The following is an 89,001-nucleotide window of genomic DNA, read 5'->3' as shown; positions in this document are numbered from 1 at the left end:
AGCGTCTGAGCGCGGGGCCGACCCAGCACGACCCGCGCGGTCGCGCCCACCGTCACGGCACGGGCGCGACCGCGCGGCATCGCGTCGCAGGGGGCGACGCGCAGGACATCTCTTGCGGAGGACGGACGTGGCAGGGCAGACCGGGTACACCGCCGAGATCATCCGTGACCGGCTGAACAAGCTCGTGACGCTGTTCGACATCACGGAGAACCTCAAGGACCAGGTCATGCAGATCCGGTTCGACCAGACGTCCGCCGTCTGGCCGTCCGAGATCCCGAGCGTGGCGGACTTCGCGAGCAGGTACCGGCAGACCCTGTGGGACGTCGAGCAGCAGCTCGGAACCATCCGCGACTCGATCGAGGCCAACCGGCAGGCGCTGGACGACTCGTACCGCTCCCTCAACCGCGTGGACGAGACGATCGACGAGCTCCTGCGCGGGCTGCAGGAGCGCATCGACAGCCGTCCGACGCCCGTCAACGGCTCCACGACGGCGCGCCAGCGGCAGCTGAGCTGATGCGCTCGACGCGACGGACCCTCGGCCGCGCGGCCGGCACCACCGCGCTGCTTCTCGCCCTGTCGGCCCCGGTCACGGCGACGGCCGCCACCGACGACGGACGCTGGTACTTCGACGCGGCCGGACTGGCGAACGCCCACCAGCAGTCGACCGGCGAGGGCATCACCATCGGGCTGCTGGACACCCAGATCAACCCGGCGGCGCCGGACCTCGTCGGTGCCGACGTCACCGCCCGCGAGCCGTCGTACTGCGCCGCGGAGGACGGCACGGCGTTCCCCGCGGTCTCCACCGACCCGGACGCCCGCCACGCGACGTCGATGGCTGCGCTCATGGTGGGGACGGACGCCGGGTCCGGTGGCCGCCCGGGCATCCCCGGTGTCGCCCCCGGCGCATCCGTGCGCGCCTACACGATCAACGTCGGGGACGCCTGCACGAGCCCGGCGGGAGTCAGCCCCAACCGGGACGACGCGATCCGGGACGCGATCGCCGACGGCGTCGACATCATCGTGGTCCCGGGCAGCAACAACTTCGGCGCGGCCGGGATCACGGAGGCGCTGCAGGCCGGCGTGATCGTGGTGGGCGCCGGGGGAAACGACACCCTCGCGGTGGTCGAGGCCCCCGGGGACATGAACGGCGTCGTGGCGACCGGGTGGATGAACCAGGAGGGTGAGCTGTCCCAGGGCAGCTCGTCCGGCGAGCGCCTCGGAGTCGTCGCACCCGGGGAGCGGATGCGTGGCGTGGCCGACGACTGGACCTCCTACGTCATCGCGGACGGGTCGTCGAACTCCGCGGCGTTCACCGCCGGCGCCCTGGCGCTCGCCTGGTCCGCCCACCCCGACGCGACCGGCAACCAGATCCTCCAGGCGCTCATCCACACGACGGACGGCGAGGTGCACGAACCCGTCCACGACGAGGACTGGGGCTACGGCCTCGTCAACGTCCGCACGCTGCTCAGCGTCGACCCGACCACCTACCCGGACGAGAACCCGTTCCTGTCCGACAACCCGGTGCTCATCCCGAGCATCGCCGAGGTCCTCGGCGACACCGACGCAGACGCCACGCCGGATCCGCAGCCGAGCGAGGAGCCAGCGGCGCCGGCCGCCCCCGAGCAGTCGGAAGAGGACGGGTCCGCCGACGGCACACTGGTGCCCGTCCTGGTAGGCGCGGGTGTCGCCCTCGTCCTCATCGCAGGAGCGGCCACCGCCGTCGTCGTCGCCCGGCGTCGCCGCTCGGCCGCCGACCACCGACCCGAGCACCAGCCGCAGCCGCCGACCTACTCCGGGGGGACCCATGGGTGACAACGCCGACCGCCTCGGGCACACGCTCGACGCCGACACCGAGATCGTCTACGACTCGGGCTCCCGGCTCGACGGCCACCGGACGGAGATCGAGTCCACGGCCGACACCCTCGCCCGCCTCGCCGCGGACGCCGGGCTGGCCGGTGCGAGCAACGACGCAGCCGCCGACTCGTTCCTCGAGCTGAGCCGCGACGTGATCCAGGTGGCGGACGCGATCGCGGGCATCCGCGCCGGCGGCGACGCCGCCGCCGCCGCGATCGCCCAGGCCCAGACCGACTACGCCGCGCTGCCCAGCGGAGAGCTCACCTGGTCGGACCGCGCGCGGATCGCGGCGCAGGCTGCCGTGACGGCGGCGAACCCGGTCGGCATCGCGACGACCGCGGTGGACGGGGCGATGCTGGCCCGACAGCGCGAGCAGGAGCGCGAGCGCGCGGCGACGCAGGCACTGAACCAGCTCGACTCGTCGATGTCCGCCATCTCTCTCGATCCGGTGTCGAGGACGAACAGCAACGTCAACCCTGAAGGCGGCGTCGTCGAGCCCCACGTCGGCGGCACCGGCTCCACCGGCCGCACGCCGTCCGGCGGCTGGTCGCCGTCGGGCTCCTCCGGCGGGTCCGGCTCCAGCGCGTCCGGCTACGTCCCGACGGTCGGCAGCGGCACGGTCAGCACCGGCTGGCAGCCGAACGACACCGGCTCGGTGGGCGTCGGCTCGGGCGGCTTGGGCGGCTCCGGTGGCTCCGGGTCGTCCGGCGGCTCCGGGTCGACGGGCTCGGGCGGCGCGGGCGGCGGCTCGGGTCCGGGCGCGGGCGGGGGCTCCGGCCTCGGCGGCGGGGTCGTCCCCGGCGGCGGCGACGGCACCTCCTCGGACGGCACCGTGGGCGGCACGGTCCCTGGCGGCTCGGGCAGCGGCGGCGGCTTCCTCGGCGGTCCCGGCGGATCCGGCGGCTCGGGCAGCGGCGCGTCCGGTTCCGGCTCGCTCGGCGGTGTCGGGGCCGGCGGTCTCGCGGGCGGCCTCACCGTCGGCGGCGCCGCGCTCGGCGCAGCCGGCCTCAACCGGCTGGCCGGCGGCACCGCGGGTGCCGGCGGGCTCGCCGGCGGGGCGTTCGGCGGTGCCGGGAGCTTCGGCGGCGTGGGCGGCGTGGGCGCCGGCGGCGCCGTCCCGCTCGGCACGGTCGGCGGCGCGAGCGGCGTCGGCGGCGTCGGGACCGGCGCCTCCGGCTCCGGCCTGTCCGGCTCGGCCTCCGGCCTCGTCCAGGGCTCGCAGACGGGCGCTGCGGCGGCCGGGGCCTCCGGCTCGCGCGCCGGCGGCATGATGGGCGCTCCCATGGGCGGCGGCGGGGGCGCCGGGGCGTCCGACAAGGGCAAGCGGCGGGGCTCGTCCGGCCTGCTGGCCCCGACCATCGAGGTCGAGGACAGCGAGGGTCGCCCGGACCTCGGCACGGCCGCGTCCGCGGGCGGTCGCGACGCCCTGCGCCCCGTGAACCCCGCGCCGGCGGCGGCCGACGACGACGAGTGGTGACCGGTTCGCCATCTTGTCCGCCGCGCGGTGTCGACCTTCGGCGATGACGACCAGTCCAGGCGAGCCGACGCCGCCCGCTGGTGAATCATCCCGGCCTCTAGCACGTCTCGCGCGGTCACGCCCGCCGTTCCGGGACCGGGCGCGACCGCGCGGCATCGCGTCGCTAGGGCGACGCCCAGGACTTCAGGCGGAGGACGTACGTGCCAGGACCGACTGGGTCGCCCGCTGAGATCATCCGTGACCGGCTGGACAGGCTCGTGAAGCAGTTCGACATCACGGGCTGCACCCACACGACGCACGAGCGGCGGATGTCGTGATGAGCACGACGCGCCGGGCCTTGCGCCGGGCGGTCGGTGCCACCGCCCTGCGGCTCGCCCTGTCCGCCCCGGTCGCGGCGTCTGCGGCCACCGACGACGGCCGCTGGTACTACGACCTCACCGGCGTGGCGGAGGCACACCAGCTGAGCACCGGCGAGGGCATCACCATCGGGCTGCTCGACGGCCCCATGAACCCCGCGGCGCCCGATCTGGCCGCCGCGGACGTGTAGGTCCACGAACCGTCGTTCTGCGCCGCCGAGACCGGCGGCGAGGCGTTCCCATCGATCACCACCGAGGCAGACGCCCGCCACGCGACGAAGCGAGCGCAGCGGCCGAGGCGACCTCAGCCCCGCGCCGCCCCTGGCGCGTCGATCCGCACTCCGCGGTCCCCCACCTGGATCGTCGACCCCGACGGCACCAGCACCCGCTGGTCCGCCGGCACCGGCACGACCCGCCCGCCGGGCAGCCGCAGCGTGGTCCCGTTGCCCGAGCCGGCGTCCGAGACCCAGAACGTCCCGTTGTCGATCCCGAACCGCGCGTGCGTCCGCGAGACGCTGCGCTCGGGGTCCTCCACGACGATGACGTGGTCGCAGCGCTCGCCGGCGACGGGGCGCGGGGCGCGGCCGATCAGGCCCGGGCCGGTCACCGACATGACCTGGCCGGTGTCGAGCGTGACCAGGAACGGGGCGGGCTGCGCCTGGTGCGCGACCCGCGGCGCGGCGGGCTGTTCCGGCGCCGGCTGGGCCGGGACGACCGGGCGGATGCCGACGGACGCGGCCTCGGCGGCCGGCTGCGCCGCGGCGGCCGGCACCTGCGGCTGCGGCTGGGCCGCCGCCTGCTCCGCGGCCGCGCGCGCGGCACGGCGCCCGGTCGGGGTCGCCGCTCCGACCTCGCCCGGCGCCGCGCTCGGCGCACCCGGCTGGGCCGGGGGCGTCGGCGGCACGAGGGACGCGGCGACCGGCCCGGCGCCGACCTGGGGACGCTGCGCGGGCGCGCCCACCGCGGGCGCACCCACCGCCGGCGCACCCACCGCGGGCGCACCGACCCCCGGCACCGCGCCCGGCTGCTGCTGCTGCTGCGGCACCCCGGGGCCGGCCACCTGCGCACCGGCCCGCGGCGCGGCCGCGACGGCCACCGCCCCCGCGCGCTCGGCGGCGTCGGCCGCCTCCTCGAGGGCCCGCTCGTGCGCGCGCACGTCCACGACCACCGCGCGCCCGACGCGGTCGTGCCACGCCTGGGCCCGCCCCGTCTTGTCGAACGCCCCGGACGCCACGACCAGCCACTGCCCGAGGCCCGCGGCGGCGTGCCCGGCGGCGAGCACGAGCCCGCGCAGGAACGCCCGCGCCGGGCCGACCGAGTACGGCGTCTCCTCGCGCGCGGTGCGCAGGCCGAGGACGGTGTTCCCGAGCGTGCGCCCGGTGTGCGCCTCCCAGACCAGCAGGCCGACGGCGAGCTCGACGACGGCCAGCGCGGCCAGCAGCCACGAGCCCGTCCACGCGAGCAGCCCGCCGGCGACGGCGCCCACGGCCACCGCGTCGAGCGCGTAGGCCAGGACGCGGCGGCCCGGGGCGGCGGGCGTCGCGTCGCCGAACGCCGGGTGCAGCACGGCCGGGCGCGGCTCGCGGGGCCGGACGTCGCCGCGCGCCCGCCCCTGGGCGCCCTCGACGACCGTGACGGTGGCGTCGGGCTGCGCCGGGGCGCCGCACGCGGTGCAGAACCGCGCGTCGGGCTGCAGCGGCCGGTGGCAGCTCGCGCACGCGCGGACCGCGACGGCGCCGACCGGCGTCGCGCTCATCGTCTGGTCCACGTCGGCTCCCCCGTCGTCCCTGTCGTCCTGCCCTGCCCCGAGGCGCACCGCGCGCGCCGGCCCCGCCACCCGCGCCTCACGACGTCACCCGCCGCAGCGTCTCGACGAGGTCGGCCGCCACGAGCGCCGCCGGCAGCGCCAGCACGACGCCCAGCCCCTCGAAGAAGTCGCCGAACCGGGACGCCACGACCGACCGCCACCCGCGCCCGAGGGCCAGCCCGATCGCGGCCGCGGCCAGCGCCACGACCACGCACCCGACGGCCAGCAGCACCGCGTCGGCACCGACCCGCGGCCCGCCGAGCACCGCGAGCTCGAGCAGCACCAGGCCCGCGGCCACCCGCGGCGCCCACCGGGCGACCGGGCCGCGGGCGGTGCGCGGCTGCAGCGCGAGGACGGCGACCAGCGCGGCGACCAGGGCCACGGCGGCCCACCCGCGCAGCGTGCCGCGCAGCGGGTCGCCGAGCGCCGCGGCCAGCACGACCGGCACGAGCACCGGCGGGACCGCGCAGACCAGCAGGACGCCGGCGTCCGTGCGGCGCTCCGCGGCGCCCACCGTGCGGACGACCTGGCGCTCGTTGACCCGCCCCAGGCCGCGCGGCCGGGGTCCGCGGACCGACGGCGCGGTGCGGGCGACGTGCGCGAGGTCGACCAGCTGCTCGTCCGGCACGGACAGTGCCAGGACGGGCAGCGCCCGGAGGCCGACCGGGGTCAGGCCGAGCAGCGCCGCCGCCGCGACGACGCCGGGCAACCCCGCGAGCAGCACGGCCAGCGCCAGCGCCGCGACCACGCCGACCGCGACGACCACGACGCCGGCGACGTCCTGCCCCTGCCGCTGCGCGCGGGTGGCGACCCAGCGGACGGCGGCGGCGGCCGTGGCGGCGACGAGCCCCGCGACGAGCGCGAGCCGCCGGTCGGCCGAGCCGGCGGGGTCGACGGCGGCCACGCCCGCGGCGAACCCGAGGACGGGCGCGGCCAGCGTCGCGGCGGTCGCGGCGGCCACGGGGACGACGGCGAGCACGAGGGCGGCGACGCCGAGCACCAGCGCGGCGGCGAGCGCGAGCCAGCCGCGCGCGACCGGGTCGATCAGCGCCACGGCCGCCAGCACGCCGGAGGTCGCCGCGGCGGCGCCGAGCAGCGCGGGCTGCGGGTCGGGCCGGCGCGCGACCCACTCCGCCCGGGCGCGCGCGGCGCGGCCCCGAGGGCGCGGCGCGGGCGCCACGACGTGCACGACGGCCCCGTCGGCCACCTGCTCGGCGACCGGGGCGGCCAGGTCGAGCGCGCGGCCGGACGAGTCGAGCGCCAGCAGCCCCGGCACGAGCGGCACCCCGGCGGCGGCGAGCAGCTCACCGAGCGTCCGGGCGGCGTCCAGGGCGACGTCGAGGCGGCGGGCGCCCAGGTGCACGGCGACGCGGGTCAGGGGCGCGCCGGGTGCCTGCACCGTCACGCGCTCTCCCTCCGCCAGGTCGCGCGCTCGTCGGGCGTCGGCGGCGGTCCCGCCCGCCCCGGGCGCGGCGCCAGTCATGCTATGCGGTCAGAGCCGGTCAGCACCCCGGCCGCCCGCCGACCGGGGTGCTGTCGCGGCAGGATCGCCCGGACGGTGGAACGCCGGCCGCCCCGCGCGCGCCCGGGCGGGTAGGTTGACGCCACAGGAACGCCGGGGGGCGCGCGCCTCCCGGCCCGGCAGGAGGGACCGAGCGCCGACGATGTCGATCGCGACGCAGCAGGGGACGCGCCTGGAGCCGCCCGCCGTCCCCAGCGGACAGGTCGTCCTGCAGCCCCCGCCCGAGATCCAGGCGTCCGACGGCGTCAGCGGCCTGCTCGCCAACGCCATCCCGATGCTGGGGTCGGTCGGGTCGATCGTGTTCGTCGCGATGAACCAGCCCGGCCCGCGCGGCTACATCGCCGCGGGCATGTTCCTGCTGGCGTCGCTCGGGTTCGTCGGCGTCAACGGCTGGCGGCAGCGGTCGCAGCACCAGGCGCAGGTCGTGGGCGCGCGCCGCGAGTACCTGGCGTACCTGTCCGACCTGCGGAGCTCCGTGCGCCAGGCCGCGGGCGCCCAGCGCCGCGCCGCCGAGTGGACCTCGCCCGACCCGCGCGCGCTGCCGGCCGTCGCCGAGGAGCGCACCCGCGTGTGGGAGCGCCGGTCCCAGCACGACGACTTCCTGGTCGCGCGCGTCGGCGTCGGCGCGCAGCCGCTGTGCCTCGAGCTCGAGGCCCCGCAGACGCCGCCGCTGGCGCAGCTGGACCCGGTGGCCGCGTCCGCCGCGCACCGGTTCCTCGTCACCCACCGCGTCCAGCAGGGCGTCCCGCTGGCGTTCGACGTGCGCTCGGTCGCCCGCATCGAGGTCACCGGCGCGGCCGCCGAGTCCCGGGCGCTCGCCCGCGCTGTCGTCAGCCAGCTCGCCACGTTCCACGCGCCCGAGGACCTGCAGATCGCCGTCGTCGCGAGCGACGCCGCTTTGCCGGAGTGGGACTGGGTCAAGTGGCTGCCGCACGCGCACTCGACGCGGTCCCGGGACGCCGTCGGCGCCGCGCGCATGATCGGCACCACCCTCGCGGACGTCGAGTCGCTGCTGCCCGAGGACCTGACCGACCGCCCGCGGTTCGGCTACGCCGCGGAGGCGCCGCTCCCCCACGTGCTGGTCGTGGTCGACGGCGGGCACGTCCCGGTCGGCAACGCGATTCTCACCACCGACGGCGTCCTCGGGGTGACCGTCCTCGAGCTGCCCGACCGCTGGGACGAGCTCGACGAGCCGACGACGCTGCGGCTCAACGTCGGCGGCTCCGTCGCCACCGAGGACACCGTCCGCGCCCCGGTCGACGTGCTGCGGCTCGGCAACGCGCCGGTCCGGGTCGAGGGCGACCAGATGTCCGTCGCGGACGCCGAGGCCACCGCGCGCCGCCTGCTCCCGCTGCACGTCGAGTCGGGCCCCGAGCGCGGCGACGAGGAGGTGTCGTCCGAGCTGGTCGACCTGCTCGGCGTCGGCGACGTCCGCGACCTCGACCTGGGCGTCGCCTGGCGGCCGCGCCTGCCCCGCGACCGGCTCCGCGTCCCGATCGGCGTCACCCCGCAGGGCCAGCCCGTCGCGCTCGACATCAAGGAGTCCGCCCAGCAGGGCATGGGCCCGCACGGCCTGATCATCGGCGCGACCGGCTCCGGCAAGTCCGAGGTGCTGCGCACCCTGGTGCTCGCGCTCGCGATGACCCACTCGTCCGAGGACCTCAACTTCGTCCTCGTCGACTTCAAGGGAGGCGCGACGTTCGCCGGCATGGCCGACATGCCGCACGTCTCCGCGATCATCACCAACCTCGGCGAGGAGCTCACGCTCGTCGACCGCATGCAGGACGCCCTGCAGGGCGAGATGGTCCGCCGCCAGGAGCTGCTGCGCGCCGCGGGCAACTTCGCCAACGTCGCCGACTACGAGAAGGCGCGCAAGGGCGGCCGCACGGACCTGGCGCCGCTGCCCGCGCTGCTCATCGTCTGCGACGAGTTCTCCGAGCTGCTGTCCGCGAAGCCCGAGTTCGTCGACCTGTTCGTCACGATCGGCCGCCTCGGCCGGTCGCTGCAGATGCACCTGCTGCTGTCGTCGCAGCGGCTGGAGGAGGGCCGGCTCCGCGGGCTGGAGTCGCACCTGTCCTACCGGATCGGCCTGCGCACGTTCTCGGCCGCCGAGTCGCGCACCGTGCTCGGCGTCCCCGACGCGTACACGCTGCCGCCGGTCCCGGGCATGGGCTACCTCAAGCCCGACACGACGACGATGATCCAGTTCCGCGCCGCCTACGTGTCCGGGCCGCCGAAGGCCCGGCGCCGCACCGCGGCCGGCGGCACGGTCGCCGGCACCGGGCTGACCCGGCTCGAGTCGTTCACGGCGGCGCCCGTGCTCGGCGCCGTCGAGGTCGAGCCCGCCTCCACCGAGGTCGTCGCGAGCGAGCCCGAGGAGTCGCGCGCCACGTTCGACATCGCGGTGCAGCGGATGAAGGACCAGGGCCCGCCCGCGCACCAGGTGTGGCTGCCGCCGCTGGTGGTCCCGCGCACCCTCGACGAGCTCATGCCCGATCTGGTCGCCGACCCGCGCCTCGGCCTGGTGTCGCCGGGCTGGCGCGCGGCCGGCACGCTCACGGTCCCGCTCGGCACCGTCGACCGGCCGCTGGAGCAGCGCCGCGAGAACCTCACCGTGTCGCTCGGCGGCGCCGCCGGCCACATGGCGGTCGTCGGCGCCCCGCGCACCGGCAAGAGCACCGTGCTGCGGTCCGTCGTCACCGCGCTGGCGCTCACGCACACGCCGCTCGAGGTGCAGTTCTACGTGCTCGACTTCGGCGGCGGCACGTTCGCGCCCCTGGCCGCGCTGGCGCACGTGGCCGGCGTGGCGTCCCGGGCCGAGCCGGACGTCGTGCGCCGCACGGTCGCCGAGGTCGAGTCGATCGTCGACGAGCGCGAGCGGTACTTCCGCGCGAACGGCATCGACTCGATCGAGACCTACCGGACCCGCCGCGCGCAGGGCACTGCCGACGACGGCTACGGCGACGTGTTCCTCCTGGTCGACGGCTGGTCCACGATCCGCGCCGAGTTCGACGAGCTGGAGGCGCGCATCCAGGCGCTCGCCGGCCGCGGCCTGACGTTCGGCGTGCACCTGGTGGCGACGGCCGCGCGCTGGATGGACTTCCGCACGCAGGTGAAGGACCTGTTCGGCACGCGGCTGGAGCTCCGGCTCGGCGACCCGATGGACTCGGAGATCGACCGCAAGGTCGCCGTCAACGTGCCCAAGGACCGCCCGGGCCGCGGCCTCGCGGTGTCGAAGCACCACGTGCTCACCGCGCTGCCCCGCGTCGACGCCGACCCCTCGCCGGACACGCTCGGCGCCGGCGTCGCGCACCTCGTCGAGGCGGTGAACGCCGCGTGGCAGGGCCCGGCCGGCCCCAAGCTGCGGCTGCTGCCCGACGAGGTCACGCTCGACCGCGTCCGGTCCGACCCCCGCGCCGACGCCCGCCGCCTGCTGCTCGGTATCGACGAGGCCGCGCTCGCGCCGGTCGGGATCGACGTCACCGAGGAGCCGCACCTGTACGCGTTCGGCGACGGCGGGTCCGGCAAGTCCGGGCTGCTCCGCGCCGTGGCCTCCGAGGTCCGGCGGCTGCACACCCCGCAGCAGGCGCAGATCTTCGCGGTCGACTTCCGCCGGTCCCTGCTCGGCGAGATCCCCGAGGAGTACCTCGCCGGGTACTTCACGACCCAGGACCAGGCGGCGGCCGAGATCGCCGGGCTCGCGGACTACCTGCGCGGCCGGCTGCCCGGGCCGGACGTGACGCCCGAGCAGCTGCGGTCCCGGTCGTGGTGGACCGGCGCCGAGGTGTACGTGATCGTCGACGACTACGACCTCGTCGCGACGACCACCGGCAACCCGCTGCAGCCGCTCGTGCCGCTGCTCGCCCAGGCCGGCGACGTGGGCCTGCACCTCGTACTCGCCCGCCGCTCCGGCGGCGCGGGTCGCGCGATGTACGAGCCCGTGCTGCAGGCGCTCCGCGACCTCGCCGCGCCGGGCATCGTCATGTCGGGCAGCCCCGACGAGGGCGCGCTGGTCGGCGGCGCGAAGCCCGTGCCGTCGGTGCCCGGGCGGGCGCAGCTCGTGACGCGCGACGAGGGCCGCCAGGTCGTCCAGCTGGCCTGGACCCCGCCGACCCTCTGACGCCGGCGGCCGGGCCGGGCGCTCGGGCCGCCGGCCCGGATCGCCGAGAGAGCATCAAACACGTCGAGAGAGCATCCACTGGATGCTCTCTCGACGTGTCGGATGCTCTCTCGCGGCCTGCGCCGGTCGGCGCAGGCTGCGGCCGGCCCGGCGCGGGCTGCCGCGGCGGGAGGTCGGCGCGGCCGGCCCCGGTCCCCCCGGCCCCGGGGCGGCGCGCCTACCGGGTGACCCGGCTCCGCCCATGCTGCCGCCGCCGCCCGCAGGCGGTCCTCATCCGCTCGGGGTGAGCGCTCTCCCCGCCCGCCGGCATCGCTGGGGGCACGCGACCTCCGCCGGGGCGCGCGCTCTGCCGGGCGAGCCCGTACGGCGAGGTCGAGGGTTTCCGGTGAGGTCGAGCGTTTCCGACCGGGCGCGGGGCGGCAACCCTCGACCTCGGCGCTCAGGCCGTCGTGACCGCGATGCGGTGGCTGCCCAGGACCAGGGTCCAGCCGGCGCCGACCCGGGCGGGCTGGCCCGGCGGGAGCGTCCAGGGCTTGCCGGTGGCGTCGAGCAGCACGGTGCCGTTGGTGGAGCCGCGGTCGACGACGTCGAGGCCGCCGTCGACCGGCCAGAACGCCAGGTGCGTCGAGGAGACCGACTGCTCCGGGTCGTCCACCGTGACGAGGTGGTCCCAGTGCTCCGCACCGGGGACCGGTCGGCGCCCGACGAGGCCCGGGCCGGTGACGGGGACGCGCTCGCCGGTGTCGAGCACCAGCGCGAGCGTCGACGACGCGGCGTCCAGGGAACCCGCCCAGCGGCCGACGCGGGTGTGCTCGAGGTCGCCGAGCCCGGCCGTCGGCACGGTCGCGTCGGGCAGTCCGCGCGGAGCGTCGGGCGCGGGCGCGGCGGGGGCGCTGGGCGGGGCGGCGGGAGCGGGCGGCGCGGGAGCGGCGGGCTCCGGGGCGACCACGGTCGCGGGCTCCCGGGCGGCGGGCGTCGGCTGGGTGCTCGGCGCGGGCGCGCTGCGCTCGCGCACCCGCGCGACCCGGGCGGCCTCCGGCGCGACGACGGGCGCAGGCGTCGGCCCGACCGGCTCGGCCTCCGGCTCGACCGCCGCGGGCATCGGCTCCACCGGCGCGGGCCTCGACTCGACCAAGACCGGCTCCGGCTCGACCGCCGCGGGCGTCGGCTCCACCGGCGCAGGCCTCGACTCGACCCGGACCGGGTCCAGCTCGACCGAGGCCGGCGTCGGCTCGACCGGAACCGGCTCCGGCTCCACCGGCCCGGGCTGCGCGGCCGCCGACGACGTGGACGCCGCGGGCGCGGTGAGCCCAGCGGTCGGCGGGCCGGAGGTCGGCGGCACGCGCGGCTCGGCGGGCGCGTCGGCCTGCGGGGTCCGGTCGGCCGCCGGGCGCGGCGGGCCGGACGTCGGCCCCGTGCGCCGCGCGGCCGGAGCCGCGGCCCCGGCCGGCGCAGCGGTCCCGCCGCGCAGCCCAGCCGCCCCCGACGCCTCGACCGGCTCGTCCCGCCGCACGGGCCGGGCGCGGAGCACGAGCGTGCCCGCCGCCTTGTCGTGCCAGCCGCGCTGCTCGGGGCCCTCGTCCCACGCGCCGGAGCCGGCGACGACGTACACGCCGATCCCGCCGAGCAGGACGCCGAGCGCCTGCACGACGCTGCGCACCAGCACCGCCCACAGGCCGGGCGCGCGCCCGGTGCGCGCGGACACGGTCCGGGTGCCGAGCAGCGCGCCGCCCACGGTCCGCCCGCCGAAGGCCTCGGCGAACCACTGGCCCGCGGCGAGCAGCAGCAGGAGCAGCCCGGGGACGAGCAGCGCGCCGAGCGAGCCGTCGTCGCGCAGCGCGGGCAGCACGGCGAGCAGGCCCACGCTGCCGACGAGCACCGCCAGCGCCTGGTCGACGAGCAGCGCGGCCAGCCGGCGCCACACGGGCGCCACGGCGTCGTCGACGTCCGCGCCGAGCGACCACCCCGTGGCCCCACCTGCGCGCCCTGCATCCGCGTCCGCCGTCGTCACCGCCGCGGTCGCCGCCGACGGGGAGAGCGGATCCACCGGCCCCGGCTCGCCGGGGCGTGTCGGTGCGAGTGGATCCACCGGCCCGACCGGCGGCGGCACGAGCCCGCCCGCACCCGCCGGCCCGCCCGCACCCGCCGGCCCGCCCACGCCGGCCGGCCCGCCGGCCGCGGCCACCGCCACGCGCGTCCCGCACGCGCCGCAGAACGCCGCCCCCGGCTCCAGCGCCGCGCCGCACACGGCGCACGCCGTCGTCGCGCCCGCAGGCGTGCTCATCCCGCTCCCCCCGAGCCCGCGACCGGCGTCAGGACGCCCGGTCGACCAGCGCGTCCGCGAAGGACACGAACGAGTCCTTGACCGGCCCGTCCGGCAGCGGCGCGAGCAGGTCGACCGCCTCGGACACCAGCGCGGTCGCCCGCTCGCGGGTCTCCCGGACCACGTCGTGCGCCCGGAGGTCGGCGAGCACCTGCGCCAGCACGGCGTCGTCGGACAGGTCGCCGTCGAGCCGCGCGACGAGGTCGGCGTCGGCCGGGTCGGCGCCGGTGGCGGCGCGCTCCCGGAGCAGCAGGACGGGCATGGTCGGCACCTGCTCGCGCAGGTCGGTGCCGGGGGTCTTGCCGGAGACGTCGCCGTCGGAGGTCAGGTCGAGCACGTCGTCGGCGAGCTGGAACGCGACGCCGATCCGCTCGCCGAACGCGGCGACGGTCTCGACGGCCTCGGGCGACGCGCCGCCGTACATGGCGCCGAGCCGCGCGGAGGTGGCGATGAGCGAGGCGGTCTTGTCGGCGAGCACCTGCAGGTAGTGCTGCACCGCGTCGTCGCCCTCGCCGGGGCCGGTGGACTCGTGCAGCTGCCCGAGGCAGAGCCGCTCGAACGTGCCGGCCTGGATGACGACCGCCTCCGGGCCGAGGTGCGCCACGGTGCGGGACGCGCGTGCGAACAGCAGGTCCCCGACCAGGATCGCGACGTTGTTGCCCCAGACCTCGTGCGCGGCGGGCGCCCCGCGGCGCATCGGCGCGGAGTCCATGACGTCGTCGTGGTAGAGCGACGCGAGGTGGGTGAGCTCGACGACGACGGCCGCGTCCAGGACGTCGTCGGACCCCGCGGTGGCACCCAGCTCGGCGGACAGCAGCGCGAGCAGCGGCCGCAGGCGCTTCCCGCCGGCGTTGGCCAGGTGGTGCGCCGCGTCGTCGACGAGCGGGTCGGCGTACGCGACGGCGGCGCGCAGACGCTCCTCGACCTGGTCGAGGCGTCCCGCGATGCGCTCGGCGAGCACGGGGTCGGCGAGCGGCAGGGCGGTCGGGGAAGTCACGGGTCGAACCTATCTGGCCGGGCGGGCCGGGGCAGAACCGACGCGGCCGTGCACCCGGCCACCCAGGTGGTCGGGCGCACGGCCGCGTGCGGTCGGGGCGATCAGGGCAAGAGCTGGGCGACGCCCGCGACGGCGTCCAGGACGGGGCCGGGCAGGACCCCGAGGAGGATCGTCAGGGCCGCGCAGGCGGCGATCGCGACGACCGCGAACCCCTGCGAGGTGACGACGACGGCGCCGGGCCGGGCCTCCTCGTCGGCGTCGTCGCGGGGGCCGCCGTGCGGGCTCGTGAAGAACATCAGCACGATGATCCGCACGTAGAAGAACGCGGCCGCGGCGGAGGCGACCACGCCGACGACCGCGAGCGGCCAGGCGCCGCCCTCGACGGCCGCGGAGAACACCGCGAACTTGCCGGTGAAGCCGGCCGTCAGCGGGATGCCCGCGAACGACAGCAGGAACAGCGCGAACGTGGTGGCGAGCACGGGGTTCGTCCGGCCCAGGCCGGCCCACTGGGACAGGTGGGTGGCCTCGCCGAGCACGGGACCCGTGGCCTCGACCGGGGGCTCCTCGCCGTCGGCGTCCGCCCCGGCCGGACCGGCGCCGGCGCCGGTACCGACCCCGGCCCGGTCCTCCGCCGCGGCCGCCGCGCCCGCACCCGCCCCCGTCCCGACGACGTCCGCCGTCGATCCCGCCGACGCCAGCGCCGGGACCCGCGCCGCCGCGCCCGCGCCCGTGCGCGCGCCCGGCCGCACCGCCCCGCGCTCCCGCACGAGCGACACGATGCCGAACGCCCCGACCGTCGCCGCGCCGTACGCGAGCAGGTAGAACAGCACCGCGGTGATCCCGGACTGCACCAGCGCGACCACGCCGGTGAGCACGAACCCGGCGTGCGCGATCGACGAGTACGCGAGCACCCGCTTGATGTCGGTCTGCACCAGCGCCACGACCGTGCCGACGGCCATCGTCGCGATCGCGACCGTCCACAGGACCGGCTCCAGGTCCCACCGCAGGTCGGGCACCACCGTGTACATCACCCGGACCAGCGCGCCGAACGCGGCGACCTTGGTGCAGGCGGCCATCAACCCGGTGATCGGGGTGGGCGCGCCCTGGTAGACGTCGGGGGTCCAGGAGTGGAACGGCACGGCGCCGACCTTGAACAGCAGCCCGGCGAGCACGAGCAGCGAGCCGGCCAGCAGCAGCCCGTCCATGCCGCCGACCGTGCGGACGGCGTCGGCGATCTCGGCGTACCGGAGCGAGCCGGAGAACCCGTAGAGCAGCGCGATGCCGAACAGCAGCAGCGCGGACGCGAACGACCCGAGCAGGAAGTACTTCATCGACGCCTCCTGGCTGAGCAGGCGGCGGCGCCGGGACAACCCGGTCAGCAGGTACAGCGGCAGCGAGAGCACCTCGAGCGCCACGAACAGCGTCAGCAGGTCGCCCGTCGCCGGGAAGATCAGCATGCCGCCGGTCGCGAACAGCACGAGCGGGTAGACCTCGGTCTGCTGCAGGCCCGCGGCGCGCGCCGCCTCCTCGTAGCCGGACCCCGGCACGGCAGCGCCCTGGGGCGCGAACGCGTCCTCGCCGGTCGACGTCCGGTCCGCGACCACGAGCACCGCCAGCAGCGCGAGCACGGCGGTGGTCGCCCACAGCACGAGCGTCGGGCCGTCGACGAGCAGCGACCCGCCGAGCACGTCGGTGCCGCCCGTGTCCGCGACCTCGTCCCACAGCAGCGCGACCGCGACGACGGCGCCCGCGAGCGCCGCCAGGGTCAGCCCGAGCTGGACGGGGCGCCGGACCCGGCGCGGGACGAACGCCTCGACGAGCACGCCGACCACGGCGGCGCCGAGCACGATCAGGACCGGCGCGAGCGGCGCCCACGCGATCTCGGGCACGGTGAAGGTCACTGCTCGCTCCCCTCGTGGTCGCCGTCCTCGGCGACGGGCATGTCGACCGCGGGCGGCTCGCCGCCCACGTGGGTCACGGTGGTCGCGGCGGGCTCGTCCACCAGGCGCAGCGCGGGCGCCGGGTAGAAGCCGAGCACCAGCATGATCGCGATCAGCGGGCCGACGACCCACCGCTCCCGACCGCCGATGTCCCGCGTCGCGGCGAGGTCGTCGCGGACCGGGCCGGCGAACAGCCGCTGGTAGGTCCACAGGACGTAGACCGCCGCGAGGACGACTCCGAGCGTCGCGACCACGGCCGCGGCCCGGTTGGTGCCGAACGACCCGACCAGCACGAGGAACTCGGACACGAACGTCGACAGCCCCGGGAGCGACAGCGCGGACAGGCCGGTGACGAGGAAGACGCCGGCCAGCACGGGCGTGACCTTCTGCAGCCCGCCGAAGTCCTCGATGCGGGCCGAACCGCGGCGCGCCGCGAGGAACCCGACCAGCAGGAACAGCGCGCCGGTCGAGAGCCCGTGGTTGACCATGTAGAAGGACGAGCCGGCCACCGAGGTCGACGTGAAGGCGAAGATGCCGAGCACGATGAACCCGAAGTGCGAGACCGAGGTGTACGCGACGAGCCGGAACAGGTCCTGCTGCCCGATCGCGAGCAGCGCCCCGTAGAGGATCGACACGACGGCCAGCGCGACGATCACCGGCGCCGCCCACCGCGACGCGTCCGGGAACAGCGGCAGGCAGAGCGTCAGCATGCCGAAGGTGCCGACCTTGTCGAGGACGCCGACCAGCAGCGTCGACGTCCCCGCGGGCGCCTGCTCCGCGGCGTCGGGCAGCCAGGTGTGCACGGGGAACATCGGCGCCTTGATCGCGAACGCGAGGAAGAAGGCGAGGAACAGCCAGCGCTCGGTGCCCACCGGCAGGTCGAGCCCGGTGAGGTTCTCGGTGAGGAAGCCCTGCGGCCCGCCGGGCCCCTGCAGGTAGAGCGCGATGACGCCGGCCAGCATGATGAGGCCGCCCGCGAGCGAGAACAGCAGGAACTTCACCGCCGCGTACCGCCGCCGCGGCCCGCCGAACGCCCCGATCATGAAGTAGACCGGGATGAGCATGGCCTCGAACAGCACGTAGAACAGGAACACGTCCCGGGCGGCGAACACGGCGACCATGAACGCGGTCAGCACCAGCACGAGGGCCAGGTAGTGCCGGAGCCGCTCGGTCGGCAGCGCGCCCGAGCCCTGCTCCCGCCACGCGGCGAGGATCACGACCGGCACCAGCACGACGGACAGCAGCACCAGCGCGAGGCCGACGCCGTCGACGCCGACCGCGTACGAGACGCCGAGCTGGGAGATCCAGGCGTGGGTCTCGCGCAACTGGTGCTCGCCGGCGGCGCCGGCGTCGAAGGCCAGCAGCGCGGCGACGCCGAGCCCGACCTCGACGAGCGCGACGGCGAGGGCGATCTGGCGGGCGTACCGCCGCGGCCCGGCGGTGATCGCGTCGGCGTCGGCCGCGCCCGCGGCGCGCGACCCCCGCGGCAGCAGCCACAGGACGAGCGCGCCGACCAGCGGCCACACGACGAGGAGGGTCAGCCACGGCACGTCCGTGGTGGCGACGGTGGACGACATCGACTTCCCCTCAGATCCGAGGTACCAGGACGACGGCGGCCAGCACGACGAGGCCGAGCAGCATCGTGGCGGCGTACTGGCGGGCGTAGCCCGTCTGCACCCGGCGCACGAGCTCCCCGATCCCGACGGTGAGGCGGCCGAGCCCGGTGAACGCCCCGTCGACGGCGGTGCGGTCGCCGTAGACGAGGGAGCGGGTCAGGTGGCGGCCGGGCTCGACCAGCACGGCGTCGTTGACGGCGTCCTGGTAGAGGTCGACCCGGGCCGCGCGCGTGAGCGCCGACCCCTCCGGTGCCGTCTCGGGCACCGGCAGCGAGGCGTACTGCCGCCAGGCGAGCGCGAGGCCGACGACGACGGCCAGCAGCGTGACGACCTGGATGACCAGCACCGGCAGCACGGGCTCGTGGTGCTCGACGTGCCCGGTGACCGGCTCGAGCCAGGTGGTGAAGCCGCCTGCCTGGAGCACGAAGCCGAGCCCGGCCGAGCCGACCGCGAGCACGATCATCGGGATCGTCATGAGCGCGGGCGACTCGTGCGGGTGCGGCTCGTGGCCGTCCGCGTCCCGGGTCCAGCGCTTCTTCCCGTGGAACGTCATGAAGAACAGCCGCGACATGTAGAACGCGGTGATCCCGGCGCCGATCAGCGCGACCGCGCCGAACAGCCAGGCCCGCCACTCGCCCCCGACCTCGGGCACCACGAACGCCGACTCGATGATCTTGTCCTTCGACCAGAAGCCGGAGAACGGCGGGATGCCCAGGATCGCGAGCCAGCCGAGGCCGAGCGTCACCCAGGTGACGACCATGTACCGGCGCAGCGCGCCGAACCGGCGCATGTCGGTCTGGTCGTCCATGCCGTGCATGACCGACCCGGCGCCGAGGAACATGCCGGCCTTGAAGAAGCCGTGCGTCACCAGGTGGAAGATCGCGAACGCGTACCCGACCGGGCCGAGGCCGGCGGCGAGCACCATGTAGCCGATCTGCGACATCGTCGACGCGGCGAGCGCCTTCTTGATGTCGTCCTTGGCGCAGCCCACGATCGCGCCGAACACCAGGGTGATCGCGCCGACGATCGTGACGACGAGCTGCGCGGTGGGCGCGCCCTCGAACACGGGCGCGGACCGGACGATGAGGTAGACGCCGGCGGTGACCATCGTGGCCGCGTGGATGAGCGCGGACACCGGGGTCGGGCCGGCCATCGCGTCGCCGAGCCAGGACTGCAGCGGGAACTGCGCCGACTTGCCGCACGCCGCGAGCAGCAGCAGCAGGCCCATCGCGGTGAGCGTCGCCGTGGACGCCAGCCCGCCGTCGATCCCCGCCGACACCGACGCGAAGTCGACGGCCCCGAACGTCGCGAGCATGAGCATGAGCGCGATCAGGAGGCCGAGGTCGCCGACCCGGTTCGCGACGAACGCCTTCTTGGCCGCGACCGCGTACGGGGTGCGGTGGTTCCAGAACCCGATGAGCAGGTAGGACGCCAGGCCGACGCCCTCCCAGCCGACGAACAGCAGCAGGTACGAGTCCGCGAGGACCAGCAGCAGCATCGCCGCGACGAACAGGTTGAGGTAGGCGAAGAACCGGCGCCGGGCGGCGTCGTGCGCCATGTACGCGACCGAGTACAGGTGGATGAGCGACCCGACGAACGTCACGAGCAGGACGAAGGTCAGCGACAGCGGGTCGACCAGCAGGCCCGCCGACAGGTCGAACCGCCCCGCGGAGATCCAGTCGAACAGGTGCACGTCGACCGACCGCTGGTCGGCGGGCCGGCCCAGCAGCTCGACCAGCAGCAGCGCGCCGACGACGAACGCCGCGGTCGACGCCAGCAGGCCCAGCCAGTGGCCCCAGCGGTCGGAGCGCCGCCCGAGCAGCAGCAGCACCGCCGCGCTCGCCAGCGGCACCGCCACCAGCAGCGGGGCGAGGGAGTTCACGTCCACGGTCCCCTCAGCTCTTCAGCAGGTTGATGTCGTCGACCGAGGCCGACTTCCGGGTGCGGAAGATCGACACGATGATCGCCAGGCCGACGACCACCTCCGCCGCGGCCACGACCATGACGAAGAACGCCATGACCTGGCCCGTCAGGTCGCCGTGCAGCCGGGAGAACGTCACCAGCGCGAGGTTCGTCGCGTTGAGCATGAGCTCGACGCCCATGAACACGATGATCGCGTTGCGGCGCAGCAGCACCGTCGCGGCGCCGATCGAGAACAGGATCCCGGAGAGCACCAGGTAGTTCGTGAGGGTCACCGCTCGGTCTCCGTCCGGGTCGAGCCGCCGCCCAGGTCGATGTCCGCCGTCGGACCGGTGGTGGTCCCCGGCGGCGCGGCGGCCGGGCGCGGCTCGTCCGCGACGGCCCCCAGCGCCGCGTCGACCTCGCCGTCGCCGACCGCGCCCCGCTCCGCGAGCACGGCCGTGACCGCACGCCGGTAGGTGTCCGCGCGGTACTCGGCGGTCCCGGCCTCCTGGCCGCGGATCCGCAGCACGCGGGGCACCGACTCGTCGATCGGGTTCCCGGCCGGGTCGAGCGCCGGCACGTCCATCGCGTTGTGCCGCGCGTACACGCCGGGGGCCGGCAGCGGGGTGAGCCGGGCGCCGGCGGCGACGCGGGCCGCGGCGCGCTCCGGCTGCTTGACGACCCGCGTCAGGCGCTGCCGGTGGGTGAGCACCAGCGCACCGAGCGCCGCGGTGACCAGCAGGGCCCCGACGACCTCGAGCCCGAACACGTGCTGGCCGAAGATGATCCGCGCGACGCCGGTCGGGTTGCCGGGGGCGTTGGCCTCCGCGAGCCCGACGGCGGACGGGTAGGTCGCGCGGCCGACGACGCCGACCAGCACGACGCCCAGCCCGAGCGCGCCGAGCCAGCCGACCCAGCGCTGGCCGCGGAGGGTCTCGACCAGGGAGTCGGACGCGTCGACGCCCACCAGCATGAGCACGAACAGGAACAGCATCATGACGGCGCCGGTGTAGACGACCACCTGGACGACGCCGAGGAACGGCGCCTCCTGGGCCACGTACAGGAACGCCAGCGAGATCATCACGGTGATGACGCACAGGGCGGCGTGCACCGCCTTGCGCGTGAGCAGCAGCCCGGACGCGGCGAGCACCATGACCGGCGCCAGCACCCAGAACAGGACCGTCTCGGCGGTCGACGGGGTCATCGGGCCTCCCGCCCGACCGGCCCGGTGGGCGCGGGCGCGTCGGCGGACGCCGTGGCGGGCGCGGCGGTGGTCCCGGCCCTGCGGCGGGCCGCCGCCAGCGTCGGGTCGTCGGGCCGCTGCTCCGCGACCCAGTCGACCTGCGCCGCGGTCGGCCCGGTGACCTCGCCGCGGTAGTACTCGGTGTCGGTCGTGCCCTCGACCATCGGGTGCGGCGCGGCGAGCATGCCCTCGGCCAGCGGCGCCAGCAGGTCCTGCTTCTCGAAGATCAGGCCCTCGCGGGTCGGGCCGGCGAGCTCGAACTCGTTGGTCATGGTGAGCGCGCGGGTCGGGCAGGCCTCGATGCACAGCCCGCAGAAGATGCAGCGCAGGTAGTTGATCTGGTAGACGCTGCCGAACCGCTCCCCCGGCGACATCTGCTTCTCGGGGGTGTTGTCCGACGCCTCGACGTAGATCGCGTCCGCGGGGCACGCCCACGCGCACAGCTCGCAGCCGATGCACTTCTCCAGGCCGTCCGGGTACCGGTTGAGCTGGTGCCGGCCGTGGAACCGCGGCTTCACCGGGGCGGCCTCGAAGGGGTACTGCTCGGTCACCGTCCGGCTGAAGAAGTTCTTCAGCGTGACGCCGAACCCGGCGGCGGGCGCGAGCGCGTCGGCGACCGGGCTCCGCTTCGGGATCAGCGACTCGTACGGGCGGACCCGGGGCGCGGCGACCTCGCCGCCGCCCTGCGACCGCTCGACGGACCTGTCCGGCGTGTCAGCCACGCGGCACCTCCTGGGTGGGGGACTCGGGGGCGTCGCCGTCCGCGCCCTCGGCGCCCGGCCCGCCGACGAGGGCGGGGGTGTCGGGCGCCTGGGCCCGGCGGCGGGCGGCGCGCGGCGACGGCGGCAGGGTCTGGCCGGGGAGCGGCGGCACGGGGAAGCCGCCGGCGAACGCGTCGAACGGCTCGTCCGCCGCGCGGGCCGGCGGGGCCTGCTTCTTCTCCGGGACGAGGAACGACAGCGCGACGACCACGAGGATCACCCCGCCGAGCCACGGCAGCATGTCCCGGACGTCCACCTCGGCGAACTGCCGCACGCCCTGGACCGCCGCGACGCACACCAGCCAGACCAGCGCCGCCGGGATCAGCACCTTCCAGCCGAACGACATGAACTGGTCGTACCGGAACCGCAGCAGCGTGCCGCGGATCCACACGAACAGGAACATGAACAGCCAGACCTTGGCGACGAACCACAGCAGCGGCCACCAGCCGGTGTTGAGCACCCCGTCGCCGATCCAGGACAGCGGCCACGGCGCCCGCCAGCCGCCGAAGAACAGCGTGGTCGCGACCGCCGAGACGTTGAGCATGTTGATGTACTCGGCGAGGAAGAACCACGCGAACTTCATCGACGAGTACTCGGTGGTGTACCCGCCGACGAGCTCGCCCTCGGCCTCCGGCAGGTCGAACGGCAGGCGGTTGGTCTCGCCGACCATGGAGATGACGTAGATGACGAACGCCGGCGCCAGCGGGATGAGCCACCACACGGTGGTCTGCGAGGCGACGATCTCGGAGGTCGACATCGACCCGGCCAGGATGAACACGCTGACCAGGGACAGGCCCATCGCGAGCTCGTACGAGATGACCTGCGCGGTGGACCGCACGGCGCCGAGCAGCGGGTAGGTCGAGTTGGACGACCAGCCGCCGAGGACGATGCCGTACACGCCGACCGAGGCGCACGCGAGGATGTAGAGCACCGCGACGGGGAAGTCGGTGAGCTGCAGCGGGGTGACGACGCCGAAGATCGACACCTCGGGCCCGAACGGGATCACCGCCATCGTCAGCAGCGAGCAGAACACCGCGATGAACGGCGCCAGCACGTAGACGACCCGGTCGGCCGCCCGGACGGTGACGTCCTCCTTGAGCAGCAGCTTCATCGCGTCGGCGAGCGACTGGAACAGGCCGAACGGGCCGTGCACGTTCGGGCCGGGCCGCAGCTGCATCCGGCCGACCACGCGGCGCTCGAACCAGATGGCGATGAGCACGCTGAGCAGCAGGAACACCAGGATGCCGACCGCCTTGACGACCCAGACCCAGAACACGTCCTGGCTGAAGTCGGCGGCGCCGCCCTCCGCGGCGGCGGCGGGCAGCGCGGCCGCGAGCGGGATCATGCGGGCACCTCCTCGTCGGTGGCGTCGGGGCCGGCGGCCGGCCCGACCCGGACCGGGTCGCCCGGCACGGCGCGCAGCGCGTCCCGGACCTGGCTGCCCGCCGAGGCGGTCGGCAGCCACACCACGTGGTCGGCCATGTCGGTGACGACGGCGGGCAGCGTGATCGACCCGGCGTCGGTGGCGACGGTGACGAGCGCGCCGTCCGGCACCCCCGCGGCGGCGGCGGTCGCGGGCGACAGCCGGGCGACCGGGCGCTTCGCGGTGCCCGCCAGGAACGGCTCGCCGTCCTGCAGCCGGCCGGCGTCGAGCAGCTGGTGCCAGGACGCGAGGACCGCGTGCCCGGGGGCGACGGCCGGCGGTTCGGCGGCGGCGACGTCCGGGGCGGCGACGCGCGCGCCGTCCCACTCGCCGGTCAGCGGGTCGGCGTCGGCGTGCACCTCGGCGAGCGTGCGCAGGCCCAGGGTCACGCCGAGCGCGTCGGCCAGCGCGTCGAGGACGCGATGGTCCGGCATGGCGGTCGAGGTCAGCGCCTGCGGGAACGGCCGCACGCGGCCCTCCCAGCTCACGAACGTGCCGGGCCGCTCGACGGGCGGGGCGACCGGCAGCACGACGTCGGCGAGCGCGGTCACCTCGGAGGCCCGGACCTCGAGCGAGACGACGAACCCCGTCGCCGCGAGCGCCGCGCGGGCCGCCGCCGGGTCGGGCAGGTCCCGCACGTCCACACCGCCGACCAGCAAACCGCCGAGCGTGCCGTCCGCCGCAGCGGCGAGGATCGCGGCGGTGTCGCGGCCGGGCTCGGTCGGCAGGTGCTCGACGTCCCAGGCGGCGGCCACGTCCACGCGGGCCGCGGCGTCGGCGACCGGGCGGCCGCCGGGCAGCAGGGTCGGCAGGGCGCCGGCCTCGACGCCGCCGCGCTCGCCGGCGCGCCGCGGGATCCACGCGACGCGGGCGCCGGTGCGCTCGGCCAGCCGGAGCACGGCGGACAGCGCGCCGGGCACCGCGGCCAGGCGCTCGCCCACCAGGACCAGCGCGCCCGCGGCGCCGAGCGCGGCACCCAGGTCGGCGAGCTCCCCGGAACCGATCGCGTCCAGCACCTCGGGTTCGGTGCCGGGGGCGGCGCGCAGCAGCGTCCCGTCCAGGCGCTCCAGCCCGCGGCTGGCCAGCGGCGCGACGGCGTGCACGCGGGTCCGGCCCGCGACCACGCCCTTGCGCAGCCGCAGGAACACGACGCCCGCCTCCTCCTCGGCCTCCAGGCCGGCGAGCAGGACCGTCGGCGCCGCCTCCAGGTCGCGGAACGTGACGCCCAGGCCGGTGCCGGCGACCGCGTGGCCGAGGAACGCGAGCTCCTCGTCCGAGTGCGGCCGCGCGCGCAGGTCGACGTCGTTGGTGCCGAGCACCACGCGGGCGAACTTGCCGTACGCGTACGCGTCCTCGACGGTGAGCCGGCCGCCGGGCAGCACGCCGACGCCGCCGGCGGCCCGGGCCTGCTCCAGCCCGTGCGCCGCGACCTCCAGGGCCTCGGCCCAGGACGCGGGGTGCAGCTCGCCGCGGGTGCCGTCCGCGGCCCGGTCCCGCACCAGCGGCGTGGTGATCCGGTCGGCGGCGGACTGCCAGGTGAAGGCGAACCGGTCCTTGTCGGTGAGCCACTCCTCGTTGACCTCGGGGTCCTCCCCCGCGAGCCGGCGCAGCACGACGCCGCGGCGGTGGTCGACGCGGATCGCCGCGCCGGACGAGTCGTGCTCGGCCACCCCGGGCGTCGACACCAGGTCGAACGGGCGGGCGCGGAACCGGTAAGCCGCGCCGGTCAGCGCGCCGACCGGGCAGATCTGGACCGTGTTGCCGGAGAAGTAGGACGCGAAGGGCGATCCAGATCGGTCGTCGTCCACCGTGGGCGCAGCGGGGCCGACGGGGATGTCGGCACCGAGGAAGACGCGGTCGTCGAACGCCAGCGTCCCGTCTGAGGCCGCGTCCTCGCGGTCCACCCCCGCTCCGGCGAAGCCCAGCACGTCGGCGTCGAACCGGCCGATCTGCTGCATCGCGCCGCGCTTCTGCAGGTCGATGAACGGATCGCCCGCGATCTCCCGGGAGAACCGGGTGCACCGCTGGCACAGGATGCACCGCTCGCGGTCGAGCAGGATCTCGGTCGACACGGCGATCGGCTTGGGGAACGTCCGCTTGACGTCGACGAACCGCGTCTGGCTGCGGCCGTTCGACATCGCCTGGTTCTGCAGGGGGCACTCGCCGCCCTTGTCGCAGACCGGGCAGTCCAGCGGGTGGTTGATGAGCAGCAGCTCCATGACGCCGTGCTGCGCCTTGTCCGCCTCGGCGGAGGTGCGCTGCGTGCGGACGTCCATCCCGGGCGTCGCGGTGAGCGTGCAGGAGGCCTGCGGCTTCGGCATCTTGGCGACCTTGCCGTCGCGGCCGGGGGCCCAGACCTCGACGAGGCACTGGCGGCACGCGCCGGCCGGGGCGAGCAGCGGGTGGTCGCAGAACCGCGGGATCTGGATCCCGAGCTGCTCGGCGGCGCGGATGACGAGGGTGCCCTTCGGCACGGTGGTCTCGATGCCGTCGATGGTGAAGGTGACGCCGTCGGGCTTCGGCTCGGGCGGCGGCGTCGCGCCCGACCCGGCGGGCTTGGCTGCGGTGACGGTCATGTCAGTGGGCTCCCGCGAGCTGGCCGCTGCGCCGCGGCGTGTAGGGGAACAGCGAGGCGCGCTCCGGCGGGAACAGCACGTCGGCGGGCGTGTGCGTGCCCGCCTCGAACTCGTCCCGGAAGTACTGGATCGCCGAGGTGATCGGGCTGGTCGCGCCGTCGCCGAGGGCGCAGAACGCCTTGCCGAGGATGTTGTCGCACAGGTCGAGCAGCAGCTCGATGTCGCCCGACGTGCCCTGCCCGGCCTCCAGACGGCCGAGCACCTGCGCCAGCCAGAACGTGCCCTCGCGGCACGGGGTGCACTTGCCGCAGGACTCGTGCTTGTAGAACTGCGTCCACCGGGACACGGCCTTGACCACCGACACCGTCTCGTCGAACACCTGGAGGGCGCGGGTGCCGAGCATCGACCCGGCGGCGCCGACCTCCTCGTAGGTGAGCGGGACGTCCAGGTGCGCGGCGGTGAAGATCGGCGTGGACGACCCGCCCGGGGTCCAGAACTTCAGCTCGTGGCCCTCGCGGACGCCGCCGGCCATCGCGAGCAGCTCGCGCATGGTGATGCCGAGCGGGGCCTCGTACTGCCCGGGGTTCGTCACGTGCCCGGACAGCGAGAACAGGCCGTGGCCCGGCGAGCGCTCGGTGCCCATCGTGCGGAACCAGTCGGCGCCGCCGGTAAGGATGCCCGGCACCGACGCGATCGACTCGACGTTGTTCACCACGGTCGGCCGGGCGTACAGGCCCGCGACCGCGGGGAACGGCGGCTTGAGGCGCGGCTGGCCGCGGCGGCCCTCGAGCGAGTCGAGCAGCGCGGTCTCCTCGCCGCAGATGTACGCACCCGCCCCGGCGTGCACCGTGACGTCCAGGTCGAACCCGCTGCCCAGCACGTCCTTGCCGAGGTAGCCGGCCGCGTACGCCTGCTCGACCGCCTGCAGCAGCCGGCGGTAGACGTGCACCACCTCGCCGCGCACGTAGATGAACGCGTGGTGGCAGCCGATCGCGTACGACGTGATCGCCACGCCCTCGACCAGCAGCTGCGGGTCCGCCATCATCAGCGGGATGTCCTTGCAGGTGCCGGGCTCGGACTCGTCGGCGTTGACCACGAGGTAGCGCGGGCCGCCGTCCGGCGCGGGCAGGAAGCCCCACTTCATGCCGGTCGGGAAACCGGCGCCGCCGCGGCCGCGGAGGCCGGAGTCCTTGACGGTCGTCACCACGTCGGCGGCGTCCATGGTCAGGGCCCGGCGCAGCCCGCGGTAGCCGCCGCGGGACTCGTACGTGCGCAGGTCCCACGGGCGGTCGGCGTCCCACCGGTCGCTGAGGACCGGGGTCAGGGTCGTCGCGTCGGCCATCACGACTCCTTCTCGCTGTCGGCGGGGGCACTCGTGTCGTCGGCGCGGTGCTCGGCCTTCTCCTGGTCGGCGGACCGCTCCGGGGCGCCGGCCGCGGGGCGGTCGACGGAGGACTGCTCGGCGCCGGGCTGCGGCGCGCTGCCCGCCGGGGGCGCGGTGCCGGCGGCGGGGGCGGCGGGCTCCGCCTGCTGCTCCTGCTCGGGGGTGCGGGCCGCGGCGTCGGTGGACGGGGCGGTCCAGCCGTTCTCCCGGGCCAGCCGCAGGCCGCGCAGCGTCGGCTCGCCGGCCGCGACGCCCTCGTCGGCGAGGCCGTCGCCGAAGCCGGCCAGCACCCGGGACACCTGCTTGAACGTCTGCACCCGGCCCGGCCCGCGGGTCGGCGCCACCGGCTCCCCCGCGACGAGCCGCCCGACCACCTCGGCCGCCGAGTCCGGCGTCTGGTTGTCGAAGAACTCCCAGTTGATCATCATCACCGGGGCGTAGTCGCAGGCCGCGTTGCACTCGATCCGCTCGAGCGTGATCCGGCCGTCGGCGGTCGTCTCGTCGTGCCCGATCCCGAGCCGGTCGGTGAGGTCCTCCCAGATCGCGTCGCCGCCCATGATCGCGCAGAGCGTGTTGGTGCAGACGCCCACCGTGTACTCGCCGTTCGGCCGGCGCTTGTACTGGGTGTAGAACGTCGCGACCGCGGACACCTGGGCGGTCGACAGGTCGAGCGTCGCGGCGCAGAACGCGATGCCCGCCGGGCTGACGTAGCCGTCCTCGGACTGGACCAGGTGCAGCAGCGGCAGCAGCGCCGAGCGCGGATCGGGGTACCGGGCGACGACCTGCGCCGCGTCGGCGGCGAGCCGCTCCCGGGTCGCGTCGTCGTAGGCCGCGCGCGGGCGCCCCGTGCCGGGCACGCGCGGGTGGTCGATGGCGGTCATCAGCGGTCCACCCCTCCGAGCACCGGGTCGATGGAGGCGACGGAGCAGACGACGTCCGCCACCTGCCCGCCCTCGCAGAGCACCGAGACGGCCTGCAGGTTGTTGAACGACGGGTCGCGGAAGTGCGCCCGGTACGGCTTGGTGCCCCCGTCGGACACCAGGTGCACGCCGAGCTCGCCGCGGGGGTGCTCGACGGTCTGCCACGCCTGGCCGGCGGGGACCCGGAAGCCCTCCGTCACCAGCTTGAAGTGGTGGATCAGGGCCTCCATCGAGGTGCCCATGATCTCCCGGATGTGGTCGAGCGAGTTGCCCATGCCGTCGCTGCCGACGGCGAGCTGGGCGGGCCAGGCGATCTTGCGGTCGCCGACCATCACCGGCGTGCCGGCCGAGGCCTGCAGCCGGTCGACGACCTGCTCGACGATCCGCATCGACTGGTAGCACTCCTCGATGCGCAGCACCATCCGGTCCCAGCAGTCCGCGCCCTCGGAGACCGGCACGTCGAAGTCGTAGGTCTCGTAGCCGCAGTACGGGGCGGCCTTGCGCACGTCGTACGGCAGGCCGGTCGACCGGAGCATCGGGCCCGTGATGCCGAGCGCCATGCAGCCGGCGAGGTTGAGCACGCCCACGTCCTGCAGCCGGCCCTTGAGGATCGGCTGGCCGAGCATGAGGTCCTCGAGCTGCGTGAGGTACCGCCGCACGCCGACCAGCGCCTCGCGGACCGAGTCGAGCCCGCCGGGCGGGATGTCCTGCACGACGCCGCCGGGGCGGATGTACGCGTGGTTCATCCGCAGGCCGGTGACCATCTCGAAGATCCGCAGGATCTCCTCGCGTGCGGTGAACCCGATGGTCATGATCGTGGTGGCGCCGAGCTCGTTGCCGCCGGTCGCCAGGCACACCAGGTGCGAGGAGATCCGGTTGAGCTCCATCATGAGCACCCGGATCTCGCTCGCCCGGAGCGGGACGTCGTCGGTGATGCCGAGCAGCTTCTCGACCGCGAGGCAGTACGCGGCCTCCTGGAACAGCGGGGCGACGTAGTCCATGCGGGTGCAGAACGTCACGCCCTGGGTCCAGGTGCGGTGCTCCATGTTCTTCTCGATGCCGGTGTGCAGGTAGCCGATGCCCGCCCGGGCCTCGGTCACCGTCTCGCCGTCGATCTCGAGCATGAGCCGGAGCACGCCGTGCGTGGACGGGTGCTGCGGGCCCATGTTGACGACGATGCGCTGCTCGCCGAGCCGGGCCGCCTCCTCGGCGATGTCGGACCAGTCGCCGCCGGTGGCCTCGAAGGTGCGCAGGCCGACTGTCTCGTCGTCGACGAGGTGGCCGGTCGCCCGGGGCGTGTGGGTCGAGGCGCTCATGAGTAGGTCCTCCGCTGGTCGGCCGGCGGGATCGTGGCGCCCTTGTACTCCACCGGGATGCCGCCGAGCGGGTAGTCCTTGCGCTGCGGGTGCCCGGGCCAGTCGTCCGGCATCTCGATCCGCGCCAGGTCGGTGCGGCCGGTGAAGACGAGGCCGAAGAAGTCCCAGGTCTCGCGCTCGTGCCAGTCGTTCGCCGGGTAGACGCCGACGGTGCTGGGGATCGTCGGGTCGCCCTCGGGCGCCGCGACCTCGAGCCGGAGCCGGCGGCCGTGGGTGACCGACACCAGGTGGTAGACGGCGTGCAGCTCGCGGCCGGCGTCGTGCGGGTAGTGCACGCCGCTGACGCCGAGCGACAGCTCGAACCGCAGGTCCTGGTCGTCCCGCAGGTGCCGCGCGACCTCGACCAGGTGCTCGCGCGCGACGTTCAGCGTGAGCTCGCCCCGGTCGACGACCACGGACTCCAGCGCGGCCGGGGCGCCGGTGCCGGAGGCGTCCAGCAGCTCGGTCAGCACGTCGACGACCTCGTCGAACCAGCCGCCGTACGGCCGCTCGCTCGGGCCGGGCAGCGCCACGGTCTGCACCAGTCCGCCGAAGCCCGACGTGTCGCCGGACCCGTGCACGCCGAACATGCCGTGCCGGGTCTGCACCACCTCGAGCGGCAGCGACCGGTCGGCCGGGACGTTCTGGGCGCCGGCCTCGAGCGCCGCCTCGCTGGTGCGCTGCGCGCCGGCGTCGGCGGCGGCCGTGTCACCGGCCTTGGCCGCGGCGGCGGCGTCCTTCTTCTCGTCGCTCATCGCAGCAGCCCCGTCATGTGCGAGGTCGGCTCGGCGCGCAGCGCGGCTGCCTCGACGTCGCGGGCGATCTCGGCGCGGTTCCGCCCGAGCGGCTCGGCCTTGATCTGCTCGTGCAGCTCGAGGATCGCGTTGATCAGCATCTCCGGCCGCGGCGGGCAGCCGGGCAGGTAGATGTCGACCGGCACGACGTGGTCGACGCCCTGGACGATCGCGTAGTTGTTGAACATGCCGCCGCTGCTGGCGCACACGCCCATCGACAGCACCCACTTGGGCTCGGCCATCTGGTCGTAGACCTGCCGGACCACCGGGGCCATCTTCTGGCTCACCCGGCCGGCGACGATCATGAGGTCGGCCTGCCGCGGCGAGGCGCGGAACACCTCCATGCCGAACCGCGAGATGTCGAACCGGGACCCGCCCGTCGCCATCATCTCGATCGCGCAGCACGCCAGGCCGAACGTCACCGGCCACAGCGAGGCCTTGCGCACCAGGCCGGCGAGCGTCTCGACCGAGGTCAGCAGGAAGCCGCTGGGAGCCTCTTCGATACCCATGTCAGTCCTCGTCCCACTCGAGACCGCCGCGCCGCCACTCGTAGAGGAACGGCACGGTGATCAGCGCGAGGAACCCCACCATCGCCACCAGCCCGAACACCGCCAGCTCCCCGAAGCTGACGGCCCACGGGTAGAGGAACACGACCTCGATGTCGAAGATGATGAAGGTCATCGCGACCAGGTAGTACTTCACCGGGAACCGGCCGCCGCCGACGGCGTGCGGGGTCGGCTGGATGCCGCACTCGTAGGCCTCGAGCTTGGCGCGGTTGTAGCGCTTCGGGCCCACGACGGCGCTGGCGGCGAGGCCGCCCACCGCGAGGACGGCGGCCACGCCCATCATGACGAGGAGCGGGACGTACGGGTTGGTCATCGGTGCTCTCCTGCGTGGGGGGTGGAGCGCTTCCGTGGGGCTGCGGGGCGGGCGCAGCCGGCGGGCGAGGCCGGCGGAGGCCGCTGGTGCGCCGCGGGTCAGGGCGGCCCGGTGCGGGGGGCGGCCGTCACGAGGCGGGCGCCAGACGCGTGAGCGCGGAGATGGTGCGGTCGGCCCAGTCGCCGCCGTGCGGCTCGTAGCAGTCGGCCAGCAGCTTGTGCGTGAGCTTCATGACCAGCGGGCGAGGCAGGCCGTAGCGCGTGCACGCGCGCATGACCTCCGGGCGCTCGATGAGCTTCACGAACACCCGGCCGAGCGTGTAGTACCCGCCGAGGTCGTCCCGCATGCGCGCGCCGTAGGTGGCGAGCGCGCGCTCGCGTCCCGCGGCGGTGCCCCGGGCGGTGGCCTGGACGATGGCGTCCGCCGCGACCCGGCCGGCCTGCAGGGCGTAGGCGATGCCCTCGCCGTTGAAGGGGCTGATCATCCCGGCGGCGTCGCCGACGAGCAGGAGGCCGCGACCGTACAGCGGGCCGCGGTTGAAGCCCATCGGCAGCGCGGCGCCGCGGACCGGGCCGAGCTGGTGCTCCGGGGTGAACTCCCACTCCGCGGGCGCGTTCCCCATCCACTTCGCGAACAGGTCCTTGTAGTCGACCTTGGTCGCGGCGGCGGTCGAGGACACCGAGCCCAGGCCGACGTTGGCCGTGCCGTCGCCCAGCGAGAAGATCCAGCCGTACCCCGGCATGAGGTCCGACTCGCCGGGCTTCCCGTCCCAGAGCTCGAGGTGGCTCTCCATCCACGGGTCGCCGTGCCGGGGCGTCTCGAAGTAGGTCCGCACCGCCACGCCCATCGGACGGTCCTGGCGCTTCTCCAGGCCGAGGCCGGTCGCGAGCCGCGCGGACACGCCGTCGGCGGCGATGACGACGGGGGCGCGGTACTCGACCGGCTCGCCCGCGCGGCGCCCGTCGGCGTCGACCGGCCGGGCCTGCACGCCGACCACGCGGCCGGTGCGCTCGTCGACCAGCGGGCCCGTGACGTTGGTCCGCTCCTGCACCTTGGCGCCGGCGGCGCGGGCGTGCTCGAGCAGCAGGTGGTCGAGGGACGTGCGGGCGCGGGCCAGGCCGTACGACGGGTACGACGACAGCTCCGGCCAGGGCAGCTCGACGACGTGGCCGCCGCCGAGGACCCGCAGGCCGACGTTCCGGATCCAGCCGTCCTGCTCGCGCAGCGGGACGCCCATCCGGACGAGCTCGGCGACCGCGCGGGGCGTCAGGCCGTCGCCGCAGATCTTGTCCCGCGGGAACGAGGCCTTGTCGAGCAGCAGGACGGACAGGCCGGCGGCAGCGCAGTGGTACGCCGCGCTGGACCCCGCGGGTCCCGCGCCCACCACGATGACGTCGGCGTCGTCGCTCTTGCCACTCTGCACAGTTCGCCCCATTTGTGAATGCCTTCACACCTGTTGACAGGGCGAGTCTAGTGAGAAGACCAACGATCTGTCTGCGAAGGTTTGCCTCAGTAGCGTCTCTGCTTCTGACCAGGGCATTTGCGGGACTTTCGTCCCATGAATCGCGACTAATTGATCCCAGGATTTGTCGCGCGGTGCAGGGCGACGATCCCGCCGGACAGATTCCGGTACCCGACCGAGGTCCAGCCGGACTCCTTGAGGAGCTTCGCGAGGCCGAGCTGGTCCGGCCAGTCCTGGATCGACTCGGCGAGGTAGTCGTACGCGGCGGACTCGCGCGCGACGACCTTCGCGACCGCCGGCAGCGCCTTCACGAGGTAGCCCGAGTACACCGTGCGGAACGGCGCCCAGGTCGGCGTCGAGAACTCGCACACCACCAGGCGGCCGCCCGGCCGCGTCACCCGGCGCATCTCCTCCAGCGCGCCCACCGTGTCCACCACGTTGCGCAGGCCGAACGAGATCGTCACCGCGTCGAAGACGCCGTCCGCGAACGGCAGCGCGGTCGCGTCGCCGGCGGTGAACGGCAGGTCGGGGCGGCGGCGCTTGCCGACCGTGAGCATGCCGGTGGAGAGGTCGCACGGGACGACCTTCACGCCCGCGTCGGCCAGCGGCTCGCTCGAGGTCCCGGTGCCGGCGGCCAGGTCCAGCACGGTCTCGCCCGGCAGCGCGTCGAGCGCCTTGAGGGTGGCCCGGCGCCACATCCGGTCCTGCCCGAGCGACAGCACGTCGTTGGTCAGGTCGTAGCGGCGGGCGACGCCGTCGAACATCGTGGCGACGTCGTGCGGGTCCTTGTCGAGCGAGGCGCGGGGCATGGGGCCCATCGTGTCAGGTCGCGCGCGGTGCCCGCGCGCGGGTGGGGGTGGGCGCGACGACCTCGGGTGGAAGATCCGGCCCGACACGCGCCCGGCGTGTCCGGCCGGATCCTCCACTCGTCGCGGACGTCGGCGGTCGACCGCGCGACCGCGGGCCGGCCCGCGCGGTCGTACCCTGGTCGGCGATGACCAGCCCCCTCGACGACCGCGAGCGCGCGGCGTCCTCGCACCCCGAGCCGCTCGTGGTGCGCACCGTCCCGCTCGACGCCCCGGACGACCTGCTGTCCCTCCTCCCGGAGGACGCCCCCCTCACCTGGGTGCGCCGCGGCGACGGGCTCGTGGGCTGGGGCGAGGCGGCGCGGGTCGAGGTCGGCGGCGCGTCGCGGTTCGCCGACGCCGAGCGCTGGTGGCAGGGCGTCGTCGGGCACGCCGTGGTGCGGGACGAGGTCGGGCTGCCCGGCACCGGCCCGGTCGCGTTCGGGTCGTTCGCGTTCGACTCCCGGTCCGCCGCGGGCGGCGTGCTCGTCGTGCCGCGGGTGGTCGTCGGCCGCCGCGACGGGCACGCCTGGCTGACCGTCGTCGAGACGGCCGGCACCCTCGGCGCGGCCCCGGACTGGTCGCTGGTCGCGCGGCACGTCGCCGGGCTGACCCCGGTCCGTGCCCCCGGCCCGGTGGCCTACGCGTCGGGCGCCGTCGAGGCCGAGGACTGGCCCGCGGTGGTCGCGCGCGGCGTCGCGGCGATCCGGTCCGGCGAGCTCGACAAGGTCGTGCTGGCGCGCGACGAGGTCGCCACGACGGCCGAGCCGCTGGACGTCCGGCACGCGCTGCGCCGCCTGGCCGACCGGTACCCGACCACGTGGACGTTCTCCGTCGACGGGCTGATCGGCGCCACCCCCGAGCTGCTGGTCCGCTCGGACAAGGGCCTGGTGACCTCCCGCGTGCTCGCCGGCACGATCCGCCGCACCGGCGACGACGACGCCGACCTGGCGCGCGCCGCGATCCTCGCGCACTCGTCCAAGGACCTCGAGGAGCACGAGTACGCGGTCGCGTCCGTCGCCCGGGCCCTGGCGCCGTACTGCTCGTCGACGAACGTGCCGGACGCCCCGTTCGTGCTCCACCTGCCGAACGTCCTGCACCTGGCCTCCGACGTGACCGCGGTGCTCGGCGGCGGCGACGCCGAGGGCGGCCCGCACCCGACGTCGCTGGCGCTCGCCGCCGCCCTGCACCCGACGGCCGCGGTGTGCGGCACCCCGACCGAGGCCGCGCGCGACCTCATCCGGTCGATCGAGGGCATGGACCGCGCCCGGTACGCCGGGCCGGTCGGCTGGGTCGGCGCGGACGGCGACGGCGAGTGGGGCATCGCGCTGCGCTCCGCCGAGCTCGACCCAGACGACCCGCGCCGGCTGCGGCTGTTCGCGGGCTGCGGCATCGTCGCGGCGTCCGACCCGGCGGCGGAGCTGGCGGAGTCCCGCGCGAAGCTCGTCCCCATGCGGACGGCGCTGGCCTCGGACTGACCGGGCCGCCCCGGCGCGGCGGTCGAACCGCCCGCCGAGAGAGGACGGTCACGTCGAGAGAGGACGATGACGTCGAGGGAGGGCCCGGTACGGCCCTACCTCGCGCGGGACGACCGATCTCGGCGCCCCGAGCCGGCACCCCGGGCCGGCACCCCGCGTCCCGGGCCCCGGACGCGGGACGGCCCCCGCGGGCGCCAGGGGGTGCGCGCCGCGGGGGCCGTCGGTGGGGGTGGCGAGGTGCGGGCTCACCACCCCCGGTCCCCGGGCGGGGCAGGGGGGACCCGCCCGGAGACCGTTCGTGGGGGCCGGTGTCAGCCCTGGCCGCCCTGCTGCTGCTGGAACCACTGCCAGAGCTCGTCGGGCGACATCTCGCGCGGGTCGGTGCTGCCGGAGCCGCCCGAGCCGGAGTCGCTCGCGGCCGTCTCCTGGCGCACCGCGAGCGTGACGTCCACGTCCTGCGACGCGCCGTCCCGGACCAGCGTCAGGGTGACCTCGTCGCCCGAGGCGTACGCCCGGACGTAGCCCGTGAGCGACTCGGCGCCCGCGACGGCCCGGCCGTCGATGGCCACGATGACGTCGCCCTCCCGGACGCCGGCGTCGGCGGCCGGCGAGCCGGAGGTCACCGACTGCACCTGGGCGCCGGCACGGGTCACGCCGTCGGCGGTCGCGGTGTTGTCCACCAGCCCGACGCCGAGGAACGCGTGCTCCGCGGTGCCGTCCTCGATGAGCTGGCCGGCGATCATGTCGGCGAGGTTCACCGGGATCGCGAAGCCGAGGCCGATCGACCCGGACTCGCTGGAGGTGGTGGCGATCGACGACGTGATGCCGATGACCCGGCCCTGCGCGTCGAACAGCGGCCCGCCGGAGTTGCCCGGGTTGACCGCCGCGTCGATCTGGATGGCGTTCGTGACCACGGCCTCGTTGCTGCCGCTCTCGGTGGTCGACACGGGGCGGTCGAGCGCCGAGACGATGCCCGTCGTCACCGTGTTGGCCAGGCCGAGCGGGTTGCCGACCGCCATGACCGGGTCGCCGACCGTCACCTCGGACGAGTCGCCGAGGGCCGCGGCCTGCAGGTCGTCCGGGGCGTCCTGGAGCTGGATCACCGCGAGGTCGGTGGTCGGGTCGGTGCCGACGACGTCCGCGGTGAAGATCCGGCCGTCGGTCAGCGTGACCTGGACCTGGCCGTCCTGGGCGCCGGACACCACGTGGTTGTTCGTGACGACATGGCCCTCGGGGTCGACGATCACGCCGGAGCCCTGCGCCTCGCCACCGTTCGTCGTGACGGTGATCGCGACGACGGAGTCCTGGACGGCGGACGCGACGGCCTGCCAGTCCGGGCTCTCCGAGGACGAGCCGGACACCGGCACGCTGTCGTTGCTGGCGCGGCCGATCGACGCGATCGACGACTCGCGGGCGCCCGTGTCGTCGGCGAAGGCGCCCGTCAGCGCGGCGGTGCCGAGGCTGGCCAGGACGGCGGCGGCGACGCCGACGCTCGCGACCGGCAGCCACAGGCGGTCGCGCGCCGTGCGGGTGCGGGTGGTGCCGGGCTCGCCCGGGGCGCCGTACGCGGCGGGGTACTCGGGGCCACCGGTCGGGCCCTGCGGGCCGGTCGGGCCGGCCGGCGCGCGGAACGCGGCGAGCGGGTCGTGCTGCTGCGACGCGTGCTGCTGCCCCGCGGGGTGCTGCGGCGCGTGCTGCTGCCCCGCGGGGTGCTGCGGCGCGGCCGGGTGCTGGGCCGCGTACTGCCCGTACCGCGGCTGCTCCGGCGCCGGGCGGGCCGGCTGCTGCGGCGCGGCCGCGCCGGCGGGCGTCGGCGGGAGCTGCTGGGTGTCCGCGGGCGCGAGGCGCTGGGTCGGCGCGTCCTGCGGGTGGGCCTCGGCCGCGGGGGCGGCGGGCGCCGGGGCGGGCGTCGCGTCGGCGTGCGTGGCGGGGACGGCCTCGGTCGCAGCGGTGACGTCCTCGGTGCGCTCCCGCGCGCCCTGGCCGTCCCGCGGACCCTCGGGGGTGCTGCTGCTCATGGGGTGTACCTCCTTCTCGCCGACCATGAGACCCCCGCGTCCTGGGGCCGTGCTCGGTGGAACCTGGGAGTCCGCTGCGAATCCGCGGAGACGGCCCGTCCGGCGTCCCCGCCACGGCCCGGCGGACATCCGAACACGGCGCGCCGCGACCCGCGACCGGTGCGCCGGGCCCACGACGCCCCGCGCCATCCCCGCCCCGGGACGACCTCGGGACGCTCAGCCCCGGTCGGCCGGGTCGCCCAGCGCGCCGCGCGCCGCGTCCCGCGCGGCGGCGGTCAGCCGCTCGCCGAGCGCCCGCCGGTCCACCCGGTCCACCCGCACCTCGACGACCGACGTGCCCCGCCCCGGCGCGGCGAGCGCGGCCGCGAGCGCCGTCTCGTCGGACACCCGCACGTGCCGCACGCCGAACCCGGCGCACAGCGCGGCGACGTCGACGGCGTGCGGGGTGCCGAACACCCGCTCGAACGTCCGCGCGCGCTCCGGCGCCCCGTGCTCGAGGGTCGCGAAGATCGAGCCGCCGGCGTCGTTGAGCACCACGACCTGCAGGTCGACCTCCGGCTCGGTGGTGAGCCGCAGCAGCCCGCCGACGTCGTGCAGGAAGGTCAGGTCGCCGACCAGCGCCCGCACCCGGCGCCGCGGCAGCCCGAGCGCGACGCCCGCGGCGGTCGACAGCATCCCGTCGATCCCGGCCAGGCCGCGGTTGGCGAGCACCAGCGGCGGCTCCGCCCAGCGCGCGACGAGGTCGAGGTCGCGCACGGGGTTCGACGAGCCGACCACCAGCACGTCGCCGGGCAGCGACGCCTCCGCGACGGACCGGACCGCCCGCGGCCCGGTGAGCGGCGGGGTGGCGCGGGTCGGCGGGGCGGCGGGGTCGTCGTCCAGCTCCGCGTCGACCGCGGCGGAGGCCGCGGCGTCCGCGCGCCGCCAGGCGTCGAGCCAGGCCGGGTCGTCCGCCGGGCCGTCCAGCCAGGCGGCGGGCAGCGCGGGCAGCACCCGGTCGGCGGCCCGCCCGGCGTCCGGCCAGCCCGAGCCGGCCGGGGCGACCACGGTGAGGTCGACGTCGTCCCGCGCGAGCAGCGCCGACACCGGCCGGCTGAGGGTCGGGCGCCCGAGCAGCACCACCGAGCGGACCCGGCCGCCGAGCGCGGGGTCGCCGAGCAGCACCCGGTACGTGCCGAGGGCGTTGCGGCCGCCGCGGGCGCCGGACGACGGCTCGGCGAGCAGCGGCCAGCCGGCCGCCTCGGCGAGCCGGCGCGCGTCGGGTCCGGCCCCGTCGCCCGCCACGACCACGACCGGGCCGGGCAGGTCGGCGCGCGCGGGCACGCCCGCACCGCCCGCGGGGTCGGTGCTCGTGCGGGCGAGCACGTCGACCCGGCCCCCGGCGCCGGGCGCCGGCCACGGCTCGGGGCCGGGCACGAGCGGCTCCCGGTAGGCGAGGTCCAGGTGCACGGGCCCCGGGTCGCCGGTGCGCGCGCCGAGCGCGGCCGCGACGGCCCGGGACACCAGGTGCCGCAGGTCGCGGTCCTCCCCCGGCCGGCCCGAGGGCGCGGGCACGTCGGCCTCCAGCCGGGTCGCCGGGCCGAAGAGCCCGGGCTGGACGGTCGTCTGGTTGGCGCCGGTGCCGCGCAGCTCGTGCGGGCGGTCGGCGGTCAGCAGCAGCAGCGGCGCCCCGGCGTGGTGCGCCTCCAGGACGGCCGGGTGCAGGTTCGCCACGGCCGTGCCGGACGTCGTGACCACCGCGACGGCGCGCGGTGCGTCCTCGGCCGCGGCGGCCCGGGCGAGGCCCAGCGCGAGGAACGCGGCGGACCGCTCGTCGACCCGCACGTGCAGCCGGACGGCGGGCGCGCCGGCCGGCCGCTCGGCGTCGGGGAGGGCGGCCTCCGCCAGCGCGTACGCCAGCGGGGCGCTCCGCGAGCCGGGCGCCAGGACGACGTCCCGCACGCCGTGCGCGGCGAGCTCCTGCACCAGGAGGCGCGCCGCCTGGGCCGCGGGGGCGCCGCGCACGGGACCGCGGGGGCCGGGCGCGGGAGCGGGGGCGGCGTCCGGGCCCACGGCACCGTCGCCGGCCGTCACCGCGACACCGCCCGCACCGCGGCCAGGCGCTCGGTCCAGCGGGCCTCCGTGGCCGCGTCCGCCGCGGTCGCCGCGAGGCGCTCCTGGCTCGGGACGACCGCGCGCGCCGCCGCCACCGGCAGCGCGCCGTCGACCGGAAGCAGCGACGGGTCGGCCACGTCGTCGGTGAGCAGCTGGGCGGTGGCGAGCCCGCACGCGAACGGCAGCTCCGGCAGCGCCGCCGCGAGGGCCACGCCCGCCGCCAGCCCGACCGACGACTCCAGCGCGGACGACACCACGACCGGCAGGCCGACCTGCTCGGCCAGATCGAGGCAGGCGCGCACGCCGCCGAGCGGCTGCACCTTGAGCACGACGACGTCGGCGGCCTCGGCGCGGACGACCGCCATCGGGTCCTCGGCCCGCCGGATCGACTCGTCGGCGGCGATCGGCACGTGCGTCGCCCGGCGCAGCCGCGCGAGGTCCCGGACGGAGGCGACCGGCTGCTCCGCGTACTCGAGCCCGCGGGCCGCGCGGTCCAGCACCTTCAGCCGCTCGACCGCGGTGTCGACGTCCCACGCCGCGTTCGCGTCGATGCGGATCGACCCGCCGGGGCCGAGCGCGTCGCGCACCGCCGCCAGGCGGTCGGCCTCCTCCGCGGCTCCCTGGCCCGGCTCGGCGACCTTCACCTTCGCCGTCGTGCAGCCGCCGGAGGCCAGCACGATCCGGCGCGCCGCGTCGGGGCCGACCGCCGGCACGGTGACGTTCACGGGCACCCGGTCGCGGACCGGCGCCGGGAAGCCCTCGTCCGCCGCCTCGCGGGTCGCGCGCCACCAGGCGGCCGACTCCGCGGCGTCGTAGTCCCAGAACGGGCTGAACTCGCCCCACCCCGCGTCCCCGCGGACCAGCACGCCCTCGCGCACCGCGATCCGGCGGAAGCGCGTCCGCAGGGGGATGGCGTAGACGTGCACGCGGCTCAGCGTAGAGGCTCGCCGCCGCCCTACGCTGGGCAGCGTGACCGACCCCGCCGCCGCCCCGCTCCCCCCGCGCGTCTCCGACACCTTCGACCCGAGCCGCTGGCGCACGGTCACCGGCTTCGAGGACCTGACGGACCTCACGTACCACCGCGGCGTCGCGCGGTCGGCGGACGGCACCGCGCGGGACCTCCCGGTGGTCCGGGTGGCGTTCGACCGGCCCGAGGTGCGCAACGCGTTCCGGCCGCACACGGTCGACGAGCTGTACCGGGTGCTCGACCACGCGCGGATGACCTCCGACGTCGGGACCGTCCTGCTCACGGGCAACGGGCCGAGCCCCAAGGACGGCGGGTACGCGTTCTGCTCCGGCGGCGACCAGCGCATCCGCGGCCGGGACGGCTACCGGTACACCGGCTCCACCGACGCCGAGACCGCCGACGCCATCGACCCGGCGCGCGCGGGCCGGCTGCACATCCTCGAGGTGCAGCGGCTGATCCGGACCATGCCGAAGGTCGTGGTCGCCGTCGTGAACGGCTGGGCCGCGGGCGGCGGGCACTCCCTGCACGTCGTCGCCGACCTGACGATCGCCTCGCGCCAGCACGCCCGGTTCATGCAGACCGACGCCAACGTCGGCTCGTTCGACGGCGGCTACGGCTCGGCGCTGCTCGCCCGGCAGGTGGGCCAGAAGCGGGCGCGGGAGATCTTCTTCCTGGCGCGCGAGTACTCCGCCGAGCAGGCGATGGCGTGGGGCGCCGTCAACGACGTCGTCGACCACGCCGACCTCGAGGACGCCGCGCTGGAGTACGCGCGGATCGTCGCGACGAAGTCGCCGCAGGCGATCCGGATGCTCAAGTTCGCGTTCAACCTGGCCGACGACGGCCTGGCCGGGCAGCAGGTGTTCGCCGGCGAGGCGACCCGCCTGGCGTACATGACCGACGAGGCCGTCGAGGGGCGCGACGCGTTCCTCGAGCGCCGGGACCCCGACTGGAGCCGGTTCCCGTACGCCTACTGAGCCCGGCGCGGGCCCGCGGTCGCGGCCGTCAGGAGACGGCCAGCGACCCCGAGCCCGCGGGCACCAGCTCGACCCACGTGTTGCCGGGCGCGAGGAGCGCCGGAGCACCCTCGGCGGTGAACAGCTGCATCGGCGCGTCGCGGGAGTCCTTCTGCCAGCGCACCGGCACGGTCTTCCCGCCCGTCGCCAGGGTGCCCTCGCCCGAGCCCACCAGGGTGTAGGTCGGCACGATCGCGCCGTTCTGGGCGCCGAACGGCGTGCCCGGGTGGTCGGCGACGATCGACACGACGTTGGTCGCGGACAGGCGGGCGCCGGAGGCGGCGGTCGCGGGGGTCGAGCCCTCCGACCGGTCCCACGCGGTGCCGTTCCAGGTCCAGCTCGGCTTCGACTGGCTGGACAGGTCGAACGCGAGCGTCGTGGCCGGGGTGCCGGCCACGACCGCGGTCGCCCGCTCCGCGGTCCGCGCGAACGCGAACTGCTCGCCCGGGCTCGCCTGGTGGTTCGCGTCGGCCTGCGCCCACAGGTCCGCCGGGTTCGCGTAGACGTTGTGCGGCGCCGAGCGCGAGCCCAGCCGGTACAGCCCCGGGGCGCCGGCGTCGTGGCTGATCACCTGGGTCGGGCTGGCCTCGACCAGCGCGAGGATGCCCGGCTGGCCGCCGGAGAACGTCAGCAGGCCGTTGAGCGGCGACACGATGTCCGGGTCCATGGGCCGCACGGAGCGGATGGGGCCCACCTCGGCGGGCGCCTGCGAGTGCCACACGGCGACGAGCCGCGACACCTCGAACTCGACGATCGTCTCCCACACCACGTCCGCCTGCTCCAGGCCGGACTGCGGGCGGGCCACGGCGGTGTTCTCGATCTTCACGGCGAGCGCGGGGCGGGTCGCGGGCTCCCCGGCGACGCCCGTCAGCGGCCACGTCGGCGGGACGGCGGGCTCGGGGGCCGCGGCCTTCTGCGGCTCGAGCGTCGGGGCCACCGTGGCGGCCTCCGGCCCGGGCTGCCCGCCCTGGGAGCAGCCGGCGACGAGCAGCGCCGCCGCGACGGCCAGGGCGGAGGCACGACGCAGCCCCCGCCTCGTGGTGTGGACCATGTTCCGAACCCTCCGTGCCGCCTGCGTGCGCGGCGTCCCCGCCGCGCGTCCCGCGCCACTCTACGGGCGGTCCTACCCTGACGAGGTGAGCCGCCCCGTCCGCGTCGTCCCCGTCTCCCCCGCCGCGGTGCCCGGCCTGACCGCCGCGCTGGCCGCCGCGCTGGACGGCTCGGGGCCGGCCGTGCTGCCGGTCGAGGCGACCGACACCGGCGTGCCGACCCGGGGCCCCGACGACCCGGGCGAGGTGCCCGACGACGTGGCGCTGCTGGTCCGCACGTCCGGGTCGACCGGCACCCCGCGCGAGGTGTTGCTGACCGCCACGGCCCTGCGCGCGTCCGCCGCCGCGACCGAGGCGCGGCTGGGCGGGCCCGGGCGGTGGCTGCTGCCGCTCCCCCCGACGCACGTCGCCGGGCTGCAGGTCCTGGTGCGGTCGGTCCTCGCCGGGACGGAGCCCGCCGTGCTCGCCGGGCCGTTCCGCGCCGACGCGTTCGCCGCGGCCGTGCGGCGGATGCCCGACGCCGACCTGCCGCGGTACACGTCCCTGGTGCCGACGCAGGTGCACCGGCTGCTCGGCTCGGCGGAGGGCCGGGCCGCGCTCACGGCGTTCGACGCGGTGCTGCTCGGCGGCGCCGCGGCGCCCGCGGAGCTGCTGGCGGCGGCGCGGTCGGCCGGCGCGCGGGTGGTCACGACGTACGGCATGTCCGAGACCTGCGGCGGGTGCGTGTACGACGGCGCGCCCCTCGACGGCGTGGCGGTCGACCTGGACGCCGACGGCCGGATCCGGATCGCCGGGCCCGTGCTCGCCGCCGGCTACCGCGGCCGCCCCGACCTGGACGCCGAGCTGTTCGAGGACCGCGACGGCACCCGGTGGCTGCGGACCAGCGACCTCGGCCGGTGGGTCGACGGACGGCTGGAGGTGCTCGGCCGCGCCGACGACGTGCTGGTCACGGGTGGCGTGAAGGTGCCGCCGGCGGCCGTGGAGCGCGCGCTCGCCGGGTGCGCGGGCGTCGGCGAGGTCCTCGTGGTGGGCGTCCCCGACCCGGAGTGGGGGCAGGCGCTCGTCGCCGTGGTCGTGCCCTCCGCCGGGTCGCCGGGGCCGGACCTCGCGGACCTGCGGGCCGCGGCCACCGCCGCGCTCGGCGGCCCCGCGGCCCCCCGGCACCTCGTGACGGTCGCGGCGCTGCCGCTGCGGGGACCGGGCAAGCCCGACCGCCGGGGCGCGGCGGCGCTGGCGGCCCGCGAGCTCGGGGTGCCGACGACCGACGCCGGCTCCTGACCGTCCGGGGCACCACGGACGGGCCGCCCGGGTCTGCCGGGTGCGTGCCCGCCGGTCGTTCCGGGATACCGTCGCTGCACGCCGATCCGCCGCGGCCCGCGCCGCGGCCCCACGACAGGAGCACCATGGCCACCGCCGCCGAGTGGGTCGCCGGAGCGCGCCCGCGCACCCTGCCCGCCGCCGCCGCCCCGGTGCTGGTCGGCACCGGCGCCGCCGCGCAGATCGAGTCCGCGCACCTCGGGCGGGCCCTGCTCGCGCTCGGCGTCGCGCTCGCGCTCCAGGTCGGCGTCAACTACGCGAACGACTACTCCGACGGCGTGCGCGGCACCGACGCCGAGCGGGTCGGTCCGATGCGGCTCACCGCCAGCGGCGCGGCCCTCCCCCGGACGGTCAAGGCGGCGGCCTTCGCGGCGCTCGGCGTCGCCGGCCTGCTCGGGCTCGGGCTGGTCGCGCTCAGCGGCCAGTGGTGGCTGCTCGCGATCGGCGTCCTCTGCGTGCTCGCGGCGTGGTTCTACACCGGCGGGCGCCGGCCGTACGGCTACCTCGGCCTCGGCGAGGTCGGCGTCTTCGTGTTCTTCGGGCTCGTGGCGGTGCTCGGCACGACCTACACCCAGGCCGGCACGACGACCTGGCCCGCGTGGGTCGGCGCGGTCGCCATCGGCCTGATCGCGTGCGCCCTGCTCATGGTCAACAACCTGCGGGACATCCCGACCGACGCCCTGGTCGGCAAGCGCACCCTGGCCGTCCGCCTGGGCGAGCACCGCGCGCGGCGCGCGTACGCCGTGATGGTGGTGCTGCCGGTGCTGCTCGGCCTGGTGTGCGCCCTCGCGAACCCGTGGGCGCTGATCGTGATCCTGCTCGCGCTCCCGGCGGGGATCCTGGCGTTCACCGTGCTGGTCGGCGCGCGCGGCATCGCGCTGGTGCCCGTCCTGGCCGGGACCGGGATGTACGAGCTCGCCTACGGCGTGCTGCTCGGGCTGGGCCTGGCGCTCTAGCCGGCCGGTCCGCCGGGGTCACCCCGGCGGTCCCGCTCGGTCAGCGCGGCTCGCCCGGCGTGCCCTGCTCCGCCGCCTCGACCGCGGCGTCCTCCGCCGCGGCGTCCGCGCTCGCGTTGCGGGACAGCCGGGGGCGGTCGCCGCGCGCCTCGGAGCGGGCCTGGAGCCACGCCGCCGCGCGGTCGCGGGGGCCGCGCAGCAGCGCGTAGGACAGCAGCGCCGCGAGCAGGGCCGCGCCGATCACGCCCAGCAGGTAGCCGGTGCCGGCCAGCACGAGGGCGACGGCGCAGACGACGAACAGGGCGAGGCGGAGCAGCGAGTAGGTCACGACGGGCACGGGTCCAGGGTAGGCCGGTCCGCGCCGCGCACCGTCCCCGCGGGTTGTGACGAGCTCGTGCGGGTTCGCCCGATCTCCCGCTCCGGGGAGAGGACGCGAGCGCGCGCTGGTTAGGGTGGGGCATGGCTCGCGCGCTCTTCTTCCTCGTGATCATCGGCCTGGCGGTGTACGCCCTCGCCGACATCGCCACGAGCGACGAGCGGGCACGGCGCGGACTGCCCAAGGGGGCGTGGTTCCTCATCGCGCTGGTGCCGATCGCCGGACCGCTCGCGTGGATCCTGAGCAGCCGCGCGGCGCCGGCCGCCGGCACCGCCGGGGGCGGCCGTCCGGGCGCCGGGCCGCGGCGGTCGGGGCCGGTCGCGCCCGACGACGACCCGGACTTCCTCTGGCGGCTCGACCAGGAGCGCCGGCGCCGGGAGCGCGAGCAGGGGTCGAGCGACGGCGACGTCCCGGACGAGGGCGCCCGCGGCTGACCGCGCCCGTCGAGTGGAAGAAACGGCCCGACACGCCGTGGCGTGTCGGGCCAGATCTTCCACTCGGGCGCGCAGCCCGGCCGGTCAGAGACCGGAGTACGAGTGCTTGCCGTCGACGAACAGGTTCACGACGGTGAAGTTCGCCAGCACGACCGCGTAGCCCACGTAGACGAAGTACGCCGCCTTGCGCCCCGCCCAGCCGCGCGTGGTGCGCGCGTGCAGGTACGCCGCGTACACGACCCAGGCGACGAAGGTGCCGACCTCCTTGGGGTCCCAGCCCCAGTACCGGCCCCAGGCGTGCTCGGCCCAGATGGCGCCGCCGATGAGCGTGAACGTCCACAGGACGAAGCCGATGGCGTTGAGCCGGAAGGACAGCGCCTCGAGCCGGCGGGCGGACGGCACCGTGCGCAGCCAGGAGAAGGCCGGGCCGGTGACCCGCCAGCGGGCGAGCGAGCGGCGCAGGCCGTCCGCCGCGCGCCACGGGTGGTCGAGGTGCGAGCGGCCGGTCTCGCGGCCGTCCTGCAGCACCTGGAGCACGGCGGTCGCGAACGCGACGGTGAAGATGCCGGTCGCCGCGATGGCGACGCCGACGTGGATGATCAGCCAGTAGCTCTGGAGCGCGGGCTGCACCTCGTCGGCCTGCACGAAGAACACCAGCAGCCCCAGCGCGAGGGCGAGCACGCCGATGCCCATGACGATCACGCCGAGGAACGGGATGACCCGCTTCCGCTGCACGACGGCGAGCACCACGGCGGCGACGAACGTGCCGACCAGCGTGAACTCGTACATGTTCGCCGTCGGCCAGCGTCCGGCCGCGACTCCGCGCAGCACGATGCCGGCGCCCAGCAGCAGGATGCCGAGGTAGGTGGTGGTCCGGGCGATGCCGGTGGTCGCCCGGGGCGCCGCCATCGGGCGCTCGGGCTCGGCGTCGTCGATCCGGCCGGACCGCGGCGCGACGGCGGTGTCGTCCGCGTCCGCGTCGGCGGGCACGACCGGCCCGGACGGCCCGCCCGCCCCGACGGTCTCGCGCGCGGCGGCGCGGGCCTGCTTCGCGGCGGCGACCTTGGCCGCCCGCTCGGCGCGGTGCTCCGCGGACGCGGCGTCGGCCAGCCGGGCCAGGGCCGAGGTGTAGGCGATCAGGGCGATCGTGAACGCCGTCGCCGCCCCCCACACGAGCAGGGTGCTGATGTCGCCGAGTGCCATGTCCTTCTACCTTCCGGTCCGGCCGGTGGGCCCGTCGCCGCTCGGGGGGCGGCTGTCGCGCAGGCGGTCCACCGCCCGGTCGAGCTCCGCCTGGAGGCCCACGTCGTCGCCACGCGCGAGCGCGGCGGCGGAGACCACTGTACGGGCTGCCCCGGGACCTTCGTCCCCCGCGGTGGTGCCCTCGACAGCGCCCTCCGCGTCCGCCGGGCGCAGCCGCAGCCACACCCGCCGGCGCGGCACGAACAGCGACGCCGCGAGCCCCGCGAACGCGAGCAGCGCGAACGTCAGCACCCACGCGAGCGACGGGTCGTGCCGCAGGTCGAGCGCCACGAACCGCGGCAGCGCGTCGAACGTCAGCGTCCCCAGCCCGTCCGGCAGGTCGACCGTCTCGCCCGGGCGCAGGTAGAGCGTGACCGGCAGCCCCTCGTCGTCGACGGCCTGGGTCAGGCCCGTCTCGTCGAGCTGGTAGACGTTCTGGGGGACGCCGTCGTCCAGGCCGAGGTCGCCGGTCCACACCGCGAGCGCGAGCAGCGGGTCGGTGGGCTGCGGGTACACCGAGCGGTACAGGGTGTCGCCCACCTGCTCGGCGGTCGGCAGCAGCACGCCCTGGAGCCCGATCTGCGGCCCGGAGGTGACGTCCGGCACCTTGATGACGCCCTGCGACGTGTAGACGGTGTCCTGCGGCAGGAACGGCACGGCGCCGGAGAACGTGACCGCGCCGTCCGCGTCGCGCACCGTCACCTGCGGCGCGTAGCCGTTGCCCTGCAGGTAGATCTTGGCGCCGTCGACGTCGATCGGGTGGTTGACCTTGATCTCCTGCGCGACCGCGTCGGCGCCCGGCTCGGTGACCGTCACGTGCGCGGTGAAGTCGCGCGACTGCAGGGTCGCCGGGTCGAACGACGACTCGAACGAGTCCAGCCGCATCGAGAACGGCGTGAGCGACGCGGCGCTGAACCCGGCCCCGGACTCGAAGGTGTCGTAGTCGCTCTGCGTGTTCGCGAACGACCGCCCCTCGACGACGATCGCCTGGCCGCGGAAGTGCAGCAGCTGGCCGGTGGCGATGGAGACCAGCAGGCCGACCAGCGCCAGGTGGAACAGCAGGTTGCCCGTCTCGCGGAGGTAGCCGCGCTCGGCGGCGACGCTCCACACCCCGCGGCCCTCGTCGCGCACGTCGACCCGGAACCGGCGCCACCAGCGCGGGCCGCCCAGCGCGGCGGCCGCGCGCTGCGCGACCTGCTCCGGCGTGCCGTCGAGCTCGGCGGACGCCTGGGCCGGGAACCGGTCGAACCGGCGCGGGGCGCGCGGCGGCCGGCCGCGCATGGCCCGCAGGTGCGTCCGGCTGCGGGGCAGGATGCAGCCGACCAGCGAGACGAACAGCAGCAGGTAGATCGCGGAGAACCAGACCGACGAGTACACGCCGAAGAACCCGAGCCGGTCGAGCACCGGCCCGAGGTCCGGGTGGTCGGACAGGTAGGTCGCGACGTCGGCCGGGTCCTGCGAGCGCTGCGGGAAGATCGTGCCCGGCACGGCGGCGACGGCGAGCAGCATGAGGAGCAGCAGCGCCACCCGCATCGACGTGAGCTGCCGCCAGCCCCAGCGCAGCCAGCCGACGAGCCCGAGCGAGGGCAGCGCCGGGGCCGCGCCGTCGCCGCCGCCCGCGCCGCCGCCCGCGCCGCGCCCGGCCGCCGTCGCCGGGGCCGGGTCGGCCGCGCTGAACGCGTCCTCGAGCCCCTCGGGGGTGTACCCGCGGGGCGAGGGCTCGGTGGTCTGTCGGTCGCGCGTCATCTCACACCGCCGGGACGAAGGGCTCGGCGCCGGTCAGGAGCCCCTGGAGCCAGCCCGCCCACGCGGACCAGAGGCCGGTGACCAGCGCGGCACCGAGCAGGAGCAGGAGGCCGCCGCCGACCCGCATCACCGCGACGCGGTGCCGGGCGAGCCAGTCGAGGGCGCGGCGGCTGCGCTGCAGCCCCAGCGCGACGGCGACGAACGGGAGACCCAGGCCGACGCAGAACGCGAGCGCGAGCAGCGCGCCGCGGCCGGCGGACCCGCCGTCGAGGGACAGCACGAGGATCGCGGCGAGGGTCGGCCCGATGCACGGCGTCCAGCCGATGCCGAACGTCACCCCGAGCACGGGCGCGCCCCACAGGCCGGCGCGCGGCGCCAGGACCCGGCGGCTGTCCCGCTCCAGGAACGGCACCAGGCCGAGGAACGCGAGGCCCATGACGAGCACGCCGACGCCGAGCACCCGGGACACCGGGTCCTGCCAGCGCAGCAGGAACGAGCCGAGCGATCCGGCCAGCGAGCCGTAGGCGAGGAAGACGGCCGTGAACCCGGCGACGAACAGCAGGACCCCGAGCACCAGCCGGCCGCGGGACGGCGCGGGTGCGGGGGCCGAGGCGGCGCCGGAGGTCAGCGCGGGCTGCGCCGGGATCGCGAGCGCGGGGGCCGGGCCGCCGGGCGCGGAGCCCGCAGCGGCGCGCACCCGCGGCGCGGGGCCCGGCGCGGAGGCGGCGGACATGCCGCCCAGGTAGCCGACGTAGGCGGGGACGAGCGGCAGCACGCAGGGCGAGGCGAACGACACCAGCCCGGCGAGCACCGCGACGGGCACGGCCGCGAGCAGCGAGCCCGAGGTGGCCGCCTGCGCGAACGAGTCCCCGACGTCGGCGAGCATCACGCCGCGCCGTCCTCGGCGAGCACCTCGTCGACGAGCGCGCGCAGCGTGGAGCCCTCGGCCAGGCCGACGATCCGCGCGGCCACCTTGCCCTCGCGGTCGAGCACGACCGTCGTCGGCGTCGCCTGGATCGGCACGATGCCCTGCAGCGCGGCGATGGCGTGCTTGTCCCGGTCGTCGATGCTCGGGTACGGCACGTCGAACGTCTCCTGGAACGGCACGGCCGCACCGGCGTCGTCGACCCCGTTGATGCCGAGCAGGTGCACGCCGGCGTCGGCGTACTCGTTGGCGATGTCGACGAGGTCGGGCGCCTCCTCCCGGCACGGCGGGCACTGCGCGTACCAGGTGTTGAGGACGACGACGTCGCCGCGCCAGTCCGCGACGTCGACCGCCTCGCCCTCGTAGTCCGTGCCCGCGACCTCGACGGGGCCCTTGCGGTCGTCGGCGGCCCACTGCGTGAACGAGCCGTCGCCGGACACGTAGCCCTGGTCGGCGACGTCCGTGTCCGCGGTCGTCGTGCCGCCGCCGGAGCACGCGGCGAGAGCGAGGGCGCCCGCGAGCGCGATCGCGACCGAGGCGGCGCGGCGGGTCCGGGCGCGGCGGGCGGGCCGCGCGGCGGTCGTCACGCGCCCGCCACGGCGGAGGCGCCGGGCAGCAGGTCGGCGGCGGGCTCGGTGTAGCCGATCCGCACGAGGCGGTCGTCCTCGTAGGTGAGCGACGTCAGCGACGCGAGCGAGCACTGCCGGCGGCGCGGGTCGTGCCACAGCCGGCGGTCCTCCAGCGCGAGCCGGGTGACCCAGATCGGCAGCTGGTGGCTGACCAGCACGGCCTCGTGCCCCCGGGCGGCGTCGCGGGCGCGCTCGACGACGGCGAGCATCCGGCCGGCCTGCTGCCGGTACGGCTCGCCCCACGACGGGCGGAACGGGTTGACCAGCAGCGGCCAGTGGCGCGGGTGCCGCAGCGAGCCGTCGCCGACGCCGAACGTCAGGCCCTGGAACTTGTTCTCGGCCTCGAGCAGCCGCTCGTCGGTGGTGACGGGCAGGCCGAGCGCCTCGGCGATCGGCGCGACCGTCTCCTGCGCGCGCGTCAGCGGCGACGCGAACAGCGCGGTGACGTCGCGGCGCGGCCCGTCGAGCCGTCCGGTCAGGTGCGCGGCGACGCGCTCGGCCATCTCGCGGCCGCGCTCGGACAGGTGGTACCCGTCGAGCCGTCCGTAGAGCACGCCCTGCGGGTTGTGCACCTCGCCGTGCCGCATGAGGTGGATGGTGGTGGCGACCATGGGGTCAGTCTCGCAAACCCGGCTGGGTGGTCGGGCACCGGGCCCCGCTCCGGGGCCGGGACGGCGCCCCGGGGTCAGCGCCCGGACGCCTCCGCGGCGGCCTCGGCCTGGGCGCAGCCGGCCTGCAGCGCGGCGCCCACGGCGGCCATCGCGTCGCCCAGGGCCTGCATCTGCGCCGGCGTGAGCACGTCGACCAGGTGCCGGCGGACGGACTCGACGTGCGACGGCGCGGCGTCGACGAGCCGCCGCCAGCCGGTCTCCGTCATGGTGCAGTTCACACCGCGGGCGTCCTCCAGGCAGGGGGCGCGCTCGACCAGGCCGGCGGACTCCATGCGGCGGACGGTGTGGGTGAGTCGGCTCCGGGAGTGCGCGAGCTCGCCCGCCAGCTCCGACATGCGGAGCGTGCGCTGCGGCGCCTCGGACAGCCGGACCAGCACCTCGTACTCGCCGAGGGACAGGCCGGAGTCCTCCTCCAGCTCGTGCGCGAGGACGTCGAGCAGGCGGGCGGTGCCGTCGCGGTAGGCGCGCCAGGCGCGCTGCTCGTCCGCCGTGAGCCAGCGCACGTCATCGTGCTCCCGCGGCGGGCGCGCCGTCGCCTTCCCGGTGGTCGTGGTGCTCATCGCCGTCCTCCTCCCGCGGCCGTCTGTGACGTCGGTGGCTGATCGTCCCACAGGCCTTGCGCAGCGGATCCCACTGTAGTAGAAATCTCAACTAACCGCAGTTGATGCTTCAACCAAACGCAGGAGGCACCCATGTCGACCACGACGCTCCCCACCGCCCTGACCGCCGGCACCTGGACGATCGACCCCTCGCACACCGAGGCGTCCTTCACCGTCCGCCACGCGGGCATCTCCAAGGTCCGCGGCACCGTCGCGGTGACCTCCGGCACCATCACCGTCGCCGAGGACCTGACCCTCTCCGGCGTGACCGCCGCCCTCGACCCGTCGACCATCAACACCGGCGACGCGGGCCGCGACGGCCACCTCAAGTCGGCCGACTTCTTCGACCTGGAGAAGTTCGGCGAGTGGACCTTCGCCTCGACCGCGGTCCGCGCGGACGGCGAGGACTACGTCGTGACCGGCGACCTCACCATCAACGGCGTGACCAAGTCCGTCGACCTGGCCACCGAGTTCGGCGGCGCGGCCACCGACCCGTTCGGCAACCAGCGCGCCGGCTTCTCCTCCTCCGTGACGATCTCCCGCAAGGAGTTCGGCATCACCTGGAACGCGGCCCTCGAGGCCGGCGGCGTCCTGGTGAGCGACAAGGTCGTCATCAACCTCGAGGTCTCCGCCATCAAGGCGGCCTGACCCTCGGCACGACCCGCCGGCTCCCGGTGCGCCGCACGCGCACCGGGAGCCGGCGCCCGTGAGGGCCCGGTCGATCGCGCACCCCTGCCGCGATCGACCGGGCCCTCTCGCACGTCCGGGGCGCGCCGGCGTCGCGCTCGCCGAGTAAGCACCGGACGCGTCGAGCGGGCATCCCCTGGTTGCCCAGTCGACGTGTCCGGTGCCCGCTCGGCGCCCGAGGCGGACGTGGGGCGCCGGTCGGCGGCGCCGCGCCGCGACCGGGTCGGCGACCGTGCCGGGCGCGCGGTCAGTCGGCGGCGGGGACCGGCTCCGGCTCGGGGGCCGGCTCGACCGCCGGGCCGGCGGGCTCCGCCGGGGCCGCCGCGCCCGAGCGCTGGCGCGCGTGGAACCCCAGGATCTGCAGCTCCGAGCCCAGGTCGACCTCGCGGACGTCCACGCCGTCGGGCACCCGGACGGTGCGCGGCGCGAAGTTGAGGATGCCGGTCACGCCGGCCGAGACCAGCCGGTCCGTGGTGGGCTGCGCGGCGGAGGCCGGCGTCGCGACGATCGCCACGCTCGCCTCCTGCTCCTCGACCGCGCGCTCCAGGCCGTCGACGTGCTGCACGACGTGCCCGCCGACCTCGGTGCCGACCAGCGCGGGGTCGGTGTCGAACAGCCCGACCAGCACGAACCCGCGGTCCGCGAACCCGGAGTACGCCGCGAGCGCCTGGCCGAGGTTGCCGATGCCGACGATGACGACGCGGCGCTCCTCGGTCATGCCGAGCGCCTGCGCGATCTGCCGGCGCAGGTGGTCGACCTCGTACCCGACGCCGCGCCGGCCGCCCGCGCCGAGGTAGGACAGGTCCTTGCGCAGCTGCGCGGGGGACGCGCCGACGAGCTCGGCGAGCTGGTCGGACGACGTCGTGGTCACGCCCTCCGACGCGAGGCCGCCGAGGGAGCGCAGGTACCCCGGCAGGCGGGCGACGGTGGTCGGCGGCAGGGCTCGCACGGCGACAGCCTAGGCCCGACGCGGCGCCGCGAGGGCGTCGACGAGCCGGTCGCGGTCGATCTGCCAGTAGCCGACCCGCGCGCCGTCCACCTCGACGACCGGCAGCAGCTCGCCGTACGCGGCCGCGAGCGACCGCCCGTCGGCGGCGGTGCCGCCGGAGTCGACGTCCACCTCCGCCCACGTCGCGCCGCGCTCGGCGGCCACGGCGGCGACCAGGTCGCGGGCCGTGTCGCACAGGTGGCAGCCGGCGCGGGAGTACAGGACGACGCGGGGCTCGGTCTCGGCGGGAGGGGTCGGCACGGCACGAGCCTAGGTCGGTGGCTACAGTGGCCGCGTGCCCGATCCCACCGAGCCCTCGACCGGCGCGCCCGCGCCGACGGCGCCGGTGGGCCGGGTCGCCGCCTTCTTCGACGTGGACAACACGATCATCCGGGGGGCGAGCTCGTTCCACCTGGCCGTCGGCCTGTACCGCCGCGGGTTCTTCCAGCGCGCGGACATCGTGCGGTTCGCGGTGCACCAGATCCGCTACCTGACGTTCGGCGAGAACCGGCAGCAGATCGACGAGGTGCGCCAGCGCGCGCTCGAGATCATGCACGGCCGCTCGGTCGCCGAGGTGGTCGCGATCGCCGAAGACATCTACGACGAGGTGCTGTCCCTGCGGATCTTCCCGGGCACGCAGCGCCTGCTGGACCAGCACCTGCGCGCCGGGCACGAGGTGTGGCTGGTGACGGCCACGCCGACCGAGATCGCCGACATCATCGCCCGCCGGCTCGGCGCGACGGGGGCGCTCGGCACGATCGCCGAGCACAAGGACGGCTTCTACACCGGCCGGCTGGTCGGCGACCTGCTGCACGGCCGGGCCAAGGCCGAGGCCGTCCGGGCGCTGGCCGACCGCGAGGGCCTGGACCTGGAGCGGTCGTTCGCGTACGGCGACTCGACGAACGACGTGCCGATCCTGTCCGAGGTCGGCTTCCCCTGCGCCATCAACCCCGACGGCCGCCTGCGCAAGCACGCGGCGGAGGTCGGCTGGCCGATGCGCGAGTTCCGCGGCCGCCGCAACGCCACGCGGCGCGGGGTGGACGCGGCGACGATCGCGGGGTCGGCCTGGGTGCTGGGCCTCGTCGTGCGGACCGCGCGCCGGGCGATCCGGTCGCGCTGGGGCGCCCGGTGACCGCCGCCGGTGCCGCGGCGGACCCGCCGGAGGTCCGCGCCGCGCGCCCCGACGAGGCCGGGCCGCTCGCCGACCTGGCCGCCGCGACGTTCCCGCTCGCGTGCCCGCCGTCGTCGACGCCCGAGGACCACGCCGCGTTCATCGGCGCGAACCTCACCGAGGAGCACTTCGGGGCCTACCTCGCCGACCCGACCCGGGACCTGCTGGTCGCCGACGAGGACGGCGCGCTGGTCGGCTACACGATGCTGGTCGCCGGCGAGCCGTACGCCGCCGAGGTCGCCGCGGCCGTCCCGCTGCGCCCGACCGTCGAGCTCAGCAAGTGCTACGTCCTGCCCGGCCGGCACGGCGGCGGGGTGGCCGCGGCGCTGATGGCCGCGAGCCTGGACGCCGCCCGCGCGCGGGACGCCGCCGGGATCTGGCTCGGCGTCAACGGCGAGAACCTCCGCGCGCAGGCGTTCTACCGGCGGTCGGGCTTCGAGGTCGTCGGCGAGCGCACGTTCCAGGTCGGCGACCAGGTGCACCACGACCTGGTCCTGCACCGCGCGCTCTGACCCGCACGCCCGCTCGAGTGGAGCGTTCTGCCCGACACGCACCGGCGTGCCGGGCAGAACGCTCCACTGGGACCCGGTCGGCGGGCCCGACCGGTCAGCCCGGCTGCTCGTCCGCGGTCGCCAGCACCGGCCAGCCCTCGGCGTCCCAGGCGATCTCGCGCAGGCCCAGCGTCGGGGTCCCGCCCGTGGCCGCGTCGTAGTAGTGGTAGGCCAGCACGCCGCGCGACGCCGACTGCCCGCCCGGGCCCACCCGGTCCCCGGCCGACTCCAGCAGGACGTCCCCGCCGTCGAGCAGCAGGTCCGTGCCGTCCCGCGTGACGTACGGCCCGGTGACGTCCCGCGACCGCCCGACCGCGATCCGGTAGGTCGAGTCGGTGCCCTGGCAGCACGCGTCCTGGGAGACCAGCAGGTAGTACCAGCCGTCGTGCTCGACGACGTACGGCGCCTCGATCGCGTGCGGCGCGGACAGCCGGCTCGCGAGCCCGACCGGCGTCGTGCCCGCCGCGGGCAGCCCGTCCGGCCAGGCCAGCTCGACCACCTGGATCCCCGACCAGTACGACCCGAACACCAGCCAGGGCGTGCCGTCGGCGTCCTCCACGATGCCGGGGTCGATCGCGTTGTAGCCGTCGGTGGGCTCGGACCGCCACACCTCGCCCCGGTCCACCCAGCCGTAGTCCGGGTCGTCGGGGTCGAGGGTGGGGCTGGTGCGCAGGCCGATGACCGACCGGTTCGACCCGAACGTCGACGCCGCGTAGTAGAGGTACCAGGTGCCGTCGTGCTCGTGGAGCTCGGGCGCCCAGTAGTTCACGACCCCCGGCACGGCCTCCTGGGCCCACCGCGGGGCGTCCGACGGCCCCCACGCGGTGCCGACGTACTCCCACGTCGCGCCGCGGTCGGTCGACCGGCGGACCTGCACGGCGCCGGCGTTCTCCCGCTCGTCGCCGGTCGAGTACACGTACCAGGGGTCGTCGCCCTCGCCGACGACCAGCGCCGGGTCGTGGACGCCGACGTCGCCCGCGACCGGGAGGTCCGTGGCCGCGGGCTCGGCCCCGGCGCGCGCCGCGACCGCCACGCCCCCGGCCGCCGCGAGCGCGACGGCCATCACCGCCGCCGCGACCAGCAGGCCGCGGCGGCGGGGACGGGACGGCGGGGCGCCGGCGGCGGCAGCGCCGTCAGGCACCGAGCCGGACGACGTTCCACGACACCGGCGGCACCTGGACGGTGAGCCGCCCGCCGTCGACCGTCGCGGAGTCGTTGGCCCGGGGCAGCACGGCGGTGTCGTCGTCCGCGGTGGCGACCCAGGTGTGGTCCGGGTTGGACAGCGTGGTGGCGCCGACCACCCGCAGCCCGGGGATCGACCGGGTGTCGACCTCGAGGGTCACCGTCTCGGTCGTCGACCGGTTGACGGCGAACAGCGCGACAGCGCCGGTCTCCGGGTCCCGGGTCGCCACGGCGTCGACCAGCGGGGCGTCGCCGAACTTGGCGGTCTCGTACGTCGGCGCCTCGACGGCCACCTGCAGCACCTCGCCGGTCGCGTACTGCGACGCCTGCGCGAACGGGTGGAACGTCGTCTGCCTCCAGATCCGGCCGCCGGGCTCGGTCATGATCGGCGCGATCACGTTGACCAGCTGGGCGAGGGACGCGGAGTGCACCCGGTCGGTGTGCCGGAGCAGCGAGATCAGCAGGTTGCCGACCACGACCGCGTCGGCGACGTTGTACTTGTCCTCGAGCAGCACGGGCGCCACCGGCCAGTCGTCGCCCGACGGCGGCACCGACTCGGCGCGCTTCTGGTACCAGACGTTCCACTCGTCGAACGAGATGTGGATCCGCTTCGCGATCTTCTTGTGCGCGCGGACGCCGTCGGCCACCGCCGTCACCGAGTCGATGAAGTGGTCCATGTCGACGGCCGAGGCCAGGAACGAACCGAGGTCGCCGTCCTCCTCGGCGTAGTACGCGTGCGCCGAGATCATGTCGACGTACTCGTAGGTCTCGGAGAGCACCGTCTGCTCCCACTGGCCGAACGTCGGGATCGGCACGCCGGACGAGCCGCACGCCACGAGCTCCAGGTCGGGCTGGATCATCCGCATGGCGCGGGCGGTCTCGGCGGCGAGCCGGCCGTACTCGTGCGCGGTCTTGTGCCCGATCTGCCAGGGGCCGTCCATCTCGTTGCCGAGGCACCAGAGCTTGATGTCGTAGGGCTCGGGGGCGCCGTTCGCGCGCCGCTGGTCGGACAGCGCGGTGCCGCCCCTGACGTTGCAGTACTCCAGCAGGTCGAGCGCCTCCTGGACGCCGCGCGTGCCGAGGTTGACGGCCATCATCGCCTCGGTGCCGGAGGCCTTCGTCCACCGCATGAACTCGTCGACGCCGACCAGGTTCGGCTCGGTCGAGTGCCACGCCAGGTCGAGCCGGCGGGGCCGCTGGTCGCGCGGGCCGACGCCGTCCTCCCACCGGTAGCCGGAGACGAAGTTGCCGCCCGGGTAGCGCACCGTCGAGACACCGAGCTCGCGGGTCAGGTCGATGACGTCGCCGCGGAACCCGTCGGCGTCGGCGGAGGGGTGCTCCGGGTCGTGGATGCCGGTGTAGACGCAGCGGCCGAGGTGCTCGACGAACGCGCCGAACGTGCGGCGGCGGACCGGGCCGACCCGGAACGCCGGGTCGATCGTGAGGGTGACGGTGGTCATGGGGGCGCAGCTCCTTCGCTGTCCATGTCTACATCGTTGTAGGCCGATCGTGCCCCGCGCCGGCGGAGCCCGTCAACCATCGCACCTCGACGCTCACCCACCCGCCCCCGACCGTGACCAAACCGTTGCTTGACCGCCCGGCGTGACGCGTGCCACTCTCTCCATCGTTGTAGTGCAACGATGTAGAACACGAGGTCAGAGCCGCCCTCGAACCCGGTCCGCCACCGACGGCGGCACCGGCGCGCGCTCGACCTCGCCCGGTCCACGAGTGGAGGCAACGGCGCGATGACCACCAAGACCCTGCGGGCGACGGCCCTGGCCCTCGCCGGGGCGCTCGCCCTGACGGCGTGCGGCACCGGCGGCGGAGGCGACGACTCGAGCGGCGGCGGCGACGCCCTGACGTTCATGTTCCGGGGCGGCCCGGACGAGAAGGCCGCGTACCAGGCCGCGATCGACAAGTTCACCGAGGACACCGGCGTCGAGGTCCGCATGACCGTGACGGACGCCGACCAGTACGCCACCAAGCTCCAGGCGGCCGTGTCCGGCAACAAGGTGCCCGACGTGTTCTACATCGAGCAGGCCAACCTGCAGTCCTACGTCGGCTCCGGCGTGCTGCTGGACATCACCGACCAGGTCGAGGAGGCCGGCGTCGACCTCGACGACCTCTGGGAGTACGGCGTCGACTCCTACCGGTTCGACGGGACGCTCCAGGGCACGCCCGAGGGCCGGCTGTACGGCCTGCCGAAGGACGTCGGCCCGTTCGCGTTCGGCTACAACAAGACGATGCTCGAGGCCGCGGGCATCCCGCTGCCCGACCCGGACGTCCCGCTGACGTTCGACGAGTTCCGGGACATCGCGAAGCAGCTCACCGTCGACACCGACGGCGACGGTGCGCTCGACCAGTGGGGCACCGGCCTCAACGTGCAGTGGAACCTGCAGTCGATGGTGTGGAGCAACGGCGGCGACTGGACGAACGAGGACCGCACCGAGGTCACCGTCGACACCCCCGAGTTCGCCGAGGCCCTGCAGTACTTCGCGGACCTGACCAACGTCGACGGCGTCACCCCGTCCGCGTCCGAGGCCGCGACCCTCGACACCTACCAGCGGTGGATGGCCGGCGAGATCGGCTTCTTCCCGGTCGGGCCGTGGGACGTCAGCGTCTACAACGACCTCGACTTCGAGTACGACCTGATCCCCTGGCCCGCCGGCAGCACCGGCGAGTCGGCCACCTGGATCGGTTCGCTGGGCATCGGCGTCTCCGCCACGTCGGCCGACCCCGACGCCGCGGTGCAGCTGGCGACCTACCTGTCCGCCGACCCGGACGCGCAGCAGACGCTGGTCGACGCGAACATCCAGATCCCGAACCTGATCGACGTGGCGCAGGAGTGGGCGTCGGCACCGGACGCACAGCCGGCCAACCGCCAGGAGTTCCTCGACATCGTGCAGGACTACGGCCGCGCGATGCCCGCCTCCTTCACCTACGGGGCCGAGTGGTACGACGAGCTCTGGGTGAACATCCAGCCGGTGCTCGACGGCAAGCAGACCGCGGCGGACTACCTCGCGGAGGCGCAGCCCAAGATGCAGGCGCTGCTCGACGAGTCCAACGCCAACGCCGAGATGGCGGGCGGGGCCTGAGCCCCGCTCCCCCGTCGCGCCGGCGCCGCTCCTCGGGCGGGCCGGCGCGGCGGGGCCACCCGTGAAGGAGCACCGGGATGTCACGGATCACCGCCGAACCCACCCCCGTCCCCGCCGCACCCGCGGCCGGCGTCGTCCCGCCGGGCGACGACGGCCGGTCCGCGCCGGGCGCCCGGGCGGCCATGCGCCGCCTGCACCGCACCGAGCACCGCTGGGCCGCCGCGTTCGTCGCCGCGCCCGTGCTCGGGTTCCTCGTGTTCACGCTGTACCCGCTCGGCTACGCGCTGTACGCCTCGCTGACCCGGTGGAACGGCCTGACCGCGCCGCAGTTCATCGGGCTGGACAACTACACGGCCCTGCTCGGCGACGAGTACTTCCTCAAGACGCTGTGGAACACCGCGTTCTACATGATCGGGATCCCGATCGGCCTGGTGCTGGCGCTGCTGCTGGCGATCGCGCTGAACCGGAAGATCCCCGGGCAGACCGCGTTCCGCACCATCTACTACGTGCCGGTGATCTCGTCCCTGGCCGCCATCGCGATCGTCTGGCAGTTCGCCTACAACGGCGACTTCGGCCTCGTGAACCAGGTGCTCGCGTGGTTCGGGATCGACGGCCCCGACTGGCTGCAGAACACCGCCACCGTGAAGCCGGCGATCATCATCATGGCCGTCTGGAAGGGCCTCGGGTACTCGATGCTGCTGTACCTGGCCGCCATCCAGTCCGTGCCGCGGTCGCTCTACGAGGCGGCCTCGCTCGACGGCGCGAACGGCTACCACCGCTTCCGGTGGATCACGCTGCCGATGGTGCGGCCGGTGACGTTCTTCCTCGTCGTCACCAACGTCATCGCGGGGTCGCAGATCTTCACCGAGATCAACATCATGACGCCGACCGGCGGGCCCGAGTTCAGCTCCGCGTCGATCGTCTACTACATCGTCCGCAAGGCGTTCAAGTACCAGCAGATGGGCTACGCCACGGCGATGGCCGTCGTGCTCGGGCTGATCGTCTTCGTCGTCACGCTGATCCAGTTCCGCCTGAACCGGCGCAACTCGTTCAGCATCGACTGAAGGGCCGCCGTCATGTCTCGTACGACCCCGCGGGGCGCCGCCGCGCAGAACCGCCTCGTCAACACCGTCCTGCTCGTGGTGCTCGCCCTCGGCGCGGTCGTCATGATCGCGCCGCTGCTGTGGATGGCCACCACCGCCCTCAAGACCAAGGGCGAGGTGTTCGCGCTGCCCCCGGTGTGGATCCCCGAGTCCCCGCAGTGGGACACGTTCGTGCGCATGTGGACCGAGGCGCCGATCCTGTCGGGCTTCCGGAACAGCATCGTCGTCGCCGGCACCGTCACGGTCGTCGGGTCGGTCACGTCGTCGCTCGCCGCGTTCGCGCTGGCGAAGATGCGGCTGCCGTTCAAGAACGCCATCTTCCTCGGCCTGCTGGCCGGGCTCATGATCCCGTTCCCGACGCTGATGATCCCGCAGTTCGTGATGTTCTCGAAGATCGGCTGGGTCGACACCCTGCTGCCGCTCATCGTGCCGCTGCTGTTCGGCAACATCGTGATGATCTTCTTCCTGCGGCAGTACCTGTCCAGCGTCCCCGACTCGATGGTCGAGGCCGCCAAGATCGACGGGGCGTCCTACCTGCAGATCTTCCGGAGGATGATCTTCCCGCTCATCCGCCCGGCCATCGCGGCGCAGTTCATCCTCTGGTTCATGACGATCTGGAACGACTACCTCGCGCCGATCCTCTACCTGAACACCGAGTCCAAGCAGACGCTGCAGGTGGTCATCGCCAACCTCAACGTCGAGTACGCCACGCAGCGCGACTACCCGCTGATCATGGCGGCGTCGTTCGTGGCGCTGCTGCCGATCCTGGTCGTGTTCCTGATCTTCCAGCGGCAGATCATCGAGTCGGTCGCGCTGACGGGGGCGAAGGGATGACGGCGACGCAGGCCGCGGCCGCGGTCGGAGCCGCCGCGCTCGGCGAGGCCGCGGCGTGGGGCGGGCGGCACGCGCACGACCCGACCGCCGTGCGCGACGACGACGGCACGTACTGGCTGTTCTCCACCGACGCGTCCGGCGACGGGCCGCTGCCCCGGGCCGGCGTGCAGGTCCGGCGGTCGAGCGACCTGGTGACCTGGACCTTCCACGGCTGGGCGCTGGCCGGGGTGCCGGCCGTCGCCGCCGCGTGGTCGGGGGCGTCGGGGCTGTGGGCGCCGGACGTGGTCCGGGTGCCCGACGCCGTGCCGGTGCCGGACGACGCCCGGTGGCGGATGTACTACTCGGCGTCGACGTTCGGGTCGCGGACCTCCGCGATCGGCCTGGCCACCGCGCCGCACCCGGCCGGGCCGTGGGCCGACCGCGGGCTGGTCGTGACCAGCCGGCACGACGCCGACGGCCCGAACGCCATCGACGCGAACGCGGTGGTCGACGGCGACGGGCGGCACTGGCTCGTCTACGGCTCGTTCTTCGGCGGGATCCACGCGCTCGAGCTCGACGCGGCGTCGGGGCTGGTGCTGGGCGCGGACGGGCCGTCGGCGGGGCCGGGGGTGCTGCTCGCGCGGCGGCCGCACGCCGTCGAGGCCGCGGTCGAGGGGGCCTTCGTGCTCCCCCGGCCCGGCGGCGGGTACGCGCTGCTCACGTCGTTCGACTCCCTGTTCGGCACGTACCACCTGCGCGTCGTCGCGGGGCCGTCCGTGACCGGGCCGTACGCGGACGTCCGGGGCCGCTCCGCCACCGACGTCGCGGCCGACCCCGTGGGCAGCGTCGTGCTGGGCGGGCACCGGCTGGCCGGCGGGCGCGGCTGGCTGGCGCCCGGGCACGCGTCGGTGCTGACCGAGCCGCTGGCGAGCGGTGGCGCACGGCAGCTGCTCGTGCACCACGTGCGCGACGCCGACGACCCCGCCAAGCACGAGGTGCAGGTCCGCCGGCTCGCCTGGACGGCCGGTGGCTGGCCGCTGGTGTCGCCGCAGCCGTGGGCGGGCGCCGGCCGCGAGGTCGACGACGAGGCCGCGTGGCCGTCGTCGGTCGGCGAGCTGGCGGGGACGTGGGAGGTGGTGGGGTTCACGCGCGGCGACGCGTTCGCGGCGTCGGCGACGCGGGCGGTCGGGCCCGACGGTCCCGCAGGTGCGCGGGCACTGGGACGAGGGCGGTTCTCGTGGGACGGGGCGTCCGCGCCCGTGGAAGCCGTGGTGTTCCCGGCCTGGGACGCCGTGCGCGGGCGGGCCACCCTCGCCGGCGCGGCCCTCGACACCGCGACCGGCGTGGTGACGGTCGGCACCCGGGTGGGGGCAGACCGGTGAGCGCCGCGACGGAGGCGCGCCGCCGCGTGCCCGTGCACGAGGGCGGCGAGGACGTCGGCGGCTGGGCCGGCGCGGTCATGCGCTGGCTGCGCACGGCCGCGCGGCTGGTCGCGGTCAACCTGCTGGTGCTGACGGGCACCCTGCTCGGCGGGGTGGTGCTGGGCGTGCTGCCCGCGCTCGGCGCCGCGTCGGCCGTGCTCGCGGCGATGGCGGCCGGGGACCCGCCGGAGTCGGTGACGCGCGCGTTCGGGGCGGCGTACCGCGAGGGCTTCCGGCGGGCGAACCGGCTGGGCTGGCCGCTGCTGGTCGTCGGCGCCGTCCTGGCCGCGGACGCGCTCGCGCTGCCGCTGCTCGCGTCCGGTGCAGGGACCGGGCCCGCCGCCGTCGCCGCCGCGGGGCTGCTCGCGCTCGGCTCGGGCGTGCTGGTGGTCGGCGCGTGGTTCCTCGCCGCGCTGCGCCGGTACGACGAGCCGTTCGGCCGCACGTGGCGGTTCCTGCTGCTCGCGCCGGCGGCCTCGCCCGGGACCGCGCTGGCCGTGCTGGTCACCCTCGGGGCGCTGGCGTTCGCCGGCTGGCACCTGACCCCGCTGCTCCCGCTCCTGGGCGCGTCGGCGGCGGTGCTCCTGACGGGCGTGGTCGTCGACCGCCGCCTGGACGCGATCGACGGCACGCCGAGCGCCTGACCTCCGGCCGCCGCTGCCGCCGACAGGCGTCGAGTGGAGAGTTCTGCCCGACTCGCCGAAGCGTGTCGGGCAGAACGCTCCACCCGACGCCACCGAGCGGGACCAGGGTGGACCGGGGCGGGGCGGTCGACGGGCGGGGCGCCGCCGGGTCGGTCAGCATGGGGCCGTGGCCCCCGACCTGCACCTGAGCACCCCCGCGACCCCGTCCGCCCCCGCCGCGCGGCCGACCCGCGGCCGCTGGCTCGTCGCGACGACCGAGTACGCCGGGCTCACCCCGTACACGGGCGGCATCGGGCGGCACTACGCGTCCCTGCTCCCGGCGCTGGTGCGGCAGGGCGCGGCGGTCGACCTGCTCGTGCTCGCGGACGGCCCGCTGCTGCCGGACGCCGACCTGCGCGGCGTGCGGCTCGCCGGGCACGTCCGGCCGCCCCGCGCCCGGGTGCCCGCGCTGCTCGCGCGGGCGGCCGCGGTGCGGCGCGCGTACCGCGCGGGCGGCTACGACCGGGTGTTCCTGCCGGAGTGGGCCGCGCTCGGGGTCGCGCTGCCGGCCGGCGCCCCGCTGCTGACGAACCTGGCCACGAGCACGCGGCTCGCGAACGAGGTCGCCGGGTTCACGCCGCGCTCGTTCGGGCTGCGCGGCGGCGCGGTCGTCGCGGTGCAGAGCCGGCTCGAGGACCGGCAGGTGCGCCGGTCGGCGGGGCTGGTGCCGATCTCGGGCGCGATGCAGCGGTGGACCGAGGAGGCGTTCGCCGGCCTGCCGCCCGCGCGGGTCGTCCGGAACTGCATCGACGTCGCGCACGTGCGGCGCGCCGCGGGGACGGCCGCGCTGCCGGCGGGCTGGCCCGCGGGCGACGACCCGATGGTGCTGTTCCTGGGGCGGCTCGAGCGGCGCAAGGGCGTCACGGACGCCTTCGCGGCGTTCGCGGAGGTCGCGCGGCGGCACCCGACGGCGCGCCTGGTGCTCGCAGGGGCGAGCGGGGACCGCCGGTTCGAGCCCGACCGTGCGGCGCTGCTCGCCGCCCTGCCCGCGGAGGCCCGGGACCGCGTCACCTGGCTCGGGCACGTGGACGACGACACCCTGTACCGGGCGGTCCGCGAGGCGGCGGTGACCATGTGCCCGTCCCGCTGGGAGGGGTTCGGCAACGCCGCCCTCGAGGCCAAGGCGATCGGCGCGGCCGTGGTCGTCACCACCGGCAGCGGCTACGACGACTTCTGCACCGACGGAGAGGACGCCCTCATGGTGCCGCCGGCGGACCCGGCGGCGCTGGCGCGGGCGCTGCTGCGGCTGCTGGAGGACCCGGTGCTCGCGGCCTCGCTGGGTGCCCGCGCGGCGGCGGGCGCGGAGCACTGGACGGCCGACCCGGTCGCGGCGGACCTGCTCGACGCGGCGGACGACCTCCTGGGCCCCGTGCACGCCTGACGCGCGCCGCGGGTCAGGCGCGGCGCCAGGTGCCGCCGTCCCAGCGGACCGCGCCCGCCTCCGCGAACGCCCGCAGCCAGCCCTCCATCGGCCACCGGCCCCAGCGCCGCGCGAACCGCGCGCCGTTGCGCAGGACGTCGTCGAGGTGCTGCCAGGGCGGGCTGCTCGTCGGGTGGTGCTGGTGGTACGCGTGCGCCCCGCCGACCCAGGCCAGCGGCACCCCGGCCGCGCGCAGGGCGTAGCCGAAGTCGGTGTCCTCGCCGCCGTACCCCTCGTACCCCTCGTCGAACCGCGGGCCGTCGGCCCAGCACCGAGCGGTGAGCGCGAAGGACAGCGACCAGAACAGGTCGTGCTCGTCCGGCCCGGCGAGCTGCACCGCGCCGTCCGCCGGCGCGGGCCGGGCGGCGTGCGGGGCGGTGGCCGCCGCGAGGGCCGCCGGGTCGTCGACGTCCGCGCCGGGCGGCAGGTAGGTGACCGGCCCGCACAGCACCGCGCCGGGGTGCGCGGCGGCCGCGGCGGCGTACCGGTCGAGGAGCGCGGGCCCGGGCACGCAGTCCGCGTCCAGCAGCACCAGCAGGTCGGCGCCGAGCGCCACGGCCCGGTCGGCGCCCGCGTTCCGCGCCGCCGCCAGCCGCAGCCCGTCCGGGCCGGGCGGGACCCGGAGCACCTCGTCGGCGTCGAGCGTCGGCGGCTCGTCCGCGCCGACCCAGACCACGACGGTCAGGACGGACGGGTCCCGGCGGACGGCCGCGAGCTGCCGGCGCAGGTGGTCGACGCGCGGCGCCGAGCAGAGCGTCACGACGGCCCGCCGCCCGGCGGTCACGACAGGCCCCCGCGCCGCGCGACGCCGTCGATCGCCTCCGCCGCGCGCGCCGCGGCGCCGGCGGTCCCCCACACCGACCAGTCCGGCTGCAGGGCGGCGGCGCGGTCGAGGACCTCGGGCCAGCGCCCGGGGTCCGGCCACGCGGGCTCGACGACGGCGAGCCCGGCGCGGGCCAGGGCCCGTGCGGTGACGGCCTGCTCGTCGAACGGCCGGTCCTGCGGCACGACGACGGCGCGGGCGCCCGCGACGGCCAGGTCGGCGACCGAGTTCTGCCCGGCGAACGACACCACGGTGTCCGCGGCCGTGAGGGCGTGCCACGGGTCGTCCGACCAGCCCGCGCCCGCACCGAGCGCGGTCCACAGGCGACCCGGCGTCGCGCGCGCGGCGGCGTCGACGTGCGCCGCGGTGACGTCCGAGCCGCCCCGGCCGCCGAGCACCAGCACGCCCGCGCGCTCGACGGCGGACGGCACCCGGCCCTCGAACCGGCTGATCCCACCGGTGAACACCACGCGGTCCCGGACCGGCTCCAGGTGCGCGGCGGGCACCACCCCGTCGGGCCACGGCGCCAGCACCCGGGCCGCGGCGCGCAGGCCGAGCGCGTGCGGCTCGTCGTCGCGCACGCCGGGCTGCGCCACGACCACCGGCGGCACGCCGAGCAGGCGGGCGAGCAGCGTGACCTCGACCGACACGTCCACGACGACCGCAGCCGCCCCGCGCGCGTCGAGCTCGCGGGCGATCCGCGCGAGCCTCCCCCGGTGCCCCGGGTGCAGCAGCGGCGCCCAGTGCAGCAGACCGCCCACGGCGGGGTCGGCGTCCGCGGGCCGGCGACCCGCGACCGGCTCGTCGTCCCGGTCCAGCCGCACCCAGTCGACGTGCGGGGGCAGGCCCTCCGGCTCGGGCAGCGAGCTCAGCGCGACGACGTCGGCGTCCAGGTGCGGGGCGATCGCGCGCAGCCGCCCGAGGTGGCCCAGCCCGTGGTGGTGGACGTACCAGGCGACGGTGCGGCGTGTCACGCGATCAGCCCGGCGGTCGGCCGCTGGGCGACCAGCGCGCGGAACACCTGCTCGAGCGCGTCGGTGCGAGCGTCGAGCCCGTAGTGCCGACGCGCCGCGTCCCGGACCCGGGCCCGGAACCCGGGCTCGGCCGACGACCGTGCCGCCAGCGCCTCCGCCGCGCGGGCCAGGCCGTCGACGTCGCCGCGCGGCACCGCCGTCATGCCGGTCGCCGTGCGGGCGATCTCCCGGATGCCGCCCGCGCCGAACGCCGCGACCGGGGTGCCGCACATCAGCGCCTCCGGCCCGACCAGCCCGAACGGCTCCTCCCACACCGGCGTGCCGAGCGCGACCGCGCTGCGGCCGATCAGCGTCGCGAGCTCGGGCTGACCCAGCAGGCCGACGTAGCGCACGCCCTCGCCGACGTGCGGCAGCACGTGCTCCTCCGCGTACACGCGGTCGCCGACCCGGCCGGCGATGGTCAGCTCGCGGCCCAGCAGCCGCGCCGCGGCGATCGCCAGGTGCGGCGCCTTCTCGGGCACCAGCCGGCCGGACCAGACCAGCCCGTCGCCACCGGGACCGAGCGGCCAGTCGCCCGCGTCGATCCCGTTGGGCAGCACCGTCGCGTCGACGCCGGCCCGCGCCCACTCGCGCCGGGTGTGCGCGCTCACCGCGAGGAACCGGGTGTCCCGGGCGTGGGACACCGCCTCGACGAGCTCGGCCTCCAGCGGGGTGTGCAGCGTCGACACCATCGGCACGCCGAGCGCGGCGGCCCGGCGCAGCGGCAGCCCGTGCAGGCAGTGGTTCGAGATCACGTCGTAGCGGTCCGGGTGGCGCGCGACCACGTCGAGCGCGCGGTCGAGCGCCGGCACCGACCGCTCCAGGTACGCGTCCGGGTAGTGCGAGTCGGTGGCGCGGGCGCCCGCCGGCCAGTCGAGCGTCGGCAGGGCGAACTCGGTGGGCCCGCCGTCCAGGAAGTCCGACCCCTCGACCGCGATCAGCGAGACCTCGTGGCCCCGGGCGCGCAGCGTGCGCACCTCGTTCCACACGGCCGACTCCAGGCCGCCGGCGTGCGGCTGCCGGATCGGGAACCGGAGCGGCGCGACGACCACGACGCGCAGGCGGGCGGTCACCGGGTCCGCCCCGCGAGCAGGCCGCGGTACAGCGCGGCGTGCCGCTCGGCCGCGGCCGCGTCGTCCGCGAGCCGGGCGTGGCGGCGGTCGCGGACCAGCGCCGCTCGGGCGGCGGTGCCGGGTCGGGTCGACGCCGGGTCGCCGAGGAGCGCGCCGAGCGCCGCGGCCAGCCCCGCCGCGTCGCCGACCGGGCCGGACGTGACGACCGAGCCGTCGGGGTGCTGCTCGGCGTAGTACCCGACGGCGGGCGCGGCGACCGGGACGCCGAGGTCCCAGCACAGCTCCAGCCAGCCGGAGTGCGTGCCGTGCGCGTAGGGCAGCACGCAGGCGTCGAGCCCCGCGAGCGCCGCCGCGAGGGCGTCGTCGTCGAGGCGCTCGTGCTCGACGAGGTCGACCACGCCCGGGCGCGCCCCGGCGCACAGCGCGCGGACTTCGTCGCGGGCCGCCTCGTCCCGCACGCGGCGGTGCAGCCGCACCTCGGCCCGCACCGGGACGCCCGACGACCGCAGGTCCGCCACCGCGGCCAGCAGCGCGCTCGTCGCGCCCACGGCGTCGACGTTCGGGCGGAGGTCCTTGAGGTGCAGGCCGACGACCCGCTCGGCGCCGGGGCCGGGGGCGTCCCTCGGCGCGGGGTCCGTGGCGTGCGCCGCGGCGGACGCGTCGCCCAGCAGCCGCGGGTGCGGCACGACCAGCGCGTCCCGCCCCCAGCGCGCCCGGATCTCCGCCGCCGCCCCCGGGGTCAGCGTCACGAGCGCGTCCGCGCCCGGCACGAGCACGTCGAGCTGCGCGCGGTACCCCGACTGGTCGGTGAGCTGCGGGTGCTCCAGGTCGTGCACGGTGAGCACGACCGGCCAGCCCGCGTCCCGCGCGGCCCGGAGCGTGCGCGCCAGGTGCTCGGGGGCGAACGACTCGGTCCCGAAGTGCACGTGCAGCACGTCCGCGTCGCCCGCGTGCGCCCCCACCCACGCCGGGTCCAGCACCACCGGCGGCCACCAGCGCCCCGGCTCGGCGCCGGGCGGGGTCGGGTCCGGCAGCACCTCGAGGCCCGTGGCGGCGGTGACCCTGGCGACGTACGGGTGCCCGGCCGGCACGGAGGCGACCCGCACGGCGCGACGGCCCGTCGTCGGCCACGGGGCGTCCGCCGCCGGTGCCAGGAGGTGCGACATGCGGTCCCTTCGTCGTGGCGGGCGTCGCGCCACCCGGTCCCCGAGCAGCGCGGCGACGCGGTGGTCCTCGGAGTGTGGCGCGGTTGCCGCCTTCCCGCGACTCGACCACGATTGCGGCGATGACCAGGACCGACACCCCCGCGCTGCTCCTGACGGGCCACCCGAGGCACGGCGTCGCCCGCTACGCCGCGGACGTGGCGGCGCGCGTCCGGGCGCTCGACCCGGGCGCGGGTGCGCTCCGCGTCGACGACCCCGCCGACCTGCCCGCGGCCGCGGCCGGGCTCGGCCGCGCGCACCTGCACGTGACCGACCGGCTGCTCGCCGGGTCGCCGGAGGACGCGGCGGACCTCGTGGAGCGGGTGGCCGCGGCGTGCCGCCTCACCGTCACGCTGCACGACGTGCCGCAGGAGTCGGACGGCGCGCGGAACCTGCCGCGGCGGGCCGGCGCGTACGCGCGGGTGGTCGCGGCCGCGGACGGCGTCGCGGTGAACAGCCGGCACGAGGAGCAGCTGCTCGTCGAGCACGGGGTGGCGCCGGCGGGGCGGGCGCACGTGATCCCGCTGGGGTCGGCGGACGCCGCCCCGGCCGCCGCCGACGACGCCGCCACGGCGACCGCCCCCGCCCCGGCGGACCGGCCCGCGCCCGGCGCGCCGCTCGTCGCCCTCGTCGCCGGCTTCCTCTACCCCGGCAAGGGCCACGACGACGTCGTGCGCGCGGTCGCCGCCGCGGCGGACCTGCTCCGCGCCGCCGGCACCCCGCCCGGCGAGGTCGCGGTCGTCGCGGTCGGCGGGCCCTCCCCCGGGCACGAGGACGAGGTGGACCGGCTGCGCGCCGAGGCCGACCGGCTCGGCGTCGCGCTGCGGGTCACGGGCGGGCTGGACGACGACGCGTTCCGCGCGGCGCTGCGCGGGCCGGGGATCCCCGTCGCCTCGCACCAGCACCTGTCCGCGTCGCGCACCCTGCTGGACTGGGGGGAGGCCGGCCGCCGGCCGCTGGTCGTCGACTCGCGGTACGCCCGGGAGATGGCCGATCTGCGCCCGGGCACGCTCGCGACGTACCCGGCGGCGGACCTGCCGGCGTACCTGGCGCGGGCCTGGGCCGACCCGGCGTCGACGGCCCTGCCGCCCGGCGCCGGCCTCGCACCGACGCTCACGGACGTGGCGGCGGCGTACCTGGCCTGGTGGGGCACGGGGGCGGGGGCCGACGGGCGCCCCGCCGACGGGCGGCCCGGGGCCGCCGCATGACCCCCGCCGGCCGGCCGCTGCCCGGCAACCGCTGGGACCTGCTCGACGGCGTCGTCCCCGACGTCCCGCCCACGGTCTCGGTCGTCGTCGTGCACTACGACCAGCAGGCCGAGCTCGACCGCACGCTGCGCGCGCTCGCCCGGCAGGACCACCCGGCGGACCGCACCGAGGTGATCGTGGTGGACGACGGGTCGCCCGTGCCGCCCCGGGTGCCCGACGGCGTGCGCCTGCTGCGCCAGGAGGACCGCGGGTTCCGCGCGGCCGCGGCCCGGAACCTGGGCGCGGCCGCCGCGACCGGCGACGTCCTGGCCTTCCTCGACGCCGACACCGCCCCGGAGCCCGGCTACCTGCGGGCCCTGACCCGGCTGCCGGCGCTGGCGCCCGACTGCGTCGCGGTGGGCCGCCGCCGGCACGCCGACCTCGCGGACGCGCCGCCCGACGCGCCCGTCGAGCGGCTCGGTCCGGAGCGCGAGCTGCCCGAGCCCGCGTGGCTCGTCGACGCCTACCGCCGGACCGGCGACCTGCGCCAGGTCGACGACCGGTCCTACCGGTACGTCATCGGCGCGGTCACGGCGTGCAGCCGCGCGCTGTTCGCGGAGGTCGGCGGGTTCGACGAGGGGTTCGCGGCGTACGGCGGCGAGGACTGGGAGTGGACGTACCGGGCCTGGCTCGCGGGCGCGGTGCTCGCGCACGTCCCGGACGCCGTCGCGTGGCACGACGGCCCCGACTGGTCCGGCCGGGACGGCGCGTCGCGCGCGGGCAAGAACGCCGAGGCGCTGCGGCTCGCGGACCTCGTGCCGGTGCCGGGGTCGCGGCCGCGGGGGCTGCCGTCGGCGCGGGCGGACGTGCTGGTGCACCCGCCCGCCGGCCACGCCTCCCCGGCGCAGCGGTTCGTGGGCGTCGACTCGGTGCTGGCCGGGCTGCCGGGCGCGGTCCCGGCGCCGGACGACGGGCACGCGGACGACGACCGGTACGACCGCGTCCGCCTCGACGTCGTGCTGGAGCGGCCGCTGGTCGCCGACGGCTCCGGGGCCGTGGCAGCGGCCGTGGAGCGGGTGGCCGTCGAGGGCCTGGGCGAGCTCGCCCTGCTCGGGGACGACGGCGCGCCGCTGCTGCGGGTCGTCTCCCGTCGGGCCGCCGCCCGCGAGCGCCGGTGGGGCCGGGAGGACCTGTTCCCGCGCGCGACGGCCCCCGCGGACGGCCTCACGCCCCTGACGGACGAGCCGGACCTCGAGGCCTATCTCGGCGGCTGGTGACCGCGGGCCCGCGACGACCCGACGAGTGGAGGATCTGGCCCGACACGCCGACGCGTGTCGCGCCAGATCGTCCACTCGACCGGTGGCGGGCCGAGGTCAGCCCGCGGCGTCCACCGCCGCCGCTGCCCGGGCCGCGGCCACGAGCGCCCCGCGCTCCGTCGCCGGGAACCGCGCCAGCACCGCGGCGAGCGTCCCGGCGTCCTCGTTCGCCCCGAACGCCTCGGCGTGCGGCTGCAGCGCGACGCTGTCCGCGAGCGTCCCCGCGGGCACCGGGTCGAAGCCCAGCGCGTCCACGAAGGCCGCGACCTCGGTGGCCGCCGCGGCGTCGTCCGCCGCGACCGCGATCGCCCGCCGCCCGGGCGTCCCGGCGGGCCGGGGTCCCTCGTCGAGGTCGTGGTACCCCATGTGGTTGAACGCCTTCACGACCCGCGCGCCGGGCAGGGCCTCGGCCACGAGCGCGCTGGTCGCGACCGCGGGGTCGGCGAGGTCCGGGCGCTCGCCGTCCGTCTCCCACCAGTAGTTCATCGCGTCGACGACGAGCCGCCCGGCCAGCAGGTCTCCCGCCCGCTCGACCACCTGCGGCAGCCGCCCGAGCGGGAGCGCCAGCACGACCAGGTCGGCGCGCGCCGCCTCCGTGGCGTCGACGGCCCGGGCGCCGGGCACCAGCACCTCGACGATGAGCCGGATGCGCTCGGGGTCCCCCGAGCCGGCGATCGCGACGTCGTACCCGGCGGCCACCGCGAGCCGGGCGAGCACGGTGCCGACCTTGCCCGCCCCGAGGATGCCGACGGTGCGCGCCGTCACGCGGCGTCCTCGGCGAGCAGGTCGCGCACCATCGGCGCGACGCGGGTCCCCATCAGCTCGACCGCGCGCAGGCGGTCGCTGACCCGCAGCGGCCCGCCGGTGTAGACGAGGTCGAACCGGCTGACGTCGAGGCCGGACACGGTGCGCGCGATCTTGCGGGCGACCGTCTCCGGCGAGCCCACGTACAGCGAGCCGTGCGCGACCTCGGCGTCGAACTCCGCCCGGCGCAGCGGCGGCCAGCCCCGGTCGGCGCCGATGGCGTCGCGCATCTGCTTGTACGGGCCGTAGTACGCCTCGAGCGCCGCCTCGTCGGTCTCGGCGACCAGGCCGTGCGAGTGCACGCCCACCCGGCCGGCGGCGGTGCCGAGCTGGTCGGTGGCCCGCCGGTACAGGTCGACGTACGGCCGGAACCGGTCGGGCTCGCCGCCGATGATCGCGAGCATGAGCGGCAGCCCGTAGTGCGCGGCGCGGACGACCGACTGCGGCGACCCGCCGACGCCGACCCACGTCTCCAGCCCGCCGACCGTCTTCGGGTAGACGTCGGCGCCGGCCAGGGGCGCGCGGGTCGTGCCCGACCAGGTCACCGGCTCCTCGCGGAGCAGCTGCGCGAACAGCTCGATCTTCTCCTCGAACAGGACCTCGTAGTCCTGCAGGTCGAAGCCGAACAGCGGGAACGACTCCGTGAACGACCCGCGGCCGAGCATCACCTGCGCGCGCCCGCCGGACAGCGCGTCGACGGTGGCGAACCGCTGGAACACGCGCACCGGGTCGTCGGAGCTGAGCACGGTGACGCCCGAGGCCAGCCGGATCCGCTCGGTGCGGGTGGCGAGGCCGGCCAGCACGGTCTCCGGCGAGGACAGCGCGAAGTCGGGGCGGTGGTGCTCGCCGAGGGCGATGACGTCCAGGCCGACCTGGTCCGCCAGCACGCCCTCGTCCAGCACGCGGCGGATCGCCTCGGGGTGGGACAGGACGCGGCCGGTGGCGTCGTCGGTCGGCAGGTCGCCGAAGGTGTCGAGGCCGAGCTGCAGGGCGGTCATGACGGGGTCCTCCCGGGTCGTCGTCGGCACCCATCGTGCGCGATGTTCGTTGAACACTCAACCACTCGCGACGATTCCGCCCCGCCGGCGGCGCGGGCCGGGCCCGGTCCGGTCAGGCGACGACCGGGCTCGCGGCCGCCGCGGGGCGCACCGCGCCGACCGTCGACTCCCGCGGCACGACCGCGAAGTCCGTGATCACCTCGACGTGCTCGTCCGGCGCCGTCCCGGCGATCCGCGCCAGCAGCAGGTCCACCGCGGTCTGCGCGATCTGCTCCCGCCCCGGCGCCACCGACGACAGCGGCGGCGACGCGTACGCCGCGTCCTCGATGTCGTCGAACCCGATGACCGCGACCTCGTCCGGGACGGTGACGCCGCGGGCGTGCAGGACGTGCAGCGCGCCGATGGCCAGGGCGTCGTTGAGCCCGAACACGGCGTCGACCTCGGTGCCGGCGTCCAGCATCCGCGCCATCGCCTCGGCGCCGGTCGACCGGTGCCACAGCCCCGCCTCGCCGAGCAGGGCCGGGTCGACCGGCAGGCCGGCCTCCGCGAGCGCCTGCTCGTACCCGCGCTGGCGCAGGGCGGCGCTGCCCACGGTCTCGCCCTCGTGCGACCCGATCAGCGCGATCCGGCGCCGGCCGGTCTCGAGCAGGTGCCGGGTGGCGGCGCGGGCGGCCTCGACGTTGCTCATCGTCACGTGGTCGGCGGGGCCGCCGAAGATCCGCTCGCCGAGCAGCACCATCGGGAAGTCGACCGCGAACGCCGCGCGGTCCTCGGTGCCCAGCGCGAGCGGCGAGAAGATCAGCCCGTCCGTGACGTGCCGCCGCTGGCCGTGCAGCACCTCGAGCTCCCGCTCCCGGCTCGCGTTCGTCTGCTCGATGAGCACGATGACGCCGCGGCGCTCGGCGGCCCGGATGACGGAGTCCGCGAGCTCGGCGAAGTACGGCAGGCTCAGCTCCGGCACGGCGAGCCCGATCATCCCGGTCCGGCCCTGCCGCAGGTTCCGCGCCGACAGGTTCACCCGGTAGCCGAGCTGCTCGATCGCGGCCTCGACCCGCTCCTTGGTCCCGGGGCGGATGTACGGGTACCCGTTGATGACGTTCGAGACCGTCTTGATGGACACCCCGGCGATCGCCGCGACGTCCTGCATGGTCACGCCCGCCTGGCGTCGCCTCCCGGCCACCGGTCCACCTCCTCGGTCACGTCGCGCGCGGTCCGCCGCCCCGACGGCGGCGCGCCGCGCCCCAGCGTAGGGGCGCGGCGCGCCGTGGGGGTCACGCGTCCGGGACGGGTGCCGTCACCGGCCACCCAGCCCGGTGGTCGCGACGGCCTTGACGATCTGCCGCTGGAACAGCATGAACAGCAGGATCAGCGGCAGGGCGGCGATCACCGCCGACGCCATGGTCTGGGCGTAGATCGTGCCGTAGGCGTTCTTGACCGTCGACAGGCCGACGGGCAGCGTCATCAGGTCGGGGTTGTTGGTGACGATGAACGGCCACAGGAAGTTGTTCCACGCGCCGATGAACACGAAGATCGCGACCGCCGACACGATGGGCCGGGAGATCGGCAGCACGATGGACCAGAAGGTCCGCCAGTGACCCGCCCCGTCCACCCGGGCCGCGTCCTCGATCTCCTGCGGCACCTCCGCGAAGAACTTGCTGAAGATGTAGACCATCACCGGCGCCACCAGTTGGGGCAGGATCACGCCCTGGTAGGTGTCGACGAAGCCCAGGGCCTCCATCTGGCGGAACAGCGGCACGATGAGGATCTGGCCGGGGACCGCGATGAGCGCGATGGTCGCCGCGAACAGCAGGTTCTTGCCGCGGAACCGGGTGCGGGCGAACCCGTAGCCGGCCAGGGCGCAGGCCGCCACCGTGAGGATCGTGACCGACCCCGCGATGAGCAGCGTGTTGAGCATCCAGCGCGGCACCTCGCCGCGCTCGAACACCGAGCGGTAGTTCTCCAGCGTGAACCCGCCGTCGGGGAACCACTGCAGCGGGACCGACTGCGCCTGCGCCTCGGTCTTGAACGAGGTGTCGACCGCCCACAGCAGCGGCAGCAGCCAGCTCACGGCCATGACCACGAGCAGGAGGATCGACAGCACGGTCGCGACCTTGCTGCGGCCGAGGACCAGGCTGCGGGTGCGGCGGTTCTCCTCGCGCCGCTCCGTGTAGGTGCGGCGGAACCCACCCGTCGTGGGGGCGGCGATCGTGTCAGCGGCCACGGCCCTGCTCCTTCCGGCGAGCGGTGGTCAGCACCTGGAACACCACGGCGACCACGATGATGAGCGCGAAGTAGATGTAGGACATCGCCGAGGCGTAGCCCATGCGGTAGCCGGTGAAGCCGGTGTCGTAGATGTACTGCAGGATCGGCCGGGTCACGCCGTTCGGTCCGCTGCCGCCGTTGAACGCGATGAACATCTGGTCGAACACCTTCAGCGACGCCAGGATCTGCAGGATCGTGACCAGCACGGTCGTCGCGCGGACCTGCGGCAGCGTGATCGACCACAGCCGGCGCCACGCGCCCGCGCCGTCCAGCGCCGCCGCCTCGTACATCTGGTCCGGGATGGCCTGCAGCGCCGACAGGTACAGCAGGAAGTTGAAGCCGACGGTCCACCACAGGGTGAGCAGCGCCATCGACCACATCGCGACGTTGGGGTCGGTCAGCCAGCCGACCTTCTCGAGGCCGAACCGGTCGAGCCAGTAGTTGAAGAAGCCGATCTCGGGCTGGTAGAGCCAGACCCAGATCTGCACGACGACCGCGACGGGCAGCATGTACGGCGCGAAGAACGCGAGCCGCCACACCCACTGCCCGGGCAGGCCGGTGTAGACGAGCAGGGCCATCGCGAGCGCGACGAGCACCAGCGGGATCGTGCTCATCAGCGTGAAGATCACGGTGTTGCCGAGGGTCGACCACATGGTGGCGTCCCCGAAGGCCTCGGCGTAGTTGTCGAACCCGACCCAGCCGCCGTTGCCCATCAGCGACTGCTCGGTGAAGCTCAGCCCGAGCCCCCAGAGCGTGGGGACGACGAGGAACAGCACCGCGATCACGACGAACGGGATGACGAACGGCCAGCCGCTGCCCTCGCGGCGGCTGCGACCGCGGCGCGGGGTCCGCGGGACGTCGGGGGTGCGCGGGGGCGCGGACGCCACCTGCGACTGCGACGGTGTGGTGACACTGCTCATGGCTGCGATCCCTCCGTCACGCCGGCGGCTTGGTCTGCAGGGCCGCGTCGAGGCTGCCGATCAGCCGGTCGACGGCGGCCTCGGGGGACGACTTGTCGAGCCAGGCGCCCTGGAGCGCCTCGCCGACGCGCGCCTGGAAGTCCGACCCGGAGCCGGTGAACCAGGCCTGCGGGTCGAAGACGGCCTGCTCGCTCGCCTCCGCGTAGTGCGACTGCGGCACCTTGGCCTGGTACTCCGCCGACTCGGTGACCTCGCGGTTCGCGGGGATGTGCCCGCCGTCGGACCAGAGCAGCGACTTCTGCAGCATCGCCGCGACGGTCGCGTACGCCGCGTCCCGGCGGGCCGGGTCGACGTTCACCTGGTGCGGCAGCACGAACACGTGCGAGTCGCCGTAGGTGGCGGGCGTCCCGAAGATGTTCGGCATCGGCATGGCGTCCACGTCGACGCCCGCCGTGAGGAACGACTGCAGCTCCCAGTTGCCGTTGAAGCACATGCCCACGCGGCCGGTGGAGAAGTTGGCGACCGCCGACGGGTAGTCGGAGTTCGCGATCGCCACCGTGTCGTCCATCCACGACTGCACCCAGCTGACGCACTCCACGAGTGCGTCGCGGTCCAGCTCCGCGGGCTGCCCGGGGTTCAGCACGACCTCGTTGCCGGTCTGCGCGTACAGGCCCCAGAGCATGCGGGACATCTGCGCGCCGTCGCCGGTGTAGCCGTAGCCGACACCCGCGTACCCGGTGACCTCGGCCATGGCCCGGCCGGCCTCGACGAAGCCCTCCGGCGAGTCGACGCCCACCAGCTTCCCGTCCGGACCCAGCAGCCCGGCCTGGTCGGCCAGCCCGCGGTCGAAGAACAGCAGGAACGCGTGGAAGTCGAGCGGCACGGCCCACAGCTGCCCGTCGATGGTGGCCCGCTCCCACAGGGCCGGCGGGATCATCTCCTGGGTGACGCCGTGCTCGGCGAGCAGGTCCACGTCCCACGGGTCCAGCACGCCGCCCGGCACCCAGCCGGCCACCCGGGTCGCGTGCATGACGGCCAGGTCCGGCGCGCGTCCGCCGACCGAGGCCATGATCAGCTTGGTGTAGTACGGCGCCCCCCAGGTGAGCACCACGGGGTCGATCCCGACCGCCGGGTTCTCGTCCTGCACCTGGGTCATCATCTCCTGGAAGATGCCGCCGTCACCGCCGGTGAACAGGTGCCACAGCTGGATCCGGGTCTGGCCCGGCGCCGCCGCGGCATCGCCGCCGCACCCGCTCAGCGCCCACGCCGCCCCGAGGGCGCCCGCCCCCGCCACGGCCCCCCGGAGCACGGACCGACGGCTGTACGCCGCACGCCCCGGGCCTCCGCGAGCTCCTGAGATCATCCTCGACCTCCCGCCTCCGCCGGTGCCCGCGGCACCGGTGGGTTTTCATCGTTGAAGAACCGATCGGAGTGAATCAGCACGGGACAAACCCCGTCAAGGGGTGACGATCCACCCCGGTGTGCCACGTGGCAACACGGCGCGCCGTTGCGCCGCCGACGCCGCGCCTGCTGGCCCGCGCCACCCGCTGGGACCTCCCTGGACCGACCCTGGACGCATCCGGACGTGCCTCCGGGACCACGACGCCCGGGACCCCGGGGACGACGACGCCCGGGACCCCCCGGTACGACGACGCCCGGGACCCCCGGGGGACGACGACGCCCGGGACCCCCGGGGACGACGAAGGGCCCGGCACTCGCGTGCCGGGCCCTTCGCTCACGTCGCCGCTCGCGCGGCGGACGTCACTTCTTGTTGCGACGCTGGTGACGCGTCTTGCGCAGCAGCTTGCGGTGCTTCTTCTTCGCCATGCGCTTGCGGCGCTTCTTGATGACGGAGCCCATGGGGTCCTCGCTTCCTGTGGCGAGCGCTCGCAGCGCCCCGCCGGGTCGTGGTCGATCGACGCGCGGCACGACGAACGCCCACGCACGGGAAAGTCCGCCCCTACCTTACGCGATCGGCGAGGCCGTCCGCGACGCGCCGGTGCACGCACCGGCGGCGGGGGCCGGACGGGTCAGGACGACAGCCGGCCGGCGGCCGACGGGCCCTCGTCCTGCTCGCGCTCGGCCTCGAGGTCGAGGCGCGCGGTCGCGAGGTAGTGGTCGAGCGCGTCCTGGGGCACCCGGAACGAGCGGCCGACCCGCACGGCGGGCATCTCGCCCGAGTGCAGCAGCCGGTACACGGTCATCTTCGAGACCCGCATGACCTCCGCGACCTCGGCGACGGTGAGGAACCGCACCCGCGGGGGCTGCTCGCTGGTCATGGCCGCTCTTCTCGCTCGTGCGCGCACGACCTGTGCGCGGGACTGGGTGCACACAGGTGCCGCGACGACACCTTAGGGCCTGGTGAGGCTGCTGTGAAAGGGGAGGCGCGTGGGACCACCCGCCGGGGTGCATCCACTGTCTCGCACGCCCCTCGCAGCCGCCTCCCGGCGCGCACGGCGCGGCCCGGCGCACCGCGCGCGGGCGCGGCGGTGGCGGGACGGCGCGGGGCGCGACGCAGGGGCGCGGCGGCGGCGCGCCGGGCGCGGCGCGTCAGTCGTGCAGGGGGTCCAGGCCCAGGAGCGGGAACGCCGCCGAGCGGGTCGCGCGGACGGCGCGGTCCACGTCGTCGGCCGGGTCGAAGCCGTCCGACCACGGCCGCCACGCCGCCGTGGCCCCGTCGGACATCGAGCCGGGCGCCTCGCGGCCGTACAGCTCGACGACCTGCGCCTCCCACGCCGCCGGCATCCGGGTGGCCGGGTCGACGGGCGCGTGCGCCGCGATCCCGAGCAGGTGCGTCCAGGCGCGCGGCACGACGTCGACCACCGCGTACCCGCCGCCGCCCAGGGCCACCCACCGGCCCTCGCACACCTCGTGCGCCAGGTCGTGCAGCCAGGAGGTCACCAGGCGCTGGGCGTCCACCGACACGTCGAGGTCCGCGATCGGGTCCTCGACGTGGGTGTCGCAGCCGTGCTGGGTGACGAGCACCTGCGGCGCGAACGCCCGCACCACCGGCGGCACGACGGCGTCGACCGCGCGCAGCCACGCGGCGTCCCCGGTGTGCGAGGGCAGCGCGAGGTTGACGGCGGTGCCGGGCGCGGCGGGGCCGCCGGTCTCGTCCGGGAAGCCGGTGCCGGGGAACAGGGTCGCGCCGCTCTCGTGCACCGAGACGGTGAGCACCCGGGGGTCGTCCCAGAACGCGCGCTGCACGCCGTCGCCGTGGTGCGCGTCGACGTCGACGTACGCGACCCGCTCGGCGCCCGCGGCGAGCAGCGCGCGGATCGCCACGGCCGCGTCGTTGTACACGCAGAACCCGGAGGCCGCGCCGGGCATCGCGTGGTGCATCCCGCCGGTGAGGTTGACCCCGTGCTCGGCACGCCCCGCCCACACCGCCAGCGCCGCCTCCCGGCTGCCGCCGACGATGCGGGCAGCGGCCTCGTGCATGTGCGGGAACACCGGGTCGTCCTCGGTGCCGATGCCGCGGGCGGGGTCGCCGGGGCCGCCGTCGGACGCGTCCCGCACGGCCGCCACGTAGGCCGGCTCGTGCGCCGTCTCGAGCTGCGCGTCGGTGGCCGGCGCCGGGCCGACGACCCGCACGCCGGGCAGGTCCAGCAGCCCGAGCGACTGCGCGAGCCGCACAGTCAGGTCGAGCCGGAGCGGCGCCATCGGGTGGCCGGGGCCGAAGTCGTAGTCGAGCAGCTCGGGCGTCCACACCACGTGCACCCGGGCCGTCATGACGACACCGTAGCCGCTCCCCCGGGCGCCGTCGGCACGCGCCCGCCGGACCCGTGCCACAGTGGTGCCCCCGCTCGCGCGCGCAGCCCCACGCCGGCACGCGCCGCGCGGGCGCACGCGGCGGCGACCCGCCCCGCGACGGACCAGGGTGCACGGCAGGAGTACGGATGGCAGGGGGTCTCCCCGGGGTGGTCTGGTCCGGGCGCGAGCTCGTCGACCGGCTGGCCCGCCAGTCCCCCGCGCGGCTGGCGATCGGCGTGTTCGCCGCGGTGATCGCCGTGTTCACCGCGCTGCTGTCGATGCCGTGGGCCACGGCGTCCGGCGAGCGGGCGCCGTTCGTGGACGCGTTCTTCACCGCGGTGTCCGCCGTGTGCGTCACCGGCCTGGTCACCGTCGACACCGGCACCTACTGGTCCACCGCCGGGCAAGTGGCGATCCTCGTCGGGATCCAGATCGGCGGCCTGGGCGTGATGACCCTGGCCTCCATCCTCGGCCTGGCGGTGTCCCGGCGGATCGGCCTGACCCAGAAGCTGCTGGTCTCCTCGGAGACCAAGACGACCCGGCTCGGCGAGGTCGGCTCCCTGGTCCGGACCGTCATCGTCACGTCGGTCGTGCTCGAGGTCGCGATCGCGCTGGTGCTGATCCCCCGGCTGCGGATGCTGGGCGACTCCTGGGGCGAGGCCGTCTGGCACGGGGTGTTCTACGCGGTCTCGGCGTTCAACAACGCCGGGTTCATCCCGACCGAGGAGGGCCTGACGCCCTACGCCGCCGACTGGTGGGTGCTGATGCCCATCATCGTCGGCGTGTTCATCGGCTCGCTGGGCTTCCCGGTCATCCTCAACATCGCGCGCACCTGGCGGCGGCCGCGGCGGTGGAGCCTGCACTCCAAGCTGACCGTCGTGACCAGCGCCGCGCTGGTGCTGTTCGGCTCGGTGGTCGTGGCGGCCTTCGAGTGGACGAACCCGCGCACCCTCGGCGGGATCGGCTGGAACGAGACGATCCTCGCCGCGCTGTTCGCGGGCGTCATGCCGCGGTCGGGCGGGTTCTCGACGGTGGATGTCGGCGAGATGCACGAGGGCACCTGGCTGCTCAACGACGCGCTCATGTTCGTCGGCGGCGGCTCGGCGTCGACCGCGGGCGGCATCAAGGTCACGACGCTCGCCGTGATGCTGCTCGCCATCGTCGCGGAGGCCCGGGGCGACCGCGACGTCGAGGCGTTCGGCCGGCGGATCCCGCGCGAGGCGCTGCAGGTCGCGATCGCGGTCTCGCTCGTGAGTGCGACGATCGTCCTGGTGGCCTGCCTGCTGCTGCTGGCGATCACCGGGCTGACCCTGGACGTGATCCTGTTCGAGGTGATCTCGGCGTTCGCCACGGTGGGGCTGTCCACCGGGATCACGGACGACCTGCCCGACGCCGGCAAGTACGTGCTCGCCGTCCTGATGTTCATCGGCCGGACCGGCACGATGACGCTCGCCGCGGCGCTCGCGCTGCGCAGCCGTCGTCGCGTCGTCCGGTTCCCCGAGGAGAGGCCGATCATTGGATGACCTGACCCGCACCGGCGCGACCGGCCTGGGACCGCTCGCGGACGACGACCGCCGGGACCGGGGCCGGCGCCCGGACGGCCCCCGCGCCAAGGGCCCGAAGCGCGAGGCCGGCATCCTCGTGGTCGGCCTCGGCCGGTTCGGCTCGGCGATCGCCGCGACCCTGGACCGGCTCGGCCAGGACGTGCTCGCCGTCGAGCGGGACCCCGACCTGGTGGCGCAGTGGAGCGGCCGGATCCCCCTCGTCGAGGCGGACGCCACCAACCCCGAGGCGCTCGAGCAGGTCGGCGCGCGGGACTTCTCCGTCGCGGTGGTCGGTGTCGGGTCCTACCTCGAGGCGTCCGTGCTCATCACCGGCAACCTGGTCGACATGGGCACGCCGCAGATCTGGGCGAAGGCGATCAGCAACGAGCACGCGCGCATCCTGCAGCGCATCGGCGCCCACCACGTGGTGCTGCCGGAGGCGGACGCGGGGTCCCGCGTCGCGCACCTGGTGTCCGGGAAGATGCTCGACTACATCGAGGTCGAGGACGGGTTCACGATCGTCAAGATGAAGCCGCCGCGCGAGACGCAGGGCTTCACGATCGGGCAGTCGAAGATCCGCGAGCGGTACGGCGTGACCGTCATCGGCGTGAAGAGCCCGGGGATCGACTTCGTGTACGCGACCCCGGAGACGCGGATCGCGGCGAACGACCTGCTGATCGTCTCGGGCCACGCGGAGCTGCTCGAGCGGTTCGCCGCCCGCCCGTGAGCGCGCGCCCGTGACCTCCCCCGCGGACCCCGAGGTCCGGTCGGCGCCGGTGCCCGCCCGCCGCGGGACGCGCCCCGACGCCGCCCCGCGGGACAGCCGCGGCCTGCTGCTCGCCGCGCTGCGGCGCGAGGACGGCCTCACCCAGGTCGAGCTGTGCCGGGCGACCGGGCTCGCGCCCGCGACCGTGTCGGCCGCCGTCGCGGCGCTCGCCGCCGAGGGGCTGGTGCGGGTGTCGGCGACGACGCGGTCGGGCCGGCGCGCCACCCGGGTCCAGCTCGCGCACGGCGGCGCCCTGGTCGGCGTGCACTGCTACCTGGACGAGGTCCGCGTGGTCCTCGACCGCGGCGACGGCGAGCCGGTCGAGGCGGTCGTCCCGCTGCCCGGGGGTCCCGGCGCGGGCCAGCGGGCCGAGCACGCCGTGCGCGCGGCGCGGGCGCTGCTAGACCGGGTCCTGCGGGACTCGGGCACCGACCCGGCCGCGGTCGCGGCGGTGGGCGTCGGCGTGCCCGCCCCGGTCGAGGTGCGGACCGGCCGGGTCGCGGGCGCCGGCGTGCGCGCGGGCTGGGGCGGCATGGTCGCGGCGCCCGCGCTGCTCGCGCCCGCGCCGGGCGTCCCGGTGCTGTTCGACAACGACGGCAACCTCGGCGCCCTCGCGGAGGCCCGGGTGGGCGCGGGGCGCGGGCGGCGGACCGTGGTGCACGTGGCGCTCGGCGAGGGCGTGTCCGGCGGGATCGTCGTCGCCGGCGACGTCGTGCACGGCCGCACCGGCACCGCCGGCGAGCTCGGCCACCTGACGATCGACCCGGACGGGCCCGTGTGCACCTGCGGCAACCGCGGGTGCCTCCAGGTGCTCGCCGGGGCGTCCGCCGTCCTCGAGCTGCTGGCCGCGAGCCACGGGCCGCTGACCGTCCCGGAGCTGCTCGCACTGGCCGCGGCCGGTGACCCGGGCTGCCGGCGGGTGCTGTCCGACGTCGGCCGGCACCTCGGCACCGCGCTGGCGTCGGTGTGCACCGTGCTCGACCCCGACGTGCTCGTGGTCGGCGGCGCGCTGGCCGCGGCGGGCGACGTGCTGCTGGACCCGCTGCGCGAGGTGCTCGCCGAGCGCACGGCCGTGACGGCGGGCGCGGTGGTCGACGTCGTGGCGGGGCGGCTCGGGGCGGGGGCACCGGCCCGGGGGGCGCTGCTGCTGGCCCGGGACGCGGTGCTGGCGGGCGCCGCGGGCTGACGGCCCGGCCGCGCGCGTCGCCCCGGCCCGGCTGTGCGTCCCGTGTGAGTGCGCCGCCACACCACCGCCGGGCTCATCCCGCGGCCGGAGATGCCGATGTACCGGGGGACAGGATCGACGCGCACACGTCAGGAGGTGACCGGTGCCGACACGCGTGACCACCCCGGCGGTGCCGGCCCCGCGCGAGCCCGCGGGCCCGGCGGACGCCCCGGTGCCCGCGCCCGTCGCCCCGCTCGCCGACCTCGGCCCCGCGGACGGCCCCGCACCGACCGTCGTCACCGCGCCCCTCGACGCCTCCGCCCCGGCGGCCCGCAGCCTCGCGCAGCGGCTCGCCGCGCTGGAGCGCCTCGGCACCGTCACCGGCGCCACCGAGCCCCGGTTCGACCGCGTGGTGCGCCTGGCCCGGCAGCTGTTCGACGTGCCCACCGCCACCGTCTCCCTCATCGGCGCGGGCGAGCCCGCCCCGCTGCCCGCCGCGCCCGCCGAGGTCGCCGGCACGCCGGCCGCGGCGCCCGTCCCCGACGGCGCCGCGGTGCTCGAGGACCGCGGACCCGGCGCGCGCCTGCGGTTCTACGCGGAGCACCCGCTGGTCGGGGCGGACGGCCGCCTGCTCGGCACGCTGTGCATCGCGGACACCCGCCCGCGCCGGTTCACCGCCGACCAGTCCGCCCTGCTCGCGGACCTCGCCCACTGGGTCGCCAAGGAGCTCAGCGTCGACGCCGAGCTGGACCGGGCGCAGGAGGTCCAGATGGGCCTGCTGCCGCGCGACACCCCCGTGGTCGACGGCTACGAGCTCGCCGGCGCCTGCCTGCCGAGCTCGCAGGTCGGCGGCGACTTCTACGACTGGTACCCCTCCGACGACGGGGTGGTGGTCACGCTCGCCGACGTCATGGGCAAGGGTCCCGCCGCCGCCATCCTCGCCGCCGCCGTGCGCGCCGTGCTCCGCGGGTCGGCGCAGGGCGAGCCGGTGGACCGCGCGATGCTCCAGGCGGGCGCCGTGCTGCACGCCGACCTCTCGGGCGCCGGGCTGTTCGCGACCGCGTTCCACGCGCGCCTCGAGGCCACGACCGGCCGCGTCACGTACGCCGACGCCGGCCACGGCCTGACGCTGGTCGTGCGGGCCGACGGCACGTGGCAGCGGCTCGACGCCCTGGACCTGCCGCTGGGCGTGACCGACGAGTCGGTCCGCGCCCTCGGCGAGACGCACCTGGGGCCCGGCGACCTGCTGCTGACGTTCAGCGACGGGGTGCTCGACCTGTTCGACGGGTCGCTGCGGTGCGTGCCGCTGCTCGTCGGCGAGCTGCTCGACTGCCCGAGCGCGGACGAGGCCGTGCAGCGGGTGCTGCGCCTGGCGGCCGTGAGCGACGCCCGGCCCGACGACGTGACGGTCGTGGCGCTGCGCCGCTCGGCCTGAGCCGCCGCCCCGGGTGCCGCGCGGCCGCTCGGACCCCGCGGACCTATCGTGAGGGCGTGACGGACGTGCAGCGCACCGGGGCCGACGCCGTGATCGGCGACTGCGGCCTCTACACCGCGGGCGAGCGGGTGCCCGGACGGGTCCCGCTGCGGGAGGCCGCGCACGCGGCCGACGCCACCGACGGCTACGTCTGGGTCGGCCTGCGCGAGCCCACCGACGCGGACATCGCCGAGGTGGCGCAGGAGTTCGCGCTGCCGTCGCTGGCCGTCGAGGACGCCGTGCACGCCCACCAGCGGCCCAAGCTCGAGGTGTACGACGACGTCGTGTTCGCCGTGCTCAAGCCCGTGCGGTACGTCGACCACGTGGAGGTCGTCGAGATCACCGAGATCGCGATGTTCCTCCGCCCGCAGGCGGTCGTGTCCGTCCGGCACGGCGAGGGCGGCGTGCTGCGCCAGGTCCGCGCGGAGCTCGACGCGGGCGTGCCGGCCGAGGAGGACTTCGGGCCCGCGGGCGTCCTGTACCGCACCGCCGACCGGGTCGTGGACGCCTACGAGGTCGCGCTCGGGCACATCGACCTGGACGTCGACGACATCGAGCGGCTGGTGTTCGGACCCGGCGACGACGACCACTCCGAGCGGATCTACAAGCTCAAGCAGGAGGTCGCGGAGTTCCGCCGGGCCATGCTGCCGCTGCAGCGCCCGCTCGAGCGGCTGGCCGCCGGCGAGGTGCCGCACGTGCCCGCCGCGGCCGAGCCGTACTTCCGCGACGTCCACGACCACCTGCTGCGGGCCGTCGACCAGATCGAGGTCGTCGACCGCCAGCTCACCGACGTGCTGCAGGCCAACACCGCGAGGGTCACGACCGGGCAGAGCCGGGTCGCGCTGCGGCAGAACGAGGACATGCGGAAGATCTCGGCCTGGGCGGCCATCGCCCTCGTGCCGACCGCGATCGCCGGCGTCTACGGCATGAACTTCGAGCACATGCCGGAGCTCGGGACGCGGTACGGGTACTTCGTGGTGCTCGCGGTCATCGCGGGCGCCTGCGTGGCGCTGCACCGCGCGTTCCGCCGCAACGGCTGGCTCTGACCCGCCGCCGACCGGCGACGAGTGGACGATCCGGCCGGACACGCCGGGGCGTGTCGGGCCGGATCTTCCACTCGTCCTCGCGGGACGCCCCGGCACGCAGCGAGGGCCGGGACCCGGGGTCTCCCCCGCGTCCCGGCCCTCACCGGCCGTGCGATGCGCCCGAGGTCAGCGGGCGGCGCCCGCCCGGCGCTTGTTGTAGATGTCGAACGCGACGGCCAGCAGGAGCACGAGGCCCTTGACGATCTGCTGGGTCGACTGCGGCACGCCCATGAGCTGCATGCCGTTGGACATCACGGCCATGATCAGGCCACCGACCATGGCGCCGGTCACGCGGCCGACACCACCGGTCGTCGAGGCGCCGCCGATGAAGCAGGCGGCGATGGCGTCGAGCTCGAACATGTTGCCCGCGCCGGGCTGGGCGCCGTTGGAGCGGGACGAGTAGATCGCGCCCGCGACACCGGCGAGGAAGCCCATGTTGACGAAGATCCAGAAGTTGACCTGCTTGACCTTCACGCCGGACAGCTGGGCGGCGTTGAGGTTGCCACCGATCGCGTAGACGTGGCGGCCGAACACCGTGCGGTTGGTGACGGTGTTGTAGGTGAGGATCAGCACCGCGAGGATGATCAGCACGATCGGCAGGCCGCGGGAGTGCGCCAGCTGCCAGGCGAACGCCATGACGACGACCGCGACGAGGACGATCTTGGCGATGAACAGCGGCAGCGCCTCGACGGCCTGCTGGTAGCGGACGCGGCCCATCCGGGAGCGCCAGGAGGAGAACGCGAACCCCACCACGGCGATCGCGGCGATGACGAGCGTGAAGACGTCGTACCCGGGGCCACCGAGCAGCCCGTTGAGGAAGCCGCCCGCCACCTGCTGGTAGTCGCGCGGGAACGGCGACAGCGAGATGTTGTTCAGCACCTCGTAGGTGAGGCCGCGGAACAGGAGCATGCCGGCCAGGGTGACGATGAACGCCGGGATGCCGACGTACGCGACCCAGAAGCCCTGCCAGGCGCCGACCAGGAGGCCGACGACGAGGGCGGCGAGGATGCCGACCCACCACGGCTGGCCGTTCTTGATGACCAGGATCGCGGAGACGGCGCCCGTCAGCGCGACCACGGAGCCCACCGACAGGTCGATGTGGCCGCCGATGATCACGATCACCATGCCGATGGCGAGGATCAGGATGTACGAGTACTGCAGGACGATGTTCGTGATGTTGCCCGGGGCGAGCAGCACGCCGTCCGTGAGGACCGCGAAGAGCGCGATGATCACCACGAACGCGATGTAGATGCCACTCGTCCGCAGGTTCTTCGTGAAGATGTCCCGCAGGCCTTCCACAGCCGTCATCGAACCGTTTCCTTTTCCTTCGTCATGAGCTCCATGAGGCTCTCCGGGGTGGCGACCGCACGCTCCTGCACGCCGGTCATCCGACCGAACGCGAGGGTGTAGATGCGGTCGCAGATGCCCAGGAGCTCGGGCAGCTCGGAGGAGATGACCACGACGGCCTTCCCCGCGTCCGCGAGCTTGTTGATGATCGTGTAGATCTCGTACTTGGCACCGACGTCGATGCCGCGGGTCGGCTCGTCCAGGATCAGGACCTCGGGGTCCGTGTAGATCCACTTGGACAGCACGACCTTCTGCTGGTTGCCGCCGGACAGCTTGCCGGTCAGCGCCATGACGGTCGGCGACTTGATGTTCATCGACCGCCGGTACTCCTCGGCGACCTTGATCTCCTCGTTGCCGTTGACCCAGCCGGCCTTCGACAGCTTGCCGAGCCCGGCCGCGGAGATGTTGCGGCGGATGTCCTCGATGAGGTTGAGGCCGTAGGTCTTGCGGTCCTCGGTCGCGTAGGCGAGACCGTGGTCGATCGCCTCGGTGACCGAGCGGGTCTTGATCTCCTTGCCGTGCAGGAAGACCTTGCCCGTGATGTTGCGGCCGTACGAGCGGCCGAACACGCTCATGGCCAGCTCGGTGCGACCGGCGCCCATGAGGCCCGCGATGCCGACGATCTCGCCGGCGCGGACGCTGAACGACGCGCCGTCGACGACCACGCGGCCCGGCTGCGTGGGGTGCTCGACGTGCCAGTCCTCGACGCGGAACACCTCCTCGCCGATGTGCGAGACGTGCTCGGGGTACCGGTGCTCGAGGTCCCGGCCGACCATGCCCTTGATGATCCGGTCCTGGGTGACGTTGTCGGCGACCATGTCGAGGGTCTCGATCGTCCTGCCGTCGCGGATGATCGTCGTGGAGTTCGCGATGTCGGCGATCTCGTTGAGCTTGTGCGAGATCATGATCGAGGTGATGCCCTGGCCCTGCAGGTGCCGCAGCAGGTTGAGCAGGTGCTCGGAGTCCGAGTCGTTGAGCGCCGCGGTGGGCTCGTCGAGGATGAGCAGCTTCACCTTCTTGGAGAGCGCCTTGGCGATCTCCACGAGCTGCTGCTTGCCGACGCCCAGCTGGCCGATCGGGGTGGTGGGGTTCTCGTCCAGGCCGACCCGCGCGAGCAGCACGGCCGCCTCGGAGTTCGCCTTGTTCCAGTCGACGAGGCCGCGGTGCGACCGCTCGTTGCCGAGGAAGATGTTCTCCGCGACCGAGAGGTAGGGCACCAGAGCAAGCTCCTGGTGGATGATCACGATCCCCTTCTCCTCGGAGTCGTTGATCGAGCCGAACTCGACCGTCTCCCCGTCGAAGCGGATCTCCCCCTCGTAGGTGCCGTGCGGGTACACGCCCGACAGCACCTTCATGAGGGTGGACTTGCCGGCCCCGTTCTCCCCGCAGATCGCGTGGATCTCCCCGCGCTTGACGTTCAGGTTGACGTCCTGCAGCGCCTTGACCCCGGGAAAGGTCTTGGTGATGGAGTGCATTTCCAGGATGTGGTCGCTCATGCGGCCTCGACCGTCCTCAGTCGTGTCGGGCGATGGAACACGTCGCCGCGGGACCGGCCGGCACGGATGTCGTGCCGGCCGGCCCGCGTCGGGTCACGCTGGGGGTCAGTCGGCCTGGCCGGCCGCGACCTCCTCCTCGGTCCAGTAGCCCGAGTCGATCAGGAGGGACTGGATGTTGTCGGCGTAGACGATGTCCGACTCCAGCAGGTACGACGGGACGACCTTCACGCCGTTGTCGTAGTCCTCCGTGTTGTTGGCCTCGGGCTCCTCGCCGTCCAGGAACGCCTGGGCCGAGACGACCGCCTGCTCGGCGAGCTTGCGGGTGTCCTTGAAGATCGTCGAGAACTGCACGCCGTCGTTGATGAGCTTGACGGAGGCGATCTCGGCGTCCTGGCCGGTCACGATCGGCAGGCCGGCCTCGATGCTGTCGCCGTAGCCGGCGTTCTGCAGCGCGGTGATGATGCCGCGGGAGATGCCGTCGTAGGGGGACAGCACGCCGTCGACCTTGTCGCCGCCCGCGTACGTGGAGGTCAGCAGGTCCTCCATGCGCTTCTGGGCGGTCTCCTGCAGCCAGCGCAGGGTCGCGACC

At 75.7% G+C, this 89,001-nt stretch carries 77 protein-coding genes (1 of these 77 cut by a window edge); 26 read left to right on the top strand and 51 right to left on the bottom strand.

Features of this window, described 5'->3' with window-relative positions; all coding sequences use genetic code 11:
• The first annotated feature begins 127 nt into the window (after positions 1 to 127).
• From Cpa01nite_RS07350 to Cpa01nite_RS07335, 4 genes are all read left to right on the top strand, one after another.
• Positions 128 to 514, top strand: coding sequence for a hypothetical protein (locus Cpa01nite_RS07350; protein WP_203668087.1), 387 nt, complete (start codon positions 128 to 130; stop codon positions 512 to 514).
• Complete coding sequence (locus Cpa01nite_RS07345; protein WP_203668086.1) at positions 514 to 1,812, top strand: S8 family peptidase; 1,299 nt, start codon at positions 514 to 516, stop codon at positions 1,810 to 1,812. The genes Cpa01nite_RS07350 and Cpa01nite_RS07345 overlap by 1 nt, the downstream gene beginning before the upstream one ends.
• The gene (locus Cpa01nite_RS07340) at positions 1,805 to 3,331 is read left to right on the top strand and encodes a hypothetical protein (RefSeq protein ID WP_203668085.1); all 1,527 of its coding nucleotides are present in this window, start codon (positions 1,805 to 1,807) and stop codon (positions 3,329 to 3,331) included. The genes Cpa01nite_RS07345 and Cpa01nite_RS07340 overlap by 8 nt, the downstream gene beginning before the upstream one ends.
• 316 nt (positions 3,332 to 3,647) lie before the next feature.
• On the top strand, positions 3,648 to 3,878 hold the full coding sequence (locus tag Cpa01nite_RS07335) for a hypothetical protein (protein ID WP_203668084.1): 231 nt from the start codon (positions 3,648 to 3,650) through the stop codon (positions 3,876 to 3,878).
• Between the two features lie 113 nt (positions 3,879 to 3,991).
• Here the strand turns inward: Cpa01nite_RS07335 and Cpa01nite_RS07330 are convergent, their stop codons facing one another.
• Both Cpa01nite_RS07330 and Cpa01nite_RS07325 read right to left on the bottom strand, forming a co-directional pair.
• The gene (locus Cpa01nite_RS07330; protein ID WP_203668083.1) at positions 3,992 to 5,455 is read right to left on the bottom strand and encodes a double zinc ribbon and FHA domain-containing protein; all 1,464 of its coding nucleotides are present in this window, start codon (positions 5,453 to 5,455) and stop codon (positions 3,992 to 3,994) included.
• 76 nt (positions 5,456 to 5,531) lie between these two features.
• Positions 5,532 to 6,899, bottom strand: coding sequence for a hypothetical protein (locus tag Cpa01nite_RS07325; RefSeq protein ID WP_203668082.1), 1,368 nt, complete (start codon positions 6,897 to 6,899; stop codon positions 5,532 to 5,534).
• Positions 6,900 to 7,158: 259 nt separating this feature from the next.
• Between Cpa01nite_RS07325 and eccCa the strand changes: the two genes are divergently transcribed.
• Positions 7,159 to 11,136, top strand: a complete 3,978-nt coding sequence (gene eccCa, locus Cpa01nite_RS07320) for a type VII secretion protein EccCa (protein WP_203668081.1) — start codon at positions 7,159 to 7,161, stop codon at positions 11,134 to 11,136.
• Between the two features lie 439 nt (positions 11,137 to 11,575).
• Here eccCa and Cpa01nite_RS07315 read toward each other — a convergent pair whose 3' ends face one another.
• From Cpa01nite_RS07315 to Cpa01nite_RS07230, 18 genes are all read right to left on the bottom strand, one after another.
• Positions 11,576 to 13,183 carry an RDD family protein gene (locus Cpa01nite_RS07315; protein WP_203668080.1) on the bottom strand — a complete coding sequence of 536 codons (1,608 nt, stop codon included), beginning with the start codon at positions 13,181 to 13,183 and terminating at the stop codon, positions 11,576 to 11,578.
• Between the two features lie 265 nt (positions 13,184 to 13,448).
• Positions 13,449 to 14,456 carry a polyprenyl synthetase family protein gene (locus Cpa01nite_RS07310; RefSeq protein WP_203668079.1) on the bottom strand — a complete coding sequence of 336 codons (1,008 nt, stop codon included), beginning with the start codon at positions 14,454 to 14,456 and terminating at the stop codon, positions 13,449 to 13,451.
• 101 nt (positions 14,457 to 14,557) lie between these two features.
• Positions 14,558 to 16,357, bottom strand: coding sequence for an NADH-quinone oxidoreductase subunit NuoN (gene nuoN / locus Cpa01nite_RS07305; RefSeq protein WP_203668078.1), 1,800 nt, complete (start codon positions 16,355 to 16,357; stop codon positions 14,558 to 14,560).
• A complete protein-coding gene (locus Cpa01nite_RS07300) occupies positions 16,354 to 17,973 on the bottom strand; it encodes an NADH-quinone oxidoreductase subunit M (RefSeq protein WP_203668077.1) in 1,620 nt (539 codons plus the stop codon). The genes nuoN and Cpa01nite_RS07300 overlap by 4 nt, the downstream gene beginning before the upstream one ends.
• Before the next feature lie 10 nt (positions 17,974 to 17,983).
• Entirely contained in the window at positions 17,984 to 19,894 is a 1,911-nt protein-coding gene (nuoL, locus tag Cpa01nite_RS07295; protein WP_203668105.1) for an NADH-quinone oxidoreductase subunit L, read from the bottom strand.
• Between the two features lie 13 nt (positions 19,895 to 19,907).
• Complete coding sequence (nuoK, locus tag Cpa01nite_RS07290; protein WP_147795399.1) at positions 19,908 to 20,207, bottom strand: NADH-quinone oxidoreductase subunit NuoK; 300 nt, start codon at positions 20,205 to 20,207, stop codon at positions 19,908 to 19,910.
• Entirely contained in the window at positions 20,204 to 21,118 is a 915-nt protein-coding gene (locus Cpa01nite_RS07285) for an NADH-quinone oxidoreductase subunit J (protein WP_203668076.1), read from the bottom strand. The genes nuoK and Cpa01nite_RS07285 overlap by 4 nt, the downstream gene beginning before the upstream one ends.
• A complete protein-coding gene (gene nuoI / locus Cpa01nite_RS07280) occupies positions 21,115 to 21,792 on the bottom strand; it encodes an NADH-quinone oxidoreductase subunit NuoI (protein WP_373307353.1) in 678 nt (225 codons plus the stop codon). Before nuoI ends, Cpa01nite_RS07285 begins: the two co-directional genes overlap by 4 nt.
• 79 nt (positions 21,793 to 21,871) lie before the next feature.
• The gene (nuoH, locus tag Cpa01nite_RS07275) at positions 21,872 to 23,263 is read right to left on the bottom strand and encodes an NADH-quinone oxidoreductase subunit NuoH (RefSeq protein WP_203668075.1); all 1,392 of its coding nucleotides are present in this window, start codon (positions 23,261 to 23,263) and stop codon (positions 21,872 to 21,874) included.
• Positions 23,260 to 25,917: an NADH-quinone oxidoreductase subunit G gene (locus tag Cpa01nite_RS07270; protein ID WP_203668074.1), complete on the bottom strand. Its 2,658-nt coding sequence runs from the start codon at positions 25,915 to 25,917 to the stop codon at positions 23,260 to 23,262. The genes nuoH and Cpa01nite_RS07270 overlap by 4 nt, the downstream gene beginning before the upstream one ends.
• Position 25,918: 1 nt before the next feature.
• A complete protein-coding gene (gene nuoF / locus Cpa01nite_RS07265) occupies positions 25,919 to 27,259 on the bottom strand; it encodes an NADH-quinone oxidoreductase subunit NuoF (RefSeq protein WP_203668073.1) in 1,341 nt (446 codons plus the stop codon).
• Complete coding sequence (nuoE, locus tag Cpa01nite_RS07260) at positions 27,259 to 28,182, bottom strand: NADH-quinone oxidoreductase subunit NuoE (RefSeq protein WP_203668072.1); 924 nt, start codon at positions 28,180 to 28,182, stop codon at positions 27,259 to 27,261. Before nuoE ends, nuoF begins: the two co-directional genes overlap by 1 nt.
• Positions 28,182 to 29,537 carry an NADH-quinone oxidoreductase subunit D gene (locus tag Cpa01nite_RS07255; protein WP_203668071.1) on the bottom strand — a complete coding sequence of 452 codons (1,356 nt, stop codon included), beginning with the start codon at positions 29,535 to 29,537 and terminating at the stop codon, positions 28,182 to 28,184. The genes nuoE and Cpa01nite_RS07255 overlap by 1 nt, the downstream gene beginning before the upstream one ends.
• A complete protein-coding gene (locus Cpa01nite_RS07250) occupies positions 29,534 to 30,331 on the bottom strand; it encodes an NADH-quinone oxidoreductase subunit C (RefSeq protein WP_203668070.1) in 798 nt (265 codons plus the stop codon). Before Cpa01nite_RS07250 ends, Cpa01nite_RS07255 begins: the two co-directional genes overlap by 4 nt.
• Positions 30,328 to 30,879, bottom strand: a complete 552-nt coding sequence (locus Cpa01nite_RS07245) for an NADH-quinone oxidoreductase subunit B (protein ID WP_203668069.1) — start codon at positions 30,877 to 30,879, stop codon at positions 30,328 to 30,330. The genes Cpa01nite_RS07250 and Cpa01nite_RS07245 overlap by 4 nt, the downstream gene beginning before the upstream one ends.
• A 1-nt stretch (position 30,880) precedes the next feature.
• The gene (locus tag Cpa01nite_RS07240; RefSeq protein WP_203668068.1) at positions 30,881 to 31,249 is read right to left on the bottom strand and encodes an NADH-quinone oxidoreductase subunit A; all 369 of its coding nucleotides are present in this window, start codon (positions 31,247 to 31,249) and stop codon (positions 30,881 to 30,883) included.
• 127 nt (positions 31,250 to 31,376) lie between these two features.
• The gene (locus tag Cpa01nite_RS07235) at positions 31,377 to 32,684 is read right to left on the bottom strand and encodes a geranylgeranyl reductase family protein (protein ID WP_203668067.1); all 1,308 of its coding nucleotides are present in this window, start codon (positions 32,682 to 32,684) and stop codon (positions 31,377 to 31,379) included.
• A gap of 134 nt (positions 32,685 to 32,818) precedes the next feature.
• On the bottom strand, positions 32,819 to 33,520 hold the full coding sequence (locus Cpa01nite_RS07230; RefSeq protein WP_203668066.1) for a demethylmenaquinone methyltransferase: 702 nt from the start codon (positions 33,518 to 33,520) through the stop codon (positions 32,819 to 32,821).
• Between the two features lie 185 nt (positions 33,521 to 33,705).
• Between Cpa01nite_RS07230 and Cpa01nite_RS07225 the strand changes: the two genes are divergently transcribed.
• Positions 33,706 to 35,034: an isochorismate synthase gene (locus tag Cpa01nite_RS07225; RefSeq protein ID WP_203668065.1), complete on the top strand. Its 1,329-nt coding sequence runs from the start codon at positions 33,706 to 33,708 to the stop codon at positions 35,032 to 35,034.
• Between the two features lie 311 nt (positions 35,035 to 35,345).
• Here the strand turns inward: Cpa01nite_RS07225 and Cpa01nite_RS07220 are convergent, their stop codons facing one another.
• The 3 genes from Cpa01nite_RS07220 to Cpa01nite_RS07210 form a co-directional block, all read right to left on the bottom strand.
• On the bottom strand, positions 35,346 to 37,052 hold the full coding sequence (locus Cpa01nite_RS07220) for a S1C family serine protease (protein ID WP_203668064.1): 1,707 nt from the start codon (positions 37,050 to 37,052) through the stop codon (positions 35,346 to 35,348).
• A 216-nt stretch (positions 37,053 to 37,268) separates the two neighbouring features.
• Positions 37,269 to 39,125 (bottom strand): 2-succinyl-5-enolpyruvyl-6-hydroxy-3-cyclohexene-1-carboxylic-acid synthase, encoded by a 1,857-nt coding sequence (gene menD, locus Cpa01nite_RS07215; RefSeq protein WP_308439358.1) that lies wholly within the window; start codon positions 39,123 to 39,125, stop codon positions 37,269 to 37,271.
• The gene (locus Cpa01nite_RS07210; protein WP_239068604.1) at positions 39,122 to 40,072 is read right to left on the bottom strand and encodes an o-succinylbenzoate synthase; all 951 of its coding nucleotides are present in this window, start codon (positions 40,070 to 40,072) and stop codon (positions 39,122 to 39,124) included. The genes menD and Cpa01nite_RS07210 overlap by 4 nt, the downstream gene beginning before the upstream one ends.
• A gap of 43 nt (positions 40,073 to 40,115) precedes the next feature.
• Here Cpa01nite_RS07210 and Cpa01nite_RS07205 point away from each other — a divergent pair, with 43 nt between their 5' ends.
• Entirely contained in the window at positions 40,116 to 41,087 is a 972-nt protein-coding gene (locus Cpa01nite_RS07205) for a 1,4-dihydroxy-2-naphthoyl-CoA synthase (RefSeq protein ID WP_203668063.1), read from the top strand.
• Between the two features lie 28 nt (positions 41,088 to 41,115).
• Here Cpa01nite_RS07205 and Cpa01nite_RS07200 read toward each other — a convergent pair whose 3' ends face one another.
• A complete protein-coding gene (locus Cpa01nite_RS07200) occupies positions 41,116 to 42,177 on the bottom strand; it encodes a DUF3048 domain-containing protein (RefSeq protein ID WP_203668062.1) in 1,062 nt (353 codons plus the stop codon).
• Between the two features lie 85 nt (positions 42,178 to 42,262).
• Between Cpa01nite_RS07200 and menE the strand changes: the two genes are divergently transcribed.
• Positions 42,263 to 43,453, top strand: a complete 1,191-nt coding sequence (menE, locus tag Cpa01nite_RS07195; RefSeq protein WP_239068603.1) for an o-succinylbenzoate--CoA ligase — start codon at positions 42,263 to 42,265, stop codon at positions 43,451 to 43,453.
• A 125-nt stretch (positions 43,454 to 43,578) separates the two neighbouring features.
• A complete protein-coding gene (locus Cpa01nite_RS07190) occupies positions 43,579 to 44,448 on the top strand; it encodes a 1,4-dihydroxy-2-naphthoate polyprenyltransferase (RefSeq protein WP_203668060.1) in 870 nt (289 codons plus the stop codon).
• A 40-nt stretch (positions 44,449 to 44,488) separates the two neighbouring features.
• On the opposite strand, the gene Cpa01nite_RS07185 is transcribed toward Cpa01nite_RS07190, so the two are convergent.
• Complete coding sequence (locus Cpa01nite_RS07185) at positions 44,489 to 44,785, bottom strand: DUF4229 domain-containing protein (RefSeq protein ID WP_203668059.1); 297 nt, start codon at positions 44,783 to 44,785, stop codon at positions 44,489 to 44,491.
• A 122-nt stretch (positions 44,786 to 44,907) separates the two neighbouring features.
• On the opposite strand from Cpa01nite_RS07185, the gene Cpa01nite_RS07180 reads away from it, so the two are divergent.
• Entirely contained in the window at positions 44,908 to 45,258 is a 351-nt protein-coding gene (locus Cpa01nite_RS07180; RefSeq protein ID WP_203668058.1) for a PLDc N-terminal domain-containing protein, read from the top strand.
• An 84-nt stretch (positions 45,259 to 45,342) separates the two neighbouring features.
• Here the strand turns inward: Cpa01nite_RS07180 and ccsB are convergent, their stop codons facing one another.
• The 6 genes from ccsB to Cpa01nite_RS07150 form a co-directional block, all read right to left on the bottom strand.
• Positions 45,343 to 46,461 (bottom strand): c-type cytochrome biogenesis protein CcsB, encoded by a 1,119-nt coding sequence (gene ccsB / locus Cpa01nite_RS07175; RefSeq protein ID WP_203668057.1) that lies wholly within the window; start codon positions 46,459 to 46,461, stop codon positions 45,343 to 45,345.
• 6 nt (positions 46,462 to 46,467) lie between these two features.
• A complete protein-coding gene (gene resB, locus Cpa01nite_RS07170) occupies positions 46,468 to 48,246 on the bottom strand; it encodes a cytochrome c biogenesis protein ResB (RefSeq protein WP_203668056.1) in 1,779 nt (592 codons plus the stop codon).
• A 1-nt stretch (position 48,247) separates the two neighbouring features.
• Positions 48,248 to 49,132, bottom strand: a complete 885-nt coding sequence (locus tag Cpa01nite_RS07165; protein ID WP_203668101.1) for a cytochrome c biogenesis CcdA family protein — start codon at positions 49,130 to 49,132, stop codon at positions 48,248 to 48,250.
• A complete protein-coding gene (locus Cpa01nite_RS07160) occupies positions 49,132 to 49,758 on the bottom strand; it encodes a TlpA family protein disulfide reductase (RefSeq protein ID WP_203668055.1) in 627 nt (208 codons plus the stop codon). The genes Cpa01nite_RS07165 and Cpa01nite_RS07160 overlap by 1 nt, the downstream gene beginning before the upstream one ends.
• Complete coding sequence (locus Cpa01nite_RS07155; protein ID WP_203668054.1) at positions 49,755 to 50,411, bottom strand: histidine phosphatase family protein; 657 nt, start codon at positions 50,409 to 50,411, stop codon at positions 49,755 to 49,757. The genes Cpa01nite_RS07160 and Cpa01nite_RS07155 overlap by 4 nt, the downstream gene beginning before the upstream one ends.
• A 74-nt stretch (positions 50,412 to 50,485) precedes the next feature.
• Positions 50,486 to 51,031: a MarR family winged helix-turn-helix transcriptional regulator gene (locus Cpa01nite_RS07150; protein WP_203668053.1), complete on the bottom strand. Its 546-nt coding sequence runs from the start codon at positions 51,029 to 51,031 to the stop codon at positions 50,486 to 50,488.
• Between the two features lie 132 nt (positions 51,032 to 51,163).
• Between Cpa01nite_RS07150 and Cpa01nite_RS07145 the strand changes: the two genes are divergently transcribed.
• Positions 51,164 to 51,718 carry a YceI family protein gene (locus tag Cpa01nite_RS07145; RefSeq protein WP_203668052.1) on the top strand — a complete coding sequence of 185 codons (555 nt, stop codon included), beginning with the start codon at positions 51,164 to 51,166 and terminating at the stop codon, positions 51,716 to 51,718.
• A 286-nt stretch (positions 51,719 to 52,004) separates the two neighbouring features.
• Here Cpa01nite_RS07145 and Cpa01nite_RS07140 read toward each other — a convergent pair whose 3' ends face one another.
• Positions 52,005 to 52,706, bottom strand: a complete 702-nt coding sequence (locus tag Cpa01nite_RS07140; RefSeq protein ID WP_203668051.1) for a redox-sensing transcriptional repressor Rex — start codon at positions 52,704 to 52,706, stop codon at positions 52,005 to 52,007.
• A gap of 9 nt (positions 52,707 to 52,715) precedes the next feature.
• The gene (locus tag Cpa01nite_RS07135) at positions 52,716 to 53,006 is read right to left on the bottom strand and encodes a glutaredoxin family protein (protein WP_203668050.1); all 291 of its coding nucleotides are present in this window, start codon (positions 53,004 to 53,006) and stop codon (positions 52,716 to 52,718) included.
• A 34-nt stretch (positions 53,007 to 53,040) separates the two neighbouring features.
• Here Cpa01nite_RS07135 and Cpa01nite_RS07130 point away from each other — a divergent pair, with 34 nt between their 5' ends.
• Both Cpa01nite_RS07130 and Cpa01nite_RS07125 read left to right on the top strand, forming a co-directional pair.
• Positions 53,041 to 53,877 (top strand): HAD family hydrolase, encoded by an 837-nt coding sequence (locus tag Cpa01nite_RS07130; RefSeq protein WP_203668049.1) that lies wholly within the window; start codon positions 53,041 to 53,043, stop codon positions 53,875 to 53,877.
• Entirely contained in the window at positions 53,874 to 54,428 is a 555-nt protein-coding gene (locus Cpa01nite_RS07125) for a GNAT family N-acetyltransferase (RefSeq protein ID WP_203668048.1), read from the top strand. The genes Cpa01nite_RS07130 and Cpa01nite_RS07125 overlap by 4 nt, the downstream gene beginning before the upstream one ends.
• 94 nt (positions 54,429 to 54,522) lie before the next feature.
• Here the strand turns inward: Cpa01nite_RS07125 and Cpa01nite_RS07120 are convergent, their stop codons facing one another.
• Both Cpa01nite_RS07120 and arfA read right to left on the bottom strand, forming a co-directional pair.
• Complete coding sequence (locus Cpa01nite_RS07120) at positions 54,523 to 55,608, bottom strand: arabinan endo-1,5-alpha-L-arabinosidase (protein WP_239068602.1); 1,086 nt, start codon at positions 55,606 to 55,608, stop codon at positions 54,523 to 54,525.
• The gene (arfA, locus tag Cpa01nite_RS07115; RefSeq protein WP_203668047.1) at positions 55,601 to 57,109 is read right to left on the bottom strand and encodes an arabinosylfuranosidase ArfA; all 1,509 of its coding nucleotides are present in this window, start codon (positions 57,107 to 57,109) and stop codon (positions 55,601 to 55,603) included. The genes Cpa01nite_RS07120 and arfA overlap by 8 nt, the downstream gene beginning before the upstream one ends.
• A 285-nt stretch (positions 57,110 to 57,394) precedes the next feature.
• Here arfA and Cpa01nite_RS07110 point away from each other — a divergent pair, with 285 nt between their 5' ends.
• The 6 genes from Cpa01nite_RS07110 to Cpa01nite_RS07085 all read left to right on the top strand — a co-directional run bounded on the left by Cpa01nite_RS07110 (position 57,395) and on the right by Cpa01nite_RS07085 (position 64,145).
• The gene (locus tag Cpa01nite_RS07110; protein WP_203668046.1) at positions 57,395 to 58,744 is read left to right on the top strand and encodes an ABC transporter substrate-binding protein; all 1,350 of its coding nucleotides are present in this window, start codon (positions 57,395 to 57,397) and stop codon (positions 58,742 to 58,744) included.
• Between the two features lie 77 nt (positions 58,745 to 58,821).
• Positions 58,822 to 59,808 (top strand): carbohydrate ABC transporter permease, encoded by a 987-nt coding sequence (locus Cpa01nite_RS07105; RefSeq protein ID WP_239068601.1) that lies wholly within the window; start codon positions 58,822 to 58,824, stop codon positions 59,806 to 59,808.
• A 12-nt stretch (positions 59,809 to 59,820) separates the two neighbouring features.
• Positions 59,821 to 60,681 carry a carbohydrate ABC transporter permease gene (locus Cpa01nite_RS07100; protein WP_203668045.1) on the top strand — a complete coding sequence of 287 codons (861 nt, stop codon included), beginning with the start codon at positions 59,821 to 59,823 and terminating at the stop codon, positions 60,679 to 60,681.
• Entirely contained in the window at positions 60,678 to 62,042 is a 1,365-nt protein-coding gene (locus Cpa01nite_RS07095) for an arabinan endo-1,5-alpha-L-arabinosidase (protein WP_203668044.1), read from the top strand. The genes Cpa01nite_RS07100 and Cpa01nite_RS07095 overlap by 4 nt, the downstream gene beginning before the upstream one ends.
• Positions 62,039 to 62,725: a DUF624 domain-containing protein gene (locus Cpa01nite_RS07090; protein ID WP_203668043.1), complete on the top strand. Its 687-nt coding sequence runs from the start codon at positions 62,039 to 62,041 to the stop codon at positions 62,723 to 62,725. The genes Cpa01nite_RS07095 and Cpa01nite_RS07090 overlap by 4 nt, the downstream gene beginning before the upstream one ends.
• Before the next feature lie 166 nt (positions 62,726 to 62,891).
• On the top strand, positions 62,892 to 64,145 hold the full coding sequence (locus Cpa01nite_RS07085) for a glycosyltransferase family 4 protein (protein WP_203668042.1): 1,254 nt from the start codon (positions 62,892 to 62,894) through the stop codon (positions 64,143 to 64,145).
• Positions 64,146 to 64,158: 13 nt separating this feature from the next.
• Here the strand turns inward: Cpa01nite_RS07085 and Cpa01nite_RS07080 are convergent, their stop codons facing one another.
• The 4 genes from Cpa01nite_RS07080 to Cpa01nite_RS07065 are packed head-to-tail and all read right to left on the bottom strand — an operon-like array spanning position 64,159 to position 68,259.
• The gene (locus Cpa01nite_RS07080) at positions 64,159 to 64,968 is read right to left on the bottom strand and encodes a glycosyltransferase family 2 protein (protein WP_203668041.1); all 810 of its coding nucleotides are present in this window, start codon (positions 64,966 to 64,968) and stop codon (positions 64,159 to 64,161) included.
• Positions 64,965 to 65,981, bottom strand: coding sequence for a glycosyltransferase (locus Cpa01nite_RS07075; protein WP_203668040.1), 1,017 nt, complete (start codon positions 65,979 to 65,981; stop codon positions 64,965 to 64,967). Before Cpa01nite_RS07075 ends, Cpa01nite_RS07080 begins: the two co-directional genes overlap by 4 nt.
• The gene (locus tag Cpa01nite_RS07070) at positions 65,978 to 67,093 is read right to left on the bottom strand and encodes a glycosyltransferase (RefSeq protein ID WP_203668039.1); all 1,116 of its coding nucleotides are present in this window, start codon (positions 67,091 to 67,093) and stop codon (positions 65,978 to 65,980) included. The genes Cpa01nite_RS07075 and Cpa01nite_RS07070 overlap by 4 nt, the downstream gene beginning before the upstream one ends.
• Positions 67,090 to 68,259 carry a glycosyltransferase family protein gene (locus tag Cpa01nite_RS07065; RefSeq protein ID WP_203668038.1) on the bottom strand — a complete coding sequence of 390 codons (1,170 nt, stop codon included), beginning with the start codon at positions 68,257 to 68,259 and terminating at the stop codon, positions 67,090 to 67,092. Before Cpa01nite_RS07065 ends, Cpa01nite_RS07070 begins: the two co-directional genes overlap by 4 nt.
• Positions 68,260 to 68,378: 119 nt before the next feature.
• Here Cpa01nite_RS07065 and Cpa01nite_RS07060 point away from each other — a divergent pair, with 119 nt between their 5' ends.
• Both Cpa01nite_RS07060 and Cpa01nite_RS07055 read left to right on the top strand, forming a co-directional pair.
• Positions 68,379 to 69,503, top strand: coding sequence for a hypothetical protein (locus Cpa01nite_RS07060; protein ID WP_203668037.1), 1,125 nt, complete (start codon positions 68,379 to 68,381; stop codon positions 69,501 to 69,503).
• Positions 69,500 to 70,759 carry a glycosyltransferase family 2 protein gene (locus Cpa01nite_RS07055; RefSeq protein ID WP_203668036.1) on the top strand — a complete coding sequence of 420 codons (1,260 nt, stop codon included), beginning with the start codon at positions 69,500 to 69,502 and terminating at the stop codon, positions 70,757 to 70,759. The genes Cpa01nite_RS07060 and Cpa01nite_RS07055 overlap by 4 nt, the downstream gene beginning before the upstream one ends.
• A gap of 96 nt (positions 70,760 to 70,855) precedes the next feature.
• Here Cpa01nite_RS07055 and Cpa01nite_RS07050 read toward each other — a convergent pair whose 3' ends face one another.
• The 9 genes from Cpa01nite_RS07050 to Cpa01nite_RS07010 form a co-directional block, all read right to left on the bottom strand.
• On the bottom strand, positions 70,856 to 71,563 hold the full coding sequence (locus Cpa01nite_RS07050) for an NADPH-dependent F420 reductase (RefSeq protein ID WP_203668035.1): 708 nt from the start codon (positions 71,561 to 71,563) through the stop codon (positions 70,856 to 70,858).
• Entirely contained in the window at positions 71,560 to 72,600 is a 1,041-nt protein-coding gene (locus Cpa01nite_RS07045) for an LLM class flavin-dependent oxidoreductase (RefSeq protein WP_203668034.1), read from the bottom strand. Before Cpa01nite_RS07045 ends, Cpa01nite_RS07050 begins: the two co-directional genes overlap by 4 nt.
• A 112-nt stretch (positions 72,601 to 72,712) precedes the next feature.
• The gene (locus Cpa01nite_RS07040; RefSeq protein ID WP_203668098.1) at positions 72,713 to 73,747 is read right to left on the bottom strand and encodes a LacI family DNA-binding transcriptional regulator; all 1,035 of its coding nucleotides are present in this window, start codon (positions 73,745 to 73,747) and stop codon (positions 72,713 to 72,715) included.
• 147 nt (positions 73,748 to 73,894) lie between these two features.
• Positions 73,895 to 74,821 carry a carbohydrate ABC transporter permease gene (locus Cpa01nite_RS07035; RefSeq protein ID WP_239068600.1) on the bottom strand — a complete coding sequence of 309 codons (927 nt, stop codon included), beginning with the start codon at positions 74,819 to 74,821 and terminating at the stop codon, positions 73,895 to 73,897.
• Positions 74,811 to 75,782 (bottom strand): carbohydrate ABC transporter permease, encoded by a 972-nt coding sequence (locus Cpa01nite_RS07030; protein WP_203668033.1) that lies wholly within the window; start codon positions 75,780 to 75,782, stop codon positions 74,811 to 74,813. Before Cpa01nite_RS07030 ends, Cpa01nite_RS07035 begins: the two co-directional genes overlap by 11 nt.
• 16 nt (positions 75,783 to 75,798) lie before the next feature.
• Positions 75,799 to 77,091 (bottom strand): extracellular solute-binding protein, encoded by a 1,293-nt coding sequence (locus tag Cpa01nite_RS07025; RefSeq protein WP_203668032.1) that lies wholly within the window; start codon positions 77,089 to 77,091, stop codon positions 75,799 to 75,801.
• 452 nt (positions 77,092 to 77,543) lie between these two features.
• Positions 77,544 to 77,642: a 30S ribosomal protein bS22 gene (locus Cpa01nite_RS07020; RefSeq protein WP_003792170.1), complete on the bottom strand. Its 99-nt coding sequence runs from the start codon at positions 77,640 to 77,642 to the stop codon at positions 77,544 to 77,546.
• Positions 77,643 to 77,812: 170 nt separating this feature from the next.
• Positions 77,813 to 78,061: a helix-turn-helix domain-containing protein gene (locus Cpa01nite_RS07015; protein WP_203668031.1), complete on the bottom strand. Its 249-nt coding sequence runs from the start codon at positions 78,059 to 78,061 to the stop codon at positions 77,813 to 77,815.
• A gap of 271 nt (positions 78,062 to 78,332) precedes the next feature.
• Complete coding sequence (locus Cpa01nite_RS07010; RefSeq protein ID WP_203668030.1) at positions 78,333 to 79,514, bottom strand: acetoin utilization protein AcuC; 1,182 nt, start codon at positions 79,512 to 79,514, stop codon at positions 78,333 to 78,335.
• Positions 79,515 to 79,681: 167 nt separating this feature from the next.
• Between Cpa01nite_RS07010 and Cpa01nite_RS07005 the strand changes: the two genes are divergently transcribed.
• From Cpa01nite_RS07005 to Cpa01nite_RS06985, 5 genes are all read left to right on the top strand, one after another.
• Complete coding sequence (locus Cpa01nite_RS07005) at positions 79,682 to 81,058, top strand: TrkH family potassium uptake protein (protein WP_203668029.1); 1,377 nt, start codon at positions 79,682 to 79,684, stop codon at positions 81,056 to 81,058.
• A gap of 112 nt (positions 81,059 to 81,170) precedes the next feature.
• Positions 81,171 to 81,806, top strand: coding sequence for a potassium channel family protein (locus tag Cpa01nite_RS07000; RefSeq protein ID WP_239068609.1), 636 nt, complete (start codon positions 81,171 to 81,173; stop codon positions 81,804 to 81,806).
• 10 nt (positions 81,807 to 81,816) lie between these two features.
• The gene (locus Cpa01nite_RS06995) at positions 81,817 to 83,031 is read left to right on the top strand and encodes an ROK family protein (protein ID WP_239068599.1); all 1,215 of its coding nucleotides are present in this window, start codon (positions 81,817 to 81,819) and stop codon (positions 83,029 to 83,031) included.
• A gap of 142 nt (positions 83,032 to 83,173) precedes the next feature.
• Positions 83,174 to 84,445, top strand: coding sequence for a PP2C family protein-serine/threonine phosphatase (locus tag Cpa01nite_RS06990; RefSeq protein ID WP_239068598.1), 1,272 nt, complete (start codon positions 83,174 to 83,176; stop codon positions 84,443 to 84,445).
• Positions 84,446 to 84,501: 56 nt separating this feature from the next.
• Positions 84,502 to 85,530 (top strand): magnesium and cobalt transport protein CorA, encoded by a 1,029-nt coding sequence (locus tag Cpa01nite_RS06985; protein WP_203668028.1) that lies wholly within the window; start codon positions 84,502 to 84,504, stop codon positions 85,528 to 85,530.
• Between the two features lie 165 nt (positions 85,531 to 85,695).
• Here the strand turns inward: Cpa01nite_RS06985 and mmsB are convergent, their stop codons facing one another.
• The 3 genes from mmsB to chvE all read right to left on the bottom strand — a co-directional run.
• Positions 85,696 to 86,877: a multiple monosaccharide ABC transporter permease gene (mmsB, locus tag Cpa01nite_RS06980; protein ID WP_203668027.1), complete on the bottom strand. Its 1,182-nt coding sequence runs from the start codon at positions 86,875 to 86,877 to the stop codon at positions 85,696 to 85,698.
• A complete protein-coding gene (gene mmsA / locus Cpa01nite_RS06975) occupies positions 86,874 to 88,412 on the bottom strand; it encodes a multiple monosaccharide ABC transporter ATP-binding protein (RefSeq protein ID WP_203668026.1) in 1,539 nt (512 codons plus the stop codon). Before mmsA ends, mmsB begins: the two co-directional genes overlap by 4 nt.
• Before the next feature lie 105 nt (positions 88,413 to 88,517).
• A protein-coding gene (chvE, locus tag Cpa01nite_RS06970; RefSeq protein WP_203668025.1) for a multiple monosaccharide ABC transporter substrate-binding protein crosses the window boundary here: on the bottom strand, positions 88,518 to 89,001 show its 3' end. 662 nt of this gene lie beyond the right edge of the window; the window shows 484 of its 1,146 coding nt (coding positions 663-1,146); the start codon falls outside the window, past its right edge — the gene reads right to left on this strand; it ends in the stop codon at positions 88,518 to 88,520.

Origin of the sequence: Cellulomonas pakistanensis, assembly GCF_016862755.1 — a bacterium.
Classification (GTDB): domain Bacteria; phylum Actinomycetota; class Actinomycetes; order Actinomycetales; family Cellulomonadaceae; genus Cellulomonas; species Cellulomonas pakistanensis.
This window is presented reverse-complemented; position numbering and strand designations above follow the sequence as displayed.

What these genes read in the sequence shown, in the direction of transcription:
- Cpa01nite_RS07100 (WP_203668045.1), top strand. Translation starts at nt 59,821, where the DNA reads ATGTCTCGTACGACCCCGCGGGGCGCCGCCGCGCAGAACCGCCTCGTC.
- nuoE (WP_203668072.1), bottom strand. Translation starts at nt 28,182, where the DNA reads ATGACCGCCATCGACCACCCGCGCGTGCCCGGCACGGGGCGCCCGCGC.
- Cpa01nite_RS07040 (WP_203668098.1), bottom strand. Translation starts at nt 73,747, where the DNA reads ATGCAGGACGTCGCGGCGATCGCCGGGGTGTCCATCAAGACGGTCTCG.
- Cpa01nite_RS07105 (WP_239068601.1), top strand. Translation starts at nt 58,822, where the DNA reads ATGTCACGGATCACCGCCGAACCCACCCCCGTCCCCGCCGCACCCGCG.
- Cpa01nite_RS07230 (WP_203668066.1), bottom strand. Translation starts at nt 33,520, where the DNA reads ATGCCCCGCGCCTCGCTCGACAAGGACCCGCACGACGTCGCCACGATG.
- eccCa (WP_203668081.1), top strand. Translation starts at nt 7,159, where the DNA reads ATGTCGATCGCGACGCAGCAGGGGACGCGCCTGGAGCCGCCCGCCGTC.
- Cpa01nite_RS07145 (WP_203668052.1), top strand. Translation starts at nt 51,164, where the DNA reads ATGTCGACCACGACGCTCCCCACCGCCCTGACCGCCGGCACCTGGACG.
- nuoF (WP_203668073.1), bottom strand. Translation starts at nt 27,259, where the DNA reads ATGGCCGACGCGACGACCCTGACCCCGGTCCTCAGCGACCGGTGGGAC.
- arfA (WP_203668047.1), bottom strand. Translation starts at nt 57,109, where the DNA reads ATGACCACCGTCACCCTCACGATCGACCCGGCGTTCCGGGTCGGCCCG.
- Cpa01nite_RS07200 (WP_203668062.1), bottom strand. Translation starts at nt 42,177, where the DNA reads ATGGTCCACACCACGAGGCGGGGGCTGCGTCGTGCCTCCGCCCTGGCC.
- Cpa01nite_RS07340 (WP_203668085.1), top strand. Translation starts at nt 1,805, where the DNA reads ATGGGTGACAACGCCGACCGCCTCGGGCACACGCTCGACGCCGACACC.
- ccsB (WP_203668057.1), bottom strand. Translation starts at nt 46,461, where the DNA reads ATGGCACTCGGCGACATCAGCACCCTGCTCGTGTGGGGGGCGGCGACG.
- Cpa01nite_RS07065 (WP_203668038.1), bottom strand. Translation starts at nt 68,259, where the DNA reads ATGTCGCACCTCCTGGCACCGGCGGCGGACGCCCCGTGGCCGACGACG.
- Cpa01nite_RS07030 (WP_203668033.1), bottom strand. Translation starts at nt 75,782, where the DNA reads ATGAGCAGTGTCACCACACCGTCGCAGTCGCAGGTGGCGTCCGCGCCC.
- Cpa01nite_RS07010 (WP_203668030.1), bottom strand. Translation starts at nt 79,514, where the DNA reads ATGACGGCCCGGGTGCACGTGGTGTGGACGCCCGAGCTGCTCGACTAC.
- Cpa01nite_RS07005 (WP_203668029.1), top strand. Translation starts at nt 79,682, where the DNA reads ATGGCAGGGGGTCTCCCCGGGGTGGTCTGGTCCGGGCGCGAGCTCGTC.
- Cpa01nite_RS07245 (WP_203668069.1), bottom strand. Translation starts at nt 30,879, where the DNA reads ATGGGTATCGAAGAGGCTCCCAGCGGCTTCCTGCTGACCTCGGTCGAG.
- mmsA (WP_203668026.1), bottom strand. Translation starts at nt 88,412, where the DNA reads ATGAGCGACCACATCCTGGAAATGCACTCCATCACCAAGACCTTTCCC.
- Cpa01nite_RS07095 (WP_203668044.1), top strand. Translation starts at nt 60,678, where the DNA reads ATGACGGCGACGCAGGCCGCGGCCGCGGTCGGAGCCGCCGCGCTCGGC.
- Cpa01nite_RS07155 (WP_203668054.1), bottom strand. Translation starts at nt 50,411, where the DNA reads ATGGTCGCCACCACCATCCACCTCATGCGGCACGGCGAGGTGCACAAC.
- Cpa01nite_RS07055 (WP_203668036.1), top strand. Translation starts at nt 69,500, where the DNA reads ATGACCCCCGCCGGCCGGCCGCTGCCCGGCAACCGCTGGGACCTGCTC.
- Cpa01nite_RS07015 (WP_203668031.1), bottom strand. Translation starts at nt 78,061, where the DNA reads ATGACCAGCGAGCAGCCCCCGCGGGTGCGGTTCCTCACCGTCGCCGAG.
- Cpa01nite_RS07190 (WP_203668060.1), top strand. Translation starts at nt 43,579, where the DNA reads ATGGCCACCGCCGCCGAGTGGGTCGCCGGAGCGCGCCCGCGCACCCTG.
- resB (WP_203668056.1), bottom strand. Translation starts at nt 48,246, where the DNA reads ATGACGCGCGACCGACAGACCACCGAGCCCTCGCCCCGCGGGTACACC.
- Cpa01nite_RS07060 (WP_203668037.1), top strand. Translation starts at nt 68,379, where the DNA reads ATGACCAGGACCGACACCCCCGCGCTGCTCCTGACGGGCCACCCGAGG.
- Cpa01nite_RS07110 (WP_203668046.1), top strand. Translation starts at nt 57,395, where the DNA reads ATGACCACCAAGACCCTGCGGGCGACGGCCCTGGCCCTCGCCGGGGCG.
- Cpa01nite_RS07335 (WP_203668084.1), top strand. Translation starts at nt 3,648, where the DNA reads ATGAGCACGACGCGCCGGGCCTTGCGCCGGGCGGTCGGTGCCACCGCC.
- Cpa01nite_RS07020 (WP_003792170.1), bottom strand. Translation starts at nt 77,642, where the DNA reads ATGGGCTCCGTCATCAAGAAGCGCCGCAAGCGCATGGCGAAGAAGAAG.
- Cpa01nite_RS07220 (WP_203668064.1), bottom strand. Translation starts at nt 37,052, where the DNA reads ATGAGCAGCAGCACCCCCGAGGGTCCGCGGGACGGCCAGGGCGCGCGG.
- Cpa01nite_RS07345 (WP_203668086.1), top strand. Translation starts at nt 514, where the DNA reads ATGCGCTCGACGCGACGGACCCTCGGCCGCGCGGCCGGCACCACCGCG.
- mmsB (WP_203668027.1), bottom strand. Translation starts at nt 86,877, where the DNA reads ATGACGGCTGTGGAAGGCCTGCGGGACATCTTCACGAAGAACCTGCGG.
- Cpa01nite_RS07180 (WP_203668058.1), top strand. Translation starts at nt 44,908, where the DNA reads ATGGCTCGCGCGCTCTTCTTCCTCGTGATCATCGGCCTGGCGGTGTAC.
- Cpa01nite_RS07225 (WP_203668065.1), top strand. Translation starts at nt 33,706, where the DNA reads ATGACCAGCCCCCTCGACGACCGCGAGCGCGCGGCGTCCTCGCACCCC.
- Cpa01nite_RS07285 (WP_203668076.1), bottom strand. Translation starts at nt 21,118, where the DNA reads ATGACCCCGTCGACCGCCGAGACGGTCCTGTTCTGGGTGCTGGCGCCG.
- Cpa01nite_RS07150 (WP_203668053.1), bottom strand. Translation starts at nt 51,031, where the DNA reads ATGAGCACCACGACCACCGGGAAGGCGACGGCGCGCCCGCCGCGGGAG.
- Cpa01nite_RS07240 (WP_203668068.1), bottom strand. Translation starts at nt 31,249, where the DNA reads ATGACCAACCCGTACGTCCCGCTCCTCGTCATGATGGGCGTGGCCGCC.
- Cpa01nite_RS07235 (WP_203668067.1), bottom strand. Translation starts at nt 32,684, where the DNA reads ATGGGGCGAACTGTGCAGAGTGGCAAGAGCGACGACGCCGACGTCATC.
- Cpa01nite_RS07300 (WP_203668077.1), bottom strand. Translation starts at nt 17,973, where the DNA reads ATGTCGTCCACCGTCGCCACCACGGACGTGCCGTGGCTGACCCTCCTC.
- Cpa01nite_RS07045 (WP_203668034.1), bottom strand. Translation starts at nt 72,600, where the DNA reads ATGACCGCCCTGCAGCTCGGCCTCGACACCTTCGGCGACCTGCCGACC.
- Cpa01nite_RS07270 (WP_203668074.1), bottom strand. Translation starts at nt 25,917, where the DNA reads ATGACCGTCACCGCAGCCAAGCCCGCCGGGTCGGGCGCGACGCCGCCG.
- Cpa01nite_RS07165 (WP_203668101.1), bottom strand. Translation starts at nt 49,132, where the DNA reads ATGCTCGCCGACGTCGGGGACTCGTTCGCGCAGGCGGCCACCTCGGGC.
- Cpa01nite_RS07255 (WP_203668071.1), bottom strand. Translation starts at nt 29,537, where the DNA reads ATGAGCGCCTCGACCCACACGCCCCGGGCGACCGGCCACCTCGTCGAC.
- Cpa01nite_RS07250 (WP_203668070.1), bottom strand. Translation starts at nt 30,331, where the DNA reads ATGAGCGACGAGAAGAAGGACGCCGCCGCCGCGGCCAAGGCCGGTGAC.
- nuoH (WP_203668075.1), bottom strand. Translation starts at nt 23,263, where the DNA reads ATGATCCCGCTCGCGGCCGCGCTGCCCGCCGCCGCCGCGGAGGGCGGC.